This window comes from Pseudooctadecabacter jejudonensis, from assembly GCF_900172275.1.
Lineage (GTDB): Bacteria > Pseudomonadota > Alphaproteobacteria > Rhodobacterales > Rhodobacteraceae > Octadecabacter > Octadecabacter jejudonensis.
Genome location: NZ_FWFT01000004.1, coordinates 1 through 114,707, shown reverse-complemented (window position 1 = coordinate 114,707; position 114,707 = coordinate 1). Strand labels below are relative to the sequence as shown.

At 60.1% G+C, this 114,707-nt stretch carries 106 protein-coding genes and 1 riboswitch (1 of these 107 running past the window's edge); of the genes, 41 read left to right on the top strand and 65 right to left on the bottom strand.

The features are described 5' to 3' along the window. The 3 genes from PSJ8397_RS12670 to PSJ8397_RS12660 all read left to right on the top strand — a co-directional run. Positions 1–1,276: the 3' portion of a formate--tetrahydrofolate ligase gene (locus tag PSJ8397_RS12670; protein WP_085864987.1), read on the top strand. The gene continues 401 nt to the left of window position 1, outside the view; 1,276 of the gene's 1,677 nt are visible here — the last part of the coding sequence; its start codon lies off the left edge, out of view; the stop codon is at positions 1,274–1,276. Positions 1,277–1,392: 116 nt separating this feature from the next. Then, on the top strand, positions 1,393–2,292 hold the full coding sequence (folD, locus tag PSJ8397_RS12665) for a bifunctional methylenetetrahydrofolate dehydrogenase/methenyltetrahydrofolate cyclohydrolase FolD (RefSeq protein ID WP_085865140.1): 900 nt from the start codon (positions 1,393–1,395) through the stop codon (positions 2,290–2,292). Between the two features lie 87 nt (positions 2,293–2,379). After that, positions 2,380–3,147, top strand: coding sequence for a LytTR family DNA-binding domain-containing protein (locus tag PSJ8397_RS12660; RefSeq protein ID WP_085864986.1), 768 nt, complete (start codon positions 2,380–2,382; stop codon positions 3,145–3,147). Here the strand turns inward: PSJ8397_RS12660 and pdeM are convergent. The 3 genes from pdeM to PSJ8397_RS12645 all read right to left on the bottom strand — a co-directional run bounded on the left by pdeM (position 3,122) and on the right by PSJ8397_RS12645 (position 7,751). Then, entirely contained in the window at positions 3,122–3,802 is a 681-nt protein-coding gene (gene pdeM, locus PSJ8397_RS12655) for a ligase-associated DNA damage response endonuclease PdeM (protein WP_085864985.1), read from the bottom strand. The genes PSJ8397_RS12660 and pdeM overlap by 26 nt on opposite strands. 44 nt (positions 3,803–3,846) lie before the next feature. Continuing rightward, a complete protein-coding gene (locus PSJ8397_RS12650; RefSeq protein ID WP_085865139.1) occupies positions 3,847–6,249 on the bottom strand; it encodes a ligase-associated DNA damage response DEXH box helicase in 2,403 nt (800 codons plus the stop codon). 191 nt (positions 6,250–6,440) lie between these two features. Then, positions 6,441–7,751, bottom strand: a complete 1,311-nt coding sequence (locus PSJ8397_RS12645; protein WP_085864984.1) for a P-loop NTPase family protein — start codon at positions 7,749–7,751, stop codon at positions 6,441–6,443. On the opposite strand from PSJ8397_RS12645, the gene PSJ8397_RS17135 reads away from it, so the two are divergent. Together PSJ8397_RS17135 and PSJ8397_RS12640 are read left to right on the top strand one after the other, a co-directional pair. Continuing rightward, the gene (locus PSJ8397_RS17135; protein ID WP_200811322.1) at positions 7,663–7,896 is read left to right on the top strand and encodes a hypothetical protein; all 234 of its coding nucleotides are present in this window, start codon (positions 7,663–7,665) and stop codon (positions 7,894–7,896) included. The genes PSJ8397_RS12645 and PSJ8397_RS17135 overlap by 89 nt on opposite strands. Next, positions 7,893–9,533 (top strand): hypothetical protein, encoded by a 1,641-nt coding sequence (locus PSJ8397_RS12640; protein WP_143515471.1) that lies wholly within the window; start codon positions 7,893–7,895, stop codon positions 9,531–9,533. Before PSJ8397_RS17135 ends, PSJ8397_RS12640 begins: the two co-directional genes overlap by 4 nt. Before the next feature lie 4 nt (positions 9,534–9,537). Here PSJ8397_RS12640 and PSJ8397_RS12635 read toward each other — a convergent pair whose 3' ends face one another. From PSJ8397_RS12635 to PSJ8397_RS12575, 13 genes are all read right to left on the bottom strand, one after another. Continuing rightward, on the bottom strand, positions 9,538–10,044 hold the full coding sequence (locus PSJ8397_RS12635) for an A24 family peptidase (protein WP_085864982.1): 507 nt from the start codon (positions 10,042–10,044) through the stop codon (positions 9,538–9,540). Positions 10,045–10,049: 5 nt separating this feature from the next. Continuing rightward, complete coding sequence (locus PSJ8397_RS12630) at positions 10,050–10,907, bottom strand: tetratricopeptide repeat protein (RefSeq protein ID WP_085864981.1); 858 nt, start codon at positions 10,905–10,907, stop codon at positions 10,050–10,052. 27 nt (positions 10,908–10,934) lie between these two features. Further along, positions 10,935–11,492: a tetratricopeptide repeat protein gene (locus tag PSJ8397_RS12625; protein WP_085864980.1), complete on the bottom strand. Its 558-nt coding sequence runs from the start codon at positions 11,490–11,492 to the stop codon at positions 10,935–10,937. A gap of 7 nt (positions 11,493–11,499) precedes the next feature. Then, entirely contained in the window at positions 11,500–12,480 is a 981-nt protein-coding gene (locus tag PSJ8397_RS12620) for a type II secretion system F family protein (RefSeq protein WP_085864979.1), read from the bottom strand. A 5-nt stretch (positions 12,481–12,485) separates the two neighbouring features. Further along, the gene (locus tag PSJ8397_RS12615) at positions 12,486–13,454 is read right to left on the bottom strand and encodes a type II secretion system F family protein (protein ID WP_085864978.1); all 969 of its coding nucleotides are present in this window, start codon (positions 13,452–13,454) and stop codon (positions 12,486–12,488) included. A 12-nt stretch (positions 13,455–13,466) separates the two neighbouring features. Beyond that, positions 13,467–14,906 carry a CpaF family protein gene (locus PSJ8397_RS12610; protein ID WP_085864977.1) on the bottom strand — a complete coding sequence of 480 codons (1,440 nt, stop codon included), beginning with the start codon at positions 14,904–14,906 and terminating at the stop codon, positions 13,467–13,469. A gap of 12 nt (positions 14,907–14,918) precedes the next feature. Then, complete coding sequence (locus PSJ8397_RS12605) at positions 14,919–16,163, bottom strand: AAA family ATPase (protein ID WP_085864976.1); 1,245 nt, start codon at positions 16,161–16,163, stop codon at positions 14,919–14,921. A 255-nt stretch (positions 16,164–16,418) separates the two neighbouring features. Then, a complete protein-coding gene (locus PSJ8397_RS12600; RefSeq protein ID WP_235000741.1) occupies positions 16,419–17,105 on the bottom strand; it encodes an OmpA family protein in 687 nt (228 codons plus the stop codon). Positions 17,106–17,121: 16 nt separating this feature from the next. Beyond that, positions 17,122–18,549 carry a type II and III secretion system protein family protein gene (locus tag PSJ8397_RS12595; protein WP_085864974.1) on the bottom strand — a complete coding sequence of 476 codons (1,428 nt, stop codon included), beginning with the start codon at positions 18,547–18,549 and terminating at the stop codon, positions 17,122–17,124. Positions 18,550–18,811: 262 nt separating this feature from the next. Then, a complete protein-coding gene (cpaB, locus tag PSJ8397_RS12590) occupies positions 18,812–19,666 on the bottom strand; it encodes a Flp pilus assembly protein CpaB (protein WP_085864973.1) in 855 nt (284 codons plus the stop codon). A gap of 139 nt (positions 19,667–19,805) precedes the next feature. Further along, positions 19,806–19,991: a hypothetical protein gene (locus tag PSJ8397_RS12585; protein ID WP_085864972.1), complete on the bottom strand. Its 186-nt coding sequence runs from the start codon at positions 19,989–19,991 to the stop codon at positions 19,806–19,808. A gap of 178 nt (positions 19,992–20,169) precedes the next feature. Then, the gene (locus PSJ8397_RS12580) at positions 20,170–20,355 is read right to left on the bottom strand and encodes a Flp family type IVb pilin (RefSeq protein ID WP_085864970.1); all 186 of its coding nucleotides are present in this window, start codon (positions 20,353–20,355) and stop codon (positions 20,170–20,172) included. Positions 20,356–20,381: 26 nt separating this feature from the next. After that, on the bottom strand, positions 20,382–20,567 hold the full coding sequence (locus PSJ8397_RS12575; protein WP_085864970.1) for a Flp family type IVb pilin: 186 nt from the start codon (positions 20,565–20,567) through the stop codon (positions 20,382–20,384). Between the two features lie 353 nt (positions 20,568–20,920). On the opposite strand from PSJ8397_RS12575, the gene PSJ8397_RS12570 reads away from it, so the two are divergent. Together PSJ8397_RS12570 and PSJ8397_RS12565 are read left to right on the top strand one after the other, a co-directional pair. Then, positions 20,921–21,772 (top strand): lytic transglycosylase domain-containing protein, encoded by an 852-nt coding sequence (locus PSJ8397_RS12570; protein ID WP_085865138.1) that lies wholly within the window; start codon positions 20,921–20,923, stop codon positions 21,770–21,772. A gap of 11 nt (positions 21,773–21,783) precedes the next feature. Further along, positions 21,784–23,208 carry a UbiA family prenyltransferase gene (locus PSJ8397_RS12565; RefSeq protein WP_085864969.1) on the top strand — a complete coding sequence of 475 codons (1,425 nt, stop codon included), beginning with the start codon at positions 21,784–21,786 and terminating at the stop codon, positions 23,206–23,208. Between the two features lie 219 nt (positions 23,209–23,427). Here the strand turns inward: PSJ8397_RS12565 and PSJ8397_RS12560 are convergent, their stop codons facing one another. From PSJ8397_RS12560 to tldD, 10 genes are all read right to left on the bottom strand, one after another. After that, positions 23,428–24,165 (bottom strand): SDR family NAD(P)-dependent oxidoreductase, encoded by a 738-nt coding sequence (locus PSJ8397_RS12560; protein WP_085864968.1) that lies wholly within the window; start codon positions 24,163–24,165, stop codon positions 23,428–23,430. A 3-nt stretch (positions 24,166–24,168) separates the two neighbouring features. Next, complete coding sequence (locus PSJ8397_RS12555) at positions 24,169–25,455, bottom strand: FAD-binding oxidoreductase (RefSeq protein WP_085864967.1); 1,287 nt, start codon at positions 25,453–25,455, stop codon at positions 24,169–24,171. Next, the gene (locus tag PSJ8397_RS12550) at positions 25,452–26,456 is read right to left on the bottom strand and encodes a lysylphosphatidylglycerol synthase transmembrane domain-containing protein (RefSeq protein ID WP_085864966.1); all 1,005 of its coding nucleotides are present in this window, start codon (positions 26,454–26,456) and stop codon (positions 25,452–25,454) included. Before PSJ8397_RS12550 ends, PSJ8397_RS12555 begins: the two co-directional genes overlap by 4 nt. A gap of 152 nt (positions 26,457–26,608) precedes the next feature. Further along, a complete protein-coding gene (locus PSJ8397_RS12545; RefSeq protein ID WP_235000739.1) occupies positions 26,609–26,848 on the bottom strand; it encodes a GNAT family N-acetyltransferase in 240 nt (79 codons plus the stop codon). A gap of 43 nt (positions 26,849–26,891) precedes the next feature. Further along, positions 26,892–27,515, bottom strand: a complete 624-nt coding sequence (locus PSJ8397_RS12540) for a CoA transferase subunit B (RefSeq protein ID WP_085864965.1) — start codon at positions 27,513–27,515, stop codon at positions 26,892–26,894. Continuing rightward, complete coding sequence (locus PSJ8397_RS12535; RefSeq protein WP_085864964.1) at positions 27,512–28,228, bottom strand: CoA transferase subunit A; 717 nt, start codon at positions 28,226–28,228, stop codon at positions 27,512–27,514. The genes PSJ8397_RS12540 and PSJ8397_RS12535 overlap by 4 nt, the downstream gene beginning before the upstream one ends. A 90-nt stretch (positions 28,229–28,318) precedes the next feature. Continuing rightward, positions 28,319–29,680, bottom strand: a complete 1,362-nt coding sequence (locus PSJ8397_RS12530) for a TrkH family potassium uptake protein (RefSeq protein WP_235000737.1) — start codon at positions 29,678–29,680, stop codon at positions 28,319–28,321. Between the two features lie 74 nt (positions 29,681–29,754). Then, positions 29,755–32,373: a type I DNA topoisomerase gene (gene topA, locus PSJ8397_RS12525; RefSeq protein ID WP_085864963.1), complete on the bottom strand. Its 2,619-nt coding sequence runs from the start codon at positions 32,371–32,373 to the stop codon at positions 29,755–29,757. A gap of 125 nt (positions 32,374–32,498) precedes the next feature. After that, positions 32,499–33,662 (bottom strand): DNA-processing protein DprA, encoded by a 1,164-nt coding sequence (gene dprA, locus PSJ8397_RS12520; RefSeq protein WP_085864962.1) that lies wholly within the window; start codon positions 33,660–33,662, stop codon positions 32,499–32,501. A 166-nt stretch (positions 33,663–33,828) separates the two neighbouring features. Beyond that, a complete protein-coding gene (tldD, locus tag PSJ8397_RS12515) occupies positions 33,829–35,250 on the bottom strand; it encodes a metalloprotease TldD (RefSeq protein WP_085864961.1) in 1,422 nt (473 codons plus the stop codon). 186 nt (positions 35,251–35,436) lie between these two features. Between tldD and coxB the strand changes: the two genes are divergently transcribed. The 13 genes from coxB to ptsP all read left to right on the top strand — a co-directional run bounded on the left by coxB (position 35,437) and on the right by ptsP (position 48,705). Continuing rightward, positions 35,437–36,291 (top strand): cytochrome c oxidase subunit II, encoded by an 855-nt coding sequence (gene coxB, locus PSJ8397_RS12510; RefSeq protein ID WP_085865135.1) that lies wholly within the window; start codon positions 35,437–35,439, stop codon positions 36,289–36,291. Positions 36,292–36,375: 84 nt separating this feature from the next. Further along, complete coding sequence (gene cyoE, locus PSJ8397_RS12505) at positions 36,376–37,317, top strand: heme o synthase (RefSeq protein ID WP_085864960.1); 942 nt, start codon at positions 36,376–36,378, stop codon at positions 37,315–37,317. Between the two features lie 3 nt (positions 37,318–37,320). Then, on the top strand, positions 37,321–37,581 hold the full coding sequence (locus tag PSJ8397_RS12500) for a hypothetical protein (protein WP_085864959.1): 261 nt from the start codon (positions 37,321–37,323) through the stop codon (positions 37,579–37,581). Beyond that, entirely contained in the window at positions 37,581–38,204 is a 624-nt protein-coding gene (locus PSJ8397_RS12495) for a cytochrome c oxidase assembly protein (protein WP_085864958.1), read from the top strand. Before PSJ8397_RS12500 ends, PSJ8397_RS12495 begins: the two co-directional genes overlap by 1 nt. A gap of 41 nt (positions 38,205–38,245) precedes the next feature. After that, a complete protein-coding gene (locus PSJ8397_RS12490) occupies positions 38,246–39,049 on the top strand; it encodes a cytochrome c oxidase subunit 3 (protein ID WP_085864957.1) in 804 nt (267 codons plus the stop codon). A gap of 98 nt (positions 39,050–39,147) precedes the next feature. Continuing rightward, positions 39,148–39,822 (top strand): SURF1 family protein, encoded by a 675-nt coding sequence (locus PSJ8397_RS12485; protein ID WP_085864956.1) that lies wholly within the window; start codon positions 39,148–39,150, stop codon positions 39,820–39,822. A 1-nt stretch (position 39,823) separates the two neighbouring features. Next, positions 39,824–41,212 (top strand): threonine synthase, encoded by a 1,389-nt coding sequence (gene thrC / locus PSJ8397_RS12480; RefSeq protein ID WP_085864955.1) that lies wholly within the window; start codon positions 39,824–39,826, stop codon positions 41,210–41,212. Then, a complete protein-coding gene (locus PSJ8397_RS12475; protein ID WP_085864954.1) occupies positions 41,209–42,474 on the top strand; it encodes a M16 family metallopeptidase in 1,266 nt (421 codons plus the stop codon). The genes thrC and PSJ8397_RS12475 overlap by 4 nt, the downstream gene beginning before the upstream one ends. Continuing rightward, positions 42,474–43,058, top strand: coding sequence for a GNAT family N-acetyltransferase (locus tag PSJ8397_RS12470; RefSeq protein WP_085864953.1), 585 nt, complete (start codon positions 42,474–42,476; stop codon positions 43,056–43,058). Before PSJ8397_RS12475 ends, PSJ8397_RS12470 begins: the two co-directional genes overlap by 1 nt. 133 nt (positions 43,059–43,191) lie before the next feature. Then, positions 43,192–44,598, top strand: a complete 1,407-nt coding sequence (locus tag PSJ8397_RS12465; protein ID WP_085864952.1) for an FAD-binding oxidoreductase — start codon at positions 43,192–43,194, stop codon at positions 44,596–44,598. Positions 44,599–44,659: 61 nt separating this feature from the next. Continuing rightward, on the top strand, positions 44,660–45,898 hold the full coding sequence (locus tag PSJ8397_RS12460) for an aspartate kinase (protein ID WP_085864951.1): 1,239 nt from the start codon (positions 44,660–44,662) through the stop codon (positions 45,896–45,898). Then, positions 45,895–46,332 carry a GNAT family N-acetyltransferase gene (locus PSJ8397_RS12455; protein WP_085864950.1) on the top strand — a complete coding sequence of 146 codons (438 nt, stop codon included), beginning with the start codon at positions 45,895–45,897 and terminating at the stop codon, positions 46,330–46,332. The genes PSJ8397_RS12460 and PSJ8397_RS12455 overlap by 4 nt, the downstream gene beginning before the upstream one ends. A 132-nt stretch (positions 46,333–46,464) precedes the next feature. Next, the gene (gene ptsP, locus PSJ8397_RS12450; protein ID WP_085864949.1) at positions 46,465–48,705 is read left to right on the top strand and encodes a phosphoenolpyruvate--protein phosphotransferase; all 2,241 of its coding nucleotides are present in this window, start codon (positions 46,465–46,467) and stop codon (positions 48,703–48,705) included. Positions 48,706–48,876: 171 nt separating this feature from the next. On the opposite strand, the gene PSJ8397_RS12445 is transcribed toward ptsP, so the two are convergent. The 3 genes from PSJ8397_RS12445 to PSJ8397_RS12435 all read right to left on the bottom strand — a co-directional run bounded on the left by PSJ8397_RS12445 (position 48,877) and on the right by PSJ8397_RS12435 (position 51,671). Further along, positions 48,877–50,253: a DUF3179 domain-containing (seleno)protein gene (locus PSJ8397_RS12445; RefSeq protein ID WP_085864948.1), complete on the bottom strand. Its 1,377-nt coding sequence runs from the start codon at positions 50,251–50,253 to the stop codon at positions 48,877–48,879. Positions 50,254–50,344: 91 nt separating this feature from the next. Continuing rightward, positions 50,345–51,154 (bottom strand): EcsC family protein, encoded by an 810-nt coding sequence (locus PSJ8397_RS12440; protein WP_085865134.1) that lies wholly within the window; start codon positions 51,152–51,154, stop codon positions 50,345–50,347. A 31-nt stretch (positions 51,155–51,185) separates the two neighbouring features. Continuing rightward, positions 51,186–51,671 (bottom strand): GNAT family N-acetyltransferase, encoded by a 486-nt coding sequence (locus PSJ8397_RS12435; protein WP_085865133.1) that lies wholly within the window; start codon positions 51,669–51,671, stop codon positions 51,186–51,188. Between the two features lie 69 nt (positions 51,672–51,740). Here PSJ8397_RS12435 and PSJ8397_RS12430 point away from each other — a divergent pair, with 69 nt between their 5' ends. After that, complete coding sequence (locus PSJ8397_RS12430) at positions 51,741–52,346, top strand: flavin reductase family protein (RefSeq protein ID WP_085864947.1); 606 nt, start codon at positions 51,741–51,743, stop codon at positions 52,344–52,346. 4 nt (positions 52,347–52,350) lie between these two features. On the opposite strand, the gene PSJ8397_RS12425 is transcribed toward PSJ8397_RS12430, so the two are convergent. Both PSJ8397_RS12425 and PSJ8397_RS12420 read right to left on the bottom strand, forming a co-directional pair. After that, positions 52,351–52,563, bottom strand: a complete 213-nt coding sequence (locus PSJ8397_RS12425) for a peptidase (RefSeq protein WP_235000735.1) — start codon at positions 52,561–52,563, stop codon at positions 52,351–52,353. Positions 52,564–52,692: 129 nt separating this feature from the next. Beyond that, a complete protein-coding gene (locus tag PSJ8397_RS12420) occupies positions 52,693–54,267 on the bottom strand; it encodes a SulP family inorganic anion transporter (protein ID WP_235000757.1) in 1,575 nt (524 codons plus the stop codon). Between the two features lie 217 nt (positions 54,268–54,484). Here PSJ8397_RS12420 and PSJ8397_RS12415 point away from each other — a divergent pair, with 217 nt between their 5' ends. Beyond that, complete coding sequence (locus tag PSJ8397_RS12415) at positions 54,485–55,354, top strand: S-methyl-5'-thioadenosine phosphorylase (protein WP_085864944.1); 870 nt, start codon at positions 54,485–54,487, stop codon at positions 55,352–55,354. A 37-nt stretch (positions 55,355–55,391) separates the two neighbouring features. Next, positions 55,392–55,922 (top strand): adenine phosphoribosyltransferase, encoded by a 531-nt coding sequence (locus PSJ8397_RS12410; protein ID WP_085864943.1) that lies wholly within the window; start codon positions 55,392–55,394, stop codon positions 55,920–55,922. Positions 55,923–55,946: 24 nt separating this feature from the next. Here the strand turns inward: PSJ8397_RS12410 and PSJ8397_RS12405 are convergent, their stop codons facing one another. The 3 genes from PSJ8397_RS12405 to PSJ8397_RS12395 form a co-directional block, all read right to left on the bottom strand. Further along, positions 55,947–56,585: an SDR family NAD(P)-dependent oxidoreductase gene (locus PSJ8397_RS12405; RefSeq protein ID WP_085864942.1), complete on the bottom strand. Its 639-nt coding sequence runs from the start codon at positions 56,583–56,585 to the stop codon at positions 55,947–55,949. Continuing rightward, positions 56,585–57,043, bottom strand: a complete 459-nt coding sequence (locus PSJ8397_RS12400; protein WP_085864941.1) for a DUF1178 family protein — start codon at positions 57,041–57,043, stop codon at positions 56,585–56,587. The genes PSJ8397_RS12405 and PSJ8397_RS12400 overlap by 1 nt, the downstream gene beginning before the upstream one ends. 68 nt (positions 57,044–57,111) lie before the next feature. Then, positions 57,112–57,570, bottom strand: coding sequence for an NUDIX hydrolase (locus PSJ8397_RS12395; RefSeq protein ID WP_085865132.1), 459 nt, complete (start codon positions 57,568–57,570; stop codon positions 57,112–57,114). Between the two features lie 69 nt (positions 57,571–57,639). Here PSJ8397_RS12395 and modA point away from each other — a divergent pair, with 69 nt between their 5' ends. Genes modA through modC form a run of 3 tightly spaced genes read left to right on the top strand, consistent with a single transcriptional unit; the run spans position 57,640 to position 60,127 of the window. Further along, positions 57,640–58,392, top strand: coding sequence for a molybdate ABC transporter substrate-binding protein (gene modA, locus PSJ8397_RS12390; RefSeq protein WP_143515470.1), 753 nt, complete (start codon positions 57,640–57,642; stop codon positions 58,390–58,392). Beyond that, positions 58,389–59,084 carry a molybdate ABC transporter permease subunit gene (gene modB, locus PSJ8397_RS12385; RefSeq protein WP_085864940.1) on the top strand — a complete coding sequence of 232 codons (696 nt, stop codon included), beginning with the start codon at positions 58,389–58,391 and terminating at the stop codon, positions 59,082–59,084. Before modA ends, modB begins: the two co-directional genes overlap by 4 nt. Beyond that, positions 59,084–60,127, top strand: coding sequence for a molybdenum ABC transporter ATP-binding protein (modC, locus tag PSJ8397_RS12380; protein ID WP_085864939.1), 1,044 nt, complete (start codon positions 59,084–59,086; stop codon positions 60,125–60,127). The genes modB and modC overlap by 1 nt, the downstream gene beginning before the upstream one ends. On the opposite strand, the gene PSJ8397_RS12375 is transcribed toward modC, so the two are convergent. The 6 genes from PSJ8397_RS12375 to PSJ8397_RS12350 form a co-directional block, all read right to left on the bottom strand. Then, positions 60,106–61,122, bottom strand: coding sequence for a P1 family peptidase (locus PSJ8397_RS12375; protein WP_085864938.1), 1,017 nt, complete (start codon positions 61,120–61,122; stop codon positions 60,106–60,108). The two genes, modC and PSJ8397_RS12375, sit on opposite strands and share 22 nt — an antisense overlap. Before the next feature lie 9 nt (positions 61,123–61,131). Beyond that, positions 61,132–62,574: an aldehyde dehydrogenase family protein gene (locus PSJ8397_RS12370; RefSeq protein ID WP_085864937.1), complete on the bottom strand. Its 1,443-nt coding sequence runs from the start codon at positions 62,572–62,574 to the stop codon at positions 61,132–61,134. Between the two features lies 1 nt (position 62,575). Further along, entirely contained in the window at positions 62,576–64,189 is a 1,614-nt protein-coding gene (locus PSJ8397_RS12365; protein ID WP_085864936.1) for an ABC transporter ATP-binding protein, read from the bottom strand. Continuing rightward, a complete protein-coding gene (locus tag PSJ8397_RS12360) occupies positions 64,186–65,001 on the bottom strand; it encodes an ABC transporter permease (protein ID WP_085864935.1) in 816 nt (271 codons plus the stop codon). Before PSJ8397_RS12360 ends, PSJ8397_RS12365 begins: the two co-directional genes overlap by 4 nt. After that, positions 64,998–65,942 (bottom strand): ABC transporter permease, encoded by a 945-nt coding sequence (locus PSJ8397_RS12355; RefSeq protein ID WP_085864934.1) that lies wholly within the window; start codon positions 65,940–65,942, stop codon positions 64,998–65,000. The genes PSJ8397_RS12360 and PSJ8397_RS12355 overlap by 4 nt, the downstream gene beginning before the upstream one ends. Before the next feature lie 148 nt (positions 65,943–66,090). Next, positions 66,091–67,560, bottom strand: a complete 1,470-nt coding sequence (locus PSJ8397_RS12350) for an ABC transporter substrate-binding protein (protein WP_235000755.1) — start codon at positions 67,558–67,560, stop codon at positions 66,091–66,093. A gap of 167 nt (positions 67,561–67,727) precedes the next feature. On the opposite strand from PSJ8397_RS12350, the gene panB reads away from it, so the two are divergent. After that, entirely contained in the window at positions 67,728–68,570 is an 843-nt protein-coding gene (panB, locus tag PSJ8397_RS12345; protein WP_085864932.1) for a 3-methyl-2-oxobutanoate hydroxymethyltransferase, read from the top strand. Further along, entirely contained in the window at positions 68,567–69,409 is an 843-nt protein-coding gene (panC, locus tag PSJ8397_RS12340) for a pantoate--beta-alanine ligase (protein ID WP_085864931.1), read from the top strand. Before panB ends, panC begins: the two co-directional genes overlap by 4 nt. Positions 69,410–69,578: 169 nt before the next feature. Here the strand turns inward: panC and PSJ8397_RS12335 are convergent, their stop codons facing one another. Further along, positions 69,579–70,868 carry an acetylornithine deacetylase/succinyl-diaminopimelate desuccinylase family protein gene (locus PSJ8397_RS12335; RefSeq protein WP_085865130.1) on the bottom strand — a complete coding sequence of 430 codons (1,290 nt, stop codon included), beginning with the start codon at positions 70,866–70,868 and terminating at the stop codon, positions 69,579–69,581. A 155-nt stretch (positions 70,869–71,023) separates the two neighbouring features. Here PSJ8397_RS12335 and PSJ8397_RS12330 point away from each other — a divergent pair, with 155 nt between their 5' ends. The 6 genes from PSJ8397_RS12330 to PSJ8397_RS12305 all read left to right on the top strand — a co-directional run bounded on the left by PSJ8397_RS12330 (position 71,024) and on the right by PSJ8397_RS12305 (position 84,529). After that, a complete protein-coding gene (locus PSJ8397_RS12330) occupies positions 71,024–72,604 on the top strand; it encodes an ABC transporter substrate-binding protein (RefSeq protein WP_085864930.1) in 1,581 nt (526 codons plus the stop codon). 34 nt (positions 72,605–72,638) lie between these two features. After that, complete coding sequence (locus tag PSJ8397_RS12325; RefSeq protein ID WP_085864929.1) at positions 72,639–73,610, top strand: ABC transporter permease; 972 nt, start codon at positions 72,639–72,641, stop codon at positions 73,608–73,610. Then, positions 73,610–74,515 (top strand): ABC transporter permease, encoded by a 906-nt coding sequence (locus PSJ8397_RS12320; protein ID WP_085864928.1) that lies wholly within the window; start codon positions 73,610–73,612, stop codon positions 74,513–74,515. The genes PSJ8397_RS12325 and PSJ8397_RS12320 overlap by 1 nt, the downstream gene beginning before the upstream one ends. Beyond that, complete coding sequence (locus tag PSJ8397_RS12315) at positions 74,516–76,210, top strand: dipeptide ABC transporter ATP-binding protein (RefSeq protein WP_085864927.1); 1,695 nt, start codon at positions 74,516–74,518, stop codon at positions 76,208–76,210. A 555-nt stretch (positions 76,211–76,765) separates the two neighbouring features. Next, positions 76,766–83,365 (top strand): Ig-like domain-containing protein, encoded by a 6,600-nt coding sequence (locus PSJ8397_RS12310; protein WP_085864926.1) that lies wholly within the window; start codon positions 76,766–76,768, stop codon positions 83,363–83,365. A gap of 252 nt (positions 83,366–83,617) precedes the next feature. Continuing rightward, a complete protein-coding gene (locus PSJ8397_RS12305) occupies positions 83,618–84,529 on the top strand; it encodes a LysR family transcriptional regulator (protein ID WP_085865129.1) in 912 nt (303 codons plus the stop codon). Here the strand turns inward: PSJ8397_RS12305 and PSJ8397_RS12300 are convergent. The 6 genes from PSJ8397_RS12300 to PSJ8397_RS12275 all read right to left on the bottom strand — a co-directional run bounded on the left by PSJ8397_RS12300 (position 84,490) and on the right by PSJ8397_RS12275 (position 89,372). Further along, complete coding sequence (locus PSJ8397_RS12300; protein WP_085864925.1) at positions 84,490–85,155, bottom strand: fumarate hydratase C-terminal domain-containing protein; 666 nt, start codon at positions 85,153–85,155, stop codon at positions 84,490–84,492. The two genes, PSJ8397_RS12305 and PSJ8397_RS12300, sit on opposite strands and share 40 nt — an antisense overlap. After that, positions 85,152–86,123, bottom strand: a complete 972-nt coding sequence (locus PSJ8397_RS12295) for a fumarate hydratase (RefSeq protein WP_085864924.1) — start codon at positions 86,121–86,123, stop codon at positions 85,152–85,154. Before PSJ8397_RS12295 ends, PSJ8397_RS12300 begins: the two co-directional genes overlap by 4 nt. 100 nt (positions 86,124–86,223) lie before the next feature. After that, entirely contained in the window at positions 86,224–87,975 is a 1,752-nt protein-coding gene (locus tag PSJ8397_RS12290) for an L-aspartate oxidase (protein ID WP_085864923.1), read from the bottom strand. Between the two features lies 1 nt (position 87,976). Then, a complete protein-coding gene (gene sdhC, locus PSJ8397_RS12285) occupies positions 87,977–88,321 on the bottom strand; it encodes a succinate dehydrogenase, cytochrome b556 subunit (RefSeq protein WP_085864922.1) in 345 nt (114 codons plus the stop codon). Then, positions 88,318–88,659 (bottom strand): succinate dehydrogenase, encoded by a 342-nt coding sequence (locus PSJ8397_RS12280; RefSeq protein WP_085864921.1) that lies wholly within the window; start codon positions 88,657–88,659, stop codon positions 88,318–88,320. Before PSJ8397_RS12280 ends, sdhC begins: the two co-directional genes overlap by 4 nt. Then, positions 88,659–89,372 carry a succinate dehydrogenase/fumarate reductase iron-sulfur subunit gene (locus PSJ8397_RS12275; RefSeq protein ID WP_085864920.1) on the bottom strand — a complete coding sequence of 238 codons (714 nt, stop codon included), beginning with the start codon at positions 89,370–89,372 and terminating at the stop codon, positions 88,659–88,661. The genes PSJ8397_RS12280 and PSJ8397_RS12275 overlap by 1 nt, the downstream gene beginning before the upstream one ends. A 269-nt stretch (positions 89,373–89,641) precedes the next feature. Here PSJ8397_RS12275 and PSJ8397_RS12270 point away from each other — a divergent pair, with 269 nt between their 5' ends. After that, on the top strand, positions 89,642–91,051 hold the full coding sequence (locus PSJ8397_RS12270; RefSeq protein ID WP_085864919.1) for a cytochrome ubiquinol oxidase subunit I: 1,410 nt from the start codon (positions 89,642–89,644) through the stop codon (positions 91,049–91,051). 7 nt (positions 91,052–91,058) lie between these two features. Continuing rightward, positions 91,059–92,069, top strand: a complete 1,011-nt coding sequence (locus PSJ8397_RS12265) for a cytochrome d ubiquinol oxidase subunit II (protein ID WP_085864918.1) — start codon at positions 91,059–91,061, stop codon at positions 92,067–92,069. Here PSJ8397_RS12265 and ccoS read toward each other — a convergent pair. From ccoS to fnrL, 10 genes are all read right to left on the bottom strand, one after another. Further along, complete coding sequence (ccoS, locus tag PSJ8397_RS12260; RefSeq protein WP_085864917.1) at positions 92,060–92,221, bottom strand: cbb3-type cytochrome oxidase assembly protein CcoS; 162 nt, start codon at positions 92,219–92,221, stop codon at positions 92,060–92,062. The two genes, PSJ8397_RS12265 and ccoS, sit on opposite strands and share 10 nt — an antisense overlap. Further along, positions 92,218–94,362 carry a heavy metal translocating P-type ATPase gene (locus PSJ8397_RS12255; RefSeq protein ID WP_085864916.1) on the bottom strand — a complete coding sequence of 715 codons (2,145 nt, stop codon included), beginning with the start codon at positions 94,360–94,362 and terminating at the stop codon, positions 92,218–92,220. The genes ccoS and PSJ8397_RS12255 overlap by 4 nt, the downstream gene beginning before the upstream one ends. Further along, positions 94,359–94,808: a FixH family protein gene (locus PSJ8397_RS12250; protein ID WP_085864915.1), complete on the bottom strand. Its 450-nt coding sequence runs from the start codon at positions 94,806–94,808 to the stop codon at positions 94,359–94,361. Before PSJ8397_RS12250 ends, PSJ8397_RS12255 begins: the two co-directional genes overlap by 4 nt. After that, positions 94,805–96,220 carry a cytochrome c oxidase accessory protein CcoG gene (ccoG, locus tag PSJ8397_RS12245; RefSeq protein WP_085864914.1) on the bottom strand — a complete coding sequence of 472 codons (1,416 nt, stop codon included), beginning with the start codon at positions 96,218–96,220 and terminating at the stop codon, positions 94,805–94,807. Before ccoG ends, PSJ8397_RS12250 begins: the two co-directional genes overlap by 4 nt. A 76-nt stretch (positions 96,221–96,296) precedes the next feature. Then, positions 96,297–97,154, bottom strand: coding sequence for a cytochrome-c oxidase, cbb3-type subunit III (gene ccoP, locus PSJ8397_RS12240; protein WP_085864913.1), 858 nt, complete (start codon positions 97,152–97,154; stop codon positions 96,297–96,299). Then, positions 97,147–97,383 carry a cbb3-type cytochrome c oxidase subunit 3 gene (locus PSJ8397_RS12235; protein ID WP_085864912.1) on the bottom strand — a complete coding sequence of 79 codons (237 nt, stop codon included), beginning with the start codon at positions 97,381–97,383 and terminating at the stop codon, positions 97,147–97,149. Before PSJ8397_RS12235 ends, ccoP begins: the two co-directional genes overlap by 8 nt. Before the next feature lie 15 nt (positions 97,384–97,398). Further along, entirely contained in the window at positions 97,399–98,124 is a 726-nt protein-coding gene (gene ccoO, locus PSJ8397_RS12230; RefSeq protein WP_085864911.1) for a cytochrome-c oxidase, cbb3-type subunit II, read from the bottom strand. Positions 98,125–98,135: 11 nt separating this feature from the next. Next, complete coding sequence (gene ccoN / locus PSJ8397_RS12225) at positions 98,136–99,785, bottom strand: cytochrome-c oxidase, cbb3-type subunit I (RefSeq protein WP_085864910.1); 1,650 nt, start codon at positions 99,783–99,785, stop codon at positions 98,136–98,138. A 107-nt stretch (positions 99,786–99,892) separates the two neighbouring features. Further along, positions 99,893–100,300, bottom strand: coding sequence for a universal stress protein (locus tag PSJ8397_RS12220; protein WP_085864909.1), 408 nt, complete (start codon positions 100,298–100,300; stop codon positions 99,893–99,895). A 62-nt stretch (positions 100,301–100,362) separates the two neighbouring features. Continuing rightward, positions 100,363–101,091 carry a transcriptional regulator FnrL gene (gene fnrL / locus PSJ8397_RS12215; RefSeq protein ID WP_085864908.1) on the bottom strand — a complete coding sequence of 243 codons (729 nt, stop codon included), beginning with the start codon at positions 101,089–101,091 and terminating at the stop codon, positions 100,363–100,365. A 63-nt stretch (positions 101,092–101,154) separates the two neighbouring features. Between fnrL and hemN the strand changes: the two genes are divergently transcribed. Continuing rightward, positions 101,155–102,501 (top strand): oxygen-independent coproporphyrinogen III oxidase, encoded by a 1,347-nt coding sequence (gene hemN / locus PSJ8397_RS12210; protein WP_235000733.1) that lies wholly within the window; start codon positions 101,155–101,157, stop codon positions 102,499–102,501. A 9-nt stretch (positions 102,502–102,510) separates the two neighbouring features. Here the strand turns inward: hemN and PSJ8397_RS12205 are convergent, their stop codons facing one another. From PSJ8397_RS12205 to PSJ8397_RS12180, 6 genes are all read right to left on the bottom strand, one after another. Beyond that, positions 102,511–104,142 carry a sulfatase-like hydrolase/transferase gene (locus PSJ8397_RS12205; RefSeq protein WP_085864906.1) on the bottom strand — a complete coding sequence of 544 codons (1,632 nt, stop codon included), beginning with the start codon at positions 104,140–104,142 and terminating at the stop codon, positions 102,511–102,513. Positions 104,143–104,190: 48 nt separating this feature from the next. After that, positions 104,191–105,249, bottom strand: coding sequence for a FecCD family ABC transporter permease (locus PSJ8397_RS12200; protein ID WP_085864905.1), 1,059 nt, complete (start codon positions 105,247–105,249; stop codon positions 104,191–104,193). A 3-nt stretch (positions 105,250–105,252) separates the two neighbouring features. Continuing rightward, entirely contained in the window at positions 105,253–106,158 is a 906-nt protein-coding gene (locus PSJ8397_RS12195; RefSeq protein ID WP_407691751.1) for an ABC transporter substrate-binding protein, read from the bottom strand. Positions 106,159–106,236: 78 nt separating this feature from the next. Then, on the bottom strand, positions 106,237–107,010 hold the full coding sequence (locus PSJ8397_RS12190; protein ID WP_085864904.1) for an ABC transporter ATP-binding protein: 774 nt from the start codon (positions 107,008–107,010) through the stop codon (positions 106,237–106,239). Beyond that, a complete protein-coding gene (locus PSJ8397_RS12185) occupies positions 107,007–107,402 on the bottom strand; it encodes a DUF1636 family protein (RefSeq protein ID WP_085864903.1) in 396 nt (131 codons plus the stop codon). The genes PSJ8397_RS12190 and PSJ8397_RS12185 overlap by 4 nt, the downstream gene beginning before the upstream one ends. A 124-nt stretch (positions 107,403–107,526) precedes the next feature. Then, positions 107,527–107,745, bottom strand: a riboswitch (cobalamin riboswitch). A 434-nt stretch (positions 107,746–108,179) separates the two neighbouring features. After that, positions 108,180–109,067 (bottom strand): LysR family transcriptional regulator, encoded by an 888-nt coding sequence (locus PSJ8397_RS12180; protein WP_268794671.1) that lies wholly within the window; start codon positions 109,065–109,067, stop codon positions 108,180–108,182. Positions 109,068–109,160: 93 nt separating this feature from the next. Between PSJ8397_RS12180 and PSJ8397_RS17045 the strand changes: the two genes are divergently transcribed. The 4 genes from PSJ8397_RS17045 to PSJ8397_RS17360 are packed head-to-tail and all read left to right on the top strand — an operon-like array spanning position 109,161 to position 112,102. Then, entirely contained in the window at positions 109,161–109,310 is a 150-nt protein-coding gene (locus PSJ8397_RS17045; protein WP_159453145.1) for a hypothetical protein, read from the top strand. A 57-nt stretch (positions 109,311–109,367) separates the two neighbouring features. Then, complete coding sequence (locus tag PSJ8397_RS12175; protein ID WP_085864901.1) at positions 109,368–110,228, top strand: TAXI family TRAP transporter solute-binding subunit; 861 nt, start codon at positions 109,368–109,370, stop codon at positions 110,226–110,228. Between the two features lie 12 nt (positions 110,229–110,240). Further along, on the top strand, positions 110,241–111,503 hold the full coding sequence (locus PSJ8397_RS17365; RefSeq protein WP_085864900.1) for a TRAP transporter permease: 1,263 nt from the start codon (positions 110,241–110,243) through the stop codon (positions 111,501–111,503). After that, positions 111,497–112,102, top strand: a complete 606-nt coding sequence (locus PSJ8397_RS17360) for a TRAP transporter large permease subunit (RefSeq protein WP_159453144.1) — start codon at positions 111,497–111,499, stop codon at positions 112,100–112,102. Before PSJ8397_RS17365 ends, PSJ8397_RS17360 begins: the two co-directional genes overlap by 7 nt. On the opposite strand, the gene kynU is transcribed toward PSJ8397_RS17360, so the two are convergent. After that, positions 112,103–113,356 carry a kynureninase gene (gene kynU / locus PSJ8397_RS12160; RefSeq protein WP_085864898.1) on the bottom strand — a complete coding sequence of 418 codons (1,254 nt, stop codon included), beginning with the start codon at positions 113,354–113,356 and terminating at the stop codon, positions 112,103–112,105. Positions 113,357–113,382: 26 nt separating this feature from the next. Further along, positions 113,383–114,594 carry an NAD-dependent succinate-semialdehyde dehydrogenase gene (locus PSJ8397_RS12155; RefSeq protein WP_235000731.1) on the bottom strand — a complete coding sequence of 404 codons (1,212 nt, stop codon included), beginning with the start codon at positions 114,592–114,594 and terminating at the stop codon, positions 113,383–113,385. Positions 114,595–114,707: the final 113 nt, after the last annotated feature.

Here is a 114,707-nt window from a genome sequence, read left to right as displayed (position 1 = left end):
GATCACGTCCGCGCATTCGCTGCTGTCTGCGATGATCGACAACCACATCTATTGGGGCAATGAATGCGAGATCGACATTCGCCGCGTTGTGTGGCGCCGTGTCGTGGATATGAACGACCGTGCCCTGCGCCAGATCACAGCGTCGCTGGGGGGGGTCGCCAACGGGTTTCCCCGTGAAGCGGGTTTTGACATCACGGTGGCGTCTGAAGTTATGGCGATCTTGTGCCTGGCCAAAGACCTACAGGATCTGCAGAAACGTCTGGGCGATATGATCGTGGCCTACCGCCGCGACCGGAGCCCGGTTTTCTGCCGTGACATCAAAGCGGACGGAGCAATGACCGTTCTGTTGAAGGACGCGATGCAGCCGAACCTGGTGCAGACATTGGAAAACAACCCTGCATTTGTTCACGGTGGACCGTTCGCAAACATCGCACACGGCTGTAACTCTGTCATTGCGACGACAACGGCGTTGAAAATCGCGGATTATGTGGTGACTGAGGCGGGCTTTGGCGCGGACCTCGGCGCTGAGAAATTCATGAACATCAAATGCCGCAAAGCGGGGTTGAGCCCTTCGGTGGTGGTCTGTGTGGCCACGGTGCGCGCCATGAAGATGAACGGCGGCGTGGCAAAGGCTGATCTGGGTGCAGAAAATGTTGATGCCGTAAAGGCGGGCTGCCCGAACCTTGGCCGTCACATCGAGAACCTGAAATCCTTTGGTGTGCCTGTCGTCGTGGCGATCAACCATTTTGTCACCGACACCGATGCCGAAGTGGATATGATCAAAGAGTATGTCAAATCCCACGGGGCTGAGGCGGTCTTGTCGCGTCACTGGGAGCTTGGGTCTGAAGGGTCTGCGGATCTGGCGACGAAGGTGGCCGAGCTGGCCGAGGCTGACACGGCCAACTTCTCCCCCATCTATCCTGACGATATGCCGCTGGCCGAGAAAATCCAGACGATTTGCAAACGGATCTACCGGGCGGATGAGGCGCTAATGGATCAGAAAATCCGCGATCAGTTGAAGCTGTGGGAAGAGCAGGGCTACGGTGATTTGCCGGTGTGCATGGCGAAAACCCAGTATTCGTTCTCAACCGATCCGAGCCTGCGCGGTGCGCCGACAGGTCATTCGGTTCCGGTGCGTGAGGTGCGGTTGAGTGCGGGGGCGGGGTTCATCGTGGCCGTCTGCGGTGAGATCATGACCATGCCAGGCCTGCCCCGTGTGCCGTCTGCAGAGAATATCCACTTGAATGATGACGGACAGATCGAAGGTTTGTTCTAAGTCGGGATCGGCGGGTGACGCTGTTTGGCCTGAGGGCCAAAGGCGCCCCACCCGCCGATCCCTTTGCCTTCCAGGCGGGAGGTATTTTTGACCCAAAGAAGGAAAGGGCGCGTGCCATGGCGGGGACAGTGATTGACGGAAAGGCCTTCGCGGCGGATGTGCGTGGGCAGATAGCTGACCATGTTGCGCGGCTGAAAGCAGATCACGGCGTAACGCCCGGACTGGCTGTTGTTCTGGTGGGGGAAGATCCGGCCAGTGAGGTTTATGTCGCGGCCAAGCATCGCCAGACTGTTGAAGTCGGTATGGCGTCGTTTGAACATAAGTTGCCCGCAGATGTGCCCGAAGCGGATTTGTTTGCCTTGATTGATCAATTGAATGCGGATCCATCCGTCCATGGCATTCTGTGCCAGTTTCCGGTGCCAGATCATCTCAACGAGCGATCCGTTGTGGCGCGCATTGATCCGGCCAAGGATGTGGATGGATTGAGTGTGGTGAACGCAGGGCTTTTGGCCAGTGGTGAGAAAGGGCTGGTGTCGTGTACCCCATTGGGCTGTCTGATGTTGCTGCGAGATCAGATTGGGTCGATGTCCGGTATGGAGGCTGTGGTTGTCGGGCGGTCTAATTTGTTCGGCAAACCTATGGGGCAGTTGTTGCTGCAGGAAAATTGTACGGTGACGATTGCCCATTCGCGGACCAAAGATTTGGCCGAGGTGTGCCGGAGGGCCGATATCCTGGTGGCCGCTGTCGGGCGGGCGGAGATGGTGCAAGCGGATTGGGTCAAACCGGGGGCGACGGTCATTGATGTCGGCATCACGCGGATCCCCCATCCTGACAAACCAGGAAAGACAAAATTGCTGGGTGATGTGGCCTATGAAACAGTGCGCGAGGTTGCGTCAGCGGTCACACCAGTGCCAGGTGGCGTCGGCCCGATGACCATCGCCTGTCTTTTGGCAAACACCCTGACAGCCTGTTGCCGCGCACATGGTTTGGAAGAGCCTAAAGGTTTGACGGCATAGCCCTTTTTCGCGCGGACTGTTCTCTGTATGCTACACGCGATGGTAGAGCGCGATTCTACCATTCGAAGTGCTGTTTGAGGGGGCCGCATGGAAGAACGCGCGAAGGGGGCCGTGGCAACTGTGAAAAGTGTGGTGACGGGCAGTCTTTTGTTTGGCTGGGCAATAACCACGTTTGTTGTGGCGCTTTCAGGTCCGTTTGGAACATTCGAAACACAGACTTTCGCCTGGCGGTTGGTGTACTGGGGCTGTCTGATTGCGGTTGCAATTTTGATCGCGCTGGCGTGGCGTTTGTTCTGGCGTCAAATTTTGGCAGCCCGCCCTGAATGGGTTGAAGACGTGGCAGTCATACTGTCGCTGGGTTTGACCTTTGGTCCGTTGGTGGTCGAGTTTAACTCTTGGTTGACGGGAGGTCTCTCTGTCACATCGTTGAGTTGGCACATGACGGTTGGGATCACGATCTGTGTCGGGGCAGGGATTTTGGTGCTGCGCCGTTGGATGGCGCCCACGGCACCGGCTGGGTCCGCTGCGCCGTCCCGCGATAGGTTGCTTGATCGAATTGACGCGCCGGACGGGGTTCGTCTGACGCGGATCAGTTCGGACAACCACCACATTCGCATCTGTACTGATGACGGGGCGGAATATCGGATCCTCATGCGGTTGCGCGATGCCTTGGGTGAAATCGACGTAGAGCCAGGTTTGTGCACCCATCGGTCCCATTGGGTTGCGTTGCGCTGGATCATTTTGGTGGATGAAACCGGGGGCAAACCTGTTGTCCGGACCACATGTGGAAGCAGTGTTCCGGTTGGGCCCAAGTACCGAGGTGAGTTGGTTAACGCCGGGCTCCTTGCGGCCTGACAAGGGCAGAGAGTGGCATGGGTATCGCGCGTGAGCCTGTCAGGATCGCCAGGCCATCCGGCAACATCAGATCCCGCAAAGGTTGTGACGCGGCAGACAATCCGCCGGTGTAGGCGCCAAACGACGGCATGATAACGCGGTTCTGATCAATCAGAAAGCTGCGCACCTGTCGCAAGCCAGGCACGCCAGCCTTTGGATGATAGTGGCCTGAAATTTCCCCACAACCGGCCGCAGTCGCGATGTGGCGAAAGACGAGGCCCTGCGTGTGGTAGTCGAGAAGATGACTGCCCCCCAATTCGACAGGGCCAGGGTCGTGGTTGCCCTCAATCCAGATCCAGTTTCGACCCGCCTGAAGCCCTGCGATCATTTTCTGCATATCCGCAGGCAGGGACATCGCGGCACCCAGGTCGTCAAAACTGTCGCCCAGGCAAATCACTGTTTTGGGCGATGTGTCTGCGATGGCTTCCTGCAGCTGCCACAGCGTTTCTTGCGTTTCATAGGGCGGCAAAAGGGTGCCGCCCCTTCGTGCAATCCGGTCGGATTTGCCCAAATGCAGGTCTGACACGCATAAAATCGCCTTTTCGGGCCACCACAGGCTGCCATCGGCGCGGGCCACCAGGGATACGTCTGCAAAGGTAAATGCGTAATCGTTCATGGTCTGTTCTTTGCCGTGCGCCAGAAGGTTTGTCCAGACATGGGTTACAGGGATGTGAGGCCTGCCTCTTCCATCAGTTCAGCGGCGCGGTCTTGCATCAATCTCTCACGTCCTTCGCCCCAGACAGGGATCCGACCCGGTTCAAGAAACAACGGGGCGGCCAGGGGGGTGACACGGGACAGGCGCAGATGGTCGACTTGGCCCTTCGTGCGTTCCAGCATGTCCTCAACCCGACCAAAATCGACAAGGCCACGCATGGCCTCTTCGCGGGTGATGCGCAGCATCAGGTGGTCGGGGTCATATTTGGCCAGCGTGTCATACAAGATATCGCTGGAAAACGTGGCCTGTCGGCCTGTTTTGCGGCCCTGCCGTGTGTTGCGTTCGATCAGCCCTGCAATTGTGGCCGCGACACGGAAGGTGCGCTTCATCACGGCATTGCCTTGCAGCCACGTTTCTAACCCGTCGTACATATTTTGCGGATCGAAGAGCGGGGCAGGGTCGGTGACTTCGTTCAGGCCCCAAATCAACAACGCATAGTCCGTGACGACAAACCCAAGCGGGTTCAGGCCCGCGGCCTCCATCCGCTGGGTCAGGATCAGGCCCAACGTGCGGTGTGCGTTGATGCCGGCGAACCCGTAGACCACCATATTTTGCCGCCCGTCTTGGGGAAAGGTTTCAACCAGTATTCGGCCCGGTTCCGGCAGCTTGGAAAAGTCGCGTTGCATGTGCAGCCATTCCGATGTGTGGGCGGGCAAAGCGGGCCAGCTGTCTTGCTGGAACATCTGCAAGATCCTTTGGCTCAGCTGGGTTGAGGTCGCAAATTTCGTCCCGTTAAAGGTGGCGACCTTGGGTTCACGCCCTTTGTTTCGGCTCACCTCAACCGTGAGCTGGTTCAGACCTTCATAGCGCACGATCTGGCCGCCGATCAGAAACGTATCGCCGGGGGTCAGGGTCGCGGCAAAGCCTTCTTCGATTTCACCCAACATCTTGGCGCCGCGTTTGAACCGGACCTTCAATGTCTCGTAGTCAAAGATTGTCCCCATATTCATGCGGATACGCTGTGCGGCCCTTGGATCGCGCAACTGCCAGACGTCGCCCACCTGCTTCAGGCGCTGCCATTGATCATAGGCGCGCAGCGCATAGCCGCCGGTGGCGCAAAATTCCAGACAATCGTCGAAGGCGGCCCGACTGAGGGAGGCATAGGCCCCAACGGTCTTGATCTCAGCAAACAGGGCGTCAGCGGTGAAGGGGCCAGAACAGGACATCAACAGGATGTGTTGGCACAGCACATCTCTCGGCCCGGGAGACCCGGGATCACCATCAAGATCGTTTTCCTTGGCCGCCTGCAACGCGGCGACGCATTCGACCACCTCAAACCGGTTCGCAGGCACAATGACGGCCTTGGATGGCGCGTTGTAGCGGTGATTGGCCCGCCCGATCCGTTGAATGAGACGTTTGACGTTCTTGGGCGCGCCAATCTGCACGACCAGATCCACATCGCCCCAGTCGATCCCCAGATCAAGGGACCCTGTACAGACGATGGCGCGCAGCTCACCCGCCACCATTGCGGCCTCAACCTTTTCCCGTTGGGCGCGATCAAGGCTGCCGTGGTGGATGCCGATTGGCAGGGCGTCTTCGTTGGCAAGCCACAGATTGTGAAAGTAAATTTCGGCCTGCGCGCGGGTGTTGTGGAAAATGAGGGTCGTTCGATGCTGTTTGACCAGATCCAAAACCGCTGGGATGGAATAGGCCGCGCCACCGCCGGACCACGGCGGTTTTTCATCTGTGACCAACATGGAAATATCCGGCGCAGGGCCGGGATCGGCCTGTAAAATCGGGCAGGGGTCGGGATGGCGCGCCAAATTCTGAGCGATGGCCTGCGGGTCCTCAACCGTCGCCGACAGGCCCACACGGCGCAGATCAGGCGCGATGGTTTGAATGCGCGACAGCGCCAGCATCAGCTGATCGCCCCGCTTGCTTTCTGCCAAGGCATGGATCTCATCCACAATGATCCGCTGCACCCCTTTGAAAATGCGCGGCGCATCTTCGTAGGATGCCAAGAGCGCAAGGCTCTCAGGTGTGGTCAGCAAGATGTGGGGCGGGTCGGCCCGTTGCCTGCGTTTCTGGGTGTATGACGTATCGCCCGTGCGGTCTTCGATGCGAATGGGCAGCCCCATTTCAGAAACCGGTGTGCCAAGATTGCGTTTGATATCCGCCGCCAGCGCCTTTAGCGGCGACACATAGATGGTGTGCAGGCCCTCATGGTTGCCATCCGACAACTCCACCAAGGACGGCAAAAAACCCGATAGAGTTTTCCCGCCCCCAGTGGGCGCGATCAGCAACAAGGCGGGCTCCTCGGCGCGGTCCAACATCGCCTGTTGATGCGGATGGATCGACCAGCCCTTAGAGGCAAACCAATCGCGAAAAAGGGGGGGAAGGCTAGTCATGCCCATAAGGTGCGCGCACCTGCCCAACAGTCAAGCACCGCGTGGGGGAACTTGCCCCTGTCTTTGTTTCAAAAATATCCCGGGGGAGGTGCGAAGCACCGGGGGCAGAGCCCCCCGCCGGGCCGCGCTCCGCGCGGCCCCGGTCGGACGGGCCCCGCCCGTTCGAAACCAACTCGCCTAAATCGCCCCGATCAGTGGACGATCTCTTCTTCCTTGACGAACATATTGGCCCAGGCGCGGTCGATCAGATCAGGGGACATTTGATAGGGGATGCCCTCGAATTCACAAATCGAAATCATCTGGTCGATCAGGAAAATCGGCTGATAGTTGGCATAGATGTTGTCGATTGTCGGGTACTTATTCTGCAACAAATGGACCAAGGCGGCCTCATCCAATGGCATCTTCCGTTTGCGGGCCATCATTGCGAAAATCTTCAGGAAGTCTTCCTGATCCGGCCCGTCGATTTTGATCTTGAAGAAGATCCGGCGCAGGGCCGCTTTGTCGAAAATCTCGTTTGGATGGAAGTTGGTCGAGAAGATAACGAGGGTATCAAATGGCACCTCGAATTTCTCCCCCGATTGCAGGGCGAGGATATCGCGGTTTTCTTCCAGCGGAACGATCCAGCGGTTGACGATGGCCTGTGGCGGTTCTGCCTGACGGCCAAGGTCGTCGATAATGAAAATTCCGCCCGATGATTTCAGCTGAAGCGGGGCTTGATACGTCCGTGCGACGGGGTTGTAGACCAGATCCAACATCTCCAGCGTCAATTCACCCCCCGTAATCACTGTGGGCCGTTCACATTTCACATAGCGTGTGTCGAACCGGCCAGAGGTGCGGCGCAACGAATTGGGGTCGTCCACGTCCTCTTCCGCGGCGGAATGGACAATCGGATCATAAACCGTGATCACCTGACCGGAGTATTCAATCGCGCGGGGGATATAGATTTTGTCGCCCAAGGCATCGCGGATCCCGTTTGAGATGGACGATTTACCGTTGCCGGGGGGGCCATACATCAGGATCGACCGGCCCGCACCCACCGCAGGCCCAAGCTGGTCCAGCAGGGTCGGGGGCAAAATCAGGTGCCCCATGGCGTTGGTCAACTGGTCGCGGGTAACGTGGATGTTGCGGATGGACTGGCGTTTGACCTGTTCGCGGTACACCTCAAGCGGGACAGGCATCGCGCCGAAATATTCAGATTGCGCCAACGCATCAAGGGCGCGCTGCTTGCCCGCATCGGTCAGCTGATAGCCCATTTCGTTGCCCGAATTGGCGTTCAATGTCCCTGTCGCTTCACACAGACGTTGATCGCGGGCGATATCAATCAGTTGTTGGGTGATGACGACCGGCAGGCACACCACCTTTGCCAGATCACGGGCGGTTTCCAGATTGGTGCGAAACATCGTCTTGATCAGAATGTCGCGCATCATCACTGGCGAAAGTGCCATTGTTTCCAGTGTTTTGGGCGCGGGGGGCGCCATTGAGTCCGTGGTGTGCATGTTCATCGGGCTGCTCATCCATATGTTTTATGTGGCCTATTCGCCCATGCGCGCGTCAAATCGGCGGCCCGTGGGGAAAGGTTTTGCAAAGGCGGTGTGCCTGACTATTGTGTCGAAAAAAGGGACAAAACCGTTCCAGAGGCAGGCATGACACACCAGAACACAGCGGTTTTGACCGTATTTTGCGCAATTTTGATCGTTTTGCTCGGTGGGGTCTCGGCCCTGCAGGGCGGTCTTTTCATCGGGAAACACGAAGGCGACACGTTGCATCTGATGCAGATTGTGTTCCGCATGGCCGAGGGTCAGACGCCGCATCTGGATTTTATGACCCCCATCGGGGCATTGGCGTTTTGGCCCATTGCTGTGCTGGTCAAGGCGGGCTTGGGCATTGGAATGGCGATCATTTGGGCGCAGATTGCCGCAGCGGTTATCTTTTTGCCGGTTGTCATCTGGGTGGCGCGGACACGGCTGTCCCCCGGGGTGGGCGCGCTTTTTGGCCTTATTATCATGGTGTTGCTGCTGGCGCTGGTCCATGGAGAGGCGCAACGGTCCGTCTCGATTTCGATGCATTACAACCGTCTGGCGTGGGCGGCAGCGTTTGTCGCTGTCGTGATGGCGGTGGTCCCTTCGCAGCGGCCCTCGGGCACCTTGGACGGGGTGATCATGGGCGCGATGATCTGCATCATGGCGATGATCAAGATGACCTATTTCGTGTCTTTCGCGGTGCCGATTTTGGTGGCCATGATCCTGACCAAGCAGACCCGCGCGATCTTTGTGGCCGCGATCACCGGTTTGGCCGTGGTGGCCGTGATCACCGTGATGGAAGGCGTGGGATATTGGGTGGCCTATGCGGGCGATTTGTTGGCGGTGGCCGGATCAGATGTGCGCGCCGCCCCGGGGGAGCCCTTGGCGGCCATCATGGGCGCACCGGCCTATCTGGGCGGATCCTTGGCCGTGTTTCTAAGCGTGATTTTCTTGCGTCAGGCTGGGGTGGCCGTGGGCGGGCTTGTCTTGCTGCTGTTGATCCCTGGATTTTTCTACGTGACGTATCAGAATTTTGGCAATGATCCCCAGTGGTTGTTGCTGGTCACGGTGGTGTTGCTGGCGCTTCGGGGGCAGGCAGCGGATACGATCAACCGCTTCGGCATCAATGCCCGCGATGGCATTTTAACGATGGCCTGCGTCAGCTTTGCGCTGACCGCGCCGTCGTTCTTTAACCTCGCCTATAGTCCGTTTCGTCATGCGGCGACCGACACGTCTGACTACGTGCCGATCCTGCCGCGCGGCGGCGTTCACAGTGACCTTTATGCTGCCAATTTGCGGGTGAACCGGGTCGATGGCCGTATCGCGATGGACGGCGCGGTTGAGGGGCTGACAGCCTTTGAGGACCGTGAAGATCCGGTTGAAATTTTCGGAGAGATCATCCCGCGCTGCACCATCGAACTGGGCCTGCCGCATGTCATGGATGTGATCGCGTCCGACATTGATGCCGCTGGGCTGTCGCAAGGGCCAGGCGGGCCGCGATCCATGTTCGCAGCAGATATCTTCTCGTCCTATTGGCTGTTCGGTGATCTGGCGCCAATGGCGGGCGGTGCCCCGTGGTATTACGGCGGCGCACCTGGGCTCAAGGATGCGGAACTGATCCTGGTGCCGCTGTGCCCTGTGGCACAGGATGTTCAGGGTGAAATTGCCGAGATCCTCAACGGGTTGGTTGAGGCGGACAAGATCACCGTGCGGGAGGTTTTGCGCACCGAACTCTATGTGGTCTACGAAAAAACTGACCTCTAGGCGATCAGAACAGCGGGCGCGCCAGATAGACGATCAGGACGGCGGCCATGGGAAATCCCATCGGAAACCGCCGCTTTTCGCCCCAGCTTTCCCAATGGGGGACCAAGTTGCGAATGGGGGGGATCGCCTTGGCGATGCGGTGAACCACCAAGCCCGCGACCATGCCCGCGCCAAGTAGATAAAGGACAAGTGTGACGTCACCAAGGGCCACAAAAGGGGCTGCTGAGGCCAGAAATTTGCTATCTCCGGCCCCCATCATTCCGATCATATTCGCGATGATGGCCAACAAAAGAACAACAAAGAAATGGGCATAGCGCCACAAATAATCCGAAAAAGGCATCACAAAGATCCCGACCACGACGAAAATGATGGCCAGCGCATCCGTCGACCATGTGGGGATTTTCATGGCGCGCAGATCGTTCCAGGCGACATAGATGCACAAGGGCGCCACAAAGATCAGAAACGCAATGGATTGCGCAACCGTGACGTCAACGGGCGGAAGCTGAAACATGCGTCCTAGTTCGTCACGTTGTCTTCAAGGGCGCGCAGGGACCGCACCGCAGCCTCAAAGTGCTGGGGATGGGTGTCGATGGCTTCGCGCAGAAGGCCGCGCCCGATGGTCAGATCGTTCTGTTTGATCGCCGTCAGGGCCAGCGTGTGCAACAGTTGGGCACGTTCGATCTGGGTCATCGGGATGACGGGCAGGTCGTAATTGCGCTGTGCGCCGCGGGCCAGAACAAGGTTGTTCTTTGCGGTGAACAGGTCGCGGTCATTGCGCAGGGCATCCGTAAACAAACGTTCGGCGGCGGAATAATCACCGCGGGTCAGTTTGGAAAAGCCCCAGTTGTTCAACACACCTGCGGGTGAGGTCGTGAGACCCACGGCCGTTTCATAAAAGCTGTCGGCGTTGGACCATTCTTCGTTGCTGTCAGCGACCATCGCCTCAAGCCGGTAACGTTTAAACGTCTCATGGGTGGGGGGGATTGCATCAAGGGCCGTCTCGGCGGCGTCCCAATCGTTCGTGCGGATCAGGGCATCGGCCAGATCAACCTGATCGTCGGCGGTGGCCTCGGGGTGGTCCACAACAGCCTGCCATGCGGTCGCGGCCTCACCTGCGCGGCGGGCACGGATCAGTGATTTGGCCAGACCGCGCATCAAATCAATGCGGCCCGGGTCGTTTGTCGATGCGCGCAGGAAATAATTCACAGCCTCATTCGGGTCAGCGACCGTCAGCATCACGTCGTTGAGGTTGGTTTCATCCACCACGTTCACGTCTTGCAGCGCGCGTTCGACCTGAGCGTCGCCCGATTGGCTGCATGCGGACAGCGTGACAGCGCCCAAAAGGGCTGCGGAAAGAAGAATAGGGTGGCGCATTTTGTGCGTCCTTTACTGCTCTGCCTCTTACAGTGTCGACAGCAGCACAAAATCACCCGTGCCGCGCCGCACCAATTGGAACGGTTCGTTCTCTTGGCTCACAGTATTAGCGGGATTTTCCAATTTTGCGAGTGCCAAGCGCAGGTTGTCCCTGATTTCGTCCGAATTCCCGTTATCCGTTGCAAACGCGCGACGGAATACTTGGGCGGCTTCGGCGGTTTTGCCCCGTTCCATCAGGATGACGCCAAGATTGTTCCAAGCCGCGGCAAAGTCGGGGTCTTCATCGACGGCGCGGCGCAACAGCTCTTCGGCTTGGTTCAGACGCCCCAGTTTGAGGTTGGCGGACCCCAGCGCGGACAACGTATCTACGTTCAACCCTTGTTGGCCTGCCGCCCGCAGGTACGCCCGCAAGGCCAGATCGTATTCGCCTGCGGCCATCAATCGGTGCCCGACCAACAACCCGTCAATATCTGAGGCGCCCGCCACGGTGGGTGCGAAGACGCGGTCCCCACTTGGCGCGAAAGCGCCCTCGCCGCATCCGGCGAGGGCGCTGAACCCCAACAAAAATCCCACAAGTCTGTTCATGCAATGCCTAGAAGTTGGCGGCCTGTAACGTCTCATAGATGTTATACACAGACGGCCCGATCAAGATGATCAGAAGCGGCGGAACCGTCAACATCATCGTGGCGAGTGTCATTTTTGTCGGCAAGGTGTTGGCTTTTTCCTCGGCGCGCATCACCCGCTTGTCCCGCATTTCCGCTGAGAAGACCCGCAAGGCTTCGGCGATGGATGTCCCGAACTGTTGAGACTGGATCAGCACGGTCACGAAGGATGCGATGTCCGGCACGCCGCACCGTTCAGACATATCGCGCAGCACTTGCGTTTTGTCCTTACCGGCCTTCATTTCGTTGCTGACCATTTCGTATTCTTCAGCCAAGGCAGGAAAGCCTGCTTTGAGTTCATGGGCGACCCGGATGATGGACTGGTCGAGGGATTGGCCGGCCTCAACACAGACCAGCATCATGTCCAAGCTGTCAGGAAAACCGTTGATCATCTCTTCCTGCCGTTCGCCAAGGCGTTTGTTGACCCAATAGCGCGGCAGGTAATATCCAGCGAGGCCAGGCCCAAGGATCGACATCACTGTCGCTTTGGTCGAAGGCTCCCCCGTTTGGGAGGCGTAGACGGCATAGGCCACGCCCAACAGCAGCAGCACGATCCCCAAGGAAAACTGGGCAAAGTGGTACATCTTCACCGCGGATTTCGTCCGATAGCCCGCCTGAATCAGTTTAAGCCGAATCGCGGTGTATTCTTCCACATCCTGCGGTTCCAGAAAGCTGGAATATTTGTCCAGCTTGTCCGTCCCTTGGGAGGCCCGCAGACGTTCGGGGTGATCGGATCCAAGGCCCGCATGGCTGGACGCCTTAAGCTTATCCAGTGGATCTTCGCGTTTTTGCAGCATCACCGGCAGAACCAGCAGGATCAGCAAAACGCCCAACATGCCCACGGCGATCAACGGGCCAAAAGGGCCCAGCAGATCAATCAGCTTTTGGTTTATGGTATCGAGAAAAGCCATGAGCGTTACACCTTAATGTTCACAAGACGGCGCATGACGATCACGTTCGCCACAAGAAAGCCTGCAACGACCAGACAGGCCGGAATGAAGGCTGCGGTTTCTTTCACGTCGTCATAGTAATTGGGCTGGATGAGGTTGATCATCACCAGCGCGCCCAGCGGGAAGACGGACAGGAACATGCCCGACCATTTTGCCTCAGCCGTGATGGCCTTGACGCGGCGGAAGAGTTTGAACCGCGCGCGGATCACCTTGGACAGACCATCGAGGATTTCTGCAAGGTTACCACCGGCGGTCTGCTGAATGGTCACGGCCACGGCCAGGAACCGCATGTCTTGCATGTCCATCCGTTCCGCCATGTGTTTGAGGGTTTCGCCCATGTCGCGGCCATAGGCGGCCTCATCCGAGATGACGCCCATTTCGGTGCCCAGCGGGTCCGGCACCTCTTTGGCGACAATCGCCACAGCGGAGGAGAACGGGTGGCCGACACGCAAGGACCGCACCATCAGTTCCACTGCATCGGGCAGCTGTTCTTCGATCATTGCGGTGCGTTTCTTGGCCTTGCTGTTGACCCAGAAGAAAACGCCGCCCACGCCCATCACGACCGCGACGCCTGCACGGATCGGGACAGAGGTTGCGGTGCCGACCGTCAACATCACGAAAGCAACGCCCGTCAGGACGCCCATGATCATCATCAATTGCGCGGGTGAGAAGGCGATATTGGCCTTTTGCGCCCGTTGCGCCAGCAGGGAATACAGCGGGATGCTTTGCGATTTCATGTGCTGGGTCATCTCCTTGCGGAGTTGTTCCAGCACCTGTTCACGGTTGCCGCCCTTTTCCAACATCTCAAGGCGACGGTTCACCTTGTTGTTGAAATTGATCGATTTGCCAAAGGCGACCAAATAGATGCCATTGACCAGCACGATACAGGCCACAAAGATCAGACCATAAATGATGGGTTCTGCCGAAAGGGTCATTTTGTTTGGTCCTTACTGGGCGGCGACGGGTTCAAAGATGGCGGGCGGCAAATCGTAGCCCCACAGCTTGAAGCGTTCGGAAAAATGGCTCCGCACGCCGGTTGCCGTGAAGTGGCCGATGATTTTGTTGTCAGGGGTCAGGCCCACGCGCTGATAGCGGAAAACCTCCTGCATCGAGATCACGTCACCTTCCATACCGGTGATTTCGGTGATCGATGTCATCCGACGCGAGCCATCCTGCAAACGCGAGGCCTGCACAATCAGGTTCACAGCCGACGAAATCTGGGATCGCACGGCCTTCAGCGGCATCTCAATCCCCGCCATGGCGATCATGTTTTCCAGACGCGAGACCCCATCACGGGCGGAGTTGGCGTGGATCGTCGTCATGGACCCGTCGTGGCCGGTGTTCATGGCCTGCAACATGTCGATGACTTCCTCACCCCGGGTTTCCCCCACGATGATCCGGTCTGGGCGCATCCGCAGCGCGTTTTTCAGACAGTCACGCGGGCTGACTTCGCCCTTACCTTCGACGTTGGGCGGGCGGCTTTCCATCCGGCCTACGTGGGTCTGTTGCAGCTGAAGTTCTGCCGTATCCTCAATCGTCAGGATGCGTTCGGAGTTGTCGATAAACGACGACAGTGCGTTCAGCGTGGTCGTTTTACCCGAACCCGTACCACCGGACACAATGACATTCAGACGGGTGGAGACAGCGGCCTGTAGATAGGCGGCCATTTCCTCGGTGAACGCACCAAATTTCACCAGATCATCAATCCCCAGCTTGTCCTTTTTGAACTTACGAATGGAGACAAGGGATCCGTCAACGGCCACGGGCGGAACCATGGCGTTGAAACGTGAGCCATCGGCCAAGCGGGCGTCAACGTAAGGGTTGGATTCATCGACACGGCGGCCCACGGCGGACACGATCTTGTCGATGATCCGCAGCAGGTGGCGTTCGTCTTTGAACGTCACATCGGTCAATTCCAGCTTACCGGCGCGTTCCACAAAGATCTGCTGTGGGCCGTTCACCAAAATATCGTTGACGTTTTCGTCCTGCAGAAGTGTTTCAAGCGGGCCTAGGCCCTTCACCTCAAAATAAAGCTCCTGGTTGAGGGTTTGGCGTTCCTCACGGTTTAGGACGACGCCCATCTCATCCAAGGATTCTTGCGCAATCGCGCTGATCTCTGCTTTCAGATCCTGTTCCGTTGCAGTCTCAAGTGCGGCGAGGTTCAGGTTGTCCAGAAGCGACTTGTGCAACTCCAGCTTGATTTCGCCCAGACGTTCCTTTCGCTTTTTCTCTTTGTCGCCTGTGGTTGGGGCCGCTTTCACCGGCGCCGGCTTCATCATGGATTTGCGCGGCGCCTCAGCTGCGGCTGCGGCAGGCATTTGCGTGACGTTGTCCGCATTTTCCGGTTTGGCTGCGGGTGCGGCTGTCTTTTTGTACTTCGAAAACATGGATCCCACCTTTTATGCGGTTGCTGCGACGTCGGCCACGTTGACCTCGTGCACGGACTTGGCCAGCTTTGCGATTTCTTTGCGCAGCGGGTTTTTCGGGATGGCCTCGGCCAATGGCACGCCGTGATCCGCATTCTGTGGAATAGGCTTGCCGCCATCAGGCAGTTGAACTTCGATCGAAATTCCAAGGCTTTCGGCCAGACGCTTGATGCGGCTTTTGCCGTTCAGATCGGTGAATTTCGGGGCGCGGTTCAGAATGAAACGCAGCTTTTCGAACGGCAACTGTTCAGACTGCAACGCCCGTTTGATCCGCAACGTGTTTTGGGCAGACCGCATATCCAGCTCAAGCGTGGCAAAATACACGTGGGCCGCATTCAACACGGTTTCGGACCATTCCACCATGGTCTTGGGCATGTCGATGATCACATAGTCAAAATTGGTGCGGGCCATTTCAACGATCCGTTCGATGTCGTCAGGCGACACCAGATCCATTGGGATCAGATCGGTCGGCGCGGTCAAAACCTGTAGCTTTTGTTCAAAGGTCAAAAGCGACCGCATGAAGCTTTCGCTGTCCATGGCCTCGGTGTCTTGCAACATTTCAAAGACAGCTTCGCGGCGCGGCAAATCAAGATAGGTCGAGACGCTGCCGAATTGGAAATCCAGATCCAGAATGCAGACGCGCGGCGCATTTTCACCATCAATGTTGGCCAATTCCCATGCAAGGTTCACAGCCAACGTTGTGGCACCCGTGCCACCGGCCATCCCCTGGACGGGGATCAGGACGCCATTGCGGTCGCCCGTGGCCTTCAGCTTCGTTTCCATTTCCGGCGCGATGGGGGCCTGCGGGGCAGGGGTCAACACGCGATCAATGGCCTGGGCCAATTCGCCTTCGGGCAGTGGATAGGGCACAAATTCATCGCCACCGTCGCGCAGCAAGCCGTGCAACGACGCAGGCGAGACCTCTTCGGCGATCAACAGGACGCGGATATCGCGGGCTTTGGCCGCGCGCACAATCTCAGAGATGATCGAAAGGTCTGCCTCGTCCTCTTCGTCCAGCGCAATGGCCAAAAACTCAAGATCAGCAGCCTCGGGCTGGTCCAGATAGGGCAGAGCGTCGTCAAAACCCAAATCCCCCCAGCTTTCGCCAAGGCAGGTTTCCATATCTTCGATCAACAGATCAAAGTTCTGGACATCGCGGCTCACCGTGCATGCGGTGATGGGCTGCGGTTCAGGTTGCAACATTGCCGACCCACTCATGGCTTATACCTCTACTCAATCTACGGCACGGGGCCGTGCCTTTGGCTGCTTCGCCCCCTTGTCAAAAGACGGATTGGGGGCTTGTTGAGAGAGGTTGTGACGGCCAAAGGGGGCAAGATTGGGGCCAGATTTGCCCATTTGTGCGGTTATTGGACACGATCATCCGCTGAGCTTGCGGTTGTTTCCAGGCTGGACTGGACAGGTGCCCACACAAAAACGGGCCCCTGAGGGCCCGAATTTTCTTATTTTATTGGGTTATTGGCCGCCCACGGCGGGTGCTGCGTCGCCGCCTCCACCGCCACCGCCGCCGCCAAGACCCGGGCTCGATGTCGCACTTGCGACGTATTCGCGGAAGATCACATCGGCGTAGCGTCCGTTCAGAACCGTGGGGTGGTTTTCAACGAATCCCGACACTTCGGTCACGGTCCGGCGGTTGCGACGCTCCCGCCCTTCGGTGACGATAAGGGGCTGTGTTTCGCCAAAGGACACCACCGCCTCAAGCCGGTTGCGGCTGATGCCTTGGGTCGACAGGTACAAGACCACGGCTTCCGCGCGGCGCAGGCCAAGGCGCCGATTGTACGCGGTTGACCCCACAAGATCGGTGTGGCCGTAGACCTTGAAGCGGACTTCTGGGAACTGGCGGATCCATGCGGCCTGCTGACGCAATGTCGCGCGGGCGGTTTCGTCCAGCGCGGTCGAGTTGAACGGGAACGTCACCATCGTATTCACCTCAGAGGAGAACCGGCGGTTGAGGTTCACGGCAAAGCTGCTGGCCCCCGTTTGCACAGAGGTGTTGTTGGCCGTGGCATTTCCGAAAAAGCCGCTGTCGATTTCAGATCCGGCTTCGCGGGTGTTGAAATCCTGCCATTGGGTGCCGCCAGCGATCTGATTGCATCCCGCAAGGGCCAGCACTGCTGCGGACAAAATTGCCATCGGTTTCATTGCCTGAATTCCCATTTTAGTCATCCAAAACATAGCCGTAGGACCCGCTGAAATCTTGGCGGGCCACTTCGCCGGCACCGCCTTGTTGCGGGGCCTCGCCTGCTGCGACACGACCAAAGAGGAAGAGATCACGTTCAGACGGCGGGCGAACGCGGTCCGTTGGCAGGGCCAAGGCTTCCCCCCGTGTCGGGGTGACAAGATGCGGCGTGACAATGATGACCAGTTCGGTCTGTTGGCGGCTGTATTCGGCAGAGCGGAACAACGCACCCAGCACCGGGATGTCACCCGCCCATGGCACTTGGCCGCTCAGGTCCACAAAGTCATCAGACAGAAGGCCCGCAATCGCAAAGCTTTCACCGTCACGCATTTCAACCGTGGTTGATGTGGCGCGTGTTTTGAACGCATCGATCGAAAAACCGTTTTGGCTAAAGCCATTGGCCGGATCGAGAGATGACACCGACGCGTTGAGTTCAAGGTTAATGACATCGCCATCCACCACGCGGGGAATAAAGTCCAATTCGATGCCGAACGGTTTGTATTCGACCGAAATCGCCCCTTCTTCCTGCGAAACAGGGACGGGGTATTCCCCACCTGCAAGGAAGCTGGCCTCTTGCCCCGACAGTGCTGTCAGGTTGGGCTCAGCCAAGGTTCGGACGACGCCACGATTTTCCAGGGCTTCAAGAAGAATGCCGACTTCGACACTGCCCGCATTGAACCCGAACAAAAATGCGCCTGCGTTGTCGTTGCCACCGGGCAGCGCGCCGCCAAGCGCTCCGTTGCGCGCGCCGTCACCGACAGTTGTTCCCGTTCCGAGAGCAAGGCCGAGATCGCCGCCCAACGCATCACCGCCCAAAGACAAAGAGGAGCTGAGGGATTTGGACACCGACCGCTGCATTTCCGCAAAACGAACCCGCAACATAACCTGCTGCGTGCCGCCGACCGTCATGAGATTGGAGACCCGATCCGGTGCGTAGCGATTTGCCAGTTCCAGCGCGCGATCAAGACGCGCAATCGACGAAACCGTACCGGACAGGACGATGCCATCGTTGGCTGTGCGCACTTCGATGTGTTCACCTGGCAGGATTTGTTCCAGCCGTTCCTTAAATTCCGCGATATCAGGGGTCACGTGGACTTCGACGTTGGTGATCAGTCGACCATCGCCGCCCAGAAGGGTCAGCGTCGTCCGGCCTGGTTCTTTGCCAAGAACATAAATTGTCCGGTCAGACAGCGACGAAATATCTGCAATCGTCGGATTGGCGATGGACAATTCCGTAAAGGGTACATCGCTTTCAACCACGACCGCACGGTTCATTGGGACGTTCAGCGCACTGGAGGGTGCGCCACGCATGACTTGCAACGTCTCAGCCGGAAGCTGGGACGGTACGCTTGTCATTGTAAAGGCAAGACCCATCAGGGCTGCCTTGAGAAATCTATTTTGTGTCATTGTGACCTGCCTCTAATGTCACGCCCGATGCGAGGTTTTCCCCGTCATTTTGACCAGCCTGCGCGAAATCGACATTTTTTGCAAGAATCAATGTATTGGACCCGTTCGTTTATGTGGATAACTGGCAACATGATGACACGAACGGCCGACTGCGAACATCCAAACGCCCCCACCTGGAAGGGTGAGGGCGTCAGTGGTTGAGATTGATTTTGGACAAGTTTGGCAAAATGTGAGCGGCTGCCAAGCTACACAAATCCGTCTATCAGTTGGTGCAGGGGATCGGAATTTCGACCACTTCAGCGCCACGACGTGTCCGGATCGTACAGATCTGCTCACGCTCAACCTGAGGGGCGGGGGCCTGTGGAGTGATGCCCAAAAGCGACGCCTGATTGACCTCGATCGCGCCAGCGACCGTGTCGTCCTCACGTCCGACCAAGGACAAAGACAAACGACCGGTCGCCTGGGCCTGAGCGAGCGCAGCGACCTGATCTGGAGTAACCTGTACGGTGACCGTCCGCGCGATCGTGGCACCAGTGCGCCCACTTTCAGAGGTCTGGTCAACCGCAACCAATTGAACGTTCGCTTCAATCAGCTTGGTAATGTCGGTGTTGTCGCCACCAAGGCCAGCGGCGCGGCCTGTCCAGTAAACATCGACACGGTCGCCCGGTGATAGAAACCCGGAGACGCCTGAGGACACGTCGACCTTAATGGCGAAGGCACGCATGCCACGCTCCAAAAGGGCAGTGATCCCCGCGACTTCCCCCGGGGCGGTCACTTTGACAGCCAGAAGGGGTTCATTGGGTTCCATCTGACGCAAGGCCACGCGCAATTCTTCCGGACCCTCGGGGAAGACCTCTTCCTGTGTGCGAAAGATGCCTTCGGGCAGAAAGGGCTCGGCGTATTTGATCACGACAATATCGTCAGTCGTGATTTGTTCGCCGTGTTCGACGACACGGTTCACAGCAATGACATCGACGGTTGGCACGGCTTCCGCAATTGCGGCCTGCTGCGCGGCCAGCGCTGCATTTTGTTGCTGGAAATACCCCTGAACCATGTAAATGGCGAAGCCCGCAAGCCCCATTCCCACGATCAAGACAAGTCCAAATACTGCTCGCATTGTCTTATTCCTTTGATTACATGGCCAAGACTTTGCGGCCAACTCTGCTTACGCATCAGGTACAATGGAAATGCGGCACCATTGTGCCGCATCCATGAAATTGATGTGCCGATGGATCGCCCCGTTTTGGGGCAAAACGTCAGTATGTTACAACGTCCTGGGCGCTTAAGAATGCACCAACGCTTGTCGATTTATTGGTGGCGCCTGCGCCAATAATGGCGATCAGGGCGATGGCAAGACCGACAATTGCAGCCGTCAAAACAACCCAGTCAACTGTGACTGCACCGTCGTCGTCCCAGCGGAACTTTTGGATAATGTGTTTCATATCGAAAATGCGTCCTTCAAATCACTGGTGGTCATTTAGGCATGCCGGGAAAATGCGGCCCAATCATGACGACGCCATGCTTATTTTGCGAAGACATGCGCCCCCGTCGCGCCATTGATCAAAATACAAAAGGGGCCGCACCGAAGTGCGACCCCTTATGTCAACTTAAGCGTTCCGCTTAGTAAGTTGCGATGGTCTGCTGGGACAGCTGGGAGCTGATCTTGTCGCCCAGAGCAGTCGTACCGCCGGACACGGAAGACAGAACGGCGATGCCCAGGCCCACGATGGCTGCAGTCAGAACGACCCAGTCAACAGTCACGGCACCGTCTTCGTCGTTGCGGAAGTTTTTGATGAAGTTAAGCATGATAATTCTCCGAAGTCTTATGTGTCTTAGTAAGTTGCGATGGTCTGCTGGGACAGCTGGGAGCTGATCTTGTCGCCCAGAGCAGTCGTACCGCCGGACACGGAAGACAGAACGGCGATGCCCAGACCCACGATGGCTGCAGTCAGAACGACCCAGTCAACAGTCACGGCACCGTCTTCGTCGTTGCGGAAGTTTTTGATGAAGTTAAGCATTGGTTTCCCTCCTCAGGGTATCTCTCAGTTTCAGTATCTAGGCGGATCACTGTGTGCACCGGCCTCTTGTTGGTGCGTTTTCCGTCTTGGATGAGCATTGTTTGACGGTGGAATGGGGCAGCAATTGGACACCATTCGTGCAATTTTGCATCCGATTAACTTTTTACTGATTTTTATTGTAACTCACTGATTGCAAAGGATTTAAATCGTAAGTTTCGCATTTTAGGTAAATGAATCGTTGCAAAAACGTGTCTAGTCCACGCCGCAGAGAGAAATTGTTTACGAAATTGTGGATCGACGAAGCGCAACTAAGCTACCTTTGCCAAAACAAGAAGCAGGCGGAGACCGCGAAAATGCGGCGTAGTATTATAATGGCCGCGTTGGTCGCCCTTACGGGGACAGCGCCGGCACTGGCAGAGAGTCACCGACTTCAGGGTGATTTCACCTTCAGACGCATCGGGGTGCCTCAATCAGGTGCCACCAATCGCATCACGGTACAGGTTGCCCCGCAGGCGCCATCTGCCCCGTCTGCGCCCCCGGTTGCCGGATCGGGTGGAACACCTGCACCCGCACCTGGATCGCCCGCGATTGCAGGTCTGGCCCCCGCGCCTTCGGGGGTCGAGTGGTATTGGGAGGCGATTTCCCCGTCGCTTGATGATGCGGACAGCTTTTCACTTGAGGCCGCGGTGGCAGCACTGACGACCGCGCCGCAAGGGCAGGGCGTGCCCGCCCCACGTCTTCAGGGCATGACGGAATTGGCGAACCGCTACGGCATCGATATTTTGACCGCCACGATTGGCACTGATGTTTCGCCGGCGTTGGTTTTGGCCGTTATTTCTGTCGAGAGTGCCGGGCGATCAGACGCAGTGAGTGGCGCAGGCGCCCAGGGGCTGATGCAATTGATGCCGCCCACGGCCGCGCGGTTTGGCGTTCAGAATGCCTTTGATGTGCGCGAAAACATCAAGGGCGGGACGGCCTACCTTGATTGGTTGCTGGACGAATTCGACAACAAGGTCATCTATGCGCTGGCCGGATATAATGCGGGCGAAGGGGCTGTGCGCAATAACAACGGCGTCCCGCCCTTTGCGGAAACCCGCGCCTACGTGCCCAAGGTACTGGCCGCATGGGAGGTCGCACGCGGCCTGTGTATGACACCGCCCGAACTGGTGACAGACGGCTGCGTCTTCACAGTTTCTTCTGAATAGGATCGAAATCGATGACGATGAAACCGCTTGTTTTGGACGCGGACGGGACTTTGTTGCGTACCGATATGTTGCTCGAAGGGTTCTGGAAGGGGCTGGGCACAGATCCCGCAGCGACGTTGAAAACCATACCGCTTGCAGGGGATCGCGCCGCGTTGAAGGCGGAAATTGCCCGCATCGCGCCATTGCGCGTTGATCTGCTGCCGGTGCACGAAGAAATTGCATCCCTGGCACTTGAGGCGCGTGAAGCAGGGCGCGAAGTGGCGCTGGCCAGTGCATCTGACGTTTCATACGTGCAGCCCTTGGCCGACCACTACGGAATTGAACGGGTGTTTGCGTCCCAGAATGGGGTGAACCTGAAAGGCCAAGCCAAAGCTGATGCGCTTGTCGCGGCCTATGGTGAGGGTGGGTTCGATTACGCGGGCAACGACAAGAGTGATCGCAAGATCTGGGATCGTGCAGATCATGCCATTGTGGTCGGATCGGCGGGGGGCGGGGCCAAGGGCCTGCCGTCCGTGACGCAGATCAAGGGGGGCTGGTCCCCCCGTGCTGTGTTGAAATCCATGCGCCCCCACCAATGGGTCAAAAACGTGCTGTTGTTTTTGCCCATGATTGCCGCGCACGCGTTCTTCTTTGAAACGTTCTTGGCGGTGTGTTTGGGCATCGTCAGCTTTTCCGCTGCAGCGTCTTGCATTTATATCGTGAACGATCTGCTGGATATCGAAGCAGACAGGCTGCACGCCAAGAAATGCAAACGCCCCTTTGCCGCGGGCACCGTTCCGATCCCTGTCGGGATGTTGACCTGTGCGGCGCTGGGCGTGATCGCTTTGGGCGTGGGCGCGCTGTTGTCTTGGCAGATGTTCGGCGTGGTCGCGTTCTATATGGCGCTGTCGCTGGCTTATTCGATGCGTCTGAAACGGCTGCGTTGGATCGACATCGCTGTTCTCGCCTCTCTTTACACCTTGCGTGTTGTGGCCGGTGCGGCCGCCAGCGGGGTGGATGCGTCGGTCTTTATGTTGATCTTCATTTTCCCGATTTTCATCACGCTGGGCTGTGTAAAGCGCATGACGGAATTGGCGCTGGCCAAGGACGACAATCCCTTGCCTGGACGTGGGTATGCGCGGCGCGATATGGGCGATTTGCTGAATATGTCTGCCATCGGGATGGTCGGCGCATTGGTGATCTTCTTTTTGTATTCTTATTCCGATCAGGCGCTGGGGCTTTATCCGGATCAATGGTTGCTGTGGTTGGCCCTCGTGCCGATTGCGGCATGGCTCTACCGGATGGTGAGGTTGGGATATATGGGGCGGATGGATTACGACCCGATCGTCTTTGCCCTCAGCGACATGCGCGGCTTGGGCTACTTGTTGATCACGTTGTCCCTGATGTTTTACGGCGCAGGCCTGTGGTCGGAATGGTTCGGGCGGGTGTTTGGATAAACGCCAGCGGGAACGCGTGCTGCGACGTGCGCCTCCGGCGGGGATATTTTTGAAACAAAGACAACAAAGCCCGATGTCCGTGCATGGCGAACATCGGGCCCGTAACAGCGGTGCTGTCTTCGTTTGCGGCCATCGGCGTCCCCGCCTGTACCGTTCTTTCACCGTAGCGCGTTTCCCTTAATAGGGCGTAAATCCGCGAGACGTGGTGTGACGTCAAAGTCAGATCGACATCTTTTTGAAGATCGGCTCGGGGATCAGCTTGATCACGGTCATGACTGGCCACCAGATCCATTTGGTATAAAGCGTGTTGCGCTTCTTTTGCAGGGCTTTGTGGATGTCTGCCACAACGGCGTCGGCGGTGGTCATAAAGGGCTGCGGCCCGAGACCTTCGGTCATTGCCGTCTCCACCGGGCCAGGTTTTACCGTCAGCACATGCACACCATGCCGCCCCAGCGCATTGCGCAACCCGCTGAGGTATGTGGCAAAGCCCGCCTTGGCGGCCCCGTAGACGTAATTGCCCACGCGGCCACGATCGCCCGCAACGGATCCCACGCCGACAATGGCGCCGGTGCCGCGGGTTTGAAGATGGGGGGCGAGCATTTGCAGGACCCGCGCCGGGCCGGTCAGGCTGTCGGCGATCACACCATCGAGGATGGAAGGATCCGCATCGATCGCGTCCTGCGGGGGCATGGATCCTACGAAAACCGCGCAGTTGAGGGTTCCGGGGCGGCTGGTTGCCACATCAAGGATGCCGTCAAACGTCGCAGGGTCGCGGGCGTCGAACATCACGGGCGTGGCCCCTTCGGCGCCGCGCGCTGTTGCATCGGCGGCTGTGGCGTCCAGATCATCCATCCGCCTGCCGGCGAGGATCACGTGTGCGCCTTGTTCGGCCACAGAGCGGATGAACGCTTTGGCGATGGTTGAGCTTGCGCCCAGTACAATCCAGGTTTCGGTCATATGTCAGGTCCTTAGGTCTAGGCGACGTATCATATCGGTTTTCAACAGACCTTCGGGGTCTGCTTTGGCCGCAGCGGCGGCCCATTTGGGGTGATCGGGGTACATGGCCTTGATCGCGCCGCCCGTGGATAGGGCGTCTTTGGCCAGATAAAGGCGCCCCCCTGCGTCAACGGTCGCGTCCTCCAACCGCTCAATCAGACGGCGGGCTTGGGGGCGGTTCGGGAAATCGATGGCCAGCGTATAGCCTTCCATCGGGAAAGACATATGGCCTGCCCGGCCCGGACCCATGCGTTTGAGGACCGCAAGAGGGGAGGCCAAGCCCGATCGGGCGATGGTGGCCAGCATATGCCGCAGGGCTGCGGCCTGACCCAGAGGCACCACACATTGAAACTGGTGAAATCCGCGCTTGCCATAAAGCCGGTTCCAATCGTGGATCTTGTCCAGCGGGAAAAAGAAATCCTGAAGGGGGCGAACCACGGTGCGGCCGGATCGGGGCACACGTCTGTAATAGGCCGCGTTGAAGGCTTTGACGATGGGACCGGACAGCGCCCAATGGGGGGCATCGAGGGGGATTGTCTTTGCCGCCCGCGGGGCAGGCCGCAAGCCGCGGCAGGTTTCGCCTTCTTCGACGATGCCGCGGCCCAGAGATGGGCCTGTGGCCGTCGCATCGATCCAGCCGACGGTATAGGGCGCGGTTGAAGCATCCAGCAAAGCGATGTGATGATCCCAGTCCGTGGCCCGCTGTTCGGTCACCAGCATCAGGTCGCCCTTGGCCGGGGTCAGTTGCAACGTTGCCTGCGTGATCACACCGGTTTGGCCAAGGCCGCCACAGGTCGCTTTCCAAAGGGCGCCTGTTTTGGGCGTGATTTTGCGGGTCTTGTCGCCTTGTAACAGCTGAAGAGCCATCACATGCTGACAAAAGCTGCCGGCATGGTGGTGGTTTTTGCCATGCACATCCATGGCGATTGCCCCACCGACGGTGGCAAAGCCGGTGCCAGGAAGAACGGCGGGCAGCCAGCCTTGGGGCGCAAGGATGCGGGCCAGTTCCCCCAACCGCATGCCGGCCTCAACGGTGATCACGCCAACCTCACGATCGAACGAAAGAATGCGGTCGATCCGCGTCATATCCGTCGCTGCTCCGCCGTCGTTCAACGGCGCGTCCCCGTAAGATCGGCGGTTGCCGATGGCAGGGGCCGTCGCGGCCACGCGGCGCACATCGTCGGGGCGTGTGATGTCACCCGTTGCGCGCAGGGCACGGCCCCAGCCGGAATAGGATGTGTTGCGGGTCATGCGGCGGCGGCTTGTGATTTGGCTTCGGCGAGGGGGAAGATCAGCAGACCGATTCCGATTGCGAACCAGAGTGTTGTCAGGCGGATCACGGCGGTGGCAGGGATCGACACCTCAAGCGGGACACCTTCGAGAGACAGGAGGGCCACCATCGCAGCCTCCGCCCCACCCACGCCGCCCGGTGCACCGGTAAGACCCCCTGCAAGGGTGGAGAATGTGAAAATTGCGACCGCTTTGGCCAGCCCAATGTCGGCGCCCATCCACACCATCAGAATATGAAAGGCATAGCCCTCGGCAATCCAGCCGATCAGGCCAAGGAAGAGGGCGGCGATCAGCACAGGCGCGTTGGTAAAGACTGTCAGGGAGCGTGCTGCCATGCGGGCGCGGCCCATCAGACGCGGCAGCCGGCCGATGAGCCTGTAGGTCCATGTCACACACGCCGCCAAAAGGCTGGGGCGGGTCGCCACGAAGGCCGCCAAAAGCGCCAGTACCGCGACCGGCATAGCCATTGCTATGCCACCCGCAGACAGCGCGATACCGCCCGCCAGAATGAGGGCCATGACCGCGAGGTCCGAGGCGCGATCCATCAGCACCAGCGGAGCGGTGCGTTCCACGGCCCAACCGGTTTCCCGTTTCAACCATCGCATACGGATCAATTCGCCGACACGTCCGGGGGTGACGGACATGGCAAAACCGCCCAGGAAGTGGCGCAAGTCCTGCCCCAGCGTCGTGGGCAGGCCCAAACGACGGGCAAAAAGATGCCACCGCGCCCCGCGGAAAAGATAATTCACCAGGCTAAGCGCAAGCAGCAGCGAAATTTGCTGCCATGTCAGTTTCATCAGTTGGGCTTTGGTTTCTTCCCACCCCGTCGCGGCGGCCAATCCGGCCAGCCCCGCAATCACAAAGGCGAAGAGGGCCCCTAACAAAGCGATGTCGCGCCAGCGACGTTTGGTGCTGTCGGTCGATGTTGGCGCCATTGACGGGCCTGTGTTTGTGCTGCTCATGCTCATTCCTTCGCGATTAGCGACAGAATAGGGCGATAGTATGACTTTGTTTTAGATTTGGAAACGAAAGAGCGGTGCTTTCGGGGAGGCCTGGTGTTTTGGGCAGACGGGAGGATTTAGGTATTTTTGACCCAAAGAAGCGGGGCCTGGCCCTAGATCAAAAACAGATCCGCCCAGTCGGGGTGTTTGGCGCGCTGGGCGTTTACGTAAGGGCACAGGGGGACGATCTTGTAGCCCTTATTGCGAGCGTCCGCGATGAGGTGTTGCATCAGCAGGTACGCAAGGCCTTGGCCTTCGAGGGCTTTGGGCACCGCCGTATGATCCACAATGCGAGAGGTGGGTGACAGAATGGAATAGGTCATCTCTGCCTCGCCCTCGGGCGTGGCGATCACAAAGCGGCCTTTCGAGCCGCTTTGCTGTTCGGTGATCTTTGGATTAGACAAGCGTGGCTTCGGTGGCAGCGCGCAATTCGTCTTCGGTGACGCCGTCGGCTGTTTCAACGATTTTGAGGCCGCCTTCGACCACGTCCAGCACCCCAAGGTTCGTGATGATACGATCCACGACGCCTTTGCCGGTCAGCGGCAGGGTGCAGGCCTTCAGCAGTTTGCTGTCACCGTGTTTGTTCGTGTGGTCCATGACCACGATGACGCGGCCGACGCCTGCGACCAGATCCATGGCGCCGCCCATACCTTTGACCAGTTTGCCGGGGATCATCCAGTTGGCCAGATCGCCGTTTTCGGCCACTTCCATGGCGCCGAGGATCGCCGCCGCGATCTTTCCGCCGCGGATCATGCCGAAGGAGGTGGCGCTGTCGAAATAGGCCGTGCGGTCCATTTCGGTGATGGTCTGCTTGCCTGCGTTGATCAGGTCCGGGTCCTCGTCACCCTCATACGGGAAAGGCCCCATGCCAAGCATCCCGTTTTCAGACTGAAGCGTGATGTCTTTGTCGCCCACATAGTTGGCCACAAGCGTTGGGATGCCGATGCCGAGGTTCACATACCAACCGTCTTCGAGTTCTTGTGCCGCACGGGCGGCCATCTGATTGCGATCCCACATTATGCTTTCTCCCGCACGGTCCGTTGTTCGATACGCTTTTCGTGTGTGCCTTGGATGATCCGGTGCACGTAAATTCCAGGAAGGTGGATAGCGTCAGGGTCCAGCGATCCGGTTGGCACGATTTCCTCAACCTCAACCACGCAGGTCTTGCCACACATGGCCGCCGGAGGGTTGAAGTTGCGAGCGGTTTTGCGGAACACGAGGTTGCCGGTTTCATCGGCCTTCCACGCCTTGACGATGCTGAGATCGGCAAAGATGCCTTCTTCCATGATGTAGGTTTCCATGGCGCCGTTTTGGCCTGTGGGGAAGTCTTTGTGGTCCTTCCCGTCGGCAATCACAGTGCCCACGCCGGTCTTGGTGTAGAACCCCGGAATGCCGCAGCCGCCGGACCGCATCCGTTCGGCTAATGTGCCTTGGGGGTTGAATTCCAGCTCAAGCTCCCCCGAAAGATACTGGCGCATGAATTCGGCGTTTTCGCCCACGTAGGAGGAGATCATCTTTTTGACCTGACGGGTTTGCAACAGGATGCCGATGCCGAAATCATCGACGCCCGCGTTGTTGGACGCGAAGGTCAGGTCTTTGGTGCCCGCGTCCTTGATCGCCGCCAACAGCAATTCCGGAATGCCGCACAGGCCAAAGCCTCCGGCCGCGATGAACATGCCGTCGTGCAAAAGCCCGTCCAGGGCTGCGGCGGCGTCAGGATAGATTTTCTGCATAAGACCCCCATATCGTGTCGCCGCTATTGATGGGAGGGGGCGTCGCTCGTGTCAATGGAAATGCTGCAATGCGGCGCGAAACGGACGTTGCTACAGGACGAGGCTGTTGTCTTCTTCTTCTGCGCGGCTTTCGTCGGCTGTGGCCAGAGCGATCCCGAAGGTGAGGATACCGACGCGGCCCGCGGTCATCAGGACGATGATCACCAGCTTGCCCAGATCGCTAAGATCGCCGGTGATCCCCATGGACAGGCCGACGGTGCCCATGGCTGAAATGGCCTCAAACATCAGCACCTCAAACGCTGCCGCTTCGGTCAGCAGCAGCACAAACATAGAGCCCGCCAGAAGGGCCATATAGAACGTCAGGCCGGCAGCGGCGTTTTGCAATTTGTCCAGCGGCACGCGGCGTTTGAAAAACCGGATCTGGTCGCGCCCCTTGAGGGTGGACCGGACCAGCCCAATCAGGGCTGCAAGCGACGTTGTCTTCAACCCGCCGCCTGTGCCTGCGGGTGAGGCGCCGATCATCATCAAAAAGAACATCACCATCAAGATGGCGGGCGCCAGAGAGCCGATGGGATGGGTGTTGAAGCCCACGGTGGTGGCCGCTGTCATGGTTTGAAAAAACGCGAGCATCAGGCGTTCGGCGGGGGGCACATCGGCGATGCTGGGCTCGACCACAAAAAAGATCAACGTGCCTGCCACCAGCATGAACCCTGTGATACGAACGATCACCTTGGTCGTAAAGCCGAGGTATTTCTTGCGCCCCACAAACGTCCGCCAACTGTCGACGACGATCAAAAAGCCCATCGCACCCAAGAGGCTGAGAACCGAGATGGTGACGTTCAAAGGCAGATCGCCTGCGTAGTCTTCCAGCGAATTGGGAAACAGGCTGAACCCTGCGGTGCAGAACGCGGAAATGGCGTGAAAAATCGCGGGCCACAGGGGATTGGCCACGTCGTTTGCAGCGAAAATGAAGTACAGGATAGTGGCGCCCACCGCCTCAACCAAGAAGGTGAACAGGAGGACCGACATAATGAAACTGCGCGGATCGATATCGTCGGGCAGGTTGAATGCGGCCTTTGTGGTGCGTCTGCGGGCATGGCCCAACCGGTGCTGGATCGTCAGGACCATAAAGGACCCAATGGTCATATAGCCCAGCCCCCCAAGCTGGATCAGAAACAAGATCACCAATTCACCGCCAAAGGTGAAACTGCTGGCGGGGTCCACACTGACAAGCCCCGTCGTGGACACCGCCGATGTGGCGATGAACAACGTATCCAAGGCGCCAACGCTGACCTCTTGCAAGACGGGCAGGCTCAGCAGGACCCACCCGATCAGGATGTAGGACAGATAGCCAAACAGAAGCAGCTTTGCCGGATGGGTCGTCGTGAAAAACATATTGAGACGCGCAAGCGTGCGCACCGACTGGTAGGATTTCGACCGGTCTTTGGTCATGGCGGATGCCTTTCACATCAGGCGCTTGATCACGACTGTCCAAGCATTGCAGGTCGACCGCGAGGATCGGGCGATCAGTCTTCCTTGACAGCCGTCTTTTTCTTAGCCACGGGCTTCTTTGCGGCTGTTTTCTTCTTCGCCGCAGGCTTTTTCGCGGCTTTCTTCGGGGCAATTTTCTTGCCCGATTTTGCGGCACGTTCTTCAATCAGGGTGACCGCTTGGCTGAGCGTCAGGTCTGCGACCTCAATCGTGTCGGGGATCGTCGCGTTAATCTTGTCCCACTTCACGTAAGGCCCGTATTTGCCGTCAAACACATTGACCGGCCCGCCCACGTCGGGGTGTTCGCCAAGCTCACGGACCGGCACGGCGGCCTTGCCCCTGTTGCCACGGCTGGCGACCTTTTCGGCCAACAGTTGAACCGCGCGGTTCATGCCGACCTCCCACACCTCGTCCAGCCCCTCAAGGTTGGCGTTTGTGCCACCTTTGAATGACGTGCTTTCGGCGTGTTTCAGGTAGGGGCCATAGCGCCCGATGTTGGCCCAGACATTCACCCCATCCTCAGGGTGGGGGCCGATCAGACGGGGCAGATCAAGCAGTTTCACCGCTGTTTCAAGGTCAACTTCCTCCGGCACCCATTCTTTGGGAATGGACTGACGAGGGGGTTTTTTGTTGTCTTCGGTGACATCGCCACGTTGCACATAGGGGCCAAAGCGGCCCTTGTGCACCCAGATTTTGTCGCCCTGATCCTCGCCCAACAGTTTGCCCTCAGGCGGAATGCCTGCGGCGTCATCTTCGCCCGGGGGGCCAAAGGCGCGGGTGTAGCGGCAGTTGGGGTAGTTCGAACATCCAATGAACGCGCCACCCGAGCGCGCAGTGCGCATCGAAAGACGTCCCTCGCCACAGTTGGGGCACAAACGCGGATCGGTGCCGTCCTCATTGGGGGGGAAGATGTGCGGGGCGAGGACTTCGTTGATCTTTTCAAGGACTTCGGTGATGGAATTGTCCATCGCCTCGTCGATGGTCACTTTGAAATCGCGCCAGAAGCTTTCCAACACCTTCTTATAATCCGCATTCCCTGCCGAGACGTGGTCCAGATCCTCTTCGAGAGACGCGGTGTAATCGTAGCCCACATATTTGCGGAAATAATTGGTCAGAAAGGCTGTAACCAACCGTCCCTTATCCTCAGGGATCAGGCGGTTTTTGTCTTTGCGGACGTATTCGCGATCCTGAATGGTGGTCACGATAGACGCATAGGTCGACGGACGCCCGATGCCCAATTCTTCCATCCGTTTGACCAGCGTGGCCTCGGTATAACGGGGGGGCGGCTGGGTGAAATGTTGCTCAGGCGTGACGCTGTCTTTCGCCATCGTCTCACCCTCATTCATCTGGGCCAGACGCTTGTCATCATCATCCACAACCTCGTCGTCGCGGCCTTCTTCATAGACGCGCAGGAAGCCGTCGAACATCACCACCTGTCCGGTGGCGCGCAATTCCACCTGACCGTCGGCACTGCCGATGTCGGCGGTGGTGCGTTCCAGACGCGCGGCCTCCATCTGGCTGGCGATGGTGCGTTTGTAGATCAGATCATAGAGTTTGCGCTGATCCGGATCGGCGATTTTCGCGTCCTCAGTGGATTTGGCTAGATCGGTGGGGCGCACGCATTCGTGGGCTTCCTGTGCGTTCTTGGCTTTGTTTTTGTAGATGCGCGGTTTGTCCGGCACGTAGTTTGCGCCGTATTTGTCTTTGATCGCGTCGCGGGCGGCACTCACGGCCTCGGGGGCCATGTCGATGCCGTCGGTCCGCATGTATGTAATCAACCCCGCCTCATACAGACGCTGGGCCGCATTCATGGTCATCCGCGCGCCAAAGCCGAATTTGCGGCTGGCCTCTTGTTGCAGGGTGGATGTCATGAAGGGGGCAGAGGGGTTGCGGGTGGCGGGTTTCGCCTCAACCGATTTGACCACGAGATCACGCGACAGCACGGCCTGCTGTGCCATTTCGGCCTGTGTTGCGTTCTCCAGATCGAATTTGTCGAGCTTTTTGCCCGCCAAAACCGTCAAACGTGCCTCAACCACCTGATTGCGAGGGGTTTGCAGCTGCGCTTTGACGGACCAGTATTCGCGGTTGTTGAACGCCTCGATTTCCATCTCACGCTCAACGATGATCCGCAACGTGACCGATTGCACGCGGCCCGCAGATTTCGCCCCGGGGAGGCGGCGCCACAGAACGGGCGACAGTTTAAAGCCCACCAGATAATCCAGCGCGCGGCGTGCCAGATAGGCATCGACCAGCGGTTGATCCACTTGGCGTGGGTTCTTCATAGCCTCGGTCACGGCGGATTTGGTGATCGCGTTGAACACCACGCGGCTGACGGGGGTGTCTTTCTTGATGGATTTGCGTTTGCGCAATGCCTCCTCAAGGTGCCAGCTGATGGCCTCGCCCTCACGGTCGGGGTCGGTGGCGAGGATCAATGCGTTGTCGTCTTTCAGGGCGTCGGCGATCGCTTTGATGTGTTTTTTGCTGTCGGATGCGACCTCCCACAGCATCTCGAAATCCTGATCCGGGTCGACGGATCCGTCTTTGGGGGGCAGGTCACGCACATGCCCGTATGAGGCCAGAACAGTGTAGTCAGACCCCAGATATTTGTTGATTGTCTTGGCCTTAGCCGGAGATTCAACGACAACAACAGGCATGGGAATCCTTCCGAAACGCGCAAATTCAATAGTCGCGCAAGATGTGGGGGGTGCCACGTGATTGTCAATGGAGGTTCTTTGGACACCCCTGCGCGACCCTTTGGCACGCCCTCAAATGTGGTCCTTCAGATGGTGCGGGCCAGAACTCCGCCCGCCTGTCTGACGACCTTTCCATCAAGTTCAAGGTCCATCAGAACCGGCGCAATGGTGTGCGCAGACGTCCCAAGGGCGCGGATCAGTTGATCTTCGGCCATGGGGGCAGGCGACAAACGCGTGAGGATATCATTATGCAAGGCCGCAGTTTCACGCAAGCTGCGGCGTGGCTCAGGGGCGGGGGCGGGTTCTTTTGGCGGCTGCGCAGGCATGGTCAGCCGCAATTCGGGCGCGAGATCAGGCTGCGCGCCGAGGTGAACGAGGATATCTTGGGGTCCGCGCACAAGGACGGCGCCGTCACGGATCAACGCGTTGCAGCCCGCGACCCGCGCGTCAAAGGGATGTCCAGGGACAGCCAAAACGTCGCGGCCCTGGTCCAACGCCGTGCGCGCGGTGCCAAGGCTGCCTGATTTCGCGGCGGCCTCAACCACCACCACAGCCTGTGAGAGCCCTGATATAATGCGATTGCGGGCGACGAAGTGGCGCGCGCGGGGCTGAAACCCCATGGGTTGATCCGAAAGGCACAGCCCCTTTTGGGCGATGGCGCGGGCCAGATCGGCGTTTTCGGCAGGATAGAGCACGTCAACACCGCCCGCGACCACTGCAATGGTTCCGGTGGGCAGGGATTTATGATGGGCCGCGGCGTCAATCCCGCGGGCCAGACCAGATACGATTGTAAATCCGGCCTCTCCCACCTCTTGCGCCAATTTTGCCGCCATGCGCGTCCCCAATGAGGACGCGTTTCGCGCCCCGATCAACGCGACCTTGGGCGTATTCAGCAACTCAACCCGCCCCGTGGCCCACAGCGCGACAGGGGCATCGTCAACTTCCGTCAGTGCATGTGGAAAATCTGCGTCGCCTTGAAACAGCAACCGCGCTTTTGTGCGGTGACCAGCCTTCAGTTCAGCCAGTACGACGCCTTCGGGGCAGACTTCGTAATTTGGCACACCTGCGGCTTTGGCAATATCGGGGAGGGCGGCCAGGGCGGCCTGTGCTGTGCCATGTTCCGCAAGCAGTCTGCGGTAGGTCACGGGGCCCACACGACGTGAGCGCAGCAGGCGGAGGTGGTCAACGCGATCATCTTCCGTGGTGGGTGGGAGTGGGGGGTGAGTGGAAGAGGGTCTCTTCGATGTCATCCTATACTCCGCCTGCTGCAGAATCAGGATTAGAGAAAAGGGGTTAACGAAAGGTTATCAAACGCCTTGTTTAGAAAGGGTTTGTGACGTTTTTTGACATACTGTGACGTGCCCTCCCCATAAATGGCCCCCCCTGTTTTGAGGTTCGGGGGGGGGAGCGGCCTCTCTAGGCCGCGGCACCCCCGACGGTCAGTCCCCCAATCAACAGCGAGGGCTGTCCAACACCCACAGGCACCCACTGGCCAGCCTTGCCGCAATTGCCGATGCCGGGATCAAGCGTCATGTCATTGCCGATGCCGCGAACCTGTTTCATCGCAGTGGCCCCGTCGCCAATCAACGTGGCCCCTTTGACGGGCGCGCCGACCTTGCCGTTCTTCACGCGGTAGGCCTCGGTGCACGAAAAGACGAACTTGCCGTTCGTGATATCCACCTGACCGCCACCGAAGCCCACAGCATAAATGCCGTCCTGCAAACCGGCGAGCATGTCTTTGGGGTCTGCCTCGCCGCCCAACATATAGGTGTTGGTCATGCGGGGCATCGGAATGTGCGCAAAACTTTCACGGCGGCCGTTGCCTGTTGGTTCAACCCCCATCAGGCGGGCGTTCTGACGGTCTTGCATATAGCCTACGAGAATGCCGTCCTCGATCAAGACGTTCTTGCCCGATGGCGTGCCTTCGTCGTCAACGGTAATGGATCCGCGCCGGTCGGGGATTGTGCCATCGTCCAGCACGGTCACACCTTTGGCCGCGACCTGTTGGCCCATCAGGCCCGCGAAGGCAGAGGTGCCCTTGCGGTTGAAATCCCCCTCAAGGCCATGCCCCACGGCCTCATGCAGCAAGATCCCGGGCCAGCCGGGGCCTAGCAGAACATCCATCACACCGGCTGGTGCGGGTTCCGCGTCGAGGTTAACCAGCGCAATGCGCAAAGCCTCACGCGCCACAGGTTGCCAATGATCAGGGCTGATCAACCCCACAAGGCCCGTGCGCCCGCCGCCGCCCATGCCACCGCTTTCACGGCGCCCGTTGTCTTCGACAATGACGGAGATATTCAACCGCGCCATGGGCCGCGTGTCTGTCACCAACGTGCCTTCAGGCCGCAGGATCAAGACCTCTTGGTGGGACGCGGCCAAGGTCGCGCTGACTTGCACCACGCGTGGATCCAGATCGCGGCAAAATGCGTCGATTTCCTTGAGAAGATCGATCTTGGCGGGAAATGTCGCCTCGGCCATGGGGGCGGCATCGGTGTAAAGGTGGGTGTTGGTGCCTTTGGGGGCGTCTGCCAATGTGCCGCCGCCCGCACCGACGGCCAGCCGTGCGGTTTCGACTGCACGTTTCAGGGCGTGTTCGTCGATGGTGGTCGAATGGGCATAGCCTGCAACCTCACCGCGCACGGCCCGCAGACCGAACCCTTCGGAGGCGTCATAACTGGCAGTGCGCACGCGCCCGTCGTCATAGGCCAGAACCTCAGACCGGCGGCGTTCCAAAAACAGCTCTCCGTCATCGGCGCCTGCGGTGGCCTGCCGGACCAGATCGAGGGCACGATCGTGATCCAGATTCGTTTCAAACGGGCGGAATGGGTCGTGCGCCATGAACTTTCCTGACTGTTTCTCTGATTTGGATCAAAAAGCGACGGTTTGACACGTCTGGATCGCTTGAGTTGCTGAACAGGATATGGGATGACCCCGCCTGAATACAACGGGATTCCGTCTGCACGGAACCATGGGAACAACCAAGTCGGCGCACAGCCCCGCGCCAAGCAAGGGATCGAGACACCTATGATGAACTTCGCAAAACGTATGGGTTTGGCAGCCGCCGCCGCTTTTGGCGCCACGGCAGCGCAGGCACAAACCGCCATTGAGGACCTTGAGATCGTGGGCGCGCCCACTCCGGGTGCGACAGGGTTTCAGCCCGCCGCGACTGAGCTGATGCGTGATCTGGTTTGGCTGGACGGCATGTTGCTGGTGATCATCACGATCATCTCGCTGTTCGTCGTGGGGCTGCTGGCTTGGGTCATCATCCGCTACAACGCCAAGCGTAACCCTGAGCCTGCGACGTTCACCCACAATTCCCCGCTGGAGGTCGCATGGACCGTCGTGCCGATCGTGATCCTTGTGTTCATCGGCGCGTTTTCCCTGCCGGTGCTGTTCAAGCAACAGGAGATCCCAGAGGGTGACATCAATATCACCGTGACGGGATACCAGTGGTTCTGGTCTTATGAGTACACGGACGAAGACGTGTTTTTTGAGTCCTACATGATCGGCTACAACGAAGGGAATTTGAACGACGACATCATCGCCCAGCTTGAAGAAGCCGGATACTCTGAGGATGAATTCCGTCTGGCCACAGACACCGCTGTTGTCGTTCCTGTGGGTGCAACTGTCGTGATGACGGTTACCGGTGCTGACGTCATCCATTCCTGGACGATCCCGTCTTTCGGAGTGAAGCAGGACGCCGTGCCTGGACGTTTCGCCCAACTGTGGTTTGAGGCCGAGCGTGAAGGCATCTACTTTGGCCAGTGTTCTGAGCTGTGCGGCAAGGACCACGCCTACATGCCCATCACGGTCAAGGTCGTCGATCCAGCCGTCTATGAAGAGTGGTTGGCCGAGGCCAAGGTCGAATTCCCCGCATAAGCGGTCCGCAGTCTTGACGGGCGGGGTCAGGCACACCGCCGAGGCCCGCCCTGAAACTACTTCATGCAATGTGATAAGGCAGCCATGACAGACGCAACCAACCATACGCAGACGCAAGACGCGCAGATGGGCGATTATTTCGCCCTGATGAAGCCGCGTGTCATGCAACTGGTGGTGTTTACGGCGCTCGTTGGGCTGTTGGTGGCCCCTGTTGGCGTGAACCCGTTTGTCGGGTTTGTTGCGATTTTGTGCATTGCAGTGGGGGCAGGGGCCTCTGGTGCGTTGAATATGTGGTGGGATGCGGACATCGACGCCGTGATGAAACGCACGGTCAATCGGCCGATTCCGTCTGGTGCCGTACAACCGGGTGAGGCGCTGGGCATTGGCTTGGCCCTGTCCTTCTTCGCTGTCATTTTGCTGTTTTTGGCGACAAACGCGCTTGCGGCGGGTCTGCTCGCCTTCACGATCTTCTTTTACGCCGTCATCTATTCCATGTGGCTGAAACGCTCGACCCCGCAGAACATTGTGATCGGCGGTGCTGCAGGTGCCTTCCCCCCGATGATTGGCTGGGCTGTGGCCACTGGTGGGATAAGCATCGAAAGCGTTCTGATGTTCGCACTCATCTTTATGTGGACGCCCCCGCATTTCTGGGCATTGGCACTGTTTGTGAAATCTGACTACGGCGACGCAAATGTGCCTATGTTGACAGAAACCCACGGCCGCAAGGCAACGCGCAACCACATCCTGGGCTATTGCGTGCCTCTCGTTGTGGTCGCTCTGTGGCTTGGGTTCACCTCCGTTGGTGGCCCGTTTTATCTGGCCGTGGCCGTTGCGCTGAACCTGTGGTTCCTCAAAGGCTGTTACGACATCTGGACGCGCACTGATGCGGACAGTGACGCCGACAATCATGCGGTGGAAAAACACACGTTCAAGGTTTCGCTTTACTATTTGTTCGGCCACTTCACCGCGCTGTTGATCGAAGCGCTGCTGCGTGCCTACGGGCTCACAGCCTGGGCGGGGTGGTAAGCCATGGCGATGAAGGTCGAACATGAAATGCACCAGCGCCGCAAAGGCCGTAACATCGGGGTTTTCCTGCTGTTGTTCGGCCTGATCGGCATCGTTTTCGGTCTGACTGTGGTCAAGGTTCTGGGGCTAAGCGACATCCGCCAGTTGGAACGGTTTGACCACGTGGCGCGCCCGCAGCTGGAACCCGGCGCGCTTGAGGCTGCCGAAGAACGCGCCGCAGAACGTGCGGCCACCGCACCGCAGAACGAGGAGGCAAGCAACTGATGTTCAACCCCTTCAACCGCATCCCCGAAGGCCCAACCCGCACCGCAACCCAAGCGGTCAGCGTGGTTTTTCTGATGGGCGGCCTCGCATGGGCGTCGGTGCCGTTTTACGATTGGTTCTGCCGCGTCACCGGCTTTGGTGGGGCGACGAACGTCGTGTCTACCGGGTCCGACGTGATCCTGGATCAAACCATCACGGTCCGGTTCGACAGCTCAACCGCGCGCGACATGCCGTGGACATTCGAGCCCGTGCAGCGTGAAATGGAAGTGCGTATCGGCGAAACTGCACTCGCCTTTTATGAGGCCACAAACCCGACCGATCAGCCCATCGCAGGTGCGGCGTCCTACAACGTTGCCCCCTATGAAGCAGGCGCGTTTTTCGACAAGATCGATTGCTTTTGTTTCGAACAGCAGGTTTTGCAACCGGGTGAGACGATCAACATGCCAGTGACCTTCTTTGTGGATCCTGCAATCGTCGATGACCGTGAAGGCCAGTATGTACACACCATCACCTTAGGCTATACGTTCCACCGGAACGATTTGCCCGAAGAGATTGAACAGGCTGCCCTTGGGGCAGACGAACAAGCGGCGTTGGACATCGGAACAACGCCTGACCTGAATTAAGACCAAACCGCCAAGACCTAAACGCCAGGGGAACACCGACTATGGCCCACGAAAAAAACCACGATTATCACATTCTGCCGCCGTCGATCTGGCCGCTTCTGACCGGCGTTGCCGTGTTCGTCATGTTGTTTGGCGCAGTTGTCTGGATGGATACAAAAGACAACCCTTACATGTTCCTGATGGGCTTCGCGGGTGTTCTTTACTGCATGTACGCATGGTGGGCTGAGGTCATCGTCGAAAGCCATCAGGGCGACCACACACCCGTCGTCCGCATCGGCCTGCGCTATGGCTTCATCATGTTCATCATGTCCGAAGTCATGTTCTTCGCGGCATGGTTCTGGTCGTTCTTCAAGCACGCCATGTACCCCATGGGCCCACAGTCCCCCGCCGTGGATGGCCAATGGCCCCCCGCCGGGATCGAGACGTTTGATCCATGGCACCTGCCGCTGATCAACACGCTGATCCTGCTGTGTTCCGGTGCGGCGGCCACATGGGCGCACCACGCGCTGGTCCATGAAGACAACAAAGAAGACGTCAAAAACGGCTTGATTTTGGCCGTTGTTCTGGGCGTGATCTTTACGTTCTTCCAGGCTTATGAATACAGCCACGCAGCCTTTGGCCTTGCAGGCAATATCTATGGCGCGAACTTCTTTATGGCGACAGGCTTTCATGGGTTCCACGTTGTGATCGGCACGATCTTCCTATTCGTGTGCTACCTGCGTGTGCGTCGCGGCCACTTCACCGCTGAAAAACACATCGGGTTTGAGGCCGCTGCATGGTACTGGCACTTCGTTGACGTAGTGTGGCTGTTCCTCTTTGCCGCCGTCTACGTCTGGGGCCAGTAAGACCGACCCATTCGGTCACTTGACCTTGCCCGTCTGACATGAACAAAACGCGCGTGGGGGATCCTCCCCTCGCGCGTTTTTCATCTGCAGGACCCGCAATGCGTAAACTCCTTTTCCCAGTGATCATCGGCGCAGGCGGCATTGCGATTTTGCTGCACCTTATGGTGTGGCAGATCAACCGGCTTGAGTGGAAAGAGGCGGTGATCGCACAGATCGAGGCCCGCTTGACTGCCGATCCTGTTCCGCTTCCCGAAACGGTTGACCCGGAGGCGGACAATTACCTGACCGTGATCCTGCAAGGCACCCCCACGGGGGAGGAACTGCGCTTTCTTGACAGTGGCACGCCCGCAGGCACCGGCCACCGCATCATTTCTGCGTTTGAAACCCGCGAGGGTCGGCGCATCATGGTCGATCAGGGCCTGTTGGAAAAAGACGACACCGCCGCACAGGCCGCGGCCCCCGCAACACAGACCGTCACGGTCCAAGGCAATCTGATCTGGCCCGATGATGTTTCAGACCAGGCTCCCGACGGAGATGAATGGTACGCCCGCGACGTGCCCGCCATGGCGGCAGCCCTGAACACGGACCCTGTCCTCGTGGTTTTGGCTGCCGCGTCGGATTATGACCCGCGTTTGACGCCCTTGCCCGTCGACACGCGGACGATCAAGAACGACCATCTGGAATATGCCATCACATGGGGCCTGCTGGCGATCGTGTGGGGGGCGATGACGATCTTTTATGTGGCGCGTGGATTGCGCCGGAAGGACACTTGATATGATGTATGTCTCAACCCGTGGGACCGCCCCGAAGCTGACGTTTGAAGAGGCCATGATGACAGGCCTTGCCCGCGACGGTGGCCTGTATGTACCGGAAGAGATCCCGACGCTGAGCACCGATCAAATCGCCGCAATGGCGGGCGCATCTTATGAGGACGTGGCCTTCACGGTGATGAAGCCTTTTATCGGCGAGACGTTCACCGATCATGAGTTTCGCAATCTGATCGACACGGCCTACGCGGGCTTCAACCACGCCGCGCGCGCGCCCTTGAAACAGCTCGACAACAACCACTTTCTGTTGGAGCTGTTCCACGGCCCCACACTGGCGTTCAAAGACTTCGCGATGCAGTTGATCGGGCAGATGTTTCAGGCCTCTCTTACGCGGTCGGGCAATCGGATCACGATTGTAGGGGCCACATCGGGCGACACAGGATCGGCGGCGATTGAAGCGTTTCGGGGCCTGAGCAACGTCGACGTCTTCATCCTCTACCCCCACGGTCGCGTGTCTGAGGTCCAGCGCCGCCAGATGACCACGCCCACCGAAAGCAACGTGCATGCCCTGGCGCTGGATGGCGATTTTGATGACTGTCAGGCCGCGCTGAAGGATATGTTCAACGATTTCGACTTTCGCGATGGGGTGAACCTTGCGGGCGTCAATTCGATCAACTGGGGGCGCGTGCTGGCGCAGGTGGTCTATTTCTTCACCTCCGCTGTGGCCGTGGGCGCGCCGCTGCGGCCTGTGTCCTTCACCGTGCCCACAGGCAATTTCGGTGACATTTTTGCGGGCTACATCGCCAAACGCATGGGGCTGCCGGTGGATAAGCTGGTGATCGCAACGAACCAGAACGACATCCTGCACCGCACGCTGGAAACCGGCGCGCAGGTGAAGGAAGGCGTAACGCCGTCCATCAGTCCGTCGATGGACATTCAGGTGTCGTCCAATTTCGAACGTGCGCTGTTTGAGGCCAACGGGCGCGATGGCGCAACCGTGGCCGAACAAATGGCAGACCTAAAGGACAAAGGCGCTTTCACCATCAGCCAGGGTGCCATTGAGATGTTGCGCGAGACCTTCGCATCCGGCCGCGCATCGGAGGATGAGACGTTCCACGCGATCACGTCTGAGCTGACACGCTCTGGCGAATTGCTGTGCCCCCACTCCGCCGTTGGCGTGCATGTGGCCGACGCCCATCAATCTGCCACCCCGATGATCACGCTGGCCACGGCGCACCCCGCCAAATTCCCGGCTGCTGTGGAAAAGGCAACGGGGCTGCATCCCCCCTTGCCGCCGCACATGGCGGACCTGTATGAGCGGGACGAACGCGTGACGCAGGTGCCAAATGATCTGGCGGCGCTGCAAACCCTGATCAAGGAACGGATTAAACAGTGACCGTCCAGCAGCACACCTTGTCCAATGGGTTCCGCATCGTGACGGAACAAATGCCTGGCCTCAAATCCGCCTCCTTAGGGATTTGGGTGATGGCAGGCGGGCGCCATGAACGGCCCGAACAGAACGGCATCGCGCATTTTCTGGAACATATGGCGTTCAAAGGCACCGATCGCCGGTCCGCGTTGCAGATTGCCGAAGAGATTGAGGACGTGGGCGGCTACATAAACGCCTATACGTCGCGCGAAATGACGGCCTATTACGCGCGTGTTTTGGAAAACGACGTGCCGCTGGCTTTGGATGTGATTGCGGATATCCTGCTGAACCCCGTGTTCGACCAAAACGAGATCGAGGTTGAGCGCGGTGTGATCTTGCAAGAGATCGGTCAATCGTTGGACACACCGGACGATATTATCTTCGACTGGCTGCAGGAAGAAGCGTTCCCCGATCAAGCCCTCGGCCGCACGATTTTGGGACCCACCGAGCGGGTCAGCAGTTTTGCGCGCAACGATCTTTCGAATTTTGTGGGGGAGCATTACGGCCCCGATCAGATGATCCTGTCGGCGGCGGGTGCTGTTGATCCCGATCAGCTGTTGGCCTTGGCAGAAAAGCTTTTTGGTCACCTGCCGCGCCGGTCCCGGCCGCCAGCGGCCCAGGCGGCGGCGTTTGCCGGTGGCGAACGTCGGGTCGTTAAGGGGTTGGAACAAGCCCATTTTGCGCTGGCCTTTGAAGGGCCGAATTATCGCGATCCGGGCATCTATACGGCCCAGATCCATGCCATCGCCATGGGCGGCGGCATGTCGAGCCGTTTGTTTCAGGAACTGCGTGAAAACCGCGGCCTGTGTTATACGATATTTGCCCAAGCGGGCGCCTATGCCGATACGGGCATGATGACGGTTTATGCCGGCACCTCGGCTGAGGATCTGGCCGAGCTTGCGACGCTGACCATGGACGAGATGAAGCGCGCAGCCGACGATATGAGTGCCGAAGAAGTGGCCCGCGCACGGGCGCAGATGAAAGCGGGAATGTTGATGGGACTGGAAAGTCCGTCAAACCGCGCGGAACGTCTGGCGCGGATGGTCGCGATTTGGGGTGAGGTGCCGACGATTGATGACACGATCGCGCGGATTGATGCCGTCACGACCGGTGACGTGCGGGCTTTTGGCGGTGAGTTGATTACATCTGCCGGAACGGCCTTGGCCCTTTATGGCCCCGTGGATGACGCGCCGGAACTTGATGCGTTGAAAGCCCGATTGGTGGCCTGATGTTGCGGGTGCGTCGCAAGGTCCGCCTGGAGACGGAGCGCCTGACCCTGCGTCCGCCCATCCATTCCGACTTTCGCCAATGGGCTGCCTTACGACAGGAGTCCGCGGCGTTTTTGCAGCCGTGGGAGCCCACATGGGCCGCAGATCATTTGACCCGCAAGAGTTTCACCAACCGTGTCTACTGGGCGCAGCGATCCATTTCCAACGGCACCGCCGTGCCCCTGTTTTTGATCCGGCGCAGCGATAAGAGCGTTTTGGGCGCCATCACGCTGGATCATATCCGGCGCGGGCCTGCGCAGGCGGGCACGACAGGATATTGGATCGGGCAAGCTTATGCACGGCAGGGCTATATGCGGGAAGCCATTGAGGCCGTGGTGCATTATGCGTTCAACACGCTGGATTTGAGCCGCATTGAGGCGGGCTGTTTGCCTGAAAACACACCGTCACGCGGTCTGCTGGAAACCTGTGGCTATAAGTACGAGGGCGTGGCGCAGGCCTATTTGCAGATCAACGGGCGTTGGCGCAATCATGTGCTTTATGCGAACCTGCGGCATGATCGCCGTGGGCGGACGGATGTAGGATAGTTCGGGTCGATCAGACGATCGGGTCCTGCGGACGGCGGGGGCGCCCCTGCGGGGCGCGGAATTTAGGTATTTTTGACCCAAAGAAACAGGGCGTCGGGCCCAGTTTGGGATGGGGTTTGAAGGAGCGTGCGGAATGGAGCTAAGGTCGGCGACGTCTGAGTTTGTGGATCAGTTGAAAGCTGTTCTTCCTGCTGCCGCGTTTGCGGCGGATCCGGCAGGCTTCTTGCAAGAGCCCCGCGGCCGCTGGGCGGGGCAGGGTGTTGTTGTGTCCCCTGATTCGGTTGAGGAGGTTTCCGCGCTGGTTGCGGCCTGTCATGGCGCGTGCGTACCTGTTGTGCCGTATTCCGGCGGAACGGGATTGGTCGGCGGGCAAGTGAGTGCGGGTGGGGCTGTGCCTGTGGTTTTGTCTTTGGGGCGGTTGGGGCGCATTCGTCGCGTCTATGCTGATGAGAATGTGATGGAGGTCGACGCAGGTGCCATTCTTGCGGATGTGCAGCAGCGGGCGGCTGATGCAGGGCGGTTGTTTCCACTGTCTTTGGCCTCAGAGGGGTCGGCGCGGATCGGGGGGCTTTTGGCCACGAACGCGGGCGGATTGAATGTGATCCGCTATGGCAATGCGCGGGCGCAGTGTCTGGGGCTTGAGGTTGTGCTGGCCGACGGGACCATTTGGAACGGGATGAGTCGTCTGCGCAAGGACAACACGGGCTATGATCTGCGCGATCTGATGATCGGATCGGAAGGGACCTTGGGTGTGATCACGGGCGCGTCTTTGCGCCTGATGCCGCGCCCTGCGGAGGAGGCAACGGCGATGTTTGTGGTGCCGTCCCCAGCAGCGGCGGTGCACCTGCTTGGCCTTGCGGGCGATGTGTTGGGTGAGACGATCAGCGGGTTTGAGTTGATCCACCGTCAGGGGTTCGATTTTCTGGATGAGGCTAAGTTGTCGTATCATGCGCCTTTCGCGCAAACGCCTGAATGGTCGGTCTTGATGAAGGTCGGCATGGGACAAGGCCAAGCGCCGGAGGCGGCATTGACGACACTGTTTGAGGCGGCCGGTGATTTGGTCAGCGATGGCATTATCGCCCAATCGCAGGCCCAAGCAGATGAACTGTGGGCGATCCGCGAGATGATCCCGGAGGGCAACCGGCGCATTGGGTCGGTGTCATCGCACGACATTTCGGTGCCCATTTCGGCGGTGCCCGACTTTATTGACCGCGCGCCCGGACTGCTGGCGCAGATCGATGACTTCAGGATCAATTGTTTCGGGCATCTGGGTGACGGAAATCTGCACTATAACGTCTTTCCTCAGCCAGGCCGAAGCCGCGCGGATCATGAGCATCAGCGCGATGCGGTGAAGGCATGCGTGCATGATCTGGTGCACGAGATGGGGGGATCGGTCAGTGCCGAACATGGCGTCGGTCGGCTGAAGGTGGCGGATTTGGAAAAGTACGCAGATGCGGCCAAGCTGGCGATGATGCGGGCGATTAAACAGGCTCTTGATCCGCGTGGAATCCTCAACCCTGGTGCGGTTTTGCGGGGCTGACCTTGCGTCCTGCGGCGCAGGCCCTTAAAGGGGGCGCGAACCCGTAAAATAGGGACAAACGATGCCAGTTTTGGTGATGAAATTCGGCGGCACATCTGTCGCCACATTGGACCGGATCAAACGCGCGGCAAAACGCGTGGGCGTTGAGGTCGCGAAGGGCTACGACGTGATCGTCATCGTCTCGGCCATGTCTGGTGAGACGAATAAGCTGGTGGGCTTTGTCGGTGAAACGTCGCCGCTCTATGACGCACGTGAATATGATGCGGTCGTGTCGTCCGGTGAGAACGTGACAGCGGGGCTGATGGCACTGACGTTGCAGGAAATGGACGTGCCCGCGCGCAGCTGGCAAGGCTGGCAGGTGCCGGTGAAAACGACCAGTGCCCACAGCTCTGCGCGGATTGAAGAAATCCCCACGGACAACATCATGGCCAAATTCGGTGAGGGCATGAAAGTGGCGGTCGTAGCTGGTTTCCAAGGGGTCAGCCCTGAGGGGCGCATCACCACGCTGGGGCGTGGTGGGTCTGATACCACGGCGGTGGCCTTTGCTGCGGCCTTTGGGGCGGAGCGTTGCGACATTTATACGGACGTCGATGGCGTCTACACCACCGACCCTCGGGTGACCGACAAGGCCCGCAAGCTGGACAAGATCGCGTTTGAGGAGATGCTGGAATTGGCGTCTCTTGGGGCGAAGGTCCTGCAGACACGCTCGGTTGAATTGGCGATGCGGTATAAGGTGCGCTTGCGCGTGCTCAGCTCATTTGAAGAACAATCCGACGAGGCAGGAACCCTCGTTTGTGCGGAGGAAGAGATCATGGAATCCAATGTCGTGGCCGGTGTGGCCTTTAGCCGTGATGAGGCCAAGATGACGCTGATTTCGGTGGCCGACCGCCCCGGAATTGCCGCCGCTATTTTCAGCCCATTGGCTGAGGCGGGCGTGAATGTGGACATGATTGTCCAGAACATCTCTGAGGAGGGGCGGACGGATATGACGTTCTCGTGCCCTGTGGATCAGGTCGCCCGCGCAGAACAGGCGATGGAGGCCGCGAAGGCCGCCGGCGATATCAACTTCCACGATTTGGTGGCCGATACGAATGTGGCCAAAGTATCCATCGTGGGCATCGGGATGCGGTCCCACGCGGGTGTGGCCGCCAAGATGTTCGAGACGCTGCGCGACGAAGGCGTCAACATCAAGGTCATCACCACATCCGAGATTAAGGTCAGCGTGCTGATCGACCGTAAGTACATGGAATTGGCCGTGCAATCGCTGCACGATGCGTTCGGGCTAGAGACAGCAGCGTGATCGTTCGCCCGCTTGAGCAGGCGGACTGGTCCGCGTGGGATGCGCTATATGCGGGGTACGCCGATTTTTATCAGGTAGACCAAACGCCCCAGATGCGCGCCCTTGTGTGGGAATGGATCATGGACCCCGCGCATGAGGTGGACGGCCTTGTGGCCGCTGATGGGGATACTTTGATCGGCTTTGCCCATATCAGGCCTTTTGCCCGCCCGTTGGCGGCGCAAACTGGCCTGTTTCTGGATGATCTTTTCGTGTCTCCCGCGGCACGTGGGTCAGGCGCTGCGCAGACGTTGATTGAGGCCGTCCGCGTGCGGGCCGCGGCGGACGGGCATGGCACCGTGCGTTGGATCACAGCACATGACAATGCCCGCGCCCGCAAGGTTTACGATACTTTGGCCGCGCCCATTCCCTTCACCACCTACGACATGGATGTGTGATTGTCGTCTATTGGGCCGTGGGGATGACCGGGGCACATTTTAAGGTCTAGTCTTTGATGCGGGTCACGATCAGAGGCATTGCGGGCTTCCAGCCTCGCGGTTAGGTTGTCGGCAAGACGACGTGGGGACCCAATGGCAGAACGATTTGAGACTGAAAGCCGAAAACTGCTCGGCCGTCTTCGGGATGTCATGGCATCGGGGGGCGAAGGACAGGCGCGGCTGAACGAAATCGTGCGTCTGATCGCGTCGTCGATGAAGGCCGAGGTCTGTTCGATCTACCTGTTCCGTGACGATGAAACGCTTGAATTGTGTGCGACCGAGGGGCTGGAGCAAGAGGCCGTTCACCAAACGCGGATGCGGCTTGGCGAAGGTCTGGTGGGCCGAGTGGCGCGGACCAAACACGTTGTGAATACGGCCGATGCCCCTGCCGCGCGCGGCTTTCGGTACATGCCGGAAACCGGCGAAGAACGGTATTCCAGTTTCTGCGGCATTCCGGTGCAGCGGTTGGGCACAACCATGGGTGTCTTGGTCGTACAAAGCCGCGACAGTCGCGAATTCACCGCCGATGAAGTCTACGCGCTTGAGGTCGTGGCCATGGTCCTGGCCGAGATGACCGAATTGGGCGCCTTTGTAGGCGAAGGCGCGGCCCTGAAGGCGCGGCATCAGGAACCGGTCATGTTTCGCGGTGCCGTGGGCCAAGAAGGGGCGGCGGGCGGGAATGTCTACCTGCATGAGCCCCGCGTGGTTGTCACCAATGTCATTGCCGATGACCCAGAGGCGGAATTGATCCGCCTGCGTGAGGCCGTAGATACCTTGCGCATTTCCGTCGACGACATGCTGACCCAGACGACGACGGTAAATACGGACCAAAAACAGGTGCTTGAGGCCTATCGCATGTTTGCCAATTCGCGCGGTTGGATGCGCCGGATGGAGGCCGACATCGCCCAAGGTCTCTCCGCTGAGGCGGCTGTGGAAAAGGAACAATCGCTGGCGCGCACGCGGATGGAACAGGCCGACAGCTATCTGCGCGACCGCCTGCATGACCTTGACGATTTGTCCAACCGCCTGCTGCGCATTCTGACAGGCCAAGGGGCGGATACCGGGGCCGAAATGCCCGACAACCCTGTTCTCGTGGCCCGCAACATTGGCCCTGGGGAGCTGTTGGATTATGGCAAAACCCTGAAAGGCATTGTGCTTGAGGAAGGGTCTGTGGGCAGCCACGCGGCCATCGTCGCACGGGCCTGGGCCATCCCGCTGGTGATCCGCACGCAGGGCATCACGACAGAGGCGTTGAACGGCGACAAGATACTGGTCGATGGTGAACAGGGCATCGTTCATCTGCGCCCTGACGAACAGGTTCAATCCGCTTTCGCCGACAAGGTGGCCATGCAGACTGAGGCACAGCTGCGGTATGCCAGTATTCGTGATCTGCCTGCCCAAACCCAGTGTGGATCGGTGGTGTCGCTGCATATGAACGCCGGTCTGATGGCGGATTTGCCGTCACTCGAAAGCAGTGGCGCAGAGGGCGTAGGGCTGTTTCGCACCGAATTGCAGTTTCTGGTGCGCAATCAGATGCCCAAGCGGGCTGAACTGTCGGCACTGTATGCCCGCGTGATGGATGCCGCACAGGGGCGGCGCGTGGCGTTTCGCACGCTCGATATCGGGTCGGACAAAGTGCTGACCTATATGAAGCCCAACGATGAACCGAACCCTGCCATGGGGTGGCGGGCGATCCGTGTGGGGCTGGAAAAACCTGGCGTGTTGCGCATGCAGCTGCAGGCGTTGATCCGCGCGGCCAACGGGCGACCCTTGACGGTGATGTTCCCGTTTATCGCGCAGCTTGAAGAATTCCGCATGGCGCGGGCCGAGTTCGACAAGGCGATGGAACGTGAACGCATCCTGGGTCATCCGCGGCCCAAGTCGGTGGAAATCGGCGCGATGTTGGAAACGCCCAGCCTTGCCTTCGCGCCGGATGTTTTCTTTGAAGAGGTCGATTTTATTTCGATCGGCGGAAACGACTTGAAACAGTTTTTCTTCGCCGCCGACCGAGAGAACGAACGCGTCAGGCGGCGCTATGACACGCTGAACGTCAGCTTTCTGACGTTCCTGCAGACCCTGATTGCGCGGTGCAAAGCACACAACACCCCCGTCAGTTTTTGTGGTGAGGACGCAGGCCGCCCGGTGGAGGCCGTGGCCTTCGCCGCCATGGGCCTGCGCAGCTTGTCCATGCGGCCCGCGTCCATTGGGCCGGTCAAGCATCTATTGCGACGCGTTAATCTCGACGAGGTCGCAGCGGTGATTGAAACCGCCCGCGATGAGGGCGAAATGTCGGTGCGCACCGCGATAATGGACTATCTGCGCGGCAAAGCGTAAAAGGTGCGGCGCGAAACTTTTTTGCCGTTCGCGCCGTTTCTTTCACATGGTGCTGATGGAAAAATCAGGGCCAAAGCCTTGGTGGCATAGCTGCCAAACAAGGCAGGGCCGCCAATGGGCAGGCCCGACGGCGACGCATTTGGGAGGGTGCGTCGCCGTTTTCTATGCTGGCTATCCCTCGGGCGTCCACAGTGCGGTGTCGGGGTGAAACTGTGACCACGCGAACCAAAACGCCTGATGGCTTCCCAAATCCGCGCCACCCGCATCAACGGCCCTGATCCCGCCAGCATCAAGCGTCAGCTGCACGTCGTCAAACGTCACATCCGCGCCTGATTGCAAGGCCAGTTGTGCTGCCCCGCGTTCAAAGGCCACGGGTCGGCCAGATCCGGTGATCACGCCGATGATGTCGTCTTGCACCGACAATCGCGGATCCACGTCGCCCACGGGAAAGATCGGGCCATTGGCATCGCGTGTGTTGCGGAAATCAAAGTTACGCCCAAGGGCAAGATCCTCGACCAGCACTGTCGTGTCGGGATGCGCTGCCTTCCAGTCGCCCCATGTGGTGGTGATGACAGTGGCTTGGTCCAACGTCACACCAGCCTCGGCCAAGGGGCCAGTCACGGCGCGGCCCAAAAAGGTGTCGAACACGGAATAAGTGACGCGATCATACATGACCTTGTTGGACCGGATCAGCAGGCCAGAGGTGCGCAGGATCGGCCGGACATCAGCCCCTTCGACACGGTCGGTGAAATAGGCCTGCATTGCGCCGCACAGGGTGCAATAGGGAATCCCGAGATCGCGCCCGCCCAAGGTGTCATTGACCATCTCACGCACTTCCATGATCTGGCGGGGGTAGGCGCGGGCCTCGCCATTCACTTCGATCCCGAACACGATGGCGTCTTCGGCCAGCCATGTGGCCTCTTGTGCCGTCTCTACTTCAGGGTCATCAGCGGCGGGGATGCAGTTGCACAGCGCGTCCTCCCCATAGGGTCTGTCGTCGATCAGAACCCCGCCCCAGCTGACCATGCGCCAGTCAATGTCGCCTTCCACGAAGATGCGGTCCCATCCGGGCACAAAATGCGTGAAAATCCCGCGTTTGTGCTGCAGATAGCCGGGGTAGGCGGGGATGTCCCATGCGATCAGATGGTTGGTCAACTCATCCCAGCGGCGAAATTCCGTATATTCGATATCCAACAACTCCGCGGCCGCCGCGGCCAGCGCATCGTCAAAACTGCGCTGCCACGTGAACCGCATCATATCGCTGATCAACCACGCAAGACGCGGATCGCCGGAGGCTGCGATTTCGGCCAAAGCCTCCTCTTGATTGCTGGACCACAGCGATTGGGCAAGGCTTTCGACAAAAACGACAGCGACAGCACGTTGCAGCTCAGGGGGCAGCGCCCCGTCCGGAATGGCAGGCGGTGTGCCGAATTCAGCGATCACATAATCAGGCAAATCTGTCGTTTGGGCCTGCGCCGTGGCAGGCCCGATCAGCGCCAGGCCCAAAAGTGACACATCAAGGAGCGAACGAAAACGGGAGCGGGGCATGGCGGTTTGGCCTTTGGCTGATATGTACACGTTATCCTTGCCCAAACCGCGCGGTGCGCGCCAATCAAACTCTCGTCAGATGGGGGTAAGATTAGGCGCGCAGGGCAGGGCGTTGCAGCTGGGCGAGGTCGGCGTGAAAGGCATCGGCCACGGCCTCCGCCCCGTGGATCCGCCCCAAGGCCCGCAGGCCGAAATGCACATGGGCCAGATCGGTATAGTAGCTGACGAAGGTGTAATTGGTGCCAGCCCCCGCCGCAGCGCCCAAGATTGGCACGGTTTGCGAAGCAAGTTTTTGGCCCAACACGGTGGCAAATTTCGGCGCAACCTTGCCGATCAACTTGTTGATCGCGGCGCCCGAAAGGCCCAGCCGCGCGCCGATGAACGAGGTGTCGATGCCGTCGTCTTCCGCCCCCGGCCCGCCTTTGCCAAAGACGTGCAGACATTGCGCGCGTGTCTCGGGCGCCATCGGGTTTTCGCCGTGCAGTTCTGCGATTTGTTGGACCGCGCGGAAGATGACTGTGGTGGCGATGGGCAATTCGGCCACCGCTGTGGGCAGCCCGCCGATGCCGCCCAAGGCGCCAGACACGGACGCCAGCGCCTTATGGGCGCGGTCTGTGGCGATCATCCGGCCAAGGCCACCTTGGCTGCGACCCGCCGCATCATAGCTGGCGCGCAGGGCACGGGTGGCGGCGGAATCCAGTCGGGCGCGGGCGCCTTCGGGCAACATTTTCATGCCGTCTTCGACCTGACCGCCCAAGTAGGTGATGACCTGCATCAGAACGCCTGTTGCATTGTGTTGCCGCTGCGCGAGGGCCGCGATCTCGGCCTTTGCCGCATCAGTCAGCGGGGCTGGGGGCATCTGGCTGTCGGCCTTTCCGGCAGTATCGGTGTCTTGCGTCATGTCTCTAAATTGGGGGCCGGTGGTCCCAAATTCAATCCGGCAGCGCATCAAGCCGTTTTCGCACCCGGCCCCGCACGCCGGCCCATGGGCCAAACCCCAGCACTCGTGCGGGGTTTGTGGGGGGCGGCATGACCACCCCGTTAAGGCGTTTGAACCCGAACCGTTCGTAATAGGGCGCATCCCCCACCAGCAGCACCCGCGGCCAGCCAGCCGCCTCGGCGCGCGCCAAGACATCGCGGATCATCAGACCGCCCAGCCCCTCCCCCTGCCGTGTGGGGTGTACCGCGACGGGGCCCAGCAGCAACGCGTCATGATCCTCAATCCGGATGGGCCAACACCGGATCGCGCCGCCCACGATGCCGTCGTCGTCTTTGACGACGCTGCAAAAGGCGGGCACAGGCGGAACGTCATCGCGCAGGCGGTAGGATGACAACGCCTTGCGACCAGGGGCAAAGCACAGGTCATACAGCGCCTCCACCTGCCACGCGTCCTCCGCCATTTCCTGCATCAATTCCATAAACTTGGTTGAACCGCTGTTTTCGACGCTTTGCAATGCGGTTATGACCAAAGGAGCAGGAGTGTTGCGATGTTCTATGAACCCAAAGACGGCCACGGCCTTCCCCATAACCCGTTCAATGCTGTCGTGGCGCCGCGCCCCATTGGCTGGATTTCCAGCCGTGGCGCGGATGGGTCGGACAACCTTGCACCGTATTCATTTTTCAACGCTGTCGCCTATGTGCCTCCGCAGGTGATGTTTGCGTCAACCTCAACCAAACCGGACAGGGGCGACACCAAGGACAGTGTGGCCAACATCCGTGAGACGGGGGTGTTTGCGGTCAATATCGTGGGGTTCGATCAAAAGGACGCCATGAACCGCACATCCGGCCCATGGGGACGTGAGGTGGATGAGTTCGCAGATGCTGGCCTGCAAAAGGCCGCCTGCCGCACGATCGACTGCGCCTTCGTCGCGGACGCGCCTGCAACATTGGAATGCAAGCTGACACAGATCGTAAAAATCGAAGGCGAGGCGAATTTCGTGGTCTTTGGTGAAGTCACAGGCGTGCATCTGCGCGACGATTGTCTGACAGACGGGCGGTTCGATGTGACACGTTTCTCCCCGTTGGCCCGCATGGGATACATGGATTACGCGACCGTCCGTGAGACGTTCACAATGGATCGCCCCACGGACTGACGCCTCAGTTGGTCCACCAGATGTGGCGGGCCAACCCGTAGATATAAAGTGCGGCGAACATCAGGTTCAGCCATTTCAATTGCGGTTCCGTGCGCAGCCAGCCGCAATAGGCCCATATGACGCAAAAGGGCAGGCTGAACAGCATCGCGGCAAGGGTCCAGCCCTGTACGACGCACACTGTTGATCCAATTCCCAAAAGGACAGCAAAACGTTTCATGGGCTGCTCAAACGCAGCCAAGGCCAAAAGCCCTGTCATGGTGTCTTAACGCTCCGAAAGATGCGCACCCCGTTGACCCGAGGTCTGGCGCAGCCCGTGATTAGCAAACAGGCCGCGCCAAATCAATCGTCAGTGGCCGCCGATGATGCCTGTGCGCACCGAATAGTCGACGGCGATTTCATAGTCGGGGTCGTCATCACTATCGACAACCAGATGGCCTGCCTTGGACAGCAATGCATGGCAATCGCGTGTCAGGTGGCGCAGCTGGACGGTTTTTCCCGCCGCCTCATACTTGCTGGCCACAGCCTCAATCGCCTGCAAGGCGGATTGGTCAGCCACGCGCGATCCTTCGAAGTCGATGATCACGGCCTTGGGGTCAGCGTCGACCTGAAACAGCTCAGTAAAGCCATCGGAGGAGCCGAAGAACAGCGGCCCGTTGATTTTGTACACCTTTGCGCCTTCGGGTGTGGTGTAAGTGCTGGCGTAGATGCGTTTGGCGTTGGACCACGCATAGGCCAGCGCCGACACGATGACGCCCACGACCACGGCTGTGGCCAGGTCCGTCAGCACGGTGACGATGGTGACCAACACGATGACAAAGGCATCAGTGCGCGGGACTTTTGTCATGATCTTAAAGCTGTTCCACGCAAAGGTGCCGATCACGACCATGAACATGACGCCCACCAAAGCGGCCAGCGGGATCTGTTCGATGAGCCCTGAGGCAAAGAGGATGAAGGCCAACAAAAACAGCGCCGCCACCGTGCCTGCAATACGGGTGCGCCCACCGGATTTCACGTTGATCATCGACTGGCCGATCATCGCACAACCGCCCATGCCGCCAAAGAAACCAGTCACGGTGTTGGCAACACCTTGGGCCACACATTCTTGGCTGGCCCCGCCACGCTTGCCGACGATTTCGCCCACAAGGTTCAGGGTCAGCAGGCTTTCGATCAGGCCAATGGCCGCCAAAATCAGCGCGTAAGGCAGAATGATGTAAAGGGTTTCAAGCGTGAAGGGCACTTGTGGGATATGGAAGGGCGGCAGCCCGCCTTCGATACTGGCCAGATCACCCACCAAAGGCACATCAAGCCCCAGTGCAATGACAAGGATCGCCACGATCCCGATGCCCGCCAAGGGCGCCGGGATCAGGTTGGTGACGCGTGGCCAGACCCAAATGATCGCCATGGTCAGCGCCGTCAGCGCCAACATCAAATAAAGCTTCGGCCCGGACAGCCATTCACCGCCCGATACGCCGTGGCCTGTGACCTCACCCGAACCAGGCACCTGAAATTGCGTCAACTGGGCCAGGAAAATCACAATGGCGAGGCCGTTCACAAACCCCAGCATCACCGGATGCGGCACGAGGCGAATGAATTTGCCCCAGCGCATGAACCCTACGAAAAGCTGGATGATCCCCATCAAAACGACCGTCGCAAAAAGGTATTCAACCCCATGCACGGCCACAAGGCTGACCATGACCACCGCCAAAGCCCCTGTGGCCCCTGAAATCATGCCGGGCCGCCCGCCGATCAGCGCGGTGATCAGCCCCACAATGAAGGCCGCATAAAGGCCAACCAAGGGTTCAACCCCAGCGACGAAAGCAAAGGCTACGGCCTCCGGCACCAAGGCCAGTGCAACAGTCAGGCCCGAGAGAACCTCGATCCGAAGACGGTCGGGCGTCAGGTTCTTTGAGGAGGGTTTCAGATCGGCGTCTTCAAGACGACCGACGAGATTGGCGAAAATGGATTGTCGCAACGGATCACCTAATGGGTCTGGGGGCTTTGCGCGCCGTTTAGCTGAGCCGTGCAGTCATGTCACCCCCCCCCAACAGCAGCGCAGCCGGGCGAATGCTTTCTGCTTTGCGTCTTCACTTCTGTCGTTTTGCACGGCAAAGTTGCAACGCGGTTAACATGGCGAAGATATGCAAACAAAAATCGGAATTATCGGCGGATCAGGCCTTTATGATCTAGCAGGGCTTGAGAACGCAGAGTGGCAAGTGGTCGACACCCCGTGGGGTGCGCCGTCCGATGCGATCCGCGTAGGGGATCTTGGCGGTGTTCCCATGGCGTTCCTGCCGCGTCATGGGCGCGGGCATGTGCACTCGCCCTCAACCGTGCCGTACCGCGCCAACATTGATGCGCTGAAGCGGCTGGGGTGTACGGACATCATCAGCGTCAGCGCCTGCGGGTCGTTTCGCGAAGAAATGGCGCCGGGTGATTTTGTGATCATCAGCGATTTCATCGACCGGACGTTCGCACGGGACAAATCATTTTTCGGCACCGGCTGTGTGGCCCATGTCAGCGTGGCGCACCCTGTGTGCCCGCGTCTGGGCGACGTGGCAGAGGCCGCGGCCATACAAGCGGGCGTGACCGTCCATCGCGGTGGCACCTATCTGGCCATGGAAGGGCCGCAGTTTTCGTCCATGGCCGAAAGCAAGCTTTACCGCGATGTTTGGGGCTGCGACGTCATCGGCATGACCAACATGCCCGAGGCGAAACTCGCCCGTGAGGCGGAGCTGTGCTATGCCTCCGTCGCGATGATCACCGATTACGACAGTTGGCATCCGGATCACGGCACGGTGGATATTGCCGATATCATCGCCACGTTGGGGGCCAATTCCGACGCGGCCAAGGCCATGATCGCGGCTGTGCCTGCCCTTTTGGGGCCGGATCGCGCACCCTGTCCGCACGGTTGCGACCGTGCGTTGGAACATGCCATTATGACGGCCCCTGACGCCCGCGATGCGACGCTTGTGGCCAAACTCGACGCTGTTGCAGGCCGCGTGTTGTGATCTGCGTACCACGCCCCACCCAAACAAGGACCGCCTCATGAAAACCGTTCAGGACTACATCCGCACCATCCCCGATTTCCCGCACGAGGGGATCATGTTCCGCGATGTCACGACCCTTTTCGCAGACCCGCGCGGGTTTCGCATGGCGGTCGATCAGCTGCTGCATCCCCATGCGGGCGCGGACATTGATGTGGTGGTGGGCCTAGAGGCGCGCGGGTTCATCTTGGGCGGCGCGATTGCCCACCAGTTGGGCAAAGGGTTTGTACCCATCCGCAAGAAAGGCAAGCTGCCGGGCGCCACGATCGAACAGGCCTATACGTTGGAATACGGCGAGGCGGTCATGGAAATCCATGACGACGCGATTGAGGCCGGCGCCAAGGTGCTTGTTGTGGACGATTTGCTGGCCACGGGCGGCACCGCTGAGGCCGGAATAAAGCTGCTGGAAAAACTGGGCGGAGTGGTCGTGGGATGCGCCTTCGTGATTGACCTGCCGGAGTTGGGCGGTCGCGCCAAGCTTGAGGCGATGGGCATGGACGTGCATGTCTTGTGCGAATTCGACGGTGAATAATCTCGCCCCGGCTGTCGTGCGGCCCTAGGCGGGGTGCGCCTGGCCGTCGTAGGTTTCAAACAGCCCCGTGTTTGACATGTTCAGCGCATCAAACCGTGCGATAAGGCCCGCAGCACTGTCTGCAGGCGTCACAGCGGCCTCACGGCCGCCCATATCCGTCTGCACCCAACCAGGATGATAGGCCCCCACGGCGATCCCGTCGGCGCGCAAATCTGTGGCCAGATTGAACGCCAGATTGGAGGCTGCCGCCTTGGACGCGCGGTAGATGTAGGCCCCGCCGCCCGCCTTGGTCGATGCGCCCATCTGACTGGAAATAATGGCGATTTTGCCGCCTACCGCCTTCAAATTTGGCAAAAGCGCCTGCACACATAAAAATACGCCTGTGACGTTGACGGCAAAGGTGTCGGCCCACATCTGCGCCGGAAAACCGCCCTCCATCTGGTGGCCCTTGTCATGGTAAACGCCCGCGTTGCAGACCAGCAAGTCCAGCGGAGTGTCCCCGAAGGCCTCCGCCATGGCATGGATGGATGCCGCATCGCCCACATCGACGGACATATCGCGTCCGTTGCGGGCGACCGCGGTGACAGTGTCGCCCCGTGCTTCAAGCTGGGCGGTCATTTGGGCGCCGATGCCACGGCTGGCCCCCGTGATCAAAGCATGCATCAGTTTGTCTTCCGTTTGGGCATAAAGGGCAGGGGGGCGACGGGGATGCCGTCTTCAATCAGCTTTTTCGCCTCGTCAAGCTTGGCTTCCCCGTAGATCGGGCGCTCCGGTGCATCTCCTTCATGCATTTTGCGCGCTTCAGAGGCGAAGGACAGACCGACATAGTCGCTTTTCTCCTCGACCTCTTTGCGCATACGCGTAAATGCGGCTTCGGCATCCGACATCGGTGCTGACAAAGGGGCGGGGTCTGCAGATGCCACAGCCTTTTGGGGGGCCTCATCTTTGGTGTTGCCTTTGGCGGGCACGGACGGGGCCATGAGGGCCCGTTTCACATCGCCGGATCCGCACACCGCGCAGGCCAAATGGCCCGCCTTTTCAAGCGTGCTATAGGCTGCCGACGACTGAAACCAGCTGTCAAACCGATGGTCCTGATCACAGATCAATGTATAACGGATCACTGCATTGCCCCTTGTCCTTGGCCCTACAAATAGGGCGCACGGGGGCTTAGGGCAACGGGCTGCGACGGTTAGGCGGGATCAAATCTCTCGATGATCTGGCGCAATTCCGGATCGCTGATCATCGCGACGGCCTTTTTGCGCGACACCCATGTGCGCTCACGCTCTTTCTTTTCGGGCCACTTTCGGTGCACTTTCTTGACCTTGAGGGGATAGACGACCGCCATGCAGGGCAATTCATCCTCCGAGCGCACCTTGTAATAGCTGAACACACCAACGGGGTGGGGGGCGATTTTGCCGGACACGCCCGCCTCTTCATAGGCTTCGGTGGCGGCGGCATCGGCGGGGGTTTGCCCGTCCATGGGCCAGCCTTTCGGCACGATCCAGCGGCCTGACCGGCGGGACGTCACCAGACAGAACCGAAGCTTGCCGGATGAGTTGACGCGGTAGCACAGGGCGGCAAACTGGGTGCGCAATTCTGTTTTGGCGGCGCCGCCCAGCTCAATCTCACGGGCGCCAATAGGTTTCATGTTTGCCATTTGCACCATTCTTCTTTTTGTTGTGCGTCCTAAGCATGTCTAAAGATCAGGTAACATAAATTGCTGCATTTGCAAAGAATCCTGAGTGTTGCGGCCCTCACAGGTGCGTTGGGCCTGACCCATAGCGCAGTGCGGGCCGATGATGTCACGGTCTTTGCCGCCGCCAGCCTGCGCGACGCGGTGGGTGAGGTGACGCAGGTGTATGAGGCAGAGACGGGCGGCAGCCTCCGCCCCGTTTTCGCCGCGTCTTCTGCTGTGGCGCGACAGGTGGCACAGGGCGCGCCTGCGGATGTGGTCTTGTTGGCAGATGCGGAGTGGGCCAGCTGGCTTGCGGCGAACGCAGAGGTTCGGGCGGGCCGAGTGTTTGCGGGCAACGCCTTGGTCCTGATCACGTCCCAGAATGGCGTTTTGGACGACATCAATACGTTGCCGGACGCCATCGGCGACGGCGTGTTGGCCATGGCCGAGGTCACATCGGTGCCTGCAGGTCGCTACGGTCAGGCCGCTTTGCAAGCGCTGGGCCTGTGGGATGCGCTGGCCCCGCGCGCCGTGCAAGCGGCCAACGTGCGCGCCGCCCTGCGGTTCGTCGAGCGGGGTGAAGCCGCCTATGGCATTGGCTACGCCAGCGATCTTGTGGCCCTGCCGAAGCTGACCGTCGCATATGCCTTTGACGCGGGCACCCATCCTGCCATCACCTACCACGCCTTGACCCTGACCCCGGCGGGCACGGCATTTGTGGATGTCCTCATGTCTGAGAACGGCCAGTCTGCCCTGCGCACATGGGGCTTTACCCCCCCGCCTGACATGCCATGACAGATTGGCTGGGCCCCGCCGAATGGACAGCGCTTTGGTTGTCCCTCAAGGTTGCGTTCTGGGCGACGCTGTGCAGCCTGCCGTTTGGCTTTGCTGCGGCCTACGCGCTGTCGCGGGGGCAGTTCTGGGGGCGTCAGGCCCTCAATATCCTCGTGCATTTGCCGCTTGTCATGCCGCCCGTTGTCACCGGATATCTGCTGCTGCTGGGCTTTGGCCGCACTGGCCCCTTGGGCGAGGCGTTCGAGGCGCTGTTTGGTCTTGTCTTCGCGTTTCGCTGGACGGGGGCGGCGCTGGCGGCGGCGATCATGGGCTTTCCGTTGATGGTGCGCGCGATCCGGCTGTCGCTGGACGCGATTGATCCCGGGTTGGAAGAAGCCGCCAGCACCTTGGGTGCCAGCCGCCTGCGCGTTTTGCGCACCGTGACCTTGCCGCTGGCCTGGCCGGGCCTTTTGGCGGGGGCGGTTTTGGGCTTTGCCAAAGGGATGGGGGAGTTTGGGGCCACCATAACCTTTGTGTCCAACATTCCCGGTCAGACGCAAACGCTGGCGCTGTCCATTGATACCTTGTTGGAGGTTCCGGGGGGCGAACCCTTGGCCCTGCGCCTTGCGCTTGTGTCCATCGCCATCGCCGCCGTCGCCCTGATCATATCCGAGGCCTTGGCCAGCCGCGCCCGAGTGAGAGGACGGGGCTGATGCTGCAGATCGACCTCCGCCACAGCTTTCCCGATTTCACGCTAGAGGCCGCGTTTGATGTGCCCGCGGGCATCACCGCGCTCTTTGGTCCCTCCGGATCGGGCAAAACCAGCATTGTGCGTGCAGTGGCGGGGCTGTTGCAGTGCGATGATGCAGATGTGCGGCTGGGCGCGCGCAACATCGGGCGGTTGCGCCCCCATCAACGCAAAATCGGTTATGTCTTTCAGGATGCACGTCTGTTTCCCCATATGACCGTACTGCAAAACCTGCGTTACGGGGGGCGCATGGACGAAGATCAGGTGATCGCCTTGCTGGGGCTGGACGACCTGCTGATGCGGCGCCCCGCGGGTCTGTCAGGGGGAGAGGCGCAACGCGTGGCCTTGGGTCGCGCCCTGATGGCGGGGCCGGATGTCATGCTGCTGGATGAGCCGCTTTCGGCCCTCGATGGCCCCCGCAAGGCTGATGTCATGCCCTATCTGGAGGCCCTGCGCGATCAATCCGCGATCCCCATGATCTATGTCAGCCACGACATGACCGAAGTCGCGCGACTGGCGGGCCGCATTGTCGTGCTGGACCGGGGCCGTGTGGTTGTTCAAGGCGCGGTTGAGGATGTCTTGGCCGACCCTGTGGCGGTGCCCTACATCGGGGTGCAGGATGCAGGGGCCGTATTGACGGGCCGGGTGGTCGGCCACGCCGATGATGGGCTGACCAAGGTCGAAACAGGGATCGGCGCGCTTTGGGTGCCGGGGGTGGCAGGGCGCGCGGGTGGTCCGCTGCGCATCCGCATCCCCGCGCAAGATGTGATCCTGTCGCGCAGCAAACCTGACGGACTATCGGCCCTTAACGTGCTGCCCGTGACCATCGCGGGCCTGCAAGAAGGACGCGGCCCGGGCGTCATGGTCGCACTTGAGGCGGGGGGCGCGCGTCTGTTGGCGCGCGTCACCAGACGCTCGGCCCTTTCGATGGGGCTGGCCGTGGGGCAGAATGTTCACGCGATCCTCAAAGCCACAGCCATTGCCCCTCAAGACGTGAGTGACCGATAGGTCGGGATCAGATCGCTTGGCTCCGGTGTTGCCTCATAGACCGCGCGGGCAATGGCGCGTGACAGGCAGGTTGCTGCGGCGGCCCCCACAGGCGCGTATCCTGCGGCATCCAAAGGCTGCGCGACGCTGGTGGAGACACCAAACACCAAATCGCCATCCAGCGGCGTATGCGACGGCACAATCGCCCGCGCCATGCCGTCATGTGCGTTGACCGCCAACCGGTGACACTGGGTTTTCGTCAGTGGCGCATCCGTGGCCACGATGGCAATCGTCGTATTGGCACCCTTGGCCGCATGCAGGCCCATCGCCTGCTCTTTCAGGCTCGCATCGGGCGCTGTGTAGCCGCCCGAAGGGTCAGGGCCATGGCCCCCGAATTCGGCATCCATTTCAAAAGGCGCGGCCCAGAAATGACGATCGCCCGGGGTGGTCACACTGCCAAGGCTGTTGACGATCACGAGAGCACCCACGGTGTGGCCGTCGGGTAAAACCACCGAAGCAGAGCCAAGCCCGCCCTTGTGCCGGGCGGCCATGGCACCGGTGCCGCCGCCCACAGACCCCAGCGCAAACTCTTCCGCTGCCGCGTCCAGGGCCGCGCGTCCCAAGGCGGGGTAGGGGTTCACGTTCCACGTCTTGTCGCCGCCGTTGATCAGGTCAAACACGATTGCACCGGGCACAATGGGCACCGTGACAGTGCCCACGTTGAACCCGCGCCCTTGGTCGCGCAGCCCGTCCGCCACGCCCGAACACGCATCAAGGCCAAAGGCCGAGCCGCCCGACAAGACCAAGGCATCCACCTGTTGCACGGTCCTGTCCGGCGCCAGCAGGTCCGTCTCACGGGTGCCGGGCCCGCCGCCCATTACATGGACAGACGCCGTGAATGGAACGTCGCCCACCAAAACCGTGCTGCCAGATTTCAGTACAGCGTCTTGCGCGTGGCCAACCCGCAGCCCGGCTACGTCCGTGATCAGATTGCGGGGGCCTGTTGTGTAAGTCATTGTTTTCCCTCATCCATGATGCGCGGCGACAGTTTTCAGGGTGGAAAATCCATAAAGCGCCTCAAATCCCTTTTCGCGCCCGTGCCCGGATTTTCCAACGCCCCCGAACGGCAATTCAACCCCGCCGCCCGCGCCGTAGTTGTTGATAAAGACCTGCCCCGCCCGCAAAGCCCGCGCCAGTCGCATCTGTCGCGCACCATCGCGCGTCCAGACGGACGCAACCAACCCGTAATCGGTGCCATTGGCGATCCGCACGGCCTCTGCCTCGTCCTCAAACGGGATGAGGACTTGCACAGGGCCGAAGACCTCGTCTTGGGCCAGCGTATGATCGGGCGGTACGTTGTCAAAAAGCGTGGGGGACACGTAGTGGCCGCCTGTGTCTGTTGGTATGGGGGCCTGAGCGGCGATGGTCAGATCTGCGCCTTGGGCCAAGAACCCGTCGACGATTTGCTTTTGTTTGGCCGAAATCAGGGGGCCGATGTTCAGATCCTCCAGCGCAGGGCCAACCTGCAAGTCGTTGTAAGCGTTTGCCATTTTATCCCGTACAACCTCATACACGCCCCGTTGTACCAAAATGCGTGAGGACGCCGAACAGGTCTGGCCCGCGTTCTGGATGCCCGCATTGACCAAGACCGGCAAAGCGGCGTCGATGTCTGCGTCATCAAAGACAAGTTGCGGGGATTTGCCGCCCAGTTCCAACGTGACGGGGATCACATTGCTAGCGGCGGCGGCCTGAATGGCCTCTCCGGTGCGGACCGATCCGGTGAAGGAGATGTGTTGGAGGCCGGGGTGCGCGGCCAGCGCGGCCCCCGCCTCGGCCCCGAACCCTGTGACGACGTTCAGAGCGCCTGCGGGCAGGCCCGCATCCGTGGCGATTTGGGCAAAGGCCAGCGCGGTCAAACAGGCGTCTTCAGCGGGTTTCAAGACGCAGGCATTGCCCATGGCCAAGGCCGCCCCGACGGATCGTCCGATGATCTGCATGGGATAGTTCCACGGGATGATATGGCCTGTCACGCCGTGCGGTTCGTGCAAGGTATAGACGGTGTAGCCATCCATGTAAGGGATTGTTTCGCCTGTAATTTTATCCGCGGCCCCGCCGTAGAATTCCAGGTAGCGGGCCAGTGCGATCGCGTCTGCGCGCGCTTGGCTGAGGGGTTTGCCCACGTCGCGGGCCTCGATGCTGGCGAGGGCGTCTATATGGTTAAGGACCGCGTCGCTGAGGCGGGTCAGAAGGCGGCCACGATCCAGTGCCGTAAGGCCGCCCCAGACGCCATCGCGCGCGGTTTGGGCGGCGGTGACTGCCGCGTCGATGTCATCGGCGGTGCCGCGCCCGATGGTGGTCAGATGGGCGCCGGTCGAGGGGTCGGTGACGTCCAAGGTGTCTGTCGCCGGGGTCCATTTGCCGCCGATGAGGTGGTGGGCTTGGGGGATGTTGAACGGGGAGAGGGGCATATCAAACCTCAATAAATTCAGGGAGTTGCGGGGCAGCCGCCAGAAGGGTTTGGGTGTAGGGATGAGACGGGTTTCGATAGACGTCTTCGGTCGCGCCGTCCTCGACTATCTGCCCGCCTTTCATGACCAATACGCGGTCGGTTATGGCACGCACGACGCTGAGGTCGTGGGAGATAAAGAGGTAGCTGAGCGACCGCCGCGCACTGATATCCGCAATCAGATCAAGGACTTGCGCGCGAACGGAGACATCGAGGGCTGAGACGGCTTCGTCAAATATAACCAGCTGCGGGTCCGTGATCAGGGCGCGGGCGATGGCGATGCGCTGACGTTGACCGCCAGAAAATTCGTGGATGTATTTGTCCCCATCAGAGGGGGACAGCCCCACATCGGTGAGGGCTTGTGCAATCCGATCTGCAGGATTTTTTGGTTTATCTTCAAGCAGATAAAATGGTTCAGACACGAGGCGCGCAACCGTGTGGCGTGGGTTGAATGACCCGTAGGGGTCTTGGAACACCACTTGCATTTTGCGCCGTTGGGTGAGGTCTGCACGGCGGTTTGAGACCACGGGTGCGCCGTCTAGTGTAATGGATCCGGCCTGCACGTCCTCCAGCCCCAGGATCGCCCGTGTCAGGGTGGATTTGCCACATCCGCTTTCCCCGACGAGGCCCACACGTTCGCCTGAAGAGATGGTTAACGACACGTTTTTGAGAGCCGCGAAGGTGGGGCGGGGCCCGAGGAGGGTTTTTCGGGACAAATTGTATTTTTTCGTAACGTTTTCAACGGCTAAACCTTGTTTGGGGGCCGCTGCGCCGTGCGGTATGGTTTGCGTATGGCTGGCGTATGGCTGGCGTATGGCAGGCACATGGCTGGAGGCGGCAAAAAGCGACCGTGTATAGGAGTGCTGCATGCGACGCATCAGGGTGTCTGTCGCGCCCGCCTCAACCACGCGGCCGTGTTGCATCACGGCGATTTGGTCTGCGATGTCCGACACCACGGCGAGGTCGTGGGTGATCAGGATCATCCCCATCCCGAATTCCGCCACCAACCCTTTGAGAAGGTCCAGAATGCGGGCCTGTGTTGTCACATCGAGGGCGGTTGTCGGCTCATCCGCGATCAGCAGTTCGGGACGCAGGGCGATGGCCATGGCGATGACGACGCGCTGGCGCTGCCCACCGCTGACTTCATGGGGGTAGCGGTCGGGCGAGACATCGAGGCCGACCTTGCGCAGCATGTCGGCGGCACGGGTCTTTGCCTCTGTGCGGGGGGCGTCCGTATGGATGCGAATGGTTTCGGCCACCTGTGTGCCGATGGTCTGGACGGGGTTCAGCGCGGTCATGGGTTCTTGGAACACCATGCCGATGTCATTGCCGCGGATGTCGTTCAACTGGCGTTCAGACGTTTGCAGGATGTCGGTGCCTGCAAGGTCGATGGTGCCCGCAGCACGTGCGCCTTTGGGCAACAGCCCCATGCAGGCCAGCGCGGTCATGGATTTCCCCGATCCACTTTCGCCGGTGATGGCGGTGATCTGTCCTGCGGTCACGCTGAGATCGACATCGTGCAGGATGTCGGTGCCCCCGATGGAGACGGACAGGTTTTGGACGCGCAGCAGGGTCATGTGCGGTCCACTCTGATGCGCGGGTCCAGCCTGTCGCGCAGCCCGTCACCCAAGAGATTGAGGCCAAGGACCATCAGGACGATCGTGCCGCCGGGGATCAGCGCGGTGTGGGGTGCGATGGCCGTGAGGGTTTGCGCATCGGCCAGCATCCGGCCCCAACTGGCGGTCGGGGGTTGCGCGCCAAGGCCAATGTAGCTGAGGGCGGCCTCGGCCAGAATGCCAAGGCTGAACTGGATCGTGCCTTGGACGATCATCAGGTTCATGATGTTGGGCAGGATATGTTCGGCGGAAATGCGGGCCGAAGATTTGCCGCAGACGCGGGCCGCCAGAATGAAATCCCGTTCCCACAGCGGCAGGGCCGCCCCACGGGCCAGACGCGCGAACACGGGGATGTTGAAGATGCCGATGGCGATGATGGCGTTGACGGCGGAGGGGCCGAAGACAGCCGTGATCAGAATGGCGATGACGAGGCTGGGGAAGGCGAAGACCAGATCATTGCCGCGCATGATCACCTCATCCAGCAGGGATCCGCTGCGGGCGGCGGCCCACAGGCCAAGGGGGATGCCTACGGCCATGCCGATGCCCACAGCGACGACGGCCACGGCGATCGAGGTGCGCGCGCCCATCATGATCATGCTGAGGATGTCGCGGCCGAAGTGGTCGGTGCCCAGCAGGTGGTCGGCGGAGGGCGTCTGTAGTTTGTTCGCGATGTCGAGGGTTTCGATGTCGGAGGGCGTCCAGACAAAGGACAGCGCCGCGAGGGTCACGAAGGTCAGGCTGAGGGCTGCGCCGATAGAGAAGCCGAGTTTCATGCGCGCCGCCTGAGGCGGGGGTCGACGGCGGCATAGGCCAGATCTACGGCGAAGTTGACGATGATGACAGTGAAGACCAGCAACATGACCACGCTTTCCACCACGATGAGGTCGCGGGCTGAGATGGCCTGAAAGATGAGCCGCCCCAGTCCCGGCAGGAAGAACACCTGTTCGATGATTATGCCCCCCGCCAGCAGGAACGAGAATTGCAGGCCGATGATGGTCAGCACAGGGATCAGGGCGTTGCGCAGGGCGTGCCGCCACAGTGCCTGGCGGCGGCTGAGGCCTTTGGCGCGGGCGGTGCGGATGAAATCCTCCCCCAGCATGTCCAAGAGCGACGAGCGCATGACACGGGCAAGGATTGCCGCCTGCGGAAGCGCAAGGGCGATGGCAGGGAGGGTGAGGGATTTGAGGGCGGCCAGCGGATCGTCCCACCCCGCAAATCCCCCCGCAGAGAACCAGCGCAGGTTGATCGCGAAGATCAGCACGAGGATCATGGCGAACCAGAAATTGGGGATCGCGACGCCCAGCTGGGTGGCCCCCATGATGCCAAGGTCTGCGGGGCCGCCCCGACGGGCAGCGGCGATGATGCCGGCAGGAAAGGCGATGAGTGTCGACAGGGTAAGGGCGTAAAGGGCGAGGGGGAGAGAGACCCAGATGCGGTCAGACACCAGATCCGCCACGGGTGTTTTATAGGTCCATGAGGTGCCTAGATCACCTGTCAGAAGGCCACCGACCCAAGCGAGGTAGCGGATGGGAAGGGGATCGTTCAGGCCCATCTGGTCCCGCAGGGCGGCCAGCGTGTCTTCGCGGGCGTTGACGCCCAGCATAAAGGCAGCCGGATCGCCTGGGATCACCTCAATCACTGCGAAGATGATGATGGAGGCGGCGAGGAGGCTGAGCAGGAGCGAGATCAGGCGGCGGAGGGTGTAGCGGATCATGGTCGGTCCGGTGCGTGCGGCGGGCGGAAGAAGGGGCGCTGCCCCTCGGTGCAGAGCACCTCACCCCGGCATATTTTTGAAACAGCGAAACCCATGGCGGACACAAGGCGGGGGCGGCCCGTGGTGGGGACGCCCCCGTGTCGTGCCGTCATTCGGACCAGCTGACGCCGGTGAGGTCCACAGCGGCGGTGGGTTGATCTGTCCAAAGGCCGTTGATCTTGGCGTTTGCCACGGTGGGTACGGCGAGCTGGAAGAGGAACCCGTTGACATAATCCTGAGCGATGATGGTTTGCGCCTGTGCCATCAGATCGGACCGTGCGGCGGGATCCGTGGTGGCGTTGAGCCTGTCCATCAGGGCCTGAAAATCGGGGTTGTCATACTGGAAATAGTAGTCGGGGTTGGCGTAGATGCCGATGTCCATCGGTTCTGTGTGGCTGACGATGGTCAGACCGAAGTCTTTGTTTGTAAAGACCTCTTCGATCCATTGGGCCCATTCCACGTTGGTTATTTCTGTCTGGATGCCCACTTCGCGCAGTTGGGCTGCGATGATTTCACCGCCGCGGCGCGCATAGGAGGGGGGCGGAAGTTTCAGCGTCGTGGTGAAGCCCTCCGCAAAGCCCGCTTCGGCCAGCAGGGCGCGGGCGCGATCTGGATCGTGGGGCGAGGTGTCCAGCAGATCGACATAGTCGGGGTTGTGTGGCGCAAAATGCGTGCCGATGGGTGTCCCATAGCCGAACATGGCCCCGTCGATGATCGCTTGACGGTCGATGGCGTGGGCCAGCGCCTCACGGACCAGCGGGTTGTCGAAGGGGGGCATTTTGTTGTTCGTGCTCAGGATCGTTTCGCCCTCGGTGTTGCCGACGAGGACCTGGAAACGGGGGTCGGCCTCAAACTGGGGGAGGTTTTCGGGGGCGGGGTAGCCCACGAAGACGTCCACGTCTTCGGCCATGACGGCAGCGAAGGCGGCGGTGGGGTCTGCGATAAATCGGAAGGTCGCGGCCTCAAGCGCGGGGGGCGTGCCCCAATAGGCGTCATTGCGCGTCAGTTCCAGCCGGTCGCCTTGCACCCAATCGGCAAAGGCAAACGCACCGGTGCCAATGGGGTTGGTGGCAATGGTTTCGATGCTTTCGGGGGCGACGATGACCGCGTCACCCCAGGCCATGTTAAAGAGGAACGCGCCGTTTTGTTGGGCCAGCCTGACCTTGACCGTTTGGGGGTCGATCACCGTGACCTCTGCGATGTCCGCAAACAGGCCCTTTTGGGCGTTGGTGCTGTCTTCGGCGCGGGCGCGGTCCAGCGAGAATTTCACATCTGCGGCGTCCATCACGGTGCCATCATGGAAGGTCACGCCGGGGCGAAGTGTGAACGTATATGTCAGCCCGTCGCCTGAAATCTCCCAGCTTTGGGCCAAGCCCGGCACGACCGAGCCGTCGGCCATGAAGCGGGTCAGGCCTTCGAACACGTTGGAATAAAGAACGCTGTCGATGGCCTGGGCGGCACCGCTCGTGGGGTCAAGGTTCGGGGGTTCCAGCTGGATGGCCACCGTGATGTCGGTTTGGGCCAAGGCGGTGGTGCCCAGCAGAGCAAGGCCGGCTGTGGCGGTCAGTCGTGTGATCATATACATGGTGATCCCCCTTGTTGTGGGGCCAGTTTCCATCGCTGGGCGGCGCAAATCAAGGGGCGCACGACGTTGCGTTGCGCACAGCGTCGTGCCGTGTTCGTGGTGGCGATGCCTAAGGCGCGATGGTAAGGCGGGCCAGCCAATGACCGGAAGGGACCAAAGATATGAGTGCCACAGCCCGCAAACGCGCCCCCATGCCCGATGATATTCGCGCGGCCAAAGGGGGCACCCCATTGGTGAGCCTGACGGCTTACACCACGCCGATGGCGCAGATGATGGATGCGCAGTGTGACTTTGTGCTGGTGGGTGACAGCGTGGGCATGGTGCTGCACGGGTTGCCATCCACCTTGGGCGTGACGATGGAGATGATGGTGATGCACGGGCAGGCCGTGGCGCGGGGCCTGACGACGGCGATGATGGTCATCGATATGCCGTTTGGGTCCTATGAGGCCAGCCGGGAAGTCGCCTTCGCCAATGCCGCGCGGCTGATGGCAGAGACAGGGGCTGCCGCGGTCAAGCTGGAAGGCGGGGTGGAGATGGCCGAAACAATCGCGTTCCTTGTGGCCCGCGGCGTGCCGGTGATGGCGCACATCGGGCTGACGCCACAGTCGATCAACACGCTGGGCGGCTATAAGGTTCAGGGGCGCGGGGCGGCACGCGACGGGTTGATGGCCGACGCGCGGGCGGTCTGCGATGCGGGCGCCTTTGCGGTGGTGCTGGAGAAGGTGCCCGAGGTGCTGGCCGATGAGGTGACGGCGCTGGTTGACATCCCCACCATCGGCATAGGGGCGTCTGCGGGCTGCGACGGGCAGATCTTGGTGGTCGATGACATGTTGGGGCTGTTCACGGCATTCAAGGCAAAGTTTGTAAAACGCTATGCGCATCTGGGTGAGGATGGGGCAGACGCCATCGCGGCCTATGCTGCCGACGTACGGGCGCGCCGCTTTCCGGCTGCGGAACATGTGTTCTCGGATGAGGCCCCTGCCGCCAAAGGGGCCAAACCATGACCGCGCCGCGCATCGTCCGCAGCCTTGCTGAGCTGCGCGCGCTGACAGCGCAGTGGCGCCGCGCCGGTGAAACCATCGGCGTGGTCCCCACCATGGGCGCGTTGCATCAGGGACATCTGTCGCTGGTCCGCGCTGCGGAGGAATGCGACCGCGTGATTGTGACGATCTTTGTGAACCCCAAACAGTTCAACAACCCCGACGATCTTGAAAATTACCCCAGAACGGAAGAGGAGGACGCCGCCAAACTCGCGTCCTTCAAGGTCGACGTTGTTTATGTGCCGGATGGGGACACGATGTATCCTCAAGGCTTTGCGACGAATGTTTCTGTGGGCGGTCTCACCGAAATGCTCTGCGGTGCGGCACGGCCCGGGCATTTCGACGGGGTGGCGACGGTTGTCGCCAAGCTGTTTTTGCAAAGCCAGGCGGACCGCGCGTATTTTGGCGAAAAGGATTACCAACAGTTGCAGGTCGTCACACGGCTGGCGAAAGATCTGGATATCCCGATCGAGGTGGTGGGGTGCCCCACCATCCGCGAAGAAGACGGTCTCGCGATGTCCTCGCGCAACCTGCTTCTTAGTGATCGAAGCCGCATCAAGGCGCCGCTGTTGGCTGAGGTGATGGAAGACGTCGCAGAGGGTCTGAGGTCAGGGGGCACGATGGCCGACCTCGGCGCTCAGGCACAGGCCCGTTTGCTGGCCGGTGGATTCACCTCGGTCGATTATCTGGAACTCCGCCACGGGTCCGATTTGACGCTGATGAACGAGGCCACATCGGGCGGACGATTGTTCGCCGCGGCGTGGCTGGCCGGTGTGCGCCTGATCGACAACATCGCCGTCTGACGCGCGCGTCGTCTTCATCTGACCTGAAAACTCCGGGGGGTCTGGGGGGCTGGCCCCCCATGAATGGCTGCGGTCTGGGGGGCTGGCCCCCAGGAATGGCTGCGGTCTGGGGGGCTGCCCCCCCACTGGTTTTTGGCGGATCGGATGGGCGTAGCCCATTCGAAAAACCTTACGCCAACAAGGTTGCGGTGAGGGAGAGAGCCATGACCTTGGCGCTGTCCATCATGTCGCAGACGTCAATATATTCATCCGGCTTGTGCGCCAGCTCGAGAATACCGGGGCCATAGGCGATGCAATTCTTCAGCCGTCCGATCCGGTCGATGTGTTTTTGGTCATAAGTCCCCGGTGAGGCCACGTAATCCGGCATGCGCCCCAGGACGTCCTGAATGGCCGCCGTGACGGTCTGCACTACGGGGGCCTCTTTGTCGGTCATCGACGGCAGGACCGCGTTCAGTTCCCGCAACGCATAGTCAAAATTCGGCCGGTCTGCTTTCAGGCCATCCAGCAGCGCGGTGACTTCGCCGCGCACAGCCTCGAGAGGTTCTTCGACCAGAAAGCGGCGGTCGATGACGATGCGGCAGCTGTCAGGCACACAATGTGCGGGCAGGCCGGTGAAATCCGCGGGTTGTTCGGCTTGGCCGCCGTGGATGGAATTGATGTTCATCGTCGATTGCCGCGCGCCTTCGGGGACCACGGGCATATCGGTGCGGCGCTGGGCCATGGCGGGGTACAACTCGGCCTCGAAGGCTTGCAGCACAGCGCCCATGTGACGCACGGCGCAATCGCCCAGGAAAGGCATGGACCCGTGGGCGATTTCGCCGAAGGTCTCAATCTCGGCCCACCAGCCGCCACGGTGTCCCAGACAGATGCGATCATGGCCCAAGGGTTCGGGGATGATGACGTGGTGCACGCGGGCCGGATCAAAATAGCCCTGTTCGGCCAGATAGGCGACGCCGCCATAGCCGCCTGATTCCTCATCTGCGGTGCCCGAAATCTCAATCGCGCCCGCAAAATCGGGATATTCTTCGATGAAGGCTTCGGCCGCGATGATCGACGTGGCCAGCCCGCCTTTCATGTCGCAGGCCCCGCGCCCGTAGATGCGCCCGCCCTCCAAGGCCCCGCCGAAGGGGTCCTGCGTCCAGCCTGCGCCGACCTCAACCACGTCTGTGTGGCTGTTGAAATGCACGCACTCCCCCGCTGTTTTGCCGTCACGGCGGGCGACGATGTTCCAGCGCGGATAGCGGTCACTGTCGCCGGGGGTGCCCGTGGCGCGGATCAGCTGGGTGGTAAAGCCCGCCGCAGACAGGCGGCGATCCAGATAGTCGCAGATGTCGCGGTAACAGTCGCCCGGTGGGTTCAACGTCGGGATGCGGATCAGGTCTTGGGTCAGGGCGATCAGATCATCGCGCTTATCTTCAATCCGCGCCAGAAGGGCGGCGTGCTGGTCTGGTGCTGTCATGGTTTCAACTGTGCCGCCCTGTGCCTCAAGGTGCAAGCCGCAGAGGCGCTGCGCGATTTTTCTGTTCACAAAACGATGCGAAATTGGTGCGACGGGTTGACGCTGGCGTGAATTGGGCCACCCTGATGGTCTGACAATAATTTGGAGGGACGACAATGGCGCTGCGCAATCTTGGAACCACGGCTTTGATGGGGGCAGCCTTTGCGGTCTGCGCCATGGGGGCCTCTGCGGAAACGCTGCGCTGGGCGTCCACGACGGACCCGCAGACGATGGACCCCCATGCGGTCAATTCTGCGCCGGTTCTTTCGTTCCTCAACAACATTTACGAAGGTCTGGTGCGGCGCGGCAAGGACATGTCGATTGAACCCTCCCTGGCCACATCGTGGGAGCCGCTTGAGGGCGAAAATGGCTGGCGGTTCACTTTGCGCGAAGGCGTGACCTTCCAGGACGGGTCGGCGTTTACCGCAGAAGACGTGCTGTTTTCGTATCAGCGTGCATCCGATGAGGCCGCAGATGTGCGGTCTTGGTTCGCGCCCGTGACGGACGTGCGGGTGGTGGATGAGTTTACGATTGATTTTGTGACGAACGCGCCCAACCCGCTGTTCCCCGACAGCATCGCGAATTTCATGATCCTTGATAAAGATTGGGCCGAGGGCAATGATGCGGCCCTGCCTGCACGGGACGCCGAAAACTTCGCCACCATGAACGTGAACGGCACAGGGCCCTTTACGTTGGCGGGCCGTGATCCTGGTGTGCGCACCGTGCTGGTCCCCCATGAGGGCTGGTGGGATGAGGCCGAGCACAACGTGACCGAGGGCGTGTTCACACCCATCGGCAACGCAGCCACGGGGTTGGCCGCGCTTTTGTCCGGCGAGATTGATTTCATCCAGCCGATCCCGTTGCAGGATGTGGCACAGGTTGAGGGGCGCGAGGGGTTCCGGGTGCTTGAGGGCGAAGAGACCCGCGTGATCATGTTTGGCTTTGGCCATGAACACGACACCTTGCTGTATTCCACTGACGTCACGGATGTGAACCCGTTCCAGGACCCCCGCGTGCGTTTGGCGGCGGCCCATGCGCTGGACATCGACAGCATCGACCGCGTGTTGTTCCGCGGCAAGATCGAGGCAGCGAGCCAGTTGGTGCCTGCGGGCATTTCCGGCTATTCCGAGGCCAACAGCGACCGCCCCGCCTATGACCCCGACCGCGCCCGCGCATTGCTGGCCGAGGCGGGTTATCCTGATGGGTTTTCCTTTGGTCTGAAGTGCACGAACGACCGCTACATCAACGATGAGGCGCTGTGTCGTGCGGCGGCGTCCATGTTTGCCGCCGTTGGCCTGAACGCCGAACTGAGCACAGGCCCCGTGCGCGATTACTGGCCGCAGCTGCGTGAGGACGATTTCGACATGTACCTTCTGGGCTGGTCGCCGGGCACGTTTGATATGGAACACCCCATCCGCTTTTTGATGCACAGCCAGGATGATGAGGCGCGTCTGGGATCGTGGAACTTTGGCAACTATTCCAACGCGCGCGTGGATGAGCTGTTGCCGATGATCCAGCAAGAGATTGATCCCGCCGCCCGTCAGGCGATGATCGACGAGGTTGTGGCGATTACACAGGAGGAGGTCGCCTACATCCCGCTTTATACTCAGCCGCTGATCTGGGCCGCGAAGGACAATGTGGATCTGACGCAGCGGGCCGACAATTTCTTCATGTTGCGCTGGGTGACTGTGAACTGATCGACTTGATCGACGTAAAATAAGCAGACAGGCGATGGTTTATTTCATCCTGAAACGGCTGGTGCAGTCCGTCTTTGTGATGCTGGCCGTCGCCTTTCTGGCGTTTTCCCTGTTTCGGTTTGTGGGCGATCCCATCAGCCAGATGACAGGGGTTGAAACCACCGTGGCCGACCAGGAACGGCTGCGGGAGGATCTGGGCCTGAACGATCCGTTTGTGGTGCAGTTCTACCGGTTCACCACGGACATGTTGCAAGGCGATTTCGGGTTTTCCTATCGCACGCGCCAGCCCGTGGCGGACATGATCGCGGACCGCATCCCTGCCACGCTGGAATTGGGGGTTGTGGCACTGATCATTTCGCTGATCGTGGGGATCCCGGCGGGGGTCTATACCGCGCTCAGGCCGAGGGGGGTTCTGACGCAAGGGATTTTGCTGACCACCTTGGTGGGCGTGTCGATCCCTACATTTGTCATTGGCATCATGTTGATCTTCATTTTCGGCGTACAGCTGGGCTGGCTGCCGACGTTCGGGCGCAATGGCACGGTGCAGATTGGCGGCTGGGAAAGTTCGCTGTTTACGGTGCAGGGTTGGCGGTCGCTGATCCTGCCGGCGGTGACCTTGGGTGTCTATCAGCTGACGTTGACCATGCGTCTGGTGCGGGCCGAGATGATGGAGGTCATGCGATCCGACTACATCCGGTTCGGCATGGCCCGCGGCGTGCCCATGGGGCGGCTGCATTATCGCCACGCGCTGGCCAACACGATGGTGCCGGTCATCACCATCATCGGGTTGCAATTCGGCGGCGTCATTGCCTTTTCCATCGTGACGGAGAGTGTGTTTCAGTGGCCCGGCATGGGGCTGCTGTTTCTGGAATCCATCCGCTTTGTCGATATTCCGGTGATGGGGGTTTATCTGGTCGTGATCGCGTTTTTCTTTGTGCTGGTGAACCTGATCGTGGACCTTTTGTATGTCGCCATTGATCCGCGCCTCAGGGTGAAGGATTTGTGATGCGCGATTGGTTGAAGAGATATGAGCCCGTGTGGCTGTTCGTGCATTCGCCCGCCGCGATTGTGGCGGCGGTGATCGCCATTGCGATCATCTTTGGCGCGGTTTTTGCGCCGTGGATTGCGCAGGTGGACCCCTATGATCTGTCGTCGTTCAGCCTGTTTGACGGGCTGCTGCCGCCCGTGTGGGAGGACGGCGCAAACCCCAAGTACCTGTTGGGGACGGACGATCAGGGCCGCGATATGATTTCGTCGATCCTTTATGGTGCGCGGCTGTCGCTGGTGATTGGGATTTCCGCGTTGACCATTGCCGCAGTGCTGGGCGTGGGGCTGGGGCTGGCCGCGGGGTTTTACGGCGGGCGGTTTGATGCGGTGGTGATGCGGATTGCCGATGTGCAGCTGGCGTTGCCTGCGATCCTGACGGCGCTGTTGATTGACGGGATCGCGCGCGGGGTGCTGCCTGCGTCCGTTCAGCAAGACGTGCGCGTTGCGGTGCTTACGCTGGCCATTGCACTGTCCTTGTGGGTGAACTTTGCGCGCACAGCGCGGGCGTCGACCTTTGTGCAGATGCAAAAGGAATACGTGCAGGCCGCGATCATGATGGGGCAGCGGCCCGTGCGCATCATGTTTGTGCATATTCTGCCCAATATCCTTGGGCCTTTGTTGGTGATCATGACGGTGGATCTGGCCAGTGCCATTTTGCTGGAGGCCACGTTGTCCTTCCTTGGCATTGGCCTTCCTGCGGACAGCCCCAGCCTCGGCACGCTGATCCGCATCGGGATGCAGTTTTTGCTGTCGGGCGAGTGGTGGATCCTGTGGATCCCGACCCTGTTTCTGGTGGCCCTGGTCGTGTCCATCAACATCCTTGGCGATTTCCTGCGCGACGTCTTTAACCCGAGGTTGCGGTAGATGTTGGTGATCAAGGATCTGGCAGTGAAGTTTCCATCGCGGTTTGGCGACGTCACCGCCATTGCCGACGTGGATATGGAAATCCGCCCCGGTGAGATCCACGGGCTGGTGGGCGAAAGCGGCGCGGGCAAATCCACCGTTGGCGCGGCTGTCATCGGGCTGTTGTCGCAGCCGGGCTATATTGCGGGGGGTGAGATTACGCTGGGCGAGACGGACCTGCGCGCGCTGAGCCCTGAGGCCGCGCATCGCATCCGGGGCGACCGGATTTCGATGATTTTTCAGGACCCGCAGACGTCGTTGAACCCCTTGATGACCATCGAAGATCAGCTGGTTGAGACCATTCAGGCCCACAGCGACGCGACCCACAGCCAAGCTGTGACCCGCGCCGTGGATCTGCTCGAAGAGATCGGGATCAAGAACGCGGCAAGCCGCATCAAGGCCTATCCGCACCAGTTTTCGGGCGGCATGCGTCAACGGGTGGTCATTGCGCTGGCGATTTGCACGGACCCTGAGTTGATTATCGCGGATGAACCGACGACGGCGCTGGATGTGGCGGTGCAATCCCAGGTGTTGGCGTTGATCCAACGGCTGGCGCGCGAGCGGCAGATTGCGTTCATGCTGATCACCCACGACATTGGCGTCATCGCGCAGGTGGCCGACCGCGTGACCGTGATGCGCAAGGGGCGCGTGATGGAAACCGGCGAGACGCAACAGGTGTTGGGCGCGCCGGACCATCCCTACACGCAAGCCCTGATGGATGCGGTGCCCCCGTTGGACGTCAAGATCGACCGCTTCCGCGTCCCCGAGGAGGCGCCCATCGCGGGGGAGGGGCCCACGGGCAATGTGGCAGAGGCGTGGTTGCTGGAGGGGCAGCGCAGTGAGATGCTGGGCTTGACCCTTGACCATCTGACGGTGCAGTTCGCCGCCCCGCGCACGTCGCTGTTTCGCACGCCCGCGCCTTATGTGGCGTTGGATGATGTGTCGCTGACGGTCCGGCCCGGCACGATCATGGGGCTTGTGGGCGAAAGCGGGTCCGGCAAATCGACACTGGCCAAGGCGATCACGGGGCTTGTCAGCCCCACGTCCGGCACCATGCAGTTGGGCGGGGATGACCTGCCTTATGGCAAAACGCGAGGCCGGCGGCATCCGTCACGTCAGCTGATCCAGATGGTGTTTCAAGACCCGTATTCGAGCCTGAATTCCCGCCACACCATCGCGGATATCCTGGAAGAGCCCTTGTGGTTTTACGGCTTTGTCAGCGACGCGAGAGAGCGGCGCAGGCTGGCGGCTGCGATGTTGGAGCTGGTGGGCATGGCGCCTGAGGCCATCGACAAATACCCCCATCAGTTTTCTGGCGGCCAGCGGCAACGGGTGGCTGTGGCGCGCGCGCTTTTGGCGCGGCCACGGTTTTTGATCTGCGATGAGCCGACCTCAGCACTGGATGTGTCCATTCAGGCCGAGATCCTGAATTTGTTGAAAGATCTGCAATCGACCTTCGGTTTGTCGGTGCTGTTTATCAGCCATAACCTGTCGGTGGTGCGCCAGATGGCCGACGATACGGCGGTGCTGCGGGCAGGCCGGATAGAGGAAGTCGGGCCGACCGAGGACCTGTATGAGGCCCCGCAGGCCGATTATACCAGAGAGCTGCTGGCGCTGACGCCGGTGATGCCCAAGGCGTGGCGCAGAGCGGGCTGATGCCGTTTTAACCAATTCTTCTTTTGGTTGAGTGTTGTTTGAAAGCCTCACAAGCTGACGTGAGGGTAATTTTCTTACCTGTCGGCGGGTTTTTGCCGCTATGGTCTATGACATACGCGCGGGAACGCGAAAATTATAGGTTGGGGTGAACCGTTGATTAAGTCCTTTATTCGTCGCGCGGAGCGCGCTGTTCGTCGTGGTGCGGGTATCGCTGCCATTGGTGTTTTGTCCGCGTTGGGTGCTTTGCCCGCGGGGCAAGTGAACGCTTTTGGGACGGGTGGGGATGTGGTCAGCGGCGCGAGCGTTCAACTGGCTGGAACCACGACAGCAACACCCAGCTGTTCTGTCTTTACCAATTTCACCCCGAGTATTGGCGTTGCCCAAATTCTCATCAACTCAAGAAGTGCCACATCCTCCATTTGGTTTTTTGACTCTATTACAGCCGTCACGCTCATAACCGAGCTCCAACTCAGTTTGGCTTGCCCTTTCACCGTCGTTCCAAATTCGCTGGTACCTATTGAGCCGTCGGCCGCAACTTTTGCTGACGAAATTGAGATGGGCATCACGTTCCGTGCAACTGAGGATGTCACCGGTGATGTGTATGATTATAAAATCGCATATATCGGGGCCACGAACACGAACTTGGAGAACACACGCACACTTGTCGTGCCCCCTGCACCGGTTGTGTCGTCTGTCGGCGCGATTTCTCCGGCGACGTATGGCGTGGGTACGACCATTTCCATTCCTGTGACATTCTCGACTGATATTGCCGTCACCGGGACGCCGCAGATGAGCATCACGGTGGGCGGTGCCCCTAGGGTGGCGCAGTTTGCATCTGTGCAGAGTGGAAATACGGCTGTTTTTACGTACACCGTCCAAGCCAATGACGCGGGCACGGTCGCTTTGGGGAATATCGTCAACGCGGGCGGGAGTTCGATTGTGGACGCATCCTCTGGCGCGCCTGTGGTTGACTTTACCCTCAACAGCGTGGCGTCGAGCCCGGGTGTGCTGGTGGATGGCGTCGCGCCTGAAATTTCGTCCATTACACCCCCGTCAATGGGCACGCGAGGCATTAATGCCGCACTCGACATCACGCTTAATTTCAGCGAGGCTGTGACCCCCTTTGGCCCAGGTCAACTGGTGGCGAGTGGAACCATTGACCTGCGCGTTGGTACGGCGCTTCGAGAGGCGACATATCTCAGCGGGGCAGGGACGACAGCGATTACCTATCGGTATACGGTGCAGTCGGGCGACGAGGATACGGACGGGATCGCCCTTGAGGGGACATCTGGATCCACGTTTCGCGATGTGGCCGTAAATGCGCGGACCAGTACGTCCGCCATTTCCGCCGTTTTTTCTGGTGTGAATGTGGACGGTGTTGCGCCAATGATCACAGGGTTTACTGTGCAAGAGGGCCTGTTCAAGCTTAATGACACGATCGAGATTTTCGTGGAGGTGGATGAAACCATCACAGACGGTGGCTTTCCAACGTCTGCGCGACCGACCCTTACCCTTGATATCGGCGGCACGACCACGACAGCATCATACAACCGCTTTACGGGCCCGTCGACACGGTTGCGGTTTTCAGCAACTGTCCCCTCAGGGGTCGTGGACGCAAACGGGATTGAAATCACAGCCATTGATCTGGATGGCGCCTTTCCGCAAGATGCGGTGAGCAACGTCGTTGCGCTGACACTCCCCGCGGTGACGACATTCCCAAAGACCACGGTCGATTCCGTGCGCCCAGATCTGTTGACTGTTGAGCGATTGGATCCGACGACTGTGGTGACCAACGCGGACACTTTGAAATGGAAGGCGACCTTTAGTGAACCTGTCACTGGGCTGGCCGCTGGTGCGTTTACAGTGACGGGGGCGTCGGGGGCCAATTTGGCTTATGAACAGACAGCCAATCCGGCGGTCTGGACGGTGACCGCGTCTGGGGCCGCTGTGGCAAGCGCGCAGGGCACGTTGATACTGCAGACCGCTCTGGGTTTTGCCCCGACCGATCTGGCCGGAAACAAGGCAGATACCCTTTTTGCCACGTTCGAACTCTACACCTTGGACAACACCGGCCCGTTCATGACGAACGTGGCGCGGCAGTCGCCATCACAGGCTACGACCAACGCCGACAGTCTGACATTCCGCGCGACGTTTGATGACGCGCTGGTGGGCGTGCAGGCGTCTGATTTCTTTGTCTTTGTGAACAATTTACCGGTGTCTGCGTCCAGCATCTCGATGGTGTCGTCCACCGTTTATGATGTGACCTTTACGGATGCCGCCCTGAAAGACGCCAGCGGTGACATCCGGCTGTCGATCAGCGCCACGCGCGGTGCGGCGGATGCGTTGGGCAATCTGCTGTCAACGGGCGGGCCATCTACGGCCAACAGCCAAGCCTTCACTTTGGATAACCGGGCGCCTGAACCGAAGTCGATTGCGCGGTTCTCGTCTGGCAGCGGGCTGACCAATGCCGATACCATCGATTTCCTCGTGACCTTTAGCGAGGACCTAACCAACCTCACTGCGAGCAATTTTGTGACCACGGGCGGCGCGGGGAGCGTCACATCGGTTGTCAGTTACGGCGGTGCCGACATATATGTCGTGACCGTTGGTGGAGCTGATCTTGTCGATCATGATGGGCGAATTGGCCTGGACCTTGCCGCGGCGCCCACCGCCAGAGATGTGGCGGGCAACTTCTTGCGCGCTGCGACCCGGTTTATCACCAAAGAGACCTACGAATTGCAAAACACAGGCCCGAGCCTGTCGGACATTTCGCGGTCGACGCCCGAGGACCAGTTGACCAACGCAAATTCAGTGGAATTTGAACTGTCGTTCAGCGGTGATGTGGACAACCCGCAGATCAGCGATTTCCAAGTTGTCGGTGGGGCGGGGGCGATCACCGCTGTGCGGCAATCTTCTGGAGACGTTTTTGTGACGGTTTCTGGCAACGGGCTGAACACGCACAATGGCAACGTCACTGTGGGCGTATCCCCCACAAACAATTTGAAGGACCTGTTGGGCAACCCCTTTGCGCAGGACGGATCGATTGATACCGAAAGCTATACGTTCGACAACACGGCGCCCCGTTTGCTGACGATTGCGCGGCAGTCGCCGACGCAAAGCACGGTCTCAGACGGGCCCGTGACGTTCCGCATGGCGTTCTCAGAGGCGCTGGCCAGCTTTGACGCGACAGATGTGGTCATCTTCGGGGGAGGGACCGTTGACGTTGCTGTGGCGGAGGTGAACAGCTCAACCTTCGACGTGACGGTGTCCGGTGCAAATCTTGACACGCTCAACGGCACTTTGTCGGCGTCGTTGAACTTGACCAACCTGTCCGATGTGGCCGGAAATGACATGGAATCGGTGGAGCCTACGTCGAGTAACGAAACGTATACGTTCGACAATGACGCGCCCATCCTGCTGTCGATCACGCGCGCAGACCCTCAGGACGAAGCGACAAATGCGACGACCCTGGCGTTCGACGCGGTGTTTAATGAGCCTCTGTCGCCGGTCTTTGGGGCATCTTCGTTCTCAAGCCCCGAAGTGCCTGATGCGACAGTGGTTGCCGCGGCGACCTCAAACCCCAATCGTTTGCGGGTGACCGTGTCGGGGGGCAGTCTGGCCACCTACAGTGGCTTTGTGTCGATCTCATTGAGCGCGCCCTATCTGATTTCGGATGTCACCGGCGACAATTTTGTCTTCAACACACAGCCCACCGGCCTTAATCAGTCCTTCCTGGTGGACCGAGGCACACCACGCGTTGCGTCGATTGTCAGAGCCATCCCAGAAGATGCGGTGACGAATGCGGACAGCCTGTCGTTCTTGGTCTCCACTACAGAAGCTGTGCGGAACCTTTCGACCAGCGATTTTGCCGTGAATGGCACGGCGGGCACTGTGACATCGGTGACGCCTGTTTCTTCCCGGATGGAAGGGTCTGTGCCTGAGGCGGCTATCGCTCCGGTGACGGCGCCTTGTGCAACAGCGCATGCGGATGTGGTGTGCGGAGGTCTCCCGATCGGCCTGCCATGCAGCGATATCTATGGTGGTCCCGGTCTTGGGCCATGCGGACCGGTCGGGCCTCCGACGGGCGGACCATTCCCGCCAATGGCCGTACCCGTGCTGAACTCGCGATTCATCGTGGTTGTGTCCGGCAATGGGTTGGACACGTTTGACGGGGTTGTCGGACTGAACGTCGCCAGCACGACAGGTGCCGTTGACGCCGCAGGCAACCTTTTGGCGACATCGGAACCTGAGACAGACGAGACCTATACGTTGGACAACACCGCACCCACGGTGACGTCCATTGCAAAGCTGTCGCCCACAAACAGCTTTACGAATGCGGACACGCTGACGTGGCAAGTGACCTTTTCCGAAGATCTCAAAGGGGTTGATGCCACGACCTTTGGCATCAATGGCGGGGCGACGGGAACGGCTGCGGTGACACCTGTGTCTGCACGCGTCTACAACGTGACGTTTTCTGGCGGAAACCTGGCCGACTTCAACGGCGTCGCGACGTTGCGAATTCTCGCAAATTGGACCGATCTTGCGGGCAATGGCCCAACAAATGTGTCCGCCACAGACCTGAACGAATCCTACACCCTCGACAACACGGCACCCCAGGCGCTGTCTATTTCGCGGTTGGCACCGGACAACGAAGTGACGAACGTCGACAGCCTTCTCTTCCAGGTGGTGTTCGACAGCCCCATGGGTGAAGTCACAGCCGCCGATTTCGCGGTAACTGGCGGAGCAGGGGCCGTGACGGGCGTGCGTTTTGGACCCTTGGGTTTGGGGAAGGCAGAAACAGCGGATCAGCCAACAGAGGCCGCTTTTGTGTCAGCCTTCGGGTACTTCGTCACCGTATCCGGGAACGGGCTGGCGGACCACAATGGCGTCATCGGCCTGACCGTGTCTGACACGGCGACAGCTGTCGACAATTCGGGAAATGTCGTCTCCAATGGGGCGCCTGCGACGAACCAGACCTACACGATGGACAACCTTGGCCCGTTGCCGTCCCTTTCGGCACCCGCTGGTCCATATGCGGGGGCCTTTACGCTGACCGTCACGTTCTCTGAACCGGTGGTTGGGTTTGAGGCATCGGACCTTGTGACGGATGCGGATGTCGGGACGCTGAACACGTCTGACAACACCACCTTTACGGTGGAGATTACCCCGACGGCTGATGGTGACGTGACCATTGCCTTGCCTGCGGGCGCAGTGACCGATGCCTTGGGCAATTCAAGCCGCGCGGCCACAAGTCTTGAAGAGACAGCCGATGTGACACAGCCAAGCGTGGTCATCACGACGCCGGATCTGGGCGGCGCGTTGACCAACGCAGCCTTTGGCATTCTCGTGACGTTCAGTGAGGATGTGACCGACTTCACCGCAGCGGACATCACCGTCCAAAACGGTGCGGCCAGCGAATTTATCGCCATCAGCGGATCCGTCTATGGGGCGCTGATCACCCCAGATGGCGCGGGCGAAGTCAGCGTATCCATCGCCGCAGGTGCGGCCACGGATGCGGTGGGCTTGCTGTCGACAGCGTCCAACACGGTGACGGTGACGAATGATGTGTCCCCGCCCACGGCGGTGATTACGGTGCCGGATGGCCCGTTGGGCTCTGAGTTCGACATCACAATCACCTTCTCGGAGGCTGTGGACGGTCTGGACATCAGTGACATTGTCATTCCCGGTGCGGTCATCGGCACGCCTGTTACGGAAGACGGTGGTGTCACATGGACGGTGCCTATCGCGATCCGCAGCTCAGGGTCTTTGGACATCACATTGACCAATGGTGCTGTGACCGATTTGGCGGGCAACGGCAGCTCGACGTCCACCACGATCAGCGTCGTGATTGATGCGGATGCGCCGGTTGTGACCATGAATGCTGCTGATGATGTCGTCACGCAGGCCTTTACCCTGAACATTGCAGCAAGCGAGGCGATCGAGGGGCTGACCCTTGAGGATCTGACCGTGACGAACGGGTCGGTGTCCAATCTGGCAGGCAGCGGGGCCAGCTATACGGTGCAGGTTGATCCTGTGATCGGCGCTGTGGTGCGCGTGGAACTTCCAGCAGGCGCGGTTGCGGATGCGGCGGGCAACGTCACAGCTGCGGCCACGGTGTTTGAGGTTCAGGCGGGCAGCCCCGAGGTTGCTTTGGCCGAACGCGAGGATGAGGTCATCGACGTGGTCCAACAGGAGGCATTGCGCCGTCTGGACAACGAAATGGCCGCCAATGCGGGCATGATGAACAGTGCCCGTGGGCGGTTCATGTCGGGCGAACAGGTCGATGTCTCCCAGGACGTGCCCTTTGATGTGACCGGCACGGCCGAGCTGTCATTGCAGGCGTTTTCGACCAGTGGCACGTTCTATGGCCAGCGCATGCTGGACAGTGGCATGCTGCGGATCGCGCAAGGGCAGTTCAACATCGTCGCGGATGATACGGGCAGCACCAACATGCAGGTGTCGGGCCGTGTGACCCTTGAAAAGGATCTGTCTGAGACCTCTCGTTTGGGCTATTTCTACGGTGGCAGCCTGAATGTGGGCGACATTGATGGCACCTTTGAGGGCAGCAGCAGCAGCGCGGGCCTTGTTGCGGGTGTCTATGGTCTGACGCAGCTGTCGGCTACGGTGTTTGCAGACGCCTATGGCGGTGTCGGCTACACGTGGACAGACATCGAGTTTGCAGACGATGTTCTGGCCCTCGATGGGGACTATGGGGCGTTCTCGTACTACGCGGGGGCCTCGGTTACGGGCAGCTATATGATGGAGTCGGGGATCGAATTCCGCCCCAACGCATCGCTGGATTATGGCCGCACCGAATTGGGTCTGATCGGGTTCCAGGCGGATGCTTTCGGCCTGTCCTCATCCGTCGAACAAGAGTTCGGGGCGGTGTCTATCCTTGAGCTGAGCTTGACGCCGGAAGTGTTGATCCCGCTGGAGACAGGCGGTGCCTTGAACACCTTGTCTATCGCACCCAGCCTTGTGTGTCGTTACACGGATGCCCGTGTTGACAGTGAAAACTGTGGGGGCGGGCTGGCCGTCGGGCTGGATGGTGTGTCGGACGACGGTTTGTCACGTTACGGCATCTCGCTTGACGTGCAACGCACAGGCGACACCGAACGTCGTAGCGCCGAGGTCTACTATGAGCTTGAGTTCTAGGACCGCCTTGTCGGATTACGTGATCCGTTAACATGTGTTCATAAAGATTAACGCCGCCGTCCCATCTGGGGTGGCGGCGTTTTGCTGTCGGGTGCACCCCTTGCCCGTGACCTTCGACAAGCTACCTGAAAACCGATATGTCATATGACATAGCAATTTGCGCGGTAATGAAAATTTAAAGTGTTTTTTGCAGAAGCGTGGGGAAACCAGATCAGTTTTTCTGCGTTTGAAACGAAATGTGTGGGAGGCATTATGACAATCCGATTGTTGCGTACATTCATTGCCGTTGCAGATGAGGGCACGTTCAGCGCTGCCGCGAAGACCATCAACGTCACCCACGCGGCGGTCAGCCAACAAATGCAAACGCTCGAAGCGGATTTGGATCTGACCCTTTTTGACCGATCACGGCGCAGTCCCGTTTTGACACCTGTGGCGCGGGCACTGGTTGAAAAAGCGCGGGTCATTGTCTCTGATTATGACAATCTTGTGCCGTCGGTTCTGGGGGACGGTGGTGTCAAAGGGACGATATCCTTGGGCGCGTTGCGCACCACGCTTACGGGGTTGACCCCTCAGGCGCTGGCGGTCTTCAAGACCAAGTACCCCGATGTCCGCTTGCGCATCAAACCGGGCCTGACGGGCGCATTGATGACCGAGGTGGAACGCGGCACGCTGGACGGTGCAATCGTGACCAAACCGGCATTGATGCCGCTTGGCGTCACCTTTCGCCCTTTGGCCACGGAAGCCATGCAGTTGATCACATCGCGACAGGAAACCGAACGCGACCCGATCAATCTGTTGAAGTCACGCCCCTACATTCGGTTCAACCGCCACGCCGTTGTGGGCACATTGATCGACAACTGGATATTGGAACGCCAGATCAAAGTGGCTGAGACGATGGAACTCGACAGTCCTGAGGCGATTGCCAGCATGGTGCAGGCCAATCTGGGCGTGTCCGTCGTGCCGGCCCCGGCTGTCCGCCCCGTGGGGGCCCCCATGGTGCGCGAAATCAGCCTCGGAGAGGGCGCGCCGCACCGCATCGTTGGCTTCGTCTACCGCGATGGCAATCTGAAAATGACCGCAATGAACGAAGTCTTTGCGGCCCTTCAACAGGTGGTGATTGGCGATCAGATGACCTCATCACTGCGGTCGTCGGTCTCGCCGTAGCGTTTCAGGGTCGCGGGCCGTGTGCCTTCGTAAGCCTGCGCGATGTTTTCTGCGATCTTTGCGTTCTCGCGTTCGAACAGACAGTTGCCCTGCAGATCCGAGGCGACGATGAACGGCCCCATCTTATTGCATTTGAGGACCCACATGGCCTGCGCCAAGCCCAGTTCCTCGTTCCAATGGACAGCCTCGACGCGCTCAACGCCGCGGCCCAACAAGGCGCCCGTGCCATAGCCCACGGTGGTCAGGTAAATCGCCCCATTGGGCACGAAATAGTCGCGGTAGTCTTTTGACGTCATCCCGCCTTTGCCGACGATCAACTTTGCGCCGGTTTTGGCCATCCATTCAGGCAACCACTTGGCAAACCGGAACGAGGCTGTGGCCGTCACAGCCCCCATGTCGTAACTGCCATCTTCGCGGATGGCCGCGGCGGGGGAGCAGTGGAAATTCGCCGCCGACTGGCTGGGCAATTCCATCGGTATGTTGGCCTTGTCCTCCAGCGCACGCATGTAGACGCCTTCGCGTGCGGTGTACATCAGGCCGTCCAGATAGACGATGTCGCCCAGTCGCAGATCTGCGATGGCCTCTGGGGTGGGGGTGGTGGACAGGCGGACTTCGCGGATGCTCATTCTGCGGCCTCCTGGTGCGCGGGCCAGTCGACGGTCTCGCGCCGCTGGTAGGGCGTAAACCAGTCGGGATCGGTGCGGTGTTCCACGCGGCCATCGGCATGAATGCGCGCCACAGCACGGCGCGACGACAGACAAAACGCATGGACCGACATGGGCATTCCGCCCGTGTGGCAATAGCCCACCTCAATATTGCAATCGATCACCATGTTCTTGCCCACAAACCCCATGGCCCCCATGCCGATGGAATTGCCCAGCTCTTTGAATTCGTCCTCCATCTGAGCAATTTTCGGGTCGGAATTGCGGCTGCCCACAATTCGCAAGGTCGACGCGCGCTTGCCCAGCGTCATGCAGATGTCTTTGCTGCCGCCCAATCCAATCCCGATGATCGCGGGCTGACAGGCCAGCCCGCGTTTGCCAAAGGCCATCAGGCTATCAAGATAGAACCGCTTGATCCCCTCAATCCCATCCGAAGGGAACAACATGCGGTAATCTGTGCCAAACAGCCCGCCCTTGTGAACGGTGATCAGATCAATCCAGGCGCCGCCATACTCAGGCGTGGCCGGCTCAAAGCCGTATTCGATCTCCGGCGCGCCGATGCCAACATTGTTGTCATGGTCCGTGCGCCACAAGGGATGCACCCGATTGGGCCTGAGCGGCACGCTGTTGGTGGCCTCAGCCGTGGCGCGGCGCAAGGCGGCCTCAAGCGCGACCATCCCGCCCTCCACCTGTGCCTCATTGCCCAGTTTCACAAACCAACGCGGCACGCCGGTGTCTCCACACATGGCCCGGCGGTCTTCTTTGGCGGCCTCATAATTCTCAAGCATCGCGCGCAACACGAAAGACGACAAATCACCGTCCTCGGTCTCCGCGGCCCGCTGCAAACCGTCCAGATAATCCTGCGGGATTTCAATTGCTGCCTTGTCCATCAAGACGCGCGCCGTGGATTGAATAAGCTCAGCAGGGATCATACGGGGCCTCCTTCATCTGGCCAGAAAAACTCCGGGGGGAGCGCGCAAGCGCGGGGGGCAGCGCCCCCAGCCACCGCGACGACGCAGTCGGCGCAATCCCTCATGGGACGGCCACCAGTGTTTCAGGGGCACCGTCGGGCAACACAGTCTCGCCCGGTTTCACAATGGTAAATTCAACCGGCGCGCGGGTCACCGACACGGTATCGCCCTGCATCTGCGCAACCGTGAAATCGCTGTTCTCCAGCCCGCCGTCGGTCGGATAATCCTCACGGAAATGGGCGCCGCGGGAATTTTCGCGGGCCAGCCCTGCACGGGTGATCACCTGCGACACATCGCATAGTGACCGCAAGTTCAACCAGTCATGCCATGTCAGATTGAACGCCAGAGCGCCGTCATCCACGCCGATGTCCATCAACGCATCCGACACCTGCGCAATGCCGGTCAGCCCCCGTTCCATTCCGGCCTTCGTGCGCATCACGCCCACCTCATCCCACATGACGTCTTGCAGCTCTTTGCGCAGGGGCTGGATCAGGTCCGGTTTGCGGGTCAGCGGATGCAGGGCGCGGGCCACTTCGGCGGCCAGTACCTCTTCGTCGGGATCGCGAAGGGCCATGCGCGCCACATCGCGGCCCATGGTGTCCCCTGCGATGCCACCAAAGACGGTTGAATTGGCCACGCCATTGCCGCCCAGACGGTTGGATCCATGGGCCCCTCCGGCGTCTTCGCCCGCCACATAAAGGCCCTCCATTGCGGTGCGGGTGTCGACGTCAACCACCACGCCGCCCATGAAATAATGCGCCGTCGGCACGACCTCGACCTGACCTGCGGCCAGATCAAACCCGCTGTCCGCACAGCGTTTGACCATGCCTTTGAACTTCTTTGCGACCCACTCGGGCCCCAGATGCGACATGGAGATAAACACGCCTTCCTGTTCAGGATCATTCGCCTTGCGCATCTCCGCATAGATGCCACGGCTGACCACATCGCGGGTCGCCCGCTCTCCCTTCTGGTCATAGTCAAACATGAACCGCTGGCCCGCGTGGTTGATCAGCTGCCCGCCTGCGCCGCGCAACCCTTCCTCCAGCACCGTGCCGGTCATCCGTGTGTGATCGCCCGCCAAAAGGCCCGTGGGGTGAAATTGCACCATTTCCATATCGCGCAACTGCAGCCCCGCGCGCAGCGCCATGGCGAGGCCGTCCATCGTCTTGTCCCCCGATGGCGTGTGGTATTTGTACATGGTCGGCCCGCCGCCCGTGGCCATCAGGACGGTCTTGGCGCGCACCAGTCGAAATGTGCCCGTGCGCATGTCGATCATGAGAACACCCGCCAGCGCGCTGCCATCGCGGGTGGGGATCAGGCCGATGGCGCGGTGCTCTTGCAGTTTCTCGACGCCGCTCGCCAACACCTTTTCCATCAGACGGTTGATGATCTCGATGCCCGTTAGATCGCCTTTGTGGACGGTGCGGTCGGCGGTTTGTCCGGCGAAGGCCTTTTGATGCAGCGTGCCGTCTGGATTGCGGTCAAAAAAGCAGCCGACCTCGTTTTCAAGCTCACGGATGCGGACAACGGCCTCTTCGCACAGCCGCCAGGCCATGTCCTGGTTGGGCAACCATTTGCCCCCCTGGATTGTGTCCATGAAATGCCGTTCCACCGTGTCGCCGCCGCCCAAGGCGACGTTGTAGCCGCCCTGAACCATGCGCGTGCAGCCGCATTTGCCAATCAGGCCCTTGACGGCGATGGTGATGCGCGTGCCGTCGGGCGCGGTTTGCTGGGCGTGAAGGGCGGCAAAGAGGCCCGCGCCACCGGTGCCGAGGATCAGGATGTCCGTGTCGTGGCGGTCAATCTGGGGCATGTCACAGGGCCTGCAGGAAAAAGAGGGTGGCGATCAGAAAGGACAGCGCGCTTGCCATCGCGGCGAGGGTTTTCTGGGGCGCGGTCCACGGCAAAAACTCCATCGCCATGACGCGCAGGCCGCCGAACATGTGAACGGCCAGCAAAAAGACGAGGCCGTATTCCGCCAGCTTGACCACCGTTTGATCTGTCAGCGCCAGAAACCCGTCGAGGCGGGCAGGGTCCGTCAGCGCCAGTGACAGCACCCAGAAGTGGAGCGGTAAAAACAGGGCAAGCGCAAGGCCAGACAGCCGGTGCAGGACATGGGCCAGCCAAAGGGGATGGGCGCGGTTGATCACAGCCTTCATGTCAGGCCCCCGAATGTCACAGCCCAGACGGCCCGCGCACCAAGGGCGAAAAGGCCAAGGCCGATGAGCCACATCGCCCCCTCAAGGACACGCCCGCGGACCCCGCCCCATTCCGCCAGAATGGCGCGGACCCCGATGGCGCCGTGCACTGCAACGGCCACCACGAACAGCCCGTAAAAGACGAACCACAGCACGGACCCTTGTGTTCGGCCCAGAATTTCCGCAGCCGACAGCCCGCCTTGCACAGCATATATCATCACCGCCAGATGCCCCAGCACCAGCGGCGCCATAAGAAGCGCGGTGATCCGTTGCAGCATATAAAGACGCAACGTCAGCATCAGCGGCCTCGTTTCCAGACCGTCTTGGCGGTTTCACGTTTCAACCCTGCGATGGCCGTCATGGGGTCAAGGTCATTGGGGCAAAGGTGCGTGCACGATCCCATGGAGTGGCAGTTGTGGCAGCCGCCAACGCCGGACACAGCATCCAGGATCGCCACGCGGCCTTCGTCTTTGGCGTCGTTCAGCAGGGTCCATGCCCGCTGCAACGCCGCGGGGCCAAGATAGGCGTCATTGCCGGTGACCGTGTCGCAGGCCGCATAACAGACCGAACAGTTGATGCATTCAATGCCAGCATTGGCAGTCACGCGGGCCGCGCTGGACTCATCGATGTCTGCGATGGGATCGTTGCGGGTCAGCGCGCCGTGATGCACGCCCTCGGCGGCGACCCATTTGTCGAAAAACGGGTCCATGTCCACCGCGAGATCCTTGATGATGGGCAGGTTGCGCAAAGGCCCGATGGTGACGGCGTTGCCCTCCAACACCTTGGAGATATGCGTCCGGCAGGTCCAGCGCGGCACGCCGTTGACCATCATTGCGCAGGATCCGCACATGCCCACGCGGCAGGCAAACCGATAGCTGAGCGTGGGATCGGCGTTCTGTTGAACCCATGAGACGACATCCAGAACCGTCTGGTTGTCATGGGCCGGCACCTTGAACGTGGTTTGGCCGCCTGCTGAACGTTCAATGGTCACGGCAAGGGTGGACATGGACATGGGTGTGGACCTGATCAAAGACGGGTCTTTATAAATCGAAAGATAAACTTACAAAATAGAAGATTTTATTGAATAATTTGTAAGGCATGCTTTCTAAAGGTGTGCAGGAGAGGACGTATTGACTGCCACACGCGACTGGACTGGTAAACAGCGGCCTAACCCCGAGAAAGAAGGGGAATTTGCCTGCGTGATCTGGTCGCAACCTCCTTTCCAAGGGTGGGTTGGACGCCATATGGAAAGGCAACAGAGATTCTTTCCAAAGGTTTGATATGCTCGACACCCTACTTTTGTCCCGCATCCAGTTTGCGGCCAACATTTCGTTTCACATTTTGTTCCCAACGATCACGATCGCCTTGGGCTGGGTGCTTTTGTATTTTCGCATTCGTTACAACCGCAGCGGCGATGACCGCTGGATGGAGGCGTATGGCTTCTGGGTGAAGATTTTTGCGCTGTCCTTCGCGATGGGGGTGGTGTCCGGCATCACGATGTCATTCCAGTTCGGGACCAACTGGCCCGGATTTATGGAAATCGTGGGCAATATCGCAGGGCCCTTGTTGGCCTATGAGATCATGACCGCGTTCTTCCTTGAGGCGGTGTTTCTTGGCATCATGCTGTTCGGCTTTAGCCGCGTGCCGCGCTGGCTGCATACGGGTGCGACATTCCTGGTGGCGTTCGGTACAACGATGTCGACCTTCTGGATCATCGTGTTGAATTCGTGGATGCACACGCCCCAAGGCTTTGAAATGATTGACGGTGTGGCCCATGCGACCGATTGGTCTGCCATCATCTTTAACCCGTCCATGCCGTACCGGTTCTTCCATATGATGCTGGCCAGCTTCTTGACTGTCAGCTTCTTGATCGCAGGCGTCAGCGCCTTCCGCTATCTGATTGGGGGGCGGACGCGCGGCGTGCGGGTGGCGCTTCGGACGTCTGTTTTCATGGCAGCCTTGCTGATCCCTGTTCAGATTTTTGTGGGCGACCTGCACGGCCTGAACACCAAAGAATATCAACCCGCCAAGGTCGCGGCGATGGAGGGTGTGTGGGAAACCCAGAACGGCGCACCGCTGTTGCTGTTTGCACTGCCTGACGAAGAGGCGCGTGAGAACAACTTTGAAATCGGTATCCCCAAATTGGCGTCCCTCATCCTGACCCACGATTGGAACGGTGAGGTGAAAGGCCTGAATGAATTTGTGGCCGAAGACGGCACGGCATTGCACCCGCGTGTGGCCCCTGTGTTCTGGTCCTTCCGGGTCATGGTGGGCACAGGTGTCTTGATGTTGCTGGTCAGTTGGGCCGCCGTTGTGCTGATGATGCGCAAACGGGCCGATGGGCAGGGCCGTCGCGGCGTAGATGGTTTGCCAAAGCTGTTTTTGTTCGGCCTTGTCGGCATGACGTTCAGCGGCTGGCTTGCCACACTTGCGGGATGGTACACGACCGAAATCGGGCGTCAGCCGTGGTTGGTCCAAGGTGTCATGACCACCAAAGAGGCCGTGGCAGATGTGCCGCCCACCATGGTGCTGTCGTCGCTGATCGCCTATCTGACGGTCTATGCCATCCTTCTTGGCGCCTACATCGGCGTGATCTTCTATCTGGCCCGTCGGGCCTCGCGTGGGCAATCAATTGAACCGCGCGTCCCTCAATCCGAAGACGCGCAAGTGCGCGCCGTTCCTGCGGAGTAAACCACTGATGTATACGTTTGGGGATCCGGCTGAGTGGCTGCCGTTTGTCTTTGCCGGGCTGATGGGCTTGTCGATTCTGGTCTATGTGGTTCTGGACGGGTTTGACCTTGGCGTGGGGGTATTGTTCCCTCTTGCCAACGAAGACGAAAAGGACGCGATGATCGCATCGATTGGTCCGTTCTGGGACGCAAATGAGACGTGGTTGGTGCTGGCTGTCGGGCTGTTGCTGGTCGCATTTCCCACAGCACATGGTGAGATTTTGACGGCCCTTTATGGCCCCGTTGTGATCATGTTGATCGGCCTGATCCTGCGCGGCGTTGCATTTGAATTCCGCGTGAAGGCCCCTGCCGCCTACAAACGACTGTGGAACAATGCGTTCTTTGTGGGATCTTTGATGACCTCATTGAGCCAGGGTTTCATGCTGGGCATGTATGTGATGGGCCTCGACTACACATGGGGCCATGTGGCGTTCGGGGTGTTGACGGCGGTCTTCCTGACGGTCGGCTACAGTTTCATCGGGGCGACATGGATGATCCACAAAAACAGTGACGTCCTGCAGGCCAAGGCCATTTCTTGGGCGCGGGGCGGTATCTGGGGCCTGATCCTCGGGATTGCTGCTGTGTCACTGGCCACCCCTTTTGTCAGCGATCGGATTTTCGACAAGTGGTTCTCGTTTCCGCAGATGTTGTATTTGCTGCCGTTGCCGATCTTGTCGGGCGCTTTGATCTTGTGGCTTTGGGGGATGTTGCGCCAGATGCCTTTCAAGAACGACCGGTTGAACTGGTTGCCATTTGTGGCCGCAACCTTGCTGTTCACGCTGGCCTATGGGGGCATGGCCTACAGCTTTTACCCCTATGTGGTGCCCGAAAAGATCACCATTTATGAGGCGGCTTCGGCACCGGAATCGCTGTTTATTATCCTTGTTGGCACCCTTTTCGTGCTGCCTGCAATCGTCGGCTACACCTTGCTGTCGTATTGGATTTTCCGCGGCAAAGCGCGAGAGTTGCGCTACGATTGATCGGGTCGCCCCGTATCCTCGTCAATGAGGATGCGGGAGGCCTCGCCTTCGGGATCGTCGTATTGATCAGTCGTCAGGGTCCACGCAAAGGCCACCACGCCAAGGGTGCCCAGCAGCAGCGACACGGGGATCAGGAAGACAAGGACGTTCATGGTTTTACTCCGATGCGCATCGCGTTGAGAAGGACTGTGATCGACGACAACGACATCGCAAGCGCGGCCATCAATGGTGTGGCAAACCCCGCGATTGCAATGGGAACGGCAACCGCGTTGTAGGCCAGCGCGATGGCAAAGTTCTGCCGCGACAGGCGCACGGTTTGGCGGGCGGTCGCAAACAGGGCGGGGACCTGCGCCATGCTGTCAGACACGACGACAACATCGGCCGCGTTGCGCGCGGCATCCAGGGCTGAGCCCGGCGCGATGGAGGCATGGGCCCGCGTCAGCGCGATGGTGTCGTTGATGCCGTCCCCGATCATGCAAGGCGTGGCGCCTGCGTCCGCCAACGCGCCGACGCGCGCGTTTTTGTCCTCGGGGCTCATGTGACCGGCGAAGCGGTCAATGCCCAATCGGTCGGCCAAACTTCGGGTTTTGGCGTCTGTATCGCCCGACATGATGTCCAGTGTCAGGCCTGCGCTCTGTAGTCCTGCGATCATGGCGGGAACACCGTCGCGGGTCGCCTCACTGTAAGTGAGGGGGATCGTGACGGGGCCGATTTTCAGGGTCAGACCCTGGCGCGCTTCGCCGTCACGCCCTCCAAGCCAGCTGGCCTGACCCAAGGCAACGTCTGTGTCCGTCCACACAGCGCGGACGCCTTTGCCTTTGTGTTCTTCGATTTGGGTCAGCGGTGCTGGAACACTCTCTTGCAAATGACGGCCCAAGGCGCGGGCAAGGGGGTGGGCGCTGTGATCGGCCAGCGCTTTGGCGATGCTGCACTGAGAGGGGCTGAGGCTGCCCAGATCAAAGGTGAAATTCGGCGTGGTTAATGTGCCGGTTTTGTCCAACAGCACGGTCTGCACCTCGGCCAGCCGTTCAAGGGCGGTGCCGGATTTGACCAAAAACCCCAGTTTATAAAGCTTTGATATCGCGGCGGTGGACACGGCGGGCACGGCCAGACCCAGCGCACAGGGGCAGGTGATGATCAGAACGGCAATCGCCACGTTGACCGCATGGCGGATGTCACCGTCCACCAAGACCCAGCCAAGGAACGTCACCAAGGCCAGCACATGCACAGCGGGCGCGTAGATTTGCGCGGCGCGGTCCGCGAGCGACGTGTAGCGGTTGCGGGCGTTTTCTGCGGTGTCCACCAGCCGCGCGATTTGATGCAGCCGCGTGTCCGTGCCCACGGCGGTGGCAGTCAGATGCAGCGGCGCGCCGAGGTTCACCTCACCTGCATGCAAGGTCGCGCCACGGGTGTGGGGGATGGGGTCACTTTCGCCCGTCAGGAACGCGCGGTCGGTGTCCGCATGGGCGGAGGTCAGCGTGCCATCAACCGGCACACGCATGCCCGTGGGCACGACGATCGCGTCGCCGATGGAGAGCGCCGAGATGGGCACCACCTCACTGCCATGGGCGGTTTGGCGGGTGGCCTGATGGACCTCAAGCGCAGTGAGTTCTTTGGCCGCCGAGCGTGCCGCCGACCGCGTGCGGTGTTCCAGATACCGCCCGATCAGCAAAAAGAACGTCAGCGACAGGGCCGCATCGAAATAGGCATGCGCCCCGCCGTGCAGCGTTTCATACAAAGACATGGCCGCCGCCAGCACGATCGCCAATGAGATCGGTACATCCATGTTCAAGCGCCCGACCTTTAGGGCGCGCGCGGCGTTGCGGAAAAACGGCTGCGCGGCATAGGCCACACAAGGGATCGCGATGGCCGCCGAAATCAGGTGAAACAGATCGCGCGTGGCCCCCACGGCGCCGGACCAGACAGCGACGGACAGCAACATCACGTTCATCATGGCAAAGCCGGACAGCCCCATGCGCATCAGAAGATCACGCCCGGCCTGATCGCCGTCCTCACCAAGCGCGGCCGCATCGAGGGGGTAGGCGTCATAGCCGATGGACGCCAAGGCCTGCGTGATGTCGGATGTGGGCAGATCGGTGCGGACCTCGACCCGTTTCAGGCTGAGGTTGACGCGGGCTGTCATCACGTCCGGCAGGGCGTTCAGGTGGCTTTCAATGGCCGAAATACAGGCGGCACAGCGCAGGGCGGGCACGGACAGCTGCACGGCATCGGGCATTTGCGCCAATTCAATCGCCGCAGGGGCCGCGACGCAGGCGGGGCAGGCGGCGGTCATGGTGCCGCGTCCACAATAATGCGCTGTTGAAAGTGCGTGCCGTCGGCGGCGCGCGCAGCCAATCGCAGGTTCCAGTTGCCTGCGCCGCCCGCAACGGGCGCGGTAAAGACGCCGTTTTCATAGGTAAAGTCAGGCGTTTGATCTGCGCTGATAGATGTGGCGCGCCCAAAGGTGGCGGCGGTGATCTGGGGCCGGACAGGGTCGCCGTTTTGCGTGATGGTCAGTGTCAGGGTGTCGCCGTGCAACCTGGCCGCTACATCCCAGCCAAGGGCGGTCTGGGCCGCGCGATTGGCGTCAAAATGCTGGCTTGCGACATAGGAATTGCGCACCTCAAGCCCCGGAAACGTCCGCACTGCAGAAAACGCCAACGTCATGTTCACCGCGATGATCGTGCCAAAGCCAAGGCCGAAGATTGCGGCCACGTGTTTTCCTGAAAGTTCGGTCATGGGCGGGATCCTGTTCCGTTGAAGTGGGTGTTCACATGGGCGCGGTCGCCGGCGATGTTGTCTTGGACCCAAAAGCGCAGCGGGGTCTGGTTGCCCGTTGCCACATCCGATGTGGCGGGTGCGGTCACGTAGGCGCGCACGCGCAGTGTTTCGTTGGCGGGCACGGTGACGGCGCGGTAGGGCGTGCCCTCCAGCGTCACATGCATCGCCAGATCACCCGCCACGTCGAGGGCAAACAGCCGGTCTTCCCCGTGTTTGTTGCGCAGGCGGACCTCATAGGCGTTGCGCACGGACCCGTCGGACAGGGTCACGAAGGTGGGGTTGCGCACGGCGGCGACCGTCATCTCGATCTCTGGCCGGATGAACAGGGCATAGACCATGGCCAACCCGAACAGGGCCCAGATCGCGGTATAGATGACGATGCGCGGACGAAAGATGTGGGCCAGCGCAGGGCGCGGGGCCTCACCGGCCTGTTCGCGTGGAGCATCGGAGAGGGCCAGATAATCCACAAGGCCACGGTCGCGGCCAAGTTTGTCCATGACCTCATCGCAGGCGTCGATGCACAGCGCGCAGGTGATGCATTCCATCTGTTGGCCGTCGCGGATGTCGATGCCCATGGGGCAGACGTTGACGCAGGCCATGCAATCGACGCAGTCACCGGCGGTGGCGTCGCGGGCTTTGCCGCGCGGCTCCCCACGCCAGTCGCGGTAGCCGACGGTCAGGGTTTCGTTGTCCATCATAGCACCTTGGATGCGCGGCCAGGGGCACATGTAGATGCAGACCTGTTCGCGCAGAATGCCGCCAAAGACAAAGGTGGTGGCTGTCAGAATCGCCACAGTCATCCAGGCCACGGCAGGGGCCGTCAACGTCAGGAACTGGCCCAGCAGGGTGGGCGCGTCGGCAAAGTAGAACACCCAAGCCCCGCCCGTTGCCACGCCAATCAGTGCCCAGACTGTCCATTTCGTCACGCGCAGCCGTGCCTTGCGGACGGACCATGGCGCGCGGTGCAGTTTGACGCGGGCATTGCGGTCGCCCTCAATCCAGCGTTCCACGAGGATGAATAAGTCCGTCCAGACCGTTTGCGGGCACGAATAGCCGCACCAGACCCGACCCAAGGCGGAGGTGAACAAAAACAGCCCCAGCCCCGCCATGATCAAGAGGCCTGCCACGAAGTAGAATTCGTGGGGCCAGATTTCGATCCAGAAGAAATAGAACCGCCGGCCCGCCAGATCGACCAGAACTGCCTGATCCGGCAGGTTGGGGCCGCGATCCCAGCGGATCCACGGGGTCAGGTAGTAGATCCCCAACGTGATGGCCATGACGGCCCATTTGAACGACCGGAACCAGCCGCGCACACGGCGTGGAAAGACCGGTTCGTGGGCCGCATAAAGAGAGGGGGTGGGTGTGGACATGAAAAGGGCACCTTGAGGAAGTTGTCCCTTCCTAAGGTGCCCCAGCCGATCAAACCTTGATCTGCGTCAAGTTTCGTTATTCGCCGCCGCCCAAACTGTGAACATAGGTGGCGACCGCGCGCACGTCTTCTTCGCTCAGTCGTTGGCCCCATGCGGGCATCACACCAAAGCGCGCGTTTGTGATGCTTTCGATGATGTCGTCGCGGTCCCCGCCATAGAGCCAGATCGCATCGGCCAGATTGGGCGCGCCCATGTCGCGGTTGCCCAGGCCTGCGTCGCCGTGACACGCGGCGCAATTGTCTGCAAAGAGGACCGCACCGGGGGCCGAGGTGTCGTTGTTGGCCGAGGCGAGGGTGGGTAGGAAATCTGCGATCTGCTCAATCTCATCCGTGGCCAACATATCCCCATAGGCGGGCATTTGGGACCAATGAGCGTCCAGATCCGTTTCGTTCCGGATGCCGTGGGTGATGGAATAGGTGATCGCAGGCAAGTCGCCGCCCCAGAGCCAATCGTTGTCCAACAGGTTCGGAAAACCGATGGCCCCCGCAGCACCTGAGCCGTGACACTGGCTGCATTGCGCCCGAAACACCGCGCCGCCACGGGCCACGGCATAGCGGTGCAGGTCAGACTGCGGATCAAAGGCGGCCAGATCCACGGCCAGCAATTCATCCACAAGGGCCGCGTTGGACGCGTCATGATCCGCGATATCTTGGGCGACCTCCTCGCGGGTGGCATAGCCCAGAAGGCCCGCCGTCGCGCCCGAAATCATCGGCCACGCGGGGAAGGCGATGGTGTAGCCGATGCCCCAGACGATCGTCAGGTAAAAGGTGATCAGCCACCAACGGGGCATGGGCGTGTTGAGTTCTTCGATGCCGTCAAACTCATGCCCCATGGTTTCACGACCGGTCAGGTCATCAATGCGGGGGTCATCCATTGGTCTCAGCCTCCATCAGAAAGGTTTTGCAGGTGCAATCAGGGCAGGCGTTGGCGCAGCCCGTGGCGTGTGGCGGGCTGTCGTCGCGCAGCACGATGGCGGCCGCGGCGTCACGCGCGCGGCGTTGGGACGGCCAGAACGCGAAGGCACAACAGCCCAGAAAGAAGGTGAACATGGCGATCAGAAACCAGCTGTCGGCAAATTCACGGAGCACGGTATATGTTTCCATGGGGGTGGGTCCTTTCTATCGGCTGGCGTCCGGCACGAAGGTCGAAAAGTCGACCAAGGTGCCCAGCATTTGCATGTACGCGATCAGCGCATCCATTTCGGTCAGCGCATCCTGGCCGTCGAAATTGGCCACCACGGCCCCGGGATACCGATCAACCACGCCGTCCCAATCCCCCAAGGGATCGGCCTGCACGCGAATATCGGCGGAGGCACTGGCGATCTGTTCGTCGGTGTAGGGCACGCCCACCCTGCGGTGGGTGCGCAGCAGATCGTCGATGTAGTCTGTCTCCAACTCCGCCTCCATCAGGAAGGCGTAGCTGGGCATGATGCTTTCGGGGACCACCGATTGGGGGTCGATCAGATGCGCCAGATGCCAATCGTCCGAATAGCGCCCGCCCACGCGGGCCAGATCGGGCCCTGTGCGTTTTGAGCCCCACTGGAACGGATGGTCGTACATGGATTCCGCGGCCAGTGAATAATGGCCGTAGCGTTCAACCTCATCGCGCATGGGGCGGATCATCTGGCTGTGGCAGACGTAGCAGCCTTCGCGGATGTAGATGTCGCGCCCGGCCAGTTCGAGGGGGGAGTAGGGGCGCATGCCCTCGACCTCCTCAATGGTGTTTTCCAGCCAGAACAGGGGCGCGATTTCTACGATCCCGCCGATGGTGACGACACTCAGCGAAAAGGCCAGCAACAGGGTAGGGCTTTTCTCAAGGATGACGTGTTTGTCGATCAATGCCATGGGTCTTGTCCTTATTCAGCAGGGGTGGCGGGGATGGGGGCCGCAGGGGCCGACCCTTCGCCGGCGGGCGGGGTCATTTGGGCCACAGCTTGCGTGGTGCGGGCAGTGCCGCGGATGGTCATCCACATGTTCCAGACCATGATCCCGGCCCCCGCGAGGTAGAGGATCCCCCCGACCGAACGCACCAGATACATCGGGAATTTGGCATCCACCGTGTCGGCGAAGGAATTGACGAGGAAGCCCTGGTCGTCGACCTCACGCCACATCAGGCCTTCCATGATGCCGCTGACCCACATGGAGGCGGCGTACATAACGATGCCCACCATGGCGCACCAGAAGTGCCAGTTCATCGCAGCGGTGGAATACATCGCACCACGGTTCCACAGACGGGGGGTGAGGAAGTAGATCATCGCGAAAATGATCATGCCGTTCCAGCCAAGCGCGCCAGAGTGCACGTGGCCCACTGTCCAGTCCGTATAGTGGCTGAGCGCGTTGACCGCGCGGATCGACATCATCGGGCCCTCAAAGGTGGACATGCCGTAGAACGCAAGGCTGGCGACCAGAAAGCGAATGATCGGATCGGTGCGAATTTTGTCCCACGCGCCGTTCAGCGTCATCAGACCGTTCATCATCCCGGCCCAGCTTGGCATCCACAGGATCACGGAGAACACCATGCCGAGGGTTGAGGCCCAATCGGGCAGCGCGGTGTAGTGCAGGTGGTGTGGCCCCGCCCAGATGTACAGGAAGATCAGGGCCCAGAAGTGCACGATGGACAGTTTGTAGGAATAGACGGGGCGGTTCGCCTGTTTGGGCACGTAGTAGTACATCATGCCTAAGAAACCGGCTGTCAGAAAGAAGCCCACCGCATTGTGGCCGTACCACCACTGGGTCATCGCGTCTTGCACACCGCCGAACAGCTGCACGGATTTGGACCCCCAGATGCTGACAGGAAGCGCCAGATTGTTGACCACATGCAGCATGGCGACGGTGATGATGAAGGCCAGAAAGAACCAGTTGGCCACGTAGATGTGGCGTTCTTTGCGGCGCAGGATCGTGCCGAAGAAAACCACCAGATAGACGACCCAAACGACCGTCAGCCAGATGTCCACGTACCATTCGGGCTCGGCGTATTCTTTGGATTGGTTGGCGCCCAACAGATAGCCTGTGGCGGCCAGCACGATAAACAGCTGATACCCCCAGAACACGAACCAGACAGCGTTGCCGCCAAACAGCCGCGTCCGCGAGGTGCGTTGCACAATATAGATGGAGGACGCGATCAGCGCATTGCCGCCAAAGGCAAAGATCACCGCGGATGTGTGCAGCGGACGCAAACGTCCGAAGTTGCCAAAGGGTTGCGCCCAATCAAAGTTCAACGCGGGAAACGTCAGCTGCAGGGCAATGATCACGCCCACCAGCAGCCCCGCGATGCCCCAGAACGCCGTGGCCAGAACGCCTGCGCGGACCACATCGTCTTGGTAGTCGCCCATCGCCACGGCGGGCCGTGGCGTATCAGTTTTGCGCAAGGTCCAAAGAAAGAGCCCCGCAGACACCAGCAGGATCAAAAAGCCATGCACCCTGAACGCAAGGTCGCGCCCCTGATCGGCGGCATAGGCGGAGATCAAGATCACGATGCCTAGTAAAGTGAGTTTCAATGCTGACATGGGGGTCCCCCGATTTGGGCCGCAGATGGGGCGGCAGGCTGTTGTCTTGGGTTTGTGCTACACGGGGCCGCTTGGGGCGGCTTTGATCTATGTCAAGAAGGCGCGGATCAGCGCAAAACGTGCAGGGCGGTGGGGCTGTGCTTGACGATCCATGTCGCGGTTGAGCCCATGACGATGTTGCTTAGCCCCGGTGTGTGCGAGGCGATGACGATGCAATCGGCGTCATTTTCCTGCGCCCAGGTGACAATCGATCGGCCCGCTGACCCGATGACGATGGCCGTGTTCTGAACGCCCAGTGACTGGGCCAGATCGTTCATGGCCGTCCGCGCAGCGTCGCGGGTCGAAGTTTCAAAATCGGGCACGATGTAGCTTTGCGCATAGATCGGGATCGGTTCGATCACATGCAGCAAGGTCAGCCGACCTTTGGGCGCCAAAAGCGCGCGCGCAACCGTGGCGGCCTGCGCGTAATCCGTTTGCGCGCCTAGATCGACAGGGATCAGAATGTGGTTGTACATGGCGTCTCCTTTCGCTGTGAAAGAAGACTGCGCCTATTGCGGTGACGCGTCCTTGATCTGGATCAGATGATCATGCCGCCGTCGGCATCATCGCCTGTGGCCGCATGCAAGGCCTCCAGATCGGTGATGGCGAAATGACGTCGATCTGAAAACGCGACGATGCCGTCTTTTTTCATCACCGACAGCTGGCGGCTGACTGTTTCCAGTGTCAGGCCCAGAAAATTCGCGATCTCTTCGCGGGTCAGGGGAAGGACATGCTGGCCGCCTGAGTGCACAGGCGTCTGATCGCGGCGCACGATCATCTCAAGAAAGGTCGCGATCTTTTCGCGCGCGGTTTTGCGGCCCAGCAGGACCATCCAGTCGCGGGCGGCGTCCAGTTCATCCAATGCCATTTCCATCATCCGTTGGGAGACATGGGGGATTTCATCGACCAGCTGTTCAAAAGGTTTGCGATCAAACCGGCACAACGTGACGTCCGTGACGGCAGTCACGTCAAATTCCACCACGTCCCGCCCCGGCCGCCCGATAAAATCAGACGGCAGCAGCAGGCCCACCATCTGCGTGCGCCCATCTTCCAGAGTCCGTGACAACGATGCGATCCCGCTGACAAGGGAGGAAAAGTGCGACAGGTCATCGCCCCGCCAGATGATCGTCTGGCCTGCTTCGATGGTTTTGTAGGACTTCAGGCCCTCAAGCCGGACCAGTTCATCTGCGTCGCAGCGCGCACAGATGGCACGGTGCCGGATAGGACATTTACCGCAGCCATCGCGTTCGTTGAAAACAAAAGTCATCTGGGTTGATCTACATCAAGGTTCCTGTGGCTGCGTCCACGCTAACACGATGTCATGAGACATATGAACCTTTTTCGCAGCCTTGGACTTTTTGACGCGAAGGTCCCGCGCTATACCAGTTATCCCCCCGCCAACCGCTTTGAGGCGGACGTGGGCGCGCGCAGGCAGCGCGGCTGGCTGGGGGAGGTGCGCGGCGATGCGCCTGTGTCTCTCTATGCCCATATTCCGTTTTGCCGCAGGCTGTGCTGGTTTTGCGCCTGCCGCACCCAAGGCACGAAGACGCTCAGCCCCGTTGCGGGGTACGTCAAAACCCTGATGTCCGAGATTGAGGCAACCGCACGGGTGCTGCCGCGTGGGGTCGCCGCGTCTCGCCTGCATCTGGGTGGGGGCACGCCCACGTTGCTGAGCGCGGAGATGATGGCCACGCTGCTCGACAGCATCACGGGCCACTTTGGCCGTGCAGAGGATTACGAATTCTCGGTTGAAATTGACCCGACCGAGGCCGCACCGGCCACGCTGGACTGTCTGGCCCGCTACGGCATGGACCGCGCCAGTATCGGCGTGCAGGATTTCGACGACCGCGTGCAAAAGGCCATTGGCCGCGAACAAGGTTTTGAGGTCACGCAGGATGTCGTGGCCCAGTTGCGGACGGGGGGCGTTCAGAGCCTCAATATTGATTTTCTCTATGGTTTGCCGTTTCAGACCGCAGAGAGCCTGACGCGGACGATTGATCAGGTGGCATCATTGCGGCCTGACCGGCTGGCGCTTTATGGCTATGCCCATGTGCCCCATGTGTCCAAACGTCAAACCATGATCCCCGGTGAGGCGCTGCCGAGCGCCGAGGCTCGGTTTGAGATGTCGCAGATTGCCAAAGACCGCCTGGAGGCGCTGGGCTATCTGCCGCTGGGCATCGACCACTTTGCCCTGCCCCACGACAGTTTGGCCAAAGCGGCCGCATCAGGGCGGATGCAGCGGAATTTTCAGGGCTATACGGATGATCCGTGTGACACGTTGATTGGCTTTGGGGCCTCGGCCATTTCAAAGTTCCCGCAAGGGTATGCGCAGAATGCCGTGTCGACGTCCGCCTATGTGCAGCGGGTGGAACAGGGTGGGTTGGCCGCCCATAAAGGGTTGGTTTTGTCAGACCACGACCGTTTTGTGGCGCGCCTGATCGACATGATCATGTGTGACGGGCGGGTCAGTGTTGCACGGGTTCTGACAGATTTCCCCGACCACGGCGAAGATCTGGTTCAGATCATTGGGCGCCTGATGACACTGTTTGCAGGGGCCGTGGCCTACGATGGCGACGTGCTGCATTTAAATGATGACATGCGCCCGCTGACACGGTTGATTGCCGCGCAGATGGATTGCACGGCGCAGGGCGCGTTTGTGCATTCCCTGGCGGTGTGACAGGTCTGCTTAGGATCTTGGCGGCGTCTTGACGCGATAGCAGACGGTTTCGTCGGCGGGCACGTCGTCCTCCTCAAACACACCGATCATCACGCCGGTTTTGCGGCCTGCCTGTTTGGCGGCGATGTCGTCATCCGACAGGGTCACCCGTTGGGACATCCGCAGGCCCCACGCGTGCAAGTGTTCATACATCTGCGCGCGCACGTCGGCATAGGCGGGATCGCGGCCCAGATCGCGCAACTCATCGGGATCATTGCGCAGATCATAGAGCATGGGCGGCAGGCCGCCTTCGCAGTGCACCAGCTTCCAATCCTGGGTGGCCACCATGAAAAGCCGTGCATCCTTGGGGGCAAGGCCCAGACGGGCGCCCACCGGATGGCTGGAATAGTCGTATTCGCTGATCACATAATCGCGCGGGGCCTTTGGCGTGCGGCCTTCGACATAGTCCATCAGGCTGCGCCCCTCGACGACGTGGTGGGGCACAGTCTGGCCAGAGGCGTCGATGATGGTGGCTGTCACATCAATCGCCTCGACCAGCGCATCGCAGGTGGTGCCGCGTGTGGCATCGGCGGACGTGCGGGGATCGTAGATGATCAGCGGCACTTTGACCGAAGGCGCATGGAACAGATCCTTTTCGCCCATCCAGTGATCGCCCAGATAATCCCCATGATCCGACGTCAGGATGATCATGGTGTCGTCTGCTTGCCCCGATTGGTCAAGGTAGTCCAACAGCCGCCCCATCTGGTCATCGCATTGCTTGATCAGGCCCATGTAGGCAGGGATCACGGTGTCGCGCACGTGATCTTTGGAAAAGGTCTGCCCCACGCGGCCTTGGGTGAAGGCGGCGTAGACCGGGTGCGGGTCGTCCAATTCGGACGGGTCGCGCACGGGGGGCAGGATGTCGCCCGGCCCGTACATGTCGTGATAGGGCGCGGGCACGATGTAGGGCCAATGGGGTTTGATGTAGCTGATGTGGACGCAATAGGGGCCGTCCGTGGCCTCCATAAACTTGATTGCCTCGGTGGTCAGCCACGGTGTCTCGCTGTCGGGCTCATCGATGTTGGCAGGCTGATTGGCGTTTTTCATAAACCATCCGCTGGCCACGTCATCGCCGTCTGTTGCGGCGTTGGCGAAGTCGGCCCAAGGGTTGTTGCCGCCGTAGCCCTTGGATTTGAGGTATTCGTTATACGGGCTGCGCTTTTGGTCATAGCGTCCGTCCGGGCCTTCGGCCCACAGCCCGTCGTCGCGGCACCACACGTCAAAACCGCATTCAGCCTGCCGCGCGCCGATCACACTGTCTGGGGCCAGACCAAGCCGCGCCATGCCTGCGGCGTCTGCTTTCATGTGGGTCTTGCCGATCAGCCAGCAGCCCACGCCAGCGTCGCGCAGATGATCGCCCAAGGTCACCTCACCCACACGCAAGGGGTAGCCGTTCCATTGCGCGCCGTGGCTGCTGACATAGCGGCCCGTATAGGCGCTCATCCGTGCGGCACCGCAGACGGGCGATTGGGTGTAGGCGTTGGTAAACCGCACGCCCTTGGCCGCGATGCGATCGATGTTGGGGGTGTGCATCGTGGGGTGACCCGCACAGCTGAGGTAGTCAAACCGCAGCTGGTCGAACATGATGTATAGAATTTTCATATCCGTCTTGTACCCCATTCGCTGGCGCAAGGAAAACCGGCGTCTGCGTCAGGCCAACGCCGGTTTGCGCCGCAACAGCCAGACAAAGAACACCCCGCCAATCAGGCCGGTGATGATGCCGATGGGCATATCTTCAGGGGCCATGACGGTGCGTGCGGCAATATCCGCCCAAAGCAGAAACACCGCCCCCAGCAGGGCAGAAAACGGCAGAACGCGCGTGTAATCCCCGCCCACGATCATCCGCGCCACATGGGGCACCATCAGGCCGACAAAGCCGATGATCCCCGAAAAGGCGACCATCACACCGGTGATCAGCGCCCCTGCAATGAACACAGACAGACGAAACCGCGCCACAGGGATCCCGAGGGTCGAGGCCGTCTCGTCGCCCACCGTCATCGCATTGAGATCGCGCGCGCGCAGCATCAGCCACGCGGCACAGCCCACAAGAATGACCAATGGATAGATCAGTTGCGACCACTGGGCGAGGCCAAGCCCCCCCAGCATCCAGAACACCACCGTATGGGTGGCCCGTGGATCGGCCAGAAAAATTAACACGTTGGCGGCCGCCATGATGATGAACGACACAGCCACACCGGCCAGCACCAGCCGGTCCGCACTGGTCGCATCGGCAAAGCGCGACACGCCAAGCACGATGGCCGTGGCCAAAAGCGCGCCCAAAAACGCCATCAGGGGCACTGTCAGCAGGCCCAAAAACAGCCCCGTGTGCAGCAGAGCCAGAATGGCCCCGAACGCCCCGCCGGATGAGATGCCCAGCAAATGCGGGTCCGACAGCGGGTTGCGGGTGACGGCCTGCAGGCTTGCGCCCACCATTGCCAGCCCGGCCCCCACCATCATGGCCAACAAGGCGCGCGGGAACCGAATGTCCCAGACGATGGCCTCACGCGTGGGGCGCCATGTTGCTTCAATCAGATCGGGCGAGAGTTTGTTGAGGATCACGCCCCAGACGGTTCCCATAGGCACCCCGACAGCGCCCACGGAAATTGCACACGACAACGAGGCCACCAACACCACAACGCTGCCCAGCCACAGGGCCGGGGTCCGGCCGGTCCGGCGCGGGGCGGTGGGGATGTGGGTGGCTCTGGTCATGGATCAGTTCGACCAGAACGCATTGGCGAGGGTTTTGACGGCCTCGATGTTGCGCGGACCGGGGGTGGCCTCGACATACTCAAGCGTCACAAAGCGGTCGTTGCGCACGGCGTCCAGATCGGCAAAGGCGGGGTTGGACATCATGAACGCCCGCTTTTGTTCCGCGGTGACATCGCCGTAATTGACGATGACGATGACCTCCGGGTTGCGCTCGACGACCTCTTCCCATGTGACCGTTGCCCAGCTTTTCTCAAAATCATCCATGATGTTCACCCCGCCCGCAGCCTCAATAAGCGCGGTGGGCATGGCGTAGCGGCCTGCGGTAAAGGGCGTGTCTTCGCCGCTGTCATAGACGAACACACGCAGTGGCTCACCCGTGTCGAGGCCGTCTGTAAACGCGGCAAGGTCTGCGCGGTAGCCGTCAACAACCTCTGCGGCGCGGTCTTCGACCCCGAAGATGGTGCCAAGGTTCATCAGGTCGGCATACATCATGTCGATGCTGGCTTTATCGGTGTCCATGATGTGGGTGCAGGATTCCGTCAGCTCATACACTTTGATGCCGAACGGCGCCAACGTCTCTGGCGTGACTTCGCCGCCCACTTTCATGCCGTAGTTCCAGCCGGCAAAGAAGAAATCGGCATCTGCGCCCACGATGACCTCTTTTGAGGGATACTGCGCCGACAGCTCAGGCAGTTCCGCCACGCCTTCGGTCATTTCGGCATCCAGCTTGTTCCAGCCGGAAATGCCGGTGTAGCCCACCATGCGGTCGGTCAGGCCCAGCACCAGCATCATTTCCGTCAGGTTCACGTCATTGGAAATCGCGCGCTCGGGCGGGGTGTCGAAGGTGACGGTGCGGTCACAGCTTTGCACGGTGGCCTCGGCCTCGGCCTCGGCCTCGGAGCCCGTCATGATCAAGGCTGCGGTGGCCGTGACCATCAGGGCGGTGGTTGTCATCATCAGGTGCTTCATCGTGGGGGATCCTTTGTGTCAAAGATGAAAGGTCAGGTGTGTGGTGTCACTGCGCGACAGATGTTCGCGGCGCGCGGTCACGTGAAAGGTGTTTGAAACGGCGGCCTCGGTCAAAACCGCATCCGGTGCGCCAAAGCCAATCGTGCGCCCGTCTTGCAATATCAGGATGTCATCGCAGACATCGGCCGCGAGGTTGAGGTCATGTAAAGAGGTCACGATCGTCAGCGGGAGGGTGCGGATCAGATCGAGCACCTCAAGCTGATGGCGGATATCGAGGTGGTTCGTCGGCTCATCGAGGATGAGCAACTGGGGGTCCTGCGCCAGCGCACGGGCCACCATGACCCGTTGACGTTCCCCGCCGGACAGGGTGCCAAGGTGGCGGTGGGTCAGCCCGTTCAGGTCCAGCCGGTCAATGGCCTGATCGATGATCTGGCGGTCGCGCGCGCCGGTGTTGCCGACAAATCCGCGCCTGTGGGGCGTGCGGCCAAGCGCGACGATGTCCGCCACGGTCAGGGCGAAATCACTGGGGTGTTCTTGCAAAACGGCCGCCACACGCTGGGCAGCTGATTTGGCTGGCAACGCCCAGATGTCGTGGCCATCTATGCAGACGGTGCCTGTCAGCGGTTTGTGAAACCGGTAGAGCAGCCGCAACAAGGTGGTTTTGCCCGCCCCGTTGGGCCCCACGACACCCAGCACGCGCCCGGGCGCCAGATCGAAACTGGTGGGATGCAGCAAAGGCGTGCGCTTGGGCGACCACGACAGGTTGGAGACAGACAACCGGGCGGCGGTCATGACGCCTGCGCCTCTGTTTCCTCAATCGCCATGATCGCGGCGGGGACGCGGGCGAGGGTGGATTTGCGCAGCTTTCGGGGGCGGTCCACCGATGAGCACCACCCGTCATGCAGGTAGGAATATTGCTGTGCGAAAACCACCAGATCGTCAATGTCTGTCGCGGGATCAATGTCGCCAAACAGGTACGTCGCCTTGCGGGTGCCGTGATAGGCCACAGTGCAGGGCCTGTCGCAGCCCGCCATGCAGGCCACGCCTGACACCTCAAACGTCTCTGGCACCGCGTCGCCCGCCTCTGCGATGGCGCGGCGCAGTTTTTCGATCAGCTCATACCCGGGACGGCAGTCTGTGCCCTTGTGCCGACAGGATGTGCAAATGGTAATGCGATGTTTCATCAGGCCCTCCGCCCATCAAACGGGGGAGGGGATATGAACCATGTTGGTGCGCGCAGCCAAGCTGTGCCATCGTATGCTCCTGACCCAAGCGCCCCGCCTGCATCGTGTGAAAAGGTCGCCGTGCGGATGCACGCCGGTGATGGCAGGTCTCCTGACTTGCGGATCGTTGCGTTCCCCCAAACCTTCCCAGACGCATCGTCCAGTGGTTTTCGCTGGGGGTGCTCACCGCTCACAGTTGCGGGGGCAGTCACGGATTTGGTGCCTATTGGCTACGCCTCACCGTGTTCCCTTTTCATCTCGTCAGCAAATTGGGCGTCCGAGAACCATCGCACGAAAGCAGACAGGAAATCCACGCAGCGGTCAATCACAAATCGCCCCCCTTTGACGTGTCGCCGGATCCTGCGCGCAGATGCAGATCTACAGGCCAGTCTGCGTGTTCTGGGGCGAACAGCACACGGAAGATGAGGCGGCAGTAACTAAAGACGCGGCCCCCCTCGGGGGGGCATGTCTTTTACTCTTGATCTTGTGTAGGGGTGCGGACGAGAGCCGAAGCGGCGTACCCGCATTTTCAGGATGCTTCAATGCATTGATGTTGTTTTCGAATTTTGAAAATGACACATGATGCGGCCCCGTGGTTTCAGTGTCGTGGGCGCGATCCAGTAAAGTGAATTGGTTCAAGTTTTCCGCAAATAGGGCCGCTTTGGACGGCAACGTCCAAGACGGGCAGCGCGATATTCTTTTGGACTGCCCCTCCGCCCGTTTGAGGCGCAGGTTCCCTCAAAGCATGCTTTTGATCGCCTTGAGGAACAGGGCGCCAGTGTGGTCGTGTGCTTCATCGCGCCGCCTGATGAAACCCAAGGGACGATGAAACTGCGAGTGATCGAAACTCAGAAATACGAGCCTATCTTCGAGGTAGGGGGCGGTCGTCGCACGGGGCATGGTGGTCACCAGATCCGTCTGCGCGACGATCTCAAGCGCCGAACGAATGGAATCCGTTTCACAGGGGACGTTGACCGACTTTACGCCAGAGGCAATCATCGCGGCCTCTGATTGTTGGCGCAAAAGGCTGCCGCGAGAATGGGCGAGCCAAACCTGTTCTTCCAAGTCAGACGGCAACAGGGTCGCGCGCTGCGTCAAAGGGTGTTCCGCGCGGCACATGATGCCAACGCGATCGTCAATAAGGGTTACAAATTCGAGGTTGTCACTTGGATCTGCGAGGATTTGAGGTCCGAGGATCAGATCGATTTGCCCGCGTTCCAGCATCGCGCGCAATTCGTGGACAAGGCCGGTGCGCAGTTCGATCCGGCTGCCAGGGTTCTCTTTTTTGAATTGCGAGAGCGGGTCCGTCAAAAACCGCCCCGCAATAATCGGTGGCGCCCCTATCCGGAGTTCCCCCACAGTCCCAGAGAGCGATTGATCGGCTGCTGCACGTGCCTGATCTTCGGCGATGCGGATGGAGAGGCCACTGCGCGCAAGCCGCAGACCAAGCGTGGTGGGGACGCTGCGCCGGCCTTCGCGCCGAAAAAGGGCCGTGCCCAAACGTTGTTCGAGAGTGCGCATATTCCGGCTGAGGGCTGGTTGCGTGACGCCAAGCCTGTCAGCGGCCGATTGGAAGGACCCGGCCTCTACCACGACGGATAATTGCGCAAGATGACGGGGATCAATACTTATACCAGTTCCTTATGTTTCCAGTTGCATAAATGATTATTCGTCATGTTTCACGTTTGTTCAGCTGCGCGCAGAGAATGGGAGGATTCTATGAAACACTTGAGAAATGCTGTTGGTGGTCTGTTTACAGCCGCCGCTGTTTTGACTGCGCCGCTTGTGGCGAATGCCCAGATTTATGCAGGCGAAACTGCTGGTGTGGGCGACCCGGTTCACACAATGTTTGTCGCTTTTGCCAATTAAGCTGCGAAAGCTGATGTGAATATTCAGGTGAATGCGGGTCAAACCCTGACGCGTTCTATGTTGAGCGGTGCGCGCGGTGAGATTGAATTTTTCTCATCCGCGCCATCGCTTGTTGGTCTGATGGCCAATGGCGCGCGGATGTATGAAACGGTTGAGGATGCCCCCGAAGTGGCGGGCAATCTGCGGTCCATCCTTGGGTTTCAAGCGGGTGCGTATCACCCTGTAACGCTTGCTGGGTCCGGCATCGAAAACTGGGAAGACATCGCGGGCAAGACCGTGTTCACAGGCCCACCGGCCGGTTCGGCATCGGCCACATCTGAGGCGTTGATCCGCAATCTGACCGGGTATGAGCCTGGAACAGATTACGAAGCGGTGCGTCTGAGCTGGGGCGAAGGCTATGCCGCTTTGTCTGATGGCCAGATTGACATGATGGTGCGACCTGCCGAAGTGGGCTCTGCCAATATCGAACGCTTTGGCTTGTCTGGTGAATTCCGCATCTTGTCTATTCCTGATGAGGCCATCGCGAATGAAGACATGCAGGCGCTGTTTGGCCCTCCGGGCCGTGGTATGATGCAGTTTGCGGGTGACACCTATCAGGGTCAGCTGACTGAAGGCACGATTACATCGCTGGGCTTTTTCCAGTTTATCGGCACCCATGCAGGGGCTGATGAAGAGATTGTTTACAAAGCAACAAAGGCGTTCTGGGAAGGTCTGGATGAAGTGCATGCAACTGCGTTGTTCCTGCAGAACGTGACGCTTGAAACGGCCTTTACTGCGATCAATGTGCCACTGCACCCCGGTGCGCTGCGCTGCGCTACTACGAAGAAGCTGGATACGACATTCCAGACGCGCTGCGCCCTTAACGCATCGCTCGCCCCGCGCCAGCCTTTGGCGCGGGGTTTCACAGACCCATCCTAGAAAGTGCATACCATGACGGATCCGACCACCAACGGAACCGACCAGCTTCGTCTTGGCCTGACAGACCGCGTTTTCGTGGTCCTTGCCAGCGTCGCTTGTTTCATTTTGGGCGTCATCGCCCTTTACAGTTCGGGTATTGATTTGATCGATCCCAAGCTGCACCGCGCAGGTGGTTTTGCGCTGGCTTTGATCGTTGCCGTAGCCGTGTCGCGCACGCGTCGCGCGGATCGTGGGGGTGGGCAGGGCGCATTTGGGGTCCCGCTGACGGTGGTCGATGTCGCGTTGGTCTTGGGTGGTTTGTGGGCTGTTTGGTCCTTCTATTCCGTTCAGACGTTGATGGAAGTGTCGCTGTATGATGTCCGTCAAAGCGACGCGATCCCCGCCTTTGTCGGTTTGGTCGTGTTTCTGGAGTTGTGTCGCCGCCTTTGGGGCTGGGGTTTGTTTACTGTTGGCTCTCTCGGCGTGCTGTACCTGCTGTTCGGCCAGAACCTGCCCGGTATCTTGGAACACACCGGCTTTGATATGGTCGATGTGTCTGAGGCGTTTTGGTATAACACCAACAAAGGTGTCTTTGGGTCGATCACCAACATCGTGCTGGTCACGTTTTTTGTCTTCATCATCTTCGGTGTTCTGCTGGAGGGCACGGGGGCAGGGGATACACTGCTGAAATTCGCGTTCCTCGCGACACGCCGCACGCGCGGCGGGCCAGCGCACGCGGCGATTTTGTCGTCGTCGCTGTTTGGCACCATGTCGGGCTCGACCGTCGCGAATATCGTGGGCACGGAGACGTTCACCATTCCGATGATCAAGAAACGCGGGTTTTCCCCGACGTTCGCGGCAGGTATCGAGGCCACGGCGTCCTCGGGCGGGCAGATCATGCCGCCGATCATGGGTGCGGCAGCACTTGTGATGGCGGACCTGACAGGCGCGGGATACCTGCACATCATCGTCGCGGCCTTGTTCCCGGCGTTGTTCTACTACTTTAGCCTGTTTTCAGCCGTCACCGTTGAGGCCCGTCGTCAGGGCATCGAGGTCAAGCCGCTTGAGGTTGAGGACAAGATCCTCCGCCTTGATATGATCAATTTGGTCCTGTTCATCGGCCCGATTGCGGTTGTGATCGCATCACTTTTGTTGGGGTATTCCACCTCTGCGGCTGGTCTTTATGCCGTGATTGTGTTGTTGACGCTGGCGGTGATTAACCCCGAAGTGCGTCGTGATCCGATGCGTGTTTGGCGGTCGTTCCTGAAGGGGCGGAATCGGGTGCAACATTGCTGATCGCGATTGCCGCGATTGGTATTCTCGTGGGTTCGCTTGATAGTACGGGTCTTGGCCTGAAACTGGCGGGTGTCATCGCTGAAATCCGAGGTGAAAGCCTGTTTTCGGCGCTGCTGGTGGCGATGGTCGGTGCGCTTGTGCTTGGCATGGGGATGCCGACGTTGCCTGCGTATCTGATTATCATCCTTGTTATGGGGCCTGCCATTCAGGCGCTTGGCGTATCGATGCTGACCGCGCATATGTTCGTGTTCTACTACGGTGTTGCGTCCTCACTCACCCCGCCTGTGGCCATCGCGGCCTATGCGGCGGCACCGAGTGCGGGGGCGAACCCATTGATGACATCGTTCATGTCGTTCCGCCTTGGTATGGCGAAATTCATCATCCCGTTCATCTTTGCCTTCTACCCCACGATCCTGATCGTTGAGGCGTTCAGCCTGCTGCCGTTCCTCTGGATCACCGCGCGGACGTGTTTCTGCATCTGGCTGTTCTCGTCGGCATTGTCGGCGTTTGATCTGCGCAAGCTGAGCCTGCCGAAAGTCGTCCTGCGCTTTGCCACTGCCTTCACGATGCTGGCCGTCAGCCCGATGACACGACGCTGATTAGGTGACAGCACGTTTTTCGTTAAATTCGGGGCGCCGCCATTCGCCTGTTTCCATCACCTCGCGCAGGTGGGCAACGGCATCCCAGATATCAACGTAGCGCACGTAGGGTGCGGCAAAGCCAAAGCGCAGGATGTCGGGCGCACGAAAGTCGCCCACCACGCCCCGCGCGATGACAGCTTGCATGATGGCGTACCCGTTTTCATGGGTCAGCGACACTTGCGAGCCGCGGCGCTCCGCATCCCGTGGGCTGGCAAGGCCAAAGCCCATACCGTCAAGCTCCTGTTCTACAAGCGCGATGAACAGATCGCCCAAGGCCATGTTCTTTTGGCGCAGCACGGTCATATCGACATCGGCAAACACCTCCATCGCCTTTTCCAGAGCGAGGGTCGCCAGTTGCGACGCGGTGCCGGTCAGCATTTGGTCGATGGTTGGGTGGGGCTTGTAGTCTTGGGTAAATGCAAAGGGTTCCGCATGACCATGCCACCCGCGCAGGGGTTGGTTCATCGCGTCAAAGTGACGGCGGGCGACAAAGACGAACGCAGGCGCACCGGGCCCACCGTTGAGGTATTTGTAGCCGCACCCAACAGCGAAATCCGCATTACAGGCGTTCAACTGCACGGGCAGGCATCCGGCGGAATGCGCCAGATCCCAGATCACCAAAGCGCCAAGGTCTTGCGCCAGTTTGGTGATGCCGGCCATATCGTAGATGCGGCCCGATTTATAATGCACGTGCGTCAACTGGACGAGGGCAAGGTCAATCCCCGCGTCATCAATCGCGCTTTCCACCTCTTCTGGCATCACGCAGCGCAGTTCGCACCCCATGATGTCTGCGACCTCTTGGTTGATATAAACGTCAGTTGGGAAGTTACCGATTTCCGACACGATGATCTTACGATCCTTGCGCATCCGCAAAGCCCCAACCAGCAGCTTGAACAGATTGACCGAAATGGAATCGCACACGATGACTTCGTCGTCGTCGGCCCCCAGAATACGCGCAATTGCGGTGCCCGCGCGCTGCGGGGCGGGATACCAATCCGCATCATTCCAGCTGCGGATCAACCCGTTGCCCCATTCGTCTTTGACAGCAACCTCAAGCCGTTCCATCACGCCGTGCGGCAGCGCGCCTAGCGAATTGCCGTCCAGATAGATGTCACCTTCGGGCAACGCAAAGCGGTCACGCAGGTGGGCGATGGGGTCAGCCCCATCCATCTTGATCGTGTCGGCGCGGGTGATGGTGTCTTGAGCAGTCATTGATTTGTTCCTGATATGCGGTGCGGTTATGCGATCTGTGACGCGTGCCAGACGTTCTCGACGGTCATGTAGTTGTCTAACCCCTCTAAGCCGCCTTCGCGACCGTAGCCGCTGGACTTTACGCCACCAAAGGGGGTTTCCGGCATCGATGCTTCTAGGGTGTTGATCGACAGATTGCCAACTTCGACCTCATCAATAAGGCGGTCGATGTAGTCCGCGCGGTTGGTAAAGGCATAGCCCGCCAAACCGTAGGGGACGGAATTGGCGCGTGTGATCGCATCATCCAGCGACGAGACAGGATTGATCACCGCAATCGAGCCAAAGGGTTCGACCTGCATGATGTCCGCATCATCGGGTACGTTGACCAGCACGGTGGGCTCAAAGAAATATCCCCTATCGCCATGGGGCGCGCCGCCTGTGGCGACGGTTGCCCCCTTGGCACGGGCGTCTTCGACCAAGCCCGTCAGGGCAGGGACACGACGGTCGTTGGCCAGTGGCCCCATTTCCACCCCGTCCTCCATGCCATTGCCGACGACGGTTTGTTTGGCACGGGCGACAAATGTGTCGACGAAGTCACCGAAAATGGCCTTATGCACAAAGAAGCGCGTGGGCGATGTGCAAACCTGACCCGCGTTGCGCATCTTGCGGATCGCGCCCGAGACGGCGGCCGCCTGAACGTCCGTATCTTCGCACACGATCACGGGGGCATGGCCGCCCAGTTCCATCAGCACGGGGGTCATATTCTCAGACGCCAGCGTCGTGAGGTGCCGGCCCACGGGCGTGGATCCTGTGAACGCGACAAGGCGCACAGGATCTTGCGGGATGAGATGACCAGAAATTTCGGCGGGGTCGCCAAACACAAGGTTCAAAACACCGGCTGGAAGCCCGGCATCCTCAAACGCGCGGGCGATATGTATCGCGCCAGCAGGCGTTTCTTCGGCAGCCTTTAGAATGATCGAACAACCAGAGGCGAGCGCGCCTGCAATTTTGCGGGCGGGTTGGCTCATCGGGAAATTCCACGGAGAGAACGCAGCGACCACACCGATGGGTTGATGATGGACCGTGAATTTATGACCCTTGGCGGCGGGGATCACGCGGCCATAAGTGCGCATTGCTTCGCCTGCGTCCCATTCAAAGAACTCGGCCCCACGGATGACCTCAAGACGGGCCTGCGCGAGAGGTTTGCCGTGTTCCAAGGTGATGGATTGCGCGATTTCTTCCTGATGATCCTCCCCCACTGAAGTGGTCCGCCCGTATAGTTATGAAACGGAGGATCAAATATGGGAATCAAACGACACAAGCCGGAAGAGATTGTCACGAAGTTGCGGCAGGTTGAGGTGCTGTGCGGCCA

Coding starts and splice junctions, on each gene's coding strand:
- folD (WP_085865140.1), top strand. CDS start 1,393: ATGGCGGGGACAGTGATTGACGGAAAGGCCTTCGCGGCGGATGTGCGT.
- PSJ8397_RS12660 (WP_085864986.1), top strand. CDS start 2,380: ATGGAAGAACGCGCGAAGGGGGCCGTGGCAACTGTGAAAAGTGTGGTG.
- pdeM (WP_085864985.1), bottom strand. CDS start 3,802: ATGAACGATTACGCATTTACCTTTGCAGACGTATCCCTGGTGGCCCGC.
- PSJ8397_RS12650 (WP_085865139.1), bottom strand. CDS start 6,249: ATGACTAGCCTTCCCCCCCTTTTTCGCGATTGGTTTGCCTCTAAGGGC.
- PSJ8397_RS17135 (WP_200811322.1), top strand. CDS start 7,663: ATGTCGCGCATCATCACTGGCGAAAGTGCCATTGTTTCCAGTGTTTTG.
- PSJ8397_RS12645 (WP_085864984.1), bottom strand. CDS start 7,751: ATGAACATGCACACCACGGACTCAATGGCGCCCCCCGCGCCCAAAACA.
- PSJ8397_RS12640 (WP_143515471.1), top strand. CDS start 7,893: ATGACACACCAGAACACAGCGGTTTTGACCGTATTTTGCGCAATTTTG.
- PSJ8397_RS12635 (WP_085864982.1), bottom strand. CDS start 10,044: ATGTTTCAGCTTCCGCCCGTTGACGTCACGGTTGCGCAATCCATTGCG.
- PSJ8397_RS12630 (WP_085864981.1), bottom strand. CDS start 10,907: ATGCGCCACCCTATTCTTCTTTCCGCAGCCCTTTTGGGCGCTGTCACG.
- PSJ8397_RS12625 (WP_085864980.1), bottom strand. CDS start 11,492: ATGAACAGACTTGTGGGATTTTTGTTGGGGTTCAGCGCCCTCGCCGGA.
- PSJ8397_RS12620 (WP_085864979.1), bottom strand. CDS start 12,480: ATGGCTTTTCTCGATACCATAAACCAAAAGCTGATTGATCTGCTGGGC.
- PSJ8397_RS12615 (WP_085864978.1), bottom strand. CDS start 13,454: ATGACCCTTTCGGCAGAACCCATCATTTATGGTCTGATCTTTGTGGCC.
- PSJ8397_RS12610 (WP_085864977.1), bottom strand. CDS start 14,906: ATGTTTTCGAAGTACAAAAAGACAGCCGCACCCGCAGCCAAACCGGAA.
- PSJ8397_RS12605 (WP_085864976.1), bottom strand. CDS start 16,163: ATGAGTGGGTCGGCAATGTTGCAACCTGAACCGCAGCCCATCACCGCA.
- PSJ8397_RS12600 (WP_235000741.1), bottom strand. CDS start 17,105: ATGAAACCGATGGCAATTTTGTCCGCAGCAGTGCTGGCCCTTGCGGGA.
- PSJ8397_RS12595 (WP_085864974.1), bottom strand. CDS start 18,549: ATGACACAAAATAGATTTCTCAAGGCAGCCCTGATGGGTCTTGCCTTT.
- cpaB (WP_085864973.1), bottom strand. CDS start 19,666: ATGCGAGCAGTATTTGGACTTGTCTTGATCGTGGGAATGGGGCTTGCG.
- PSJ8397_RS12585 (WP_085864972.1), bottom strand. CDS start 19,991: ATGAAACACATTATCCAAAAGTTCCGCTGGGACGACGACGGTGCAGTC.
- PSJ8397_RS12580 (WP_085864970.1), bottom strand. CDS start 20,355: ATGCTTAACTTCATCAAAAACTTCCGCAACGACGAAGACGGTGCCGTG.
- PSJ8397_RS12575 (WP_085864970.1), bottom strand. CDS start 20,567: ATGCTTAACTTCATCAAAAACTTCCGCAACGACGAAGACGGTGCCGTG.
- PSJ8397_RS12570 (WP_085865138.1), top strand. CDS start 20,921: ATGCGGCGTAGTATTATAATGGCCGCGTTGGTCGCCCTTACGGGGACA.
- PSJ8397_RS12565 (WP_085864969.1), top strand. CDS start 21,784: ATGACGATGAAACCGCTTGTTTTGGACGCGGACGGGACTTTGTTGCGT.
- PSJ8397_RS12560 (WP_085864968.1), bottom strand. CDS start 24,165: ATGACCGAAACCTGGATTGTACTGGGCGCAAGCTCAACCATCGCCAAA.
- PSJ8397_RS12555 (WP_085864967.1), bottom strand. CDS start 25,455: ATGACCCGCAACACATCCTATTCCGGCTGGGGCCGTGCCCTGCGCGCA.
- PSJ8397_RS12550 (WP_085864966.1), bottom strand. CDS start 26,456: ATGAGCAGCACAAACACAGGCCCGTCAATGGCGCCAACATCGACCGAC.
- PSJ8397_RS12535 (WP_085864964.1), bottom strand. CDS start 28,228: ATGCAGAAAATCTATCCTGACGCCGCCGCAGCCCTGGACGGGCTTTTG.
- PSJ8397_RS12530 (WP_235000737.1), bottom strand. CDS start 29,680: ATGACCAAAGACCGGTCGAAATCCTACCAGTCGGTGCGCACGCTTGCG.
- topA (WP_085864963.1), bottom strand. CDS start 32,373: ATGCCTGTTGTTGTCGTTGAATCTCCGGCTAAGGCCAAGACAATCAAC.
- dprA (WP_085864962.1), bottom strand. CDS start 33,662: ATGACATCGAAGAGACCCTCTTCCACTCACCCCCCACTCCCACCCACC.
- tldD (WP_085864961.1), bottom strand. CDS start 35,250: ATGGCGCACGACCCATTCCGCCCGTTTGAAACGAATCTGGATCACGAT.
- coxB (WP_085865135.1), top strand. CDS start 35,437: ATGATGAACTTCGCAAAACGTATGGGTTTGGCAGCCGCCGCCGCTTTT.
- cyoE (WP_085864960.1), top strand. CDS start 36,376: ATGACAGACGCAACCAACCATACGCAGACGCAAGACGCGCAGATGGGC.
- PSJ8397_RS12500 (WP_085864959.1), top strand. CDS start 37,321: ATGGCGATGAAGGTCGAACATGAAATGCACCAGCGCCGCAAAGGCCGT.
- PSJ8397_RS12495 (WP_085864958.1), top strand. CDS start 37,581: ATGTTCAACCCCTTCAACCGCATCCCCGAAGGCCCAACCCGCACCGCA.
- PSJ8397_RS12490 (WP_085864957.1), top strand. CDS start 38,246: ATGGCCCACGAAAAAAACCACGATTATCACATTCTGCCGCCGTCGATC.
- PSJ8397_RS12485 (WP_085864956.1), top strand. CDS start 39,148: ATGCGTAAACTCCTTTTCCCAGTGATCATCGGCGCAGGCGGCATTGCG.
- thrC (WP_085864955.1), top strand. CDS start 39,824: ATGATGTATGTCTCAACCCGTGGGACCGCCCCGAAGCTGACGTTTGAA.
- PSJ8397_RS12470 (WP_085864953.1), top strand. CDS start 42,474: ATGTTGCGGGTGCGTCGCAAGGTCCGCCTGGAGACGGAGCGCCTGACC.
- PSJ8397_RS12465 (WP_085864952.1), top strand. CDS start 43,192: ATGGAGCTAAGGTCGGCGACGTCTGAGTTTGTGGATCAGTTGAAAGCT.
- PSJ8397_RS12460 (WP_085864951.1), top strand. CDS start 44,660: ATGCCAGTTTTGGTGATGAAATTCGGCGGCACATCTGTCGCCACATTG.
- ptsP (WP_085864949.1), top strand. CDS start 46,465: ATGGCAGAACGATTTGAGACTGAAAGCCGAAAACTGCTCGGCCGTCTT.
- PSJ8397_RS12445 (WP_085864948.1), bottom strand. CDS start 50,253: ATGCCCCGCTCCCGTTTTCGTTCGCTCCTTGATGTGTCACTTTTGGGC.
- PSJ8397_RS12440 (WP_085865134.1), bottom strand. CDS start 51,154: ATGACGCAAGACACCGATACTGCCGGAAAGGCCGACAGCCAGATGCCC.
- PSJ8397_RS12435 (WP_085865133.1), bottom strand. CDS start 51,671: ATGGAATTGATGCAGGAAATGGCGGAGGACGCGTGGCAGGTGGAGGCG.
- PSJ8397_RS12430 (WP_085864947.1), top strand. CDS start 51,741: ATGTTCTATGAACCCAAAGACGGCCACGGCCTTCCCCATAACCCGTTC.
- PSJ8397_RS12425 (WP_235000735.1), bottom strand. CDS start 52,563: ATGAAACGTTTTGCTGTCCTTTTGGGAATTGGATCAACAGTGTGCGTC.
- PSJ8397_RS12415 (WP_085864944.1), top strand. CDS start 54,485: ATGCAAACAAAAATCGGAATTATCGGCGGATCAGGCCTTTATGATCTA.
- PSJ8397_RS12410 (WP_085864943.1), top strand. CDS start 55,392: ATGAAAACCGTTCAGGACTACATCCGCACCATCCCCGATTTCCCGCAC.
- PSJ8397_RS12405 (WP_085864942.1), bottom strand. CDS start 56,585: ATGCATGCTTTGATCACGGGGGCCAGCCGTGGCATCGGCGCCCAAATG.
- PSJ8397_RS12395 (WP_085865132.1), bottom strand. CDS start 57,570: ATGAAACCTATTGGCGCCCGTGAGATTGAGCTGGGCGGCGCCGCCAAA.
- modB (WP_085864940.1), top strand. CDS start 58,389: ATGACAGATTGGCTGGGCCCCGCCGAATGGACAGCGCTTTGGTTGTCC.
- modC (WP_085864939.1), top strand. CDS start 59,084: ATGCTGCAGATCGACCTCCGCCACAGCTTTCCCGATTTCACGCTAGAG.
- PSJ8397_RS12375 (WP_085864938.1), bottom strand. CDS start 61,122: ATGACTTACACAACAGGCCCCCGCAATCTGATCACGGACGTAGCCGGG.
- PSJ8397_RS12370 (WP_085864937.1), bottom strand. CDS start 62,574: ATGCCCCTCTCCCCGTTCAACATCCCCCAAGCCCACCACCTCATCGGC.
- PSJ8397_RS12365 (WP_085864936.1), bottom strand. CDS start 64,189: ATGACCCTGCTGCGCGTCCAAAACCTGTCCGTCTCCATCGGGGGCACC.
- PSJ8397_RS12360 (WP_085864935.1), bottom strand. CDS start 65,001: ATGAAACTCGGCTTCTCTATCGGCGCAGCCCTCAGCCTGACCTTCGTG.
- PSJ8397_RS12355 (WP_085864934.1), bottom strand. CDS start 65,942: ATGATCCGCTACACCCTCCGCCGCCTGATCTCGCTCCTGCTCAGCCTC.
- PSJ8397_RS12350 (WP_235000755.1), bottom strand. CDS start 67,560: ATGATCACACGACTGACCGCCACAGCCGGCCTTGCTCTGCTGGGCACC.
- panB (WP_085864932.1), top strand. CDS start 67,728: ATGAGTGCCACAGCCCGCAAACGCGCCCCCATGCCCGATGATATTCGC.
- panC (WP_085864931.1), top strand. CDS start 68,567: ATGACCGCGCCGCGCATCGTCCGCAGCCTTGCTGAGCTGCGCGCGCTG.
- PSJ8397_RS12335 (WP_085865130.1), bottom strand. CDS start 70,868: ATGACAGCACCAGACCAGCACGCCGCCCTTCTGGCGCGGATTGAAGAT.
- PSJ8397_RS12330 (WP_085864930.1), top strand. CDS start 71,024: ATGGCGCTGCGCAATCTTGGAACCACGGCTTTGATGGGGGCAGCCTTT.
- PSJ8397_RS12325 (WP_085864929.1), top strand. CDS start 72,639: ATGGTTTATTTCATCCTGAAACGGCTGGTGCAGTCCGTCTTTGTGATG.
- PSJ8397_RS12320 (WP_085864928.1), top strand. CDS start 73,610: ATGCGCGATTGGTTGAAGAGATATGAGCCCGTGTGGCTGTTCGTGCAT.
- PSJ8397_RS12315 (WP_085864927.1), top strand. CDS start 74,516: ATGTTGGTGATCAAGGATCTGGCAGTGAAGTTTCCATCGCGGTTTGGC.
- PSJ8397_RS12310 (WP_085864926.1), top strand. CDS start 76,766: ATGGGCATCACGTTCCGTGCAACTGAGGATGTCACCGGTGATGTGTAT.
- PSJ8397_RS12305 (WP_085865129.1), top strand. CDS start 83,618: ATGACAATCCGATTGTTGCGTACATTCATTGCCGTTGCAGATGAGGGC.
- PSJ8397_RS12300 (WP_085864925.1), bottom strand. CDS start 85,155: ATGAGCATCCGCGAAGTCCGCCTGTCCACCACCCCCACCCCAGAGGCC.
- PSJ8397_RS12295 (WP_085864924.1), bottom strand. CDS start 86,123: ATGATCCCTGCTGAGCTTATTCAATCCACGGCGCGCGTCTTGATGGAC.
- PSJ8397_RS12290 (WP_085864923.1), bottom strand. CDS start 87,975: ATGCCCCAGATTGACCGCCACGACACGGACATCCTGATCCTCGGCACC.
- sdhC (WP_085864922.1), bottom strand. CDS start 88,321: ATGAAGGCTGTGATCAACCGCGCCCATCCCCTTTGGCTGGCCCATGTC.
- PSJ8397_RS12280 (WP_085864921.1), bottom strand. CDS start 88,659: ATGCTGACGTTGCGTCTTTATATGCTGCAACGGATCACCGCGCTTCTT.
- PSJ8397_RS12275 (WP_085864920.1), bottom strand. CDS start 89,372: ATGTCCATGTCCACCCTTGCCGTGACCATTGAACGTTCAGCAGGCGGC.
- PSJ8397_RS12270 (WP_085864919.1), top strand. CDS start 89,642: ATGCTCGACACCCTACTTTTGTCCCGCATCCAGTTTGCGGCCAACATT.
- PSJ8397_RS12265 (WP_085864918.1), top strand. CDS start 91,059: ATGTATACGTTTGGGGATCCGGCTGAGTGGCTGCCGTTTGTCTTTGCC.
- ccoS (WP_085864917.1), bottom strand. CDS start 92,221: ATGAACGTCCTTGTCTTCCTGATCCCCGTGTCGCTGCTGCTGGGCACC.
- PSJ8397_RS12255 (WP_085864916.1), bottom strand. CDS start 94,362: ATGACCGCCGCCTGCCCCGCCTGCGTCGCGGCCCCTGCGGCGATTGAA.
- PSJ8397_RS12250 (WP_085864915.1), bottom strand. CDS start 94,808: ATGACCGAACTTTCAGGAAAACACGTGGCCGCAATCTTCGGCCTTGGC.
- ccoG (WP_085864914.1), bottom strand. CDS start 96,220: ATGTCCACACCCACCCCCTCTCTTTATGCGGCCCACGAACCGGTCTTT.
- ccoP (WP_085864913.1), bottom strand. CDS start 97,154: ATGGATGACCCCCGCATTGATGACCTGACCGGTCGTGAAACCATGGGG.
- PSJ8397_RS12235 (WP_085864912.1), bottom strand. CDS start 97,383: ATGGAAACATATACCGTGCTCCGTGAATTTGCCGACAGCTGGTTTCTG.
- ccoO (WP_085864911.1), bottom strand. CDS start 98,124: ATGGCATTGATCGACAAACACGTCATCCTTGAGAAAAGCCCTACCCTG.
- ccoN (WP_085864910.1), bottom strand. CDS start 99,785: ATGTCAGCATTGAAACTCACTTTACTAGGCATCGTGATCTTGATCTCC.
- PSJ8397_RS12220 (WP_085864909.1), bottom strand. CDS start 100,300: ATGTACAACCACATTCTGATCCCTGTCGATCTAGGCGCGCAAACGGAT.
- fnrL (WP_085864908.1), bottom strand. CDS start 101,091: ATGACTTTTGTTTTCAACGAACGCGATGGCTGCGGTAAATGTCCTATC.
- hemN (WP_235000733.1), top strand. CDS start 101,155: ATGAACCTTTTTCGCAGCCTTGGACTTTTTGACGCGAAGGTCCCGCGC.
- PSJ8397_RS12205 (WP_085864906.1), bottom strand. CDS start 104,142: ATGAAAATTCTATACATCATGTTCGACCAGCTGCGGTTTGACTACCTC.
- PSJ8397_RS12200 (WP_085864905.1), bottom strand. CDS start 105,249: ATGACCAGAGCCACCCACATCCCCACCGCCCCGCGCCGGACCGGCCGG.
- PSJ8397_RS12195 (WP_407691751.1), bottom strand. CDS start 106,158: ATGACGGGCTCCGAGGCCGAGGCCGAGGCCGAGGCCACCGTGCAAAGC.
- PSJ8397_RS12190 (WP_085864904.1), bottom strand. CDS start 107,010: ATGACCGCCGCCCGGTTGTCTGTCTCCAACCTGTCGTGGTCGCCCAAG.
- PSJ8397_RS12185 (WP_085864903.1), bottom strand. CDS start 107,402: ATGAAACATCGCATTACCATTTGCACATCCTGTCGGCACAAGGGCACA.
- PSJ8397_RS17045 (WP_159453145.1), top strand. CDS start 109,161: ATGAAACACTTGAGAAATGCTGTTGGTGGTCTGTTTACAGCCGCCGCT.
- PSJ8397_RS12175 (WP_085864901.1), top strand. CDS start 109,368: ATGTTGAGCGGTGCGCGCGGTGAGATTGAATTTTTCTCATCCGCGCCA.
- PSJ8397_RS17365 (WP_085864900.1), top strand. CDS start 110,241: ATGACGGATCCGACCACCAACGGAACCGACCAGCTTCGTCTTGGCCTG.
- kynU (WP_085864898.1), bottom strand. CDS start 113,356: ATGACTGCTCAAGACACCATCACCCGCGCCGACACGATCAAGATGGAT.